Source organism: Brachybacterium sp. GPGPB12, assembly GCF_038396325.1.
Taxonomy (GTDB): Bacteria; Actinomycetota; Actinomycetes; order Actinomycetales; family Dermabacteraceae; genus Brachybacterium; species Brachybacterium conglomeratum.
Map to the genome: position 1 here is coordinate 571,134 of NZ_CP149573.1, position 113,591 is coordinate 684,724.

Below are 113,591 nucleotides of genomic sequence, written 5' to 3' on the forward strand. Positions count from 1 at the left end.
GCCCGGGAGCTCGGGCTGGAGGCCGGCAGGGTCGCCAGCGCCGTCGTGAAGGCCACGCAGGTCGTGATCGAGGCGGAGCCGTCATGAAGACCCTGCTCCGCTCCGCGGCCGCCGCCGCGGCGATCGCGCTGACCGCCGCCGCCTGCGGCTCCGGCGGCTCCGCCGAGGACCCGGCCGCCGCACCGGTCACCCTCCGCGTCTTCGCCGCCGCCTCCCTGCAGGAGCCCTTCGAGGAGCTCGGCGAGCAGTTCGAGTCCGAGCACGAGGACGTCACGGTCGAGTTCAGCTTCGCCGGCTCCTCCACGCTGGTCGAGCAGATCCAGCAGGGCGCCCCGGCCGACGTCTTCGCCTCCGCGGACACGAAGAACATGGACAAGCTCACCGACGCCGGCCTCGAGGAGGCGGATCCCGTCGACTTCACCACGAACACGCTGAGGATCGCGGTGCCGGCCGGGAACCCCGCGGGCGTCACGGACCTCGCCTCCCTCACCGGCGACCTGAACCTCGTCGTCTGCGCGCCGGAGGTGCCGTGCGGCGCGGCGACCGAGACGGTGGAGGAGGCGGCGGGACTCGAGTTCGCCCCCGTCAGCGAGGAGCAGTCTGTCACGGACGTGCTGAACAAGGTCACCAGCGGCGAGGCCGATGCGGGCCTGGTCTACGTCACCGATGTGGAGAAGGCCGGCGATGCCGTCGAGGGGATCGACTTCCCCGAGGCGCAGGAGGCCGTGAACACCTACCCCATCACCACCGTCGACGGCTCGGCGAACCCGCGCACTGGGCCAGGAGTTCGTCGACCTCGTCACCGGCGAGGAGGGCCAGAAGGTCCTCGCCGGATACGGCTTCCGCGGCGCATGAGGACCCTCCCCCGCTGGATCCTGCGCCCGCCGGGCTCGGCGCGCCGCTGGTCGTCCTGCCGCTCGTGGCGATGGCGCCGCGGGTCGAGTGGAGCGACTTCTGGGACCTGATCACCTCGGAGTCCTCGCTCGCGGCGCCGCGGCTGAGCCTGCAGACCTCGCTGACCAGCGCCGCGCTCTGCGTGCCGCTGGGCGTGCCGATGGCGCTGCTGCTCGCCCGCACGGACGGCCGCGGCATGTCGCTGCTCCGCTCGCTGGTGCTGATCCCGCTGGTGCCGCCGCCGGTGGTCGGGGGCATCGCGCCGCTGTACACCTTCGGGCGGCAGGGCCTGCTGGGTCGGCATCTGGAGGCGCTCGGGGTGCAGATCGCCTTCTCGACCACCGCGGTGGTGCTCGCACAGACCTTCGTGGCCCTGCCCTTCCTGGTGCTCAGCCTGGAGGGGGCGCGCGCACGGCCGGCACCCGCTACGAGCGGGCCGCCGCCTCCCTCGGGGCGCGCCCCTCCCGCGTCCTCACCCACGTCACGCAGCGCCGCTGGTGCCGCCCGCCCTGCTCTCCGGCACGGTGCTCTCCTTCGCCCGTGCGCTCGGCGAGTTCGGCGCGACGATCACCTTCGCCGGCTCCCTGCAGGGCACCACCCGCACCCTGCCGCTGGAGATCTACCTGCGGCGCGAGAGCGATCCGGAGGCCGCGGTGGCGCTCTCCTTCGTGCTGATGCTCGTCGCGATCGCGGTGATCGCCCTGGCGCACCGGAGGCGTAGCGCATGAGCCTGGTGTCGCGCGCCGCCGTCGCCGAGCGCGACGTCGAGCTCGACCTCGAGGTCGGAGACGGCGAGACCCTCGCCGTCGTCGGCCCGAACGGCGCCGGTAAGTCGACCGCGCTGTCGCTGATCTCCGGGGACCTGCGCCCCAGCTCCGGCTCGGTCTCCCTCGACGGCCGGATCCTGGCCGACGACCGGACCTGGGTGCCGCCGCACGACCGCCGCGTCACCACCCTGAGCCAGGATTCGGTGCTCTTCCCGCACCTCTCGGCGCTCGGGAACGTGATGTTCCCGCCGCGGGCCCAGGGCGTCCCGCGTCGGGAGGCGCGTCGACGGGCCGAGGTGCATCTCGAGCAGATGGGTCTCGCCGATCTCGCCGCCCGCCGCCCCGCCCAGCTCTCCGGCGGTCAGGCTCAGAAGGTTGCGATCGCCCGGGCGCTCGCGGCGGATCCCCGGTCGCTGCTCGCTGGACGAGCCGATGGCGGCGCTGGATGTCGACGTCGCGCCCGCGGCGCGCGAGCAGCCTGCGCGGGTTCCTCGCCGAGCGCACGGCGATCGTCGTCACCCACGACGTGCTCGACGCGCTCTCGCTCGCCGATCGCGTCGTGGTGCTCGAGCAGGGCCGGGAGGTCGACGCGGGGCCGACGACCGAGGTCCTCGCCCGGCCGCGCTCGGCCTTCGCGGCGCGGCTGGCGGGGCTGAACCTCGTCGCGGGCCGATGGGACGGGCACCGGATCGAGGTCGAGGGCGGCGGCCGCCTCTCGGCGGAGAGCCCTCTCAGCCCCGGCACCGCGGTGCTCGCCGCCTTCCGCCCCGCCGCGGTGCGCCTCGCCGAGCAGGGGCTCCCCCGCACCGTCCGCTCTCTGACCCCGCACGGCGACCTGGTCAGGGTGCGCACCGTGGATCTCGCCGCGGACCTTTCCCCGCTGGACGCCGCCGCCCGGCATCTCGCCCCCGGCACGGCGGTGCATCTCGCGGTCGCCCCTGAGGACGTGACAACCTATCTCGCATGATCGACCTGCGCGCCCTGCACCGCGAGCCGCTCGCCCGCCACGGCCCGCGGGGCTGGTGGTGGCCCGGCGAGGAGCCCTTCGAGATCGCTCTCGGGGCGGTGCTGGTCCAGCGCTCCCGCTGGGAGCAGGCGGCGCAGGCCCTCGACGCGCTCACCGCCGCCGGGTCGCGGGAACCGGCCGCGCTCGCGTCGGCCGACGAGGAGCGCGTGCGGGAGCTCGTCCGTCCGGCCGGCTTCCCGCGCACGAAGCCCCGCCGTGTGACCGCGCTCGCCACCTGGTGGGCAGACCGCGCCGAGGCCGCCGACGGGCTGGACGACACCGCCCTCCGCCGAGAGCTCCTCTCCGTCGAGGGCGTCGGCGAGGAGACGGCCGATGCGATCTCCCTGTACTGCTTCTCCCGCCCCGCGTTCCTCTGCGACGAGTACGCGCGGCGGACTCTGCGCGAGCGCGGCGCCGAGGTCCCGGGCACCTACCGGGCCTTCGCCCGTGCGCTCGTCCCGGCGCTCGAGGAGGCGGCCTTCACCGTGCCGGAGCTGGCGGAGCCGCACGGCTTGATCGTCGAGGAGGGGAAGCTCAGAGCGCGTCCAGCGGCTCCCGCGACGCGAGGTTGAACGCGTCCAGATCCGGGGTGCGCAGATCTCCGACGCGCCGCTTGCCCGCGGTCCCCACGACCCGGAGGGCCCGTCCTCGGGCGCATGCCGCGCGACGCGCCGTCCCCGAACGCCTGCGCGCGATCCTGCGCCAGCCGGTGCGCTGAGCCTCCCGGCACACAGCAGAAGGGCCCCGGCTCTGCCGGGGCCCTTCTGACGAGTCACTGTCTCACGAGATTCTCGAGTGGAGCTAAGGGGATTCGAACCCCTGACCTCTTCCATGCCATGGAAGCGCGCTACCAACTGCGCCATAGCCCCGTATCGGGTGCCGCCCCATCAGGCGACTCGTCGAGAATACCCCGCGTCCCCGCTCAGGTGAAATCGGGAGGCAGGTTGTGTGACAGCAACCTCATCAGGCCCTCCGCCGGCTCCGCATGGAGCGGCTCGAGCACCGAGCGGTGGCAGTTCTCGAGCCCGGCGATGCCGCGGAATCCGCGCATGTCCAGACCCAGCAGGGCGGTGATGCCGAGCGTGATCGCCGCGCCATGGGCGACGACCATGACGGTCCTCTCGGGGTTCTCCTCGAGCAGGCGGCGACAGCCGGCGGCGACGCGCTCGCCCACCTCGGGACGGTCCTCGATGTCGAGGCCCGTGATCGACCGATGGGCGCGCCAGTCGGCATGCTCGGAGGGCCAGCGGGCGCGGATGTCCTCCCCGCGCAGACCCTCCCACTGCCCGAAGCGCGCTCGAGGAAGGCCTCGTCGGTGGAGGCCTGGAGCCCGCAGGCGCGCGCGATCGCCGCGGCGGTGTCGCGGGCGCGCGACAGCGGCGAGGAGACGATGACGTCGGGCGGGGAGGCGGCGACGGTGCGGGCGAGCGACTCGGCCTGGCGCCGACCGTTCTCGTTCAGGGGGATGTCTACCTGTCCCTGCAGGCGGCCCTCCCGATTGTGATCGGTCTGACCGTGACGCACGAGCACGAGCCGGGTGCGATGGGCCGGCCTCACTCGGCGCGGCCCTCGTCGATCCGGAGGTCGAGCACGGGGGCGTCGCGCCACAGCCGCTCGAGGGCGTAGAAGGCGCGGTCCTCGGCGTGCTGGACGTGCACGACGATGTCGCCGTAGTCCAGCGGCACCCAGCGCGCGTCGCGCTCGCCCTCGCGGCGCGGCGGCTTGCGGCGGCGCTGGGTCAGCGGCGCCTCCTCCACGCCGTCGACGATCGCGGAGACCTGGCGCTCGGAGTCCCCGCCGCACACCAGGAAGACGTCGGTGATCACCACCAGCTCCGAGACGTCCAGGCCGATGACCTCCTCGGCGAGCTTGTCGGCGGCGGCCTGGCCGGCCACACGGGCGAGGTCGAGGGATTCTTCGGGAGCGGTCACGCCGCGGGGTCCTCCAGGACGAGGTGGGCGGGAGTGGTGTCGAGCAGGGCGGTGGCGGAGGCCGAAGCCTCCGAGGGCGGCAAGACGCCGGTCAGCAGCAGGGCGACCAATGCGATCAGCGCCAGGGCGACCAGCACCCAGACCAGCCACAGCACGCGGCGGCCGCCCGCGCTCTCGGGGCGGTGGAGCACCTTGCCGTCGAAGCGCGGTGCGGGGCGCGGATCGGGTGCGTCGGTGACGGAGAGCTCGCCGAGCTCGACGCCGTCGCTGTCGCGGACGATCTCCGCCTCCGCGGCGCCGGGCACGGGGGCGCCGACGGGCTCCGGGGCGGGCTGGTCGCTGAGCTCGATGATCCGGGCGCGGCGGCCGAATTTGCGCAGGGCGGGCACGGGCGCGTCGGCGTCGGGCGGGGGCACGGCGCCGCGGCGTCCCGGGGCCTCGGGGCTCGGCTCGGCGCCGGCGAGCTCCTCGGGGCTCAGCGCGCGGGCGCGGCGGCCGCGCCGCGGGGTGGTCTCCGGCTCGGTCATCGGCCGTCACCTCCTGTGTAGAGCGCGTACTTGTTGATGTATTGCACGACCCCGTCGGGCACCAGGTACCAGACGGGGGCGCCGGCGGCGACGCGGGTGCGGCAGTCGGTGGAGCTGATCGCCATGGCGGGCACCTCGATCAGGGTGACGCCGTCGTCCGGCAGTCCCGAGGTGTCCAGCTCGTGCCCCGGCCGGGTGACGCCGACGAAGTGCGCGAGCTGGAAGATCTCCTCGGTGTCCTTCCAGGTCAGGATGTTCTGGAGGGCGTCCGCGCCGGTGATGAAGAAGAGGTCCGCGTCGGGGTGCTCGGCGTGCAGCTCGCGCGGCGTGTCGATCGTGTAGGTCGCGCCGGGCCGATCGACGTCCACGCGCGAGACGGTGAAGACCGGGTTCGCGGCGGTCGCGACGACGGTCATCAGGTAGCGGTGCTCCGGGTCGGAGATCTCCTGCGACGCCTTCTGCCAGGGCCGGCCCGTGGGCACGAACACGACCTCGTCGAGCGCGAAGACGCTCTGCACCTCGCTGGCGGCGACGAGGTGGCCGTGATGGATGGGATCGAAGGTCCCGCCCATCACGCCGATCCGTCGTCGCTGCGGCTCCACCGGTCTCAGCGGTCGGTGTCCGAGTCGGTGTCCGCGTCGTGCTTCTTGTCGAGGTCGCGGTGGTGCGCACCCCCGGTGAGCCAGGTGATGGCCAGCATGGTCATCAGGATCGCGAACGCACCGATCCCGATGAAGGGTGCGGGGATGCCCTCGCTCGCGCCGGCGCCGGACTCGGCGAGGATCATGAGCTGGTCGATCATGTTCTAGAAGGCCTTTCCTCGAGTGACCGGCCCATCATCCCACAGCGCGGGCGGGGTGCCGGCCGGAACCCGCCGGGTGGGAGTGGGGTCACGGGCGGACGTGGCCCTGGCCGACCACCAGCCACTTGGTGGCGGTGATCTCGCTCAGCCCCATCGGGCCGCGGGCGTGGAGCTTCTGGGTGGAGATCCCGATCTCCGCGCCGAAGCCGAACTCTCCGCCGTCGGAGAAGCGGGTGGAGGCGTTGGCCATGACCACGGCGGAGTCGACCTCGGCGAGGAAGCGCCGCTGGGAGACGAGGTCGCGGGTGAGGATCGACTCGGTGTGGCCCGAGGAGTGGGCACGGATGTGCGCAAGCGCGGCGTCGAGGTCGTCGACGACGGCGACGGCGAGCTCGAGGGCGAGATACTCCACGTCCCAGTCCTCCTCCGTCGCGGGGACGTGCTCGACGCCCGCCGGCAGCAGCGCGGCCGCCCGCTCGTCCACGTGCAGGCGCACCCTGGCCTCCGCGAGTGCGGTGCCGAGCCGCGGCGCGCCTCGGCGGCGACGTCCTGGTGGACCAGCGGCGTCTCCAGCGCGTTGCACACCCCGACCCGCTGGGTCTTGGCGTTGAGCACGATCTGCTCGGCCTGGTCGAGGTCGGCGCTCGCGTCCACCAGCACGTGGGTGGTGCCGGTGCCGGTCTCGATGACGGGCACCTGGGCGTTCTCGACCACGCGGCGGATCAGGCCCGCCCCGCCGCGCGGGATCAGCACGTCGACCAGGCCGCGGGCGCGCATGAGCACGTCGGCACCCTCGCGGCCGTGCGCGTCGATCCCGACGACGAGATCCGCCGGCGACCCGCGCTCGGCGAGCACGTCCCGCGAGCACCGCGATCAGCGCGGTGTTGGAGTGCGGCGCCGCGGAGCCGCCGCGCGCGACGACGGAGTCGCCGGCCTTCAGCGCGAGGCCGGCGGCGTCGACCGTCACGTTCGGGCGCGCCTCGTAGACCATCCCGACCACGCCCATCGGCACCCGCACCTGGCGCGGCTCGAGGCCGTTGGCGAGCACGGAGCCGCGCACCACCTCGCCGACGGGGTCCAGCGGCGCCGCGGCGGCGTCGCGCAGCTCGCTGCGCGATCGACGCGATCCGCTGCGGGTCCAGGGCGAGCCGGTCGCGCAGGCCGGCGGCCATGCCGGACTCGTCGGCGGCGGCGAGGTCACGGGCGTTGGCCGCGACGATCTCGTCGGCGCGGGCGATGAGCGCCTCGGCCATGGCGTGCAGCAGCGCGTCCTTCTCGGCGCGGCGGAGGCGCGCCAGCACGGGCTGGGCGTCCTTCGCGGCGCGGGCGGCGCCGCGGACCGCCGACTCGACGGGAGATGACTGGTCGTCCATGGCCCGAGTCTACGAGGGGGACGTCCAGCGAGCCCGGGGCGTCCGCCCAGGGAACATGCGGCGGGGGACCCTACTCTCGGTCGATCCACCCCTCTCCCGAACCCCGAGGTGATCGCCCGCATGGACTCCGTCCTCCACCTGGTCGAGGCGGTCATGGCCTCGCCGTGGCTGTACGTCCTGCTCTTCGCGATCGTCGCGGCGGACTCGGTTTTCCCGGTCTTCCCCGGGGAGACGGTGGTGATCACCGCCGGCGCCTATGCGGTCGCGCAGGAGTCTCCGCAGGCGCTGGTGCTGATCGCGGTGACGATCGCGGCCGCGCTCAGCGGGGACCTGATCTCCCATCACGTGGGTCGCGGCGCCGGGCCGCTGACCGGCCGGATCCGCTCGAGGCGCGCCGGCGACAAGCTCCTGACCTGGGCGGAGAACGGTCTGAGCACGCGCGGCGGCTCGATCATCGTCACCGCCCGCTTCATCCCGGGCGGGCGCACCGCCACCTCGATCGCCTCGGGGATGATCCGCTACCCGCGGCCGCTCTTCGCGGGCTTCGCCCTGCTGGCCGCGACCGCGTGGGCGCTGTACAACGTCGGGATCGGGATGGCGGGCGGGTCGCTGTTCCGCGAGCGGCCGTCGCTGGGCGTGGTGCTCGGCATCGCGCTCGCGCTCGTGCTGAGCTGGCTGATCGAGCGGATCCGCTCCGGCCGGGAGACGCGGTCCCGCGTCCTTCAGAGCACCACCAGCTGATCGCGGTGGATCGCGGGGCGGCGATACCGCTCCCCCAGCGGCTCCCTCGCCTCGTCGGTGCCGCGCCCCGCCATGGCCCGCGGCTCGTCGGAGCTGAAGGAGGTCAGGCCACGGCCGATCACGGTGCCGTCCGGGGCGGCGACGTCCACGGGCACCCCCGCGGGGAAGGTCCCCTCGACCCGGGTGACGCCGACGGCGAGCAGCGAGCGACGGCGCGAGCGCACGGCGCCGGCCGCGCCTTCGTCCAGGTGCGGCGTCCCCGCGCCGCGGGTCGCGAAGCGCGACCACACCAGGCGCGAGCGGCGACGGCCGTGATGGGCGGGGAAGAAGGTGCCGACGTCCCGGCCCTCCACCGCCTCGGCGAAGCGCTCGGCGGAGGTCATCAGCGCCGCGGTCCCGGTGGTGGAGGCGAGCTGGGCGGCCGACAGCTTCGTGACCATGCCGCCGGTGCCGACCTTCGAGCCGACCGAGCCGATGCTCACCCCGGCCAGGCGCGCCACGTCCTCGACGACGCCGATCCGCTCCGCCCCGGGTTCGCGGGGCGGGGCGGTGTAGAGGGCGTCGACATCGGTGAGCAGGATCAGCGCATCGGCGCCGAGCAGCCTGCGCGACGAGGGCCGCGAGGCGGTCGTTGTCCCCGAAGCGGATCTCGTGGGTGGCGGTGGTGTCGTTCTCGTTGACCACCGGCACGGTGCCGAGCTCGAGCAGGGCCTCCAGGGCGGCGCGCACGTTGCGATAGGTCTGGGGGCGGATCACGTCGGACTCGGTGAGCAGGACCTGCCCGGTGGTCCGCGCATGCGCGGCGAAGGCTCGGGACCAGGCCGTGGCGAGCAGGGCCTGGCCCACGCTCGCGGCGGCCTGCTGCAGCGGCACCGAGGCGGGCCGCTCCGGCGGCCCCAGCGGGCCGAGCGCGGCCGCGATCGCCCCGGAGGAGACGAGCACGAGCTCGGTGCCGCGCGCCGCGAGCGTCGCGGCGACCTCCGCGACGCCGTCGAGGCGGGACTGGTCCAGCCTCCCCCGTGCGTCGGTCAGGCTCGAGGAGCCGATCTTCACGACTATGCGGCGGGCGCCGACGAGCTCCTCGCGGGCGGTGAGACGGGCGGGCTGACGCGGCTCCGCCACGCTCACCGCTGACCGTCCGCGCCGCTCGAGGGATCGGCCCAGTGGCCGGACCTCCGCTCCGCCTCCATCGCGGCGAGGCGGTCCATGCGGGCGGCGGTGCGGGCCTTCTGCTCCTCGCGCTTCTGCTCGCGGGTGGGGCGGTGGTGGTCCTCGAGCCGGTCGTCGGTTCCGCGGCGGCCGAGCATCTCGGCGCCGCCGACCATCGTCGGCTCCCAGTCGAAGACGACCGCGTCGTCCCCGGGGCCGATCAGCACGGTGGAGCCGGCGACGGCCCCGGCGGAGAACAGCCCGTCCTCGACGCCGAGCTTCGCGAGGCGGTCGGCGAGGAAGCCGACGGCCTCGTCGTTGGTGAAGTCGGTCTGGCGCACCCAGCGCTCGGGCTTGTCGCCGCGGACGCGGAAGGCGGTGCCGCCGTCGTACTGCTCGGTGACGACCTCGAAGGAGGCCCGGTCCGCGCCGCGCGGGGTGAGGACGACGGGCGCCGGCTCCGGAGCGGGCAGGGCGGCCCGCGCCTGCTCGACGAGCTCGCCGAGCAGGAAGGACAGCTCCCGCGCGCCCCTTGCGGGAGACGGCGGAGACGTCGAGGATCGGCATCTCCCGCTCCCCCAGCCGCTCGCGGACGAGGTCGGCCATGTCGGCGCCGTCGGGCAGGTCGGTCTTGTTCAGCACGACCACCGCGGGCCGCTCCATCAGCGGCACGCGGGTCTCCGCCTCCTCGTCCAGGCTCGCGGCATAGGCGGCGAGCTCGGACTCGATGATCTCGAGGTCGCTGACGGGATCGCGGTCGGACTCGAGCGCGGCGGCGTCCAGCACGTGCACCAGCACGTGGCGGCCGCTCGATGTGGCGCAGGAAGTCCAGGCCCAGGCCCTTGCCCTGGCTGGCGCCGGGGATCAGCCCCGGCACGTCGGCGATCGTGTACCGGTGCTCGCCCGCCTCGACCACGCCGAGGTTCGGCACCAGGGTCGTGAACGGGTAGTCGGCGATCTTCGGGCGGGCGGCGCTCATCGCCGCGATGAGCGAAGACTTGCCGGCGCTGGGATAGCCCACCAGCGCCACGTCGGCGACGGTCTTCAGCTCGAGCACGAGGGTGCGCTCCTGGCCCGGCTCGCCGAGCGGCCGCGAAGCCGGGGGCCTTGCGCCGCTTCGAGGCGAGGGCCGCGTTGCCGAGGCCGCCGTTGCCGCCGCGCGCGGCGACGTAGCGGGTGCCGATGCCCACGAGGTCGGCGATCACGGTGCCGTCCTCCTCGGTGACCACGGTGCCGTCGGGCACGGGCAGGACGAGGTCCTCGCCGTTCGCGCCGTGGCGCAGGTCGCCCTTGCCGAAGCCGCCGCCGGTCGCGCGCTGGTGCGGCTTGTGGTGGTACTCCAGCGGCGTCGTGGTCGAGGCGTCGACCTCGAGGATCACGTCGCCGCCGCGGCCGCCGTCGGCGCCGTCGGGGCCCGCGAGGGGCTTGAACTTCTCACGCCGGATGGAGGCGGCGCCGTGACCGCCGGATCCTCCGACGACCTGCAGTCGGACGCGGTCGACGAATGTGGCCATGGGTGCTCTCCGAGGGTCGAGGGTGCCGTGGGGGTGGATAAGCGACGAGGGGCGGAGCGATCGGCTCCGCCCCTCGAAGGACGCTGGGTGCCCCGGGTCCGGGGCGGCGTGTCAGACGGTCTCGACGACGCTGACCACGCGACGGTCGCGCTTGCGGCCGAACTCGACGGTGCCCGCGGTGAGCGCGAACAGGGTGTCGTCGTTGCCGCGTCCCACGCCGTCGCCGGGGTGGATCTTGGTGCCGCGCTGGCGGACGAGGATCTCGCCGGCGCCGACGACCTGGCCGCCGAAGCGCTTCACGCCGAGGCGCTGGGCGTTGGAGTCACGGCCGTTCTTGGAGGAGCTGACGCCCTTCTTAGATGCCATCTGGGATCAATCCTTTGTCTGGTCGAGGGATCGCTCAGGCGATGCCCGTGATCTTCAGCCGGGTGAGCTCCTGGCGGTGGCCCTGGCGCTTCTTGTAACCGGTCTTGTTCTTGTAGCGGAGGATGCGGATCTTCTCGCCGCGGAGGTCCTCGACCTTCTCGGCGGTGACCTTGACCTTCGCGAGCTCGGCCTGGGCGGAGGTGACCTTGTCACCGTCGACCAGCGAGACGGGAGCGAGATCGATGCTGTCGCCCGCCCCGCCTGCCACGCGGTTGATCACGATGGTGTCACCGACCGACACCTTCTCCTGACGACCGCCTGCGCGGACGATTGCGTACACCACGTCACGTCTCCATCTTGTGATTCGGATCTAGTCTTCGAGTCGTGCGCCCACTCGGGTGACCACCGCGGACCTGCGACCGTCAACCGTTCCCGGCCGGGGAGCCGGGCGGGAGATGCGGTCGCGCGATGTCCACCGGACGACGACTGCGACGCGTTTGCGCCAGGGGACAGCTTACGATCCCGTGAACAGCCGGTCAACCATGGGACACGCCCCGACCAGCGAGAACGCCGTCACACCGTGTGGAACAGGTCACTGGTCCCCGTCGGGATCGACCACCTGGCCGTCGACGACGACCTCGGGCTGGCTGTGGTCGCCCGAGGCGGCGGCGATCGAGGCGATCGTCGCGCGGGTCAGCGCACGGCTGTCCTCGTCGTCGGCGAGGCGGTGGACGTCGCCGGACTCCTCGGAGCCGCCGGCGTCGCCGCCGTGCTCGTCCTCGTCCTTCGCCCCGGCGCGTCCGCGCCGGCCGCGCCGGCGCGAGGAGCCCTTGGAGCCGTCCTCGCCGCCTCCGCCGCCGCCGCCGCCCTGGGGGTGGCTGTGGCCTCCGTCGGCGTCCATGTCGACCGTCATGCCGCGGCCGTGGCAGTGCTCGCAGGTGGTGGAGAAGGTCTCCACCAGGCCCTGGCCCACGCGCTTGCGGGTCATCTGCACCAGGCCCAGCGAGGTCACCTCGGCGACCTGGTGCTTGGTGCGATCCCGGCCCAGGCACTCCACGAGGCGCCGCAGCACGAGGTCGCGGTTCGCCTCGAGGACCATGTCGATGAAGTCGATGACGATGATGCCGCCGATGTCGCGCGACCGCGGCCTGGCGCACGATCTCCTCGGCCGCCTCGAGGTTGTTCTTGGTGACGGTCTCCTCGAGGGAGCCGCCGGAGCCGGTGAACTTGCCGGTGTTCACATCGACGACGGTCATCGCCTCGGTGCGGTCGATGACGAGGGAGCCGCCGGAGGGCAGGTAGACCTTGCGGTCCATCGCCTTCAGCAGCTGCTCGTCGATGCGGTTCTTTGCGAAGACGTCCTTCTCGCCGACATGGCGGGTGACGCGCTCGAGCAGGTCGGGGGCGACCTCGGAGACGTAGGAGTGGACGTCGTCGTAGACCTTGCCGCCCTCGACGACCAGGGAGGTGAAGTCCTCGTTGAAGACGTCGCGCACCACCTTGATGGCGATGTCGGGCTCCTGCGAGAGCGCCACGGGCGCGGACCGCGACTTCTGGGACTTCTGGATCTTCTCCCACTGGGCGGTGAGGCGCTCGACGTCGCGGGTGAGCTCCTCCTCGCTCGCGCCCTCGGCGGCGGTGCGCACGATCACGCCCGCGTCCTCGGGGATGATCTGGCGCATGATCTTCTTCAGCCGGTTGCGCTCGGTGTCGGGCGACTTCCGGGAGATGCCGGTCATGGACCCGCCGGGCACGAACACGACATAGCGGCCGGGCAGGGAGATCTGGCTGGTCAGACGCGCGCCCTTGTGGCCGATCGGGTCCTTGGTGACCTGGACCAGCACGGGGTCGCCGCTCTTCAGCGCGAGCTCGATGCGGCGCGGCTGGCCCTCGAGGCCCACCGCGTCCCAGTTGACCTCGCCGGCGTAGAGCACGGCGTTGCGGCCCTTGCCGATGTCCACGAACGCGGCCTCCATGGAGGGCAGACGTTCTGGACCTTGCCGACGTACACGTTGCCGACCATCGAGGTCTGCGACTTCTGGGCGACGTAATGCTCGACGAGCACGTCGTCCTCGAGCACCGCGATCTGGGTGCTCGCCCTGGCGCTCGCGCACCACCATCGAGCGCTTGACGGACTCGCGGCGGGCGAGGAACTCCGCCTCGGTGATCACGCCGCGGCGACGGCCGGCGTCACGGCCCTCGCGGCGGCGCTGGCGCTTGGCCTCGAGCCGGGTCGAGCCCTTGACGGCCTTGACCTCGTCGCGCGCCTCGCGCACCTTGACCACGGTGTTCGGCGGATCGTCCGGGGAGGAGCCGTCGTCCCCGCCGCTTCCCGAGCGGCGGCGACGGCGGCGACGGCGCGAGCTGGAGCTCGAGCCGCCAGAGGAGGAGCCGGAGCCCTCCTCGCCCGAGCCGTCCTCGGTCTCCTCGTCCTCGGAGGAGTCCTCCTGCGAGCTGTCCTCGGCGCCGCGGTCGCCGCTGAGGGAGTCGTCCTCCCCGCGCCCGCGGCCGCGACGGCCGCGGCCCCCGCGACGCCGGCGGCGGCGCGAGGAGCCCGAGCCGCTCTCGGCGGAGCCGTCGGCGCTGTCGTCCTCGCCCTCGGAGTCGGTGTCCTCGGAGTCGTTCTGGTCCGTGTCCTCGTCCCGCGGCGCGTCCTGCTCGCGGGAGGAGGAGCGGCGGGAGCGGCCGCGGGACCGGCCGCGGCGCGAGGGCTGGGCGTCCTCGTCGCGGGTCTCCTCGGCCTCCTCCTCGTCGCGGGAGTCCTCGTCGTCCTCGTCCTGCGGGGCGACGGTGGTGCGGGGCCGCGGGGTCGGCGCCTGGAAGAGGAGGGAGGCGAAGTCCATCTGGACCTGCTCGCGCCGGCGCGCCCGGTCCTCGTCGACCTCGGGCTCGGCGGCGGTATCGGTCTCGGTCGCGGTCCCGGTCGTGGAGGCGAGGGCCTTCAGATCGTCCAGGACGGGGTTCGCGGCGGGCTCCGGCTCCTCCGTCGGCTGGGCCGTCGGCGCCTGGAAGGTCGGCGCTCCCGCCGGCGCCCCGGCCCGGCGGCGACGGCGCGTCGTCGCGGCGGGCGAGGGCTCGAGGGGCTCCTCGGACTGGGGGGCGACGACGGTGCGCGGCGCGGCGTCCTCGGGCGCCGCCGCGGCCTGGCTCCGGGGCCACGGCGGGGGCGCCGGCCGGGGCTCCCGCGCGGCGGCGTCGCCGTGCCGGGGGTGCTCCGTCGTTCGACGCGTCGTTCTCGGGAATCTGGGTGCTGTCAGCCATGCGGCCGTCTCCTTCTGGAGGGCCAGCGCACCCTGGCCCCTTCTGGTCATCGTCCCTGGGGACGGAAGTCTCTGGCCCTCGCCGTCGCGCGGCTCCACGCGGGAGCGCTGCGATGCCGATCGCGGGGAGCACTGCGGTCGCGGTGAGTCCGCGTGGCCGGTGCTCGACGTCACGACGCCGGGAGGTTCCCCCGCCCGGTACGGAGCAGGAGAGTGCCTCGGCCAGTATGGCACAGCGTGCATCTGCCGCCGCGGAAGGGGGACCATGGTCCCCGGGGCGGTGCGCGCGGCCGCTCTAGTTTTCATGACAGCGTGTCGTCCACTCGGGAGGATCCATGGAAGCCCTCGACCTGGCACGGTGGCAGTTCGGCATCACCACCGTGTACCACTTCATCTTCGTGCCGCTGACGATCGGGCTGTCCCTGCTCGTCGCGATCATGAACACCCGTGCCGTGTTCGCGAAGGATCCCGTGCGCAAGGACGCCTGGACCCGGATGACGAAGTTCTTCGGCTCGATGCTGATCGTGAACTTCGGCATCGGCATCGCCACCGGCATCGTGCAGGAGTTCCAGTTCGGGATGAACTGGTCCGAGTACGCCCGCTTCGTCGGCGACGTCTTCGGGGCGCCGCTGGCGCTGGAGGGCCTCGCCGCCTTCTTCCTCGAGTCCGTCTTCCTGGGGCTGTGGATCTTCGGCTGGGGGAAGATGCCCGAGAAGATCCACCTGCTGACGATCTGGGCGGTGGCGCTGGGCACCACGCTCTCGGCCTACTTCATCATCGCCGCGAACTCGTTCATGCAAGCATCCCGTCGGCGCGGCCGCTGAACCCCGAGACGGGGCGGGCCGAGCTCGATCCCTCGCAGGGCTCGATCCTCGCCGTGCTCACGAACGTCACGGCGATGGCGGCCTTCCCCCACGTCGTCTCCGGCGCCTGGCTCGTCGCCGGCGCGTTCCTCACCGGAGTCGCCTCCTGGCACATGGTCAGGCACCACCGGGCCGCCCGCGAGATGGGGCTGGAGACCGAGGAGGGCCAGGAGCGACACCGGGCCGCCCGTGACCTCTACCGACCCACCGTCCGCTTCGGGGTGGTGGCGATGTTCGTCTCCGCGATCGTGCTGGTGATCTCCGGCGACTTCCAGGCCCAGATCATGTTCAAGCAGCGGCCGATGAAGATGGCGTCGGCCGAGGCGCTGTGCGAGACGGAGACCGGTGCGAGCTTCTCGATCCTCACCATCGGCGGCCCCGACGCCTTCGCCGAGCAGTGCGGGGACGTCACCCACCTGATCGAGGTTCCGTACGTGACCTCGTTCCTGGCCACCCACAGCTTCGATGCGACGCGCAGGGCGTCGACGACCTCAACGCCCAGTACAAGCAGGAGTTCGGCGAGACTGCGACGAACATCCACGGCGAGGAGGTCGAGGCCGACTACCGCCCGAACCTCTTCGTCACCTACTGGTCCTTCCGCCTGATGATGGGCCTGGCCGCGTTCAGCGGCGTGCTCGCCTTCTGGGCGCTGTGGGTCACCCGCGGCAAGGGCGAGAACGCCCGCACCACCGGGTCGAAGGCCTTCCAGTGGTTCGCCGTGCTCGCGATCCCGATGCCCTTCCTCGCCAACTCCGCCGGCTGGGTGTTCACCGAGATCGGCCGTCAGCCCTGGGTCGTCCACCCCAATCCCGACGACCCGACCGTGCGGCTGATGACCCTGCAGGGCGTCTCCGCCCACCCCTCGTGGATGGTGCTCGCCTCGCTGGTCGCCTTCACCCTCGTCTACGGCGTCCTCGCCGTGATCTGGTTCCGGATGATGCAGAAGGCCGCGCTGAAGGGCGCGCCGCCGCCGCGCGGGACCCGGAGACCGAGGAGCTCGACACGCCCACCCTCTCCTTCGACTACTGAGAAGGGACCCACCTGCTCATGGACACCATGCTCGACCCCACGGTCCTGCAGACCCTCTGGTTCGCGCTGATCGGCTTCTTCTTCCTGGGCTACTTCGTGCTCGAGGGCTTCGACTTCGGCGTGCAGATGAACGTGGCCGCCTTCTGGCGCCGCGGCCCCGGCACCCGCGGCACGATCCTGCGCACCATCGGCCCCGTCTGGGACGGCAACGAGGTGTGGGTGATCACCGGCGGCGCGCCGCTCTTCGCGGCCTTCCCCGAGTGGTACGCCACCCTGTTCTCCGGCTTCTACCTCGCCCTGTTTGCTCCTGCTGCTGGTGCTGATCGTGCGGGTGTGCGCCTTCAAGTGGCGCGAGAAGCACGAGGACGACCGCTGGCGCACCTCCTGGGACGTGGTGCACGTGATCGGCGGCTTCGCCCCGGCCCTGCTGTGGGGCGTGGCCTTCTCGAACATCGTCGCCGGCGTCGCGATCGACCAGAACCACTGGGTGACCACCTCGCTGCTGGGACTGCTGAACCCCTTCGCGCTCCTGGGCGGGCTCGTGTTCGTCTTCGCTGTTCTGGCCGCACGGCACCCTGTACCTGACCCTGAAGATCGAGGGCCCGCTGCGCCAGGACGCCCACCGCCTCGCGAGCCGGCTCGTGTGGCCGACGATCGTGGCCGGCGCCGCGTACCTGCTGTGGTTCCAGCTCGCGTACTCGAACACGCCGTGGACCCTGATCCCGCTCGCGATCGCGGCGGCGGCGCTGATCGCGGTGGTGCCGCTGGGCCGTGCCCGTCGTGAGGGCCTCGCCTTCGGCGCGACCACCACCGCGATCGCCGCGGCGACGATCACCCTGTTCGGCGGCCTGTTCCCGTACGTCATGCCGGCCTCGAACGATCCGGCGAACTCGCTCACCGTCGCGAACGCCTCCTCGACCGAGCACACGCTGACGGTGATGCTGATCGCCCTCGCGATCCTGTCGCCGGTCGTCATCGCGTACACGATCTGGACCTACCGGGTCTTCCGCCACCGGATCACCGACGAGGACTCCCCCGCGCCCGGCGAGGACCTCGCCCGGAGGGCCCGGGCGGGCTACCGGGAAGCGTTCGGGCAGGAGTGAGCACCCCCACGCGCGCGCGGCGAGCGCCCCTGGACCCCCGTCTGGTCCGGGAGGTGCGCGCCGCGCGCGTCCATGTCGCGCGGACCGTGGTCCTCGGGCTCGTCCAGGCCGCGTCCGTGATCGTCACGGCGCTGGTGATCGCGCACCTCGGCGCGCGCCTGCTCGTCGAGCGGGACCTCCCCGCGGACGCCCCGGGGATGCTCGCCCTGCTGGTCCTCGCGCTCGCCGTGCGGGCAGGGGCGGTGCTGGTCGAGGAGGCGACCGCGCACCGCGCCGCGACCGCCGCGATCAGCGATCTGCGCGCCCGCGTCCTCGCCCACGCCGCCCGGCTCGGCCCGCGGGCCGGGGCCGGCCGGGGCGCGGACGTGACGGCGCTGGCGACGACGGGGCTGGAGAAGTCGCGCCCCTATCTGGTGGGTTACGTCCCCCAGCTGATGCTCTCGGCGACGGTCACCCCGCTGTGCCTGCTGACGATCGGGTCGCTCGATCCGCTCAGCGCCGTGATCGCCCTGGTCACCCTGCCGCTCGTGCCGCTGTTCATGATCCTGGTGGGGAAGATGACCGTGGGCCGCTCCGAGAGGTCGCTGGCGGACATGCGCTCCCTGTGGTCCCAGCCGCTGGACCTCGTCGAGGGCCTGCCCACCCTGCGCGCCCTCGGCCGCGAGCGCGGCCCGGAGCGGGTGGTGGAGACCCTCGGCGACCGCCACCGCTCCTCCGCCATGGGCTCGCTGAAGTTCGCCTTCCTCTCCTCGATGGTGCTCGAGCCGCTCGCGACCCTGTGCGTGGCGCTGGTCGCCGTCTCGATCGGCATGCGGCTCGTCTACGGGGAGATGGACCTCGCCCCGGCGCTCGCGGTGCTGGTCCTCGCCCCCGAGGTGTACCAGCCGCGCGCAATGTCGGCTCCCAGTACCACTCCTCCACCGACGGCCTCGCCGCGGTCGGCGCGGCCTTCGAGGTGCTCGACGAGCACGCCCCGGCCGACGGGACCCGTCCCGCCCCCGACCTCGCCGGCGCGACCCTCGCCCTGCGCGGCGTGAGCGTCGCCTCGCGCGACGGGCTCGCCCCGCACGCGGCGGAGATCGAGGTCCGCCCCGGCCGCATCACCGCGCTGACCGGCCCCTCCGGCGCCGGGAAGACCACCGCCGTGCAGGTGTCGCTGGGCCTGCTGGAGCCCGAGCAGGGCCGCGCCGAGGTGATCGCCGCCGACGGCACCGCGACCGACGTGCGCGAGCTGGAGCGCCGCGCGCCTCTGGGACCAGATCGCGCTGCTCCCCCAGCGGCCCGTGCTCCCGCCCGGCACCCTGCGCGAGGTCCTCGCCGCCGCCCGCCCGGACGCGGACGACGACGAGCTCGGGGCCGCCGCGGCCGCCGTCGGCCTCGACGCCGTCATCGCCCGCCGCGGACTCGACGCGGACCTGGGCCGCCGCGGACAGGGCCTCTCCCTCGGCGAGCGGCGGCGTCTGGCGCTGGCCCGCGCCCTGCTCTCCCCGCCCCGCTGGTCGTGCTCGACGAGCCGACCGCCCATCTCGACGGCGCCGCCGAGCAGATCGTGCTGGACCTGCTGGGCGAGCCGCGCGCCCAGGGCCGCACCGTGCTCGTCGTCGCCCACCGCTCCCGCCTCGTCGAGGCGGCCGACGACATCGTCTCCGTCGACTCGCGAGCGGAGGTCGCCGCATGACCGCCCAGGCCGCCCCGCGCGCCGCGCCGAGCGCGCCCTCGCGATCCCGCCCGCGCGGCTCCTCGCCGCGGTCCTCGCCGCGGTCGCGACCCTCGGCTCCGCCTTCGCGCTCGCCGCGGTCTCCGCCTATCTGGTCACCCGCGCCTGGACCATGCCGCCGGTGCTCGACCTGACCGTCGCCGTGGTGATGGTGCGCGCCCTCGGCGTCTCCCGCGGCGTGTTCCGCTGGCTGGAGCGGATGCTCACCCACGACGTGGCGGCGCGGGGCGTGGTCTCGCTGCGCACCTCGCTGTTCACGGCGCTCGCCTCCCGCACCGACGACGCCCTGACGCGGTCGCGGCGCGGCGAGCCGCTGGCCCGGCTGGGCGATGACGCGCAGGAGCTCGGCGACCACGTCATCAAGGCGATCGTGCCCGCCCTGGTCGCAGCCGTGATGCTCGTCGTGGTGCTGGCGACCTTCGCACCGCTGTCCCTGCCCGCGACGGCCGCGATGGCGGCCTCGCTGCTGCTGGCGGCGGTGGCCGCGCCGTACTTCGCGCACCGCGCCGCCGCGCTCACCGAGCAGGCCGTGCTCACCACCCGCGGCGACGTCACCTCCCACTCCCTGGAGATCCTCGACGACGCGACCTCGCTGCGGGTGGACGGGCGGCTCGAGACGGCCCTCGCCCGCCTCGCCGCCGCGCAGTCCGCGCACGACGCCGCGATCGACCGGGCCGCCCGCCCCGCCGCGCTCGCGGCCGCCGCGGTGCCCGCGAGCATGGTCCTCGCGGTGACCGGATCGCTGCTGGCCGCGGGTGCCGCCTGGACCGCCGGGGACCTCTCCGCCGGGCAGATCGGGATCCTGCTCCTGCCGCCGCTGTCCTCCTTCGAGGCGGCGACCGCCCTGCCCGCCGCGGCGACCCAGCACGCTCGCTCCCGCGCCGCCGCGGAGCGCCTCGACGCCCTGATCAGCGAGGGCGGCGAGGGCGACGGCTCCGCCCCGGTCCCCGCCGAGCGTCCCGCCACGGCGAGCCTGACCGCCCGCGACCTCACCGCCGGCTGGTCCCCCGACGCTCCGTGCGTGCGCGGCCTCGACCTCGACCTCGCCCCCGGCTCCCGCCTCGCGGTCGTCGGCCCCTCCGGCGGCGGGAAGTCGACGCCGCTGGCGACCCTCGCCGGGCTCCTCGTCCCGCTGGGCGGCGAGGTCTCGACCGACGCCGCCTCCCTGCGCGAAGCGGTGACGATGTTCGCCGAGGACGGGCATGTCTTCGCGACCACGGCGCGGGAGAACCTCCGCGTCGTCCGCGGCGACCTGACGGATGAGGAGGCCCTCGCGGCGCTCGCCGCCGTCGGCCTCGACGACTGGCTCGCGACCCTCCCCCATGGGCTCGACACGATGCTGGGCCCCGACGGGACCACGGTCTCCGGCGGCGAGCGGCGCCGCCTGCTGCTGGCCCGCGCCGTGGTGCGTCGCGGACCGGTGCTCGCTGCTGGACGAGCCGACCGAGCACCTGGACACCGCCCGCGGCGACGCGCCGCTCGCGGCGCCGCTCACCCCGGGCGACGAGTCCCTCGTCCCGGCCTCGTCCACGGTCGTCGTCGTCACCCATCGCCCCGAGGCGGTCCCCGCCGACACGCCCGTCCTCAGGATCGGAGAGCCCCGATGAGAGACCGCCCCCGCATCCAGGACCTCGCCGGCGCCGTGCTCGCCGGCGGGGAGACCGAGGACCTGCTGGACCTGATGCTCCGCTCGGCCCGCACCGATCTCGGCGCCCGCGGCGCCGTGCTGGTGATGCCCCTGGACCGCGAGGCGTGGACGATCGAGATGGTCGACGGGCCCGACGCCCCCGCCCTGCTCGGCGAGCAGGTGCCCGCGGCGCATCCGATCGGCGTGGCGCTCGAGCAGGCCGACGCCGATGCTCTCGAGCGGGTCGAGACCTTCGCCCTCGGCGAGGAGAGCTGGCGCGTGATGCTCGCCGTGATAGATGCGGCCGAGCACGGCACCGGGTCGCTCGGGGCCGCGCCCGGAGGGCTCCGAGGAGTTCACCGCCGCGGACCGGGAGCGGCTCGACGCGCTCGCGGGGCTCGTCGGCCTCACCCTGCGCGTCCCGACCCTGCAGGCCGACTCCGAGATCGACGACGAGCGCGGACGGATCGCGCGCGATCTGCACGACCTCGCGATCCAGGAGCTGTTCGCGGTGGGGATGGAGCTCGAGGGGCTGGTGGACTCCCTCGGCTCCCCGGACGTGACGCCATCGAAGGCGCGGATCCGCTCCTCGGTCGCGGCCTCCGTGCAGGGGGTCGAGAACGCGGTCGCGCAGATCCGGCTGATCGTGCAGTCGCTGCGCCGGGAGCGGGCGGAGGCGACGCTCACCGAGCGGCTGCGCCGCGAGGTGGGGCTCGCGACCGCCGGCCTCGGCTTCGTGCCCTCGCTGCGCCTGCCCCCGCATCCCGCGGAGATGGACGCGGAGCCGCCGCCGGAGATCGCCGACGACGTCGTCGCGGTGGTGCGGGAGTGCCTCGCCAACGCCGCCCGTCACGCGCATGCCAGCGCGGTCGCGGTCTCCGTGAGCGTGTTCTCCGAGGGCGTGGACCGGGTGGTGCAGGTGAACGTCTCGGACAACGGCCGAGGCATCGACCCGACGGTGCGGCGCCGCTCGGGGCTCGCGAACATGTCCTCGCGGGCCCGGCGCCATTCGGGCTGGGTGGACGCGATCACCCTCGAGCCGGGCACGATGATCTCCTGGCGGGTGACAGCCGCCGGTGGCGTGAGGCCTACTGCGGCTTCCAGCCCGCCCGTCGGCGGGCCGCGACCATTGCCGCGACCTGGGTGCGGCGCCGCATGCCGAGGGTCTGCAGGATGACGGTGACGCGGTTCTTCACCGTCTTCTCCGCGATGCCGAGGGCGCCCGCGATCTCGCGATTGGAGTGCCCGTCGCCGATCAGCTCGACGATCCGCTGGTCGGACTCGGACAGGTCCGGGCCGTCCTCGACGTGATCGGCGGGCCAGACGGGGCGGCCGGCGTGCACGGCCTGGATCGCCTCGACGATCTCCTGGGAGCGCGCGGACTTGAGCATCAGGCCGGCGGCGCCCGCGGCGCGTGACTCGCGCGGCCGCGGCGTCGTCGTCGAAGCTGGTCAGCACCAGCATCCTCTGCTCGGGGTCGAGCTCGCGGGCGACCTTCATGACGTCGATGCCGGTGCCGTCGGGCGGCTGGAGGTCGACAAGCGAGCACCTGGGGCCGGATGGCGGGCAGGCGCCGGGTCGCCTCGGCGACGGAGGACGCCTCGCCGATCACGGTGAGGGCGGGGCTCGCGTCGATCGCGGTGACGATGCCGCGGCGGACCACCTCGTGGTCGTCGACGAGCATCACGCGGATCGGGCCGTCCTGCTGGGTCGCTGTCACGTGGCGTCCTTCCTCATCTCGGCGGGCACGTCGAAATCTATCGCACCGGGGACGACGCGGGTCTCAGCGTCCCCGCTGGCATCGCGGGCAGAAGTGCGAGGAGCGGTTCGCGTGCATCACGCGCCGCATCACGGTGCCGCGGCGCGGGCAGGGCTCGCCCTCCTTGCCGTAGGCGTTGAGGCCGCGGGCGAAGTACCCGCCGCGCCCGTCGACGTTCACGTACAGCGCGTCGAAGCTCGTCCCGCCCACCTCGAGCGCCCGCTCCATCACGTCGCGGACGGCGCGCAGCAGCGCCGGCGCCTGGCGGGGGCCGAGCGCCGCGCCCGGGGTGTCGTACCGGATCCGCGCCGCCCACAGCGCCTCGTCGGCGTAGATGTTCCCGATCCCGGAGACGATCTCCTGGTTCAGCAGCGGCGTCTTGACTGCGCCGCGCCGGGAGCGCAGCGCACGGGCGATACCGGAGAGGTCCGCGGCCGGATCCAGCAGGTCGCGCGCGATGTGCGTGGCGTCCTCCGGCGAAGAGGGCATCGGGACTGCCCACGCCGGCGAGCGCCCCGCCCTCCGCCTCGAGGAGCGGACTCGTCCACAGCCCGCCGAAGATCCGCTGGTCGACGAAGTCGAGCCGCGCCCCGTCGTCCAGGTGCAGGCTCACGCGGCGGTGCCGCAGCGGGTGGGAGGCGGGGCCCTCGGAGAGCTCCACCGACGGCGCGGCTGTCGCGTCGGGCGTGCTCATCCGCGGCTGTCCGCTCATGCCGAGGTGCGCCATCAGCGCCTCCCCGGCCTCGGCCCCGCCCGGCTCCGCGAGGCGCCACCACAGGAACTTCCCGCGCCGCACCACGGCGGTGAGCCGGGAGCCGACGAGGGCCGCGCGCAGGCGGTCCTCTCCCCCGGCCTGTCGGCGCAGGGAGCGGGGCTCGAGCACCTCGAGCGCGGTGATGGTGCGGCCGACGGTGCGGGGCTCGAGGCCGCGCCGCACCACTTCGACCTCGGGCGGCTCGGGCACCGGGTCAGCCCCTTGGGATGAGGGACTCGCCGCGCTCGGCGAGGACGCCCCTCACCGCGTTCTGGGCGGCGGCGAGCTCGGCGTCCTTCTTCGAGGCGCCGTCGCCGCGGGCGGTGACGACCCCCTCGACGGTGACGGTCGCGGTGAAGGTCTTCTGGTGCTCGAGGCCCGACTCCGTGAGCGCGTAGACCACGTCCTTGCCCTCCGCGGCGGCGATCTCCTGCAGGCGGGACTTGAAGTCGTAGCCCGCCTCGAGGAACTCGTCGGAGTCGAGCATCGGGCTGAGCAGGTCCAGCACGAAGCGGCGCGAGACGTCCTGGCCGAGCGCGAGGTGGACCGCGCCGATCACGGCCTCGGTGGTGTCGGCGAGGATCGAGGCCTTGGCGCGGCCGCCGGTGAGGTCCTCCCCGCGGCCCAGGCGCACGTAGGCGCCGAGGTCGAGGCGGGAGGCGATCACGGCGAGCGCCCGGGTCGAGACGGTCGCGGCGCGGCGCCGGGCCAGGTCGCCCTCGGGCGGCGTGGGGTGGGCGGCGTAGAGGTGCTCGGTGACAGCGAGCTGCAGCACGGCATCGCCCAAGAACTCGAGCCGCTCGTTGTGCGGGAGGCCGTCGTGCTCGTAGGAGTAGGAGCGGTGCGTGAGCGCGAGATCGAGCGACCCGGAGTCCGTGAGGTCCGCGGCCTGCCCGGCGTCCAGCGGCGGCGTGTCCAGCAGGCCCTGCGGGGCGGCGGCCTCGGCGGCGCGGCGCCTGCGCGCCATCAGGCCTTCCCGTCCTGCGCGTCGTCGTCCTTCGGGTCCTCGTCGAACAGGCCCTTCAGCGCGGCGAAGCGCTCGTCGATGACCTCGTGGTGGTGGTCGGGGTCGTCCTCCATACGGAAGCCGCACTGGGCGCACAGGCCCGGGCAGTCCTCGCGGCACAGGGGTCGCTCGTCGGCCTCCATCGCGAGGGCGTCGCGCACCACGGGGCCGAGGCGCACCTCGTCGTCGACGAGCAGGACGGAGTCCTCGCGCTCCTCGGCCCTGACCTTCTCGGGGTAGAGGAAAAGCTCGTCGAAGCGGGTGGCGATGTCCTGGTCGACGGGGTCGAGGCGGCGCGAGCACTCGCCCTCGAGGTGCGCGGTGACGGTGCCGTGGGCGTAGATGCCCTCGACCACGGATTCGAGCTCGAGCTCGATCGCGATGGGCTCGCCCTCGGAGACCTGCATGGCGAGGCCGCCGGCCTCGCGGGCCGGGGCGGGGACGGTGTGCTCGACGCGTCGGTGCGTGCCGGTGCGGCCGACGAGATCGACGGCGTCGAAGCGCAGGGCGTCGTCGAGCGGCGAGGTGGGAATGGCGTCGGTGGTCATCTGCTCAGCGTAGGTCAGAGGCGGTGCGCGGCGCCTCCAGCGAGGCGGCGGGGAGCATGTCGGAGACGTCACCGCCGAGGGCGTGCACCTCGCGGACGAGGGAGGAGGAGATGTGGGCGAGGGACGGGTCGGTGAGGAGGAAGACGGTGTCGGTCCCGGCGAGGTGGTGGTTCATCCGCGCCATCGGCTCCTCGTAGGAGAGGTCGAGCTGGGAGCGCGGCCCGCGCACGACGGCGCCCGCGCCGACCTCGCGGCAGAAGTCGACGAGCAGGCCGCGGGGCAGGGTGCGCACCTCTGTCTGCTCGGCGAGGCCCTCGTCGGCGAGCGCGGCGCGGATCGCTGCGGTGCGCCGCTCGAGGTCCAGCGGCCCCTTCTTGGAGGGGTTGTGGGAGACGGCGACGATCACGTGGTGGCCGAGGGCCGTCGCGCGCCGCGTGAGGTCGAGGTGGCCCAGGGTGAAGGGGTCGAAGGAGCCGGGCAGGACGACGGTGGTCATGGCGGTCACTCTAGTGCGGGCGGGGAGCGGCTCAGCCCAGCGTGAAGCGCACCTCGTGGCGGCCGTCGTCGTGGATCTCGCCGATCTCGAGGGTGCCGGTGGTGCCGGCGAGGTCGCCGGTGCCGGAGCCGGGGACGATCACGTACTGCAGGGCGGGCGCGCCGCCCGTCATCGTGCCGAGCCGCTGGAGGGCGAGGGTGCCGGTGCGTCCGCCGAGGTCGCCCTCGAAGAGCTCGCTGGTGATGTAGCCGGCGCCGCCGGTCTCGGGGTCGCCGGCGGTGAGCATGGTGCCGCGCGAGGTGCCCTCGGCCTCGCCGGTCCAGGTCTTGATCAGGGAGAAGCGATCGGCGGCGCCGTCGATCGGGGCGCCAGGGGCCATCTGCACGGTGAAGGAGGCGGTGTGGCTGGTCATGGCTCCAGTATGTCGTCGCCGGTGCGCTGGGCGTAGGACAAAGGCGTCATGCCGGTGACGGCGCGGACGTCGCGGATGAAGTGGGACTGGTCGAACCAGCCGAGGTCGTGGGCGTCCTCGCTCCGGCCGCGGCGGAGGGTGAGCAGGTCGGTGTGCGGCGGCCAGTCGAGCTCGTCGAGGGTGCGCGTCATCGCGCCAGGGTACGCGGGCTCAAAAGGGCGGTGGGCCGCGACCGTCGCGGGGATCGAGGCCGGGCGGGCCGGGGTCGGCGCCGCCGGTGTCGGGGCGGGACCAGTACTCCAGGAGATGCTCGCCCCAGCGCTGCTCCTCGATCGCGTCGAGTCGCTCCTGCGGCGATTCGTCGAGCGCGCCGCTGTGCAGGATCGCCTCGAACTCGAGATCGGCCTCGTACTGCTCCCAGGCGCGGCGGAGCCGCTGGCCGAGCTCACGGGTGACGAGGTCGCCGTCGGGCCTGGAGTCGCAGACGGCGAGCTCGCCGATCCTCCACCGGGTCACGCCGGTGGTCTCGTCCCGAACCGGGTCGAGGATGCCTGCGGTCTTCATGCGGTGGTGGCGGCGGCAGAGGCGGTGCAGGTTCTCGATCGTGGTGGGTCCGCCGCGGGCGGGGTGCTCGAGGTCGAACTCCTCGATGTGGTCGCTCTCGCCGAGGGTCATGACGTTGCAGTCGCGGCCGGGGACGGCGCAGACCGGGTCGATGAGGCGCAGGTTCTCGGCCATCGCGCGGCTGACCCGGTAGGTCCTCGAGGCGGCGGGGGCGTAGCCGCCCCTGGCCGGGTCGGCGAGGACGCGTTCGAAGGCCGGCGCCTTCGCGGCGAGCTCGCGGGCCATGCGCGCGGGGATCGGGATGGTGCCGTCGAGCGTCGCGGGCGCATGCGAGCGGCCCAGCAGGGTCAGGATCGGCACGACGACGGAGATCCGGAAGGCGGGCTCGGGCACCTCGACGCCGCCGGTCGCGAGCGGGGAGCGTGTCATCACCGCGTAGCGCGGCGCGGGAAGCGGCATGGGCCGGCCCTCGCGGGCGACGTCGCCGTCGAGGTCGAAGGGGATCGGCGCTCCGGTCTCGAGCGCCTGGCGCTGAGCGTCCTGGACGGCGCGGGCGGCGCCGTCGAGACGGCGGCCGAGCGCGAGGAGCTCGGGGATCGGGCCGACGACGGTGAGGCGACCGGTGCCATCGCCGTCCGGGGACGGGGTGAGGTGGACGGCGCGCCGCTCACCGGGCGTCTCCTGCATGGCGGCGCGGCCGAACCAGTCGATCAGCAGACGCGACTCGCGGTAGAAGCGCTCGACGTCGATCGCGTCGAGCCGCCAGGTCGCGACCCGTTCGTCGACCTGGCGGCGCTGGTGGGAGGTCAGGCGCGCGACGCGCGCAGCGCCCACTCGAACCAGTCCACCGGCGGCTCCCCGGCGCCGACACGGGCGAAGCAGGCGGGCAGGTCGGTGACGGCGACGTGCGCGTCGCGCGCCCGCACCTCGCCCCGGCCGAGCTTCGTGCGCAGGCCCGCCGCGGCGGCGAGTGCGTGCAGGGCCTTCTCGTCGTCCTCGTCCTCCTCGGTCCAGAGGGAGGCGAGGTCCTGCATCTCGGCGACGTAGAAGGCGGCCTGCTGCTCGCGGCGCCGGCGGTAGATGCGCAACACCGTCTCCGCCTCGGCGGTGCGGGGTGCGACGTCGGCGCGCTCGACGAGGGACTGCGGGGTCAGGGGCCGGCGAGCCCGCACGGGGCGGCGCGGAGGCTCGCCCGGGCGGACAGTGGCGGCAGGGATGGAGGCAACAGGGACGTTGGGGCGGGCAGATGCGGCGCGCGGCGGGACGTCGAGGCGTGGGTCGTCTCCCATTGCTCCTCCTCCCCCGCGTCTTGATGAGCGTTCTTCGTCGACCGCTCCGTGCTTCTCATTCTACGACCAATATCCGACATACTCCAGACGTGCCGTCATCTTGCCCTAATTTGTGGATAACCGGGATGCGGGGAGGAAACTTCGCACCAAATGCACAGTCATTCCACATCGTGTGGATACTCGCGGGCCACCTGCGCAGATCAGGGTCGGCGTGCGTGAAGCACGAGCGTCGGGCTCTCCACCCCGCGAATGCCTCACCTCGCCTCTCGCGTCCCACCAGGACGAATTCTTGCCCCTTGCCGGAATACACAAATGCGCGACGGACGCAAGGGGTGGTCCTGAATTGTGGATGGAGCTCTGCCGGACCGAGAAGTGCGGGCAGATCGATGTGGACGGAGTGCAGGTGCGCCTCGAGGCGCGGCCGACGAGAGCCGAGGCGACTGCGGGCGTGATGCCGGGTCGCGGGAGACGCGAGCGTCGCGGTCCCGGCGGGACGGCGGTCAGCCCGCGGTCTCGTCCTCGACCAGCGGCCCGCCGAACTGCGAGACGGTCTCGCCGTAGGTCTTCCTGCCGTCATCGGCCCAGCCGTCAGGCCACTCGACGGGGCGGTCGCGGGAGGAGCGCTCGAGGACGACCAGGGCGTCGTCGGTGAGCGCGGGGCGGAGCGTCACGAGGAGCCGCTCGAGCTCGTCGGTGGAGACGTCGTAGGGCGGGTCGAGGAAGACGAGGGTCGCGCCGTGTCCGCCGAGGCCCGCGGCGACGGCGCGGGCCTTCCCGGCGCGCACGTCGACCCGGTCGGAGAGTCCGAGGTCCGCGACGGTGCGGCGCGGCTGGCGGGCCGTCGGCCCGTGCACCTCGACGAGGACCGCATGGGCGGCGCCGCGGGAGAGGGACTCGAGGGCGAGCGCGCCGGTGCCCGCATACAGGTCGAGCACCCGGGCCCCCACGAGCGCGTCCCAGCCGTCGAGGCGGCTGAACAGGGCCTCGCGCACACGGTCCGAGGTGGGCCGGGTGCCCTTCCCGGGCGGGCCGGGGATGGTGCGCCCTCCGAGAGTGCCGGAGATGATCCGCGGCATGTCAGCTCCTCTCCACGTCGGGGTCGGCATCGCGCGCCGCGCGGCGACGGCGGCGGCCAGCTCGGGATGGCCGTCCAGCTCGGGGTCCTCGGCGACGAGCGCGAAGGCGTCCTCGCGGGCGGCCTCGATCCAGCGGGCGTCGCGCGCGACATCGAGGTGCTTCAGCGTGCGGCGCACGCCGGACTGCTCCTCCCCCACCAGGTCGCCGGCGCCGCGGCGGCGCAGGTCGAGCTCGGCCAGGGCGAAGCCGTCGGGCGCATCGGCGATCGCGCGCAGGTGCCGCGAGTGCACCTCGTCCACGACCGCGCAGGTGTCGAAGAAGGCGATGCCGGGATGCTCGCCGCGGCCCACGCGGCCGCGCGGCTGGTGCGGCTGGGAGACGCCGAAGCGCTCCGCGTCCAGCACGATCATCACCGAGGCGTTGGGAATGTCGACCCCGACCTCGATCACCGTGGTGGAGACGAGCAGGTCGAGCTCGCCGCGCACCATCTGCTCCATGACCAGCTGCTTCTCCTCGCCGCTGAGCCGGCCGTGGAGCACGCCGATGCGGGCGTCCGCGAGCTCGGGGCGGGAGGCGAGACGCTCGGCGGTCTGGACGACGCCGCGGGCGGGGTCGAGGGCGGGGGTCTTCTCCTTGCCGTTCTCGTCGAGGACGGGTCGCGCGGGGGTGTCGTCGGCCTCGTCCTCGTCGATCCGGGCGCAGACGACGAAGACCTGTCGGCCCGCGCGGATCTCCTCGCCGGCGCGCCGCCACATGCGCCGCTCCCAGGCGGGGAGCTTCTCGTGGACCACGAAGCTCTCGACGCCGGCGCGGCGGCCGGGACTCTCGGCGAGGGTGAGCACGTCGAGGTCGCCGACGGTCGCGAGCGCCGCGGTGCGCGGGATTGGGGTCGCGGTCATGACCACGACGTGCGGACTCTGACCCTGCGGGCCCTTGGCGCGCGACCGCCGACGGTGGTCGACGCCGAAGCGGTGCCGCTCGTCGATCACGACGAGGCCGAGGGAGGCGAACTCGACGCCCTCGGTGAGCAGGGCGTGGGTACCGACCACGATCCCGGCCTGGCCGGAGGTCACGTCGAGCAGGGTCTCGCGGCGCGCGGAGGTGCGCTGAGAGCCGGTGAGCAGGCGCACCCTGGTCGCCTCAGGCGCACCGTCGAGCTGGCCGGCCCGGCCGAGCTCGCCGAGGAGCTCGAGCACGGTGCGGTGGTGCCGCTCGGCGAGGACCTCGGTGGGGGCGAGCATCACGGCCTGGTGGCCGGAGTCGACGGCGCGGAGCATGGCGCGCAGGGCGATGACGGTCTTGCCGGAGCCGACGTCGCCCTGGAGGAGGGCGCTGGTGGGGTGGCCGTTGCCGATGCGCTCGGCGAGCAGGTCGCCGATCTCGCGCTGGCCGTCGGTGAGGGAGAAGGGCAGGCGCTCGTCGAAGAGCCGCTGGAGCGGTCCCTCGGCGCGCGGCTGCGGGGCGGGGGTGCGCTCGTCCTGGGCGCGGCGCTGGGCGAAGATCGCCTGGAGGACGAAGGCCTCCTCGAAGCGGAGATGGGCCATGCCACGGCGGGTGTCGTCCATGGTCAGCGGGGTGTGGACGAGACGGGCGGCCTCGGCGAGGTCGGGCAGGCTCCGGCGACGCAGGATCTGTGCGGGGACGGCGCTGGTGGCGGAGCCGGCGAACTCGAGGCCCTTCTCCATCGCGGAGCGCATCGTCGCGAGCGAGATGTTCTGCTTCAGGGGGTAGACGGGGCGCGGACAGCCGCGCCCAGGCGCGGCCCTCCTCGGTGTCCTCGACGGCCTCGAAGTCGGGATGGGTGAGCTGGAGGCCGCCGCGGTAGTCGTCCCGGCCCACCGCGCCGTGCACGCCGATGGTGGCGCCGACGGGGAGGCGCTTCGCGTACCACTCGACGTGGTGTCGCTTGGGAAGGAAGAAGGTCAGCGGCGGCTCGTCCGAGCCGTCGGAGACGGTGGCCTCGACGATGAAGCCGTAGCGGGACCTCATCTGCCGCGAGCGGAACGACTCGACCTGCACGATGGCGCTGACCTCCTGCCCCTCGGAGATCTCACGCAGGGAGCGCAGCGGGGCGGGCTCGACGTAGCGGCGCGGGACGAAGCGGAGCATGGCGTCGAGATCGCGCACGCCGAAGGAGGCCATCGCCTTGGACTCCTTGGAGACCAGCAGCTCCGTCAGCGGCATGGAGCCGCGCGTGGTGCTGGTCTTCCTGGCCATCGTGGCGACCCCTTCCATCCCGGTAGAGTGCTGGTGCGGTGCCCATCGTGCCATTGCCCTGCGACATCGTGAGGGACTCCACAGGACTGTGGACGGGCCATCCTCTTCAGGCGCCGGGGCATCTGGGCTATGATTCCGTGGTTGCCCTGACCGCCGGGGGCTCGCACCTCCGTGCTCACCCAGGTCACCGACCCCGCCGTTCCGGCGCGGGGGCTGGAGCGGGCACCGCGATCAGAACATCGACGTACCAGGAGACGACAGTGGTCGCTTCCACGTGTGACATCTGCGCCAAGAGCCCGCGCTTCGGCAAGGCCGTGTCCCACTCGCACCGCCGCACCTCGCGTCGCTGGAACCCGAACATCCAGTCGGTCCGCACTGTGATCAACGGCACCAGCAAGCGCGTGAACGTGTGCACCTCCTGCCTCAAGGCAGGCAAGGTCAGCACGCTCGGTGCCTGAGCGAGACCGCAAGGACTCAATTCCACGAGAGCCCCCACCCGACCGGGTGGGGGCTCTCGTGCGTCCGGCCCGCTCAGCGCACGACGTCGGCGACCTGGGCGAGCAGGGCGGCGCGGCGCTCCTCCTCGCCAGTGCGGTGCAGGTGCGCGGCGGTGAAGAAGACCTCGTGGACGAGGTGCGCGCGGCGGCGCTCGAGGACGGGGCCGACGGGCTCGGACGGCTCCCCCGAGCGGCGTGAGCGCTCGGCGAGGTAGTGGGCGGTCTGGTCCCGCAGCAGATCGTCGTCCAGGGCGGCGTACCAGGGCTCAGCGGTGATCGGGCCGCCGATGAAGGCGAGGTCCCGGGCGGGATCGCCCCGCTGCGCCCATTCCCAGTCGACGAAACGCACCGTGCCGTCGTCGTCCACGAGCAGGTTCGCGGCCGCGGGGTCGCCGTGGAGGAGGACGGGGGTGACGGCCCGGAAGGCCGTGCCCGTGCGCTCCTGATGGCGGCGCACCGCGGGCCAGAGGTCGGCGAGGACCTGCGCCGCCTCTGGTTCGTTCTCGCGCCACCAGGCGTGGGCGAGATCCGCGGCGCCGACGGGGTCGGGGCGGCCGGGTTCGGGCAGTCCGGCCTGGTCGCCGGCGTGGTGGAGATGGGCCAGGCTCGTCGCGAGGGGCGCGCAGCAGGTAACGGTCCGCCCAGTCCGCGGCGGGCGGCACGCGGCCGGGGACGCGGGTGGTGACCGTCCAGGCTTGCGGGTCCTCTGTCGTGGGCTGGTGGACGGCGACGGGTGCGGCAGCGAGTCCGGTGGGAACCCGGCCGAGTATCTCGTGCTCCGCCTCGAGGGACTGCGGCGACTCGTCGAGGGGCTTGTGCGGGATGCGGACGACGAGCTCCCGCTCCCCGCGGCGCAGCAGGTGGGCGGTGAAGGACTCGCCGCGGCCGAGGTGCCGGGCGGTGATCTCGCCCGATGCGCCGGCCCACCATTCGGGGTGGTCGTGGGCGAGGGTGCGGAGGGAGGCGGCGGAGGGGGCCATGGTGGATCCTTCGGAGACGTCGAGCGCGAGCGCACCCACCGTCACTCTCAGATGTTTATCGCTGTATTGAGCGATACCGCTCATTGGTGTTGTGCCTCGGGAGGGGCGACGGTCCGTCGCGGGGACGGGACGGACCGCCGCCCTGACCGTCACTCCGCCGCGGCGCCCGCGAAGGTGGCGGTATCGATGACGGCACGGAAGCGGACGTCGCCGGCGACCACGCGCTCGTAGGTCGCGTCGGCCTCGTCCACCGAGATCGTCTCGATCTTCGCGCCGATGCCGTGCTCGGCGCAGAAGTCGAGCATCTCCTGGGTCTCGGCGATGCCGCCGATGTTGGAGCCGGCGAGCACCTTGCCGCCGCCGATCAGGGAGCCGAAGCTCAGCGCCTGCTTCTCCGGCGGGAGGCCGACGACGGCCATGACGCCGCGCGGGGCGAGCAGGCGCAGGTAGCGGTCCACGGGGATGTCGGCGCTGATCGTGTTGAGGATCAGGTCGAACTCGCCGCGGTGAGCGCTGAAGAAGTCCTCGTCGGAGGTGGCGAGCACGCGCTTCGCGCCGAGAGCGAGGGCGTCCTCCTCCTTGCGCGGCGTGCGGGTGAGGACGGTGACCTCGGCGCCCATGGCGGCGGCGATCTGCACGCCCATGTGGCCGAGCCCGCCCAGGCCCAGCACGGCGACGCGCTTGGCGCGGCCGGAGACCTGCTCACCGGCGCCCCAGCGGCGCGCGGGGAGTAGGTGGTGATGCCGGCGCACAGCAGCGGTGCGGCCTGGTCGAAGGGGATCTCGTCCGGGATCCTCAGCACGAAGCGCTCGTTGACGACGACCTTCTCGGCGTAGCCGCCCTGGGTGATGGTGCCGTCGACGTCCTCCGCGTTGTAGGTGCCGACGTTGCCGTTCAGGCAGTTCTGCTCCTGGTCGGCGAGGCACTCCTCGCACGTCCCGCAGGAGTTCACCAGGCGACCGACGCCCACGCGGTCGCCGACCTTCCAGTCGGTGACGTCGGCGCCGACGGCGGAGACGGTGCCCGCGATCTCGTGGCCGACGGTGAGCGGGAAGTGCGCCTCGCCCCACTCGTTGCGGATGGTGTGGATGTCGCTGTGGCAGATGCCGGCGGCCTCGATGTCGATGACCACGTCGTCCGGACGGGGGTCGCGACGCTCGATCGTGGTGACGCGGAACGGCTGGTCCGGGCCGGTCTTCTGCAGGGCCTTGACGGTGATCGGCATGGTGGTGGTGCTCCTCCGTGGCATGCGGGTCGGGCGCGGTCGCGCCGCCGACCAGCCTAATCCCGGCGGGGCCCGGCGTGCTCAGGCGAAGTGGTCGAAGCCCTCGCCGGGGATCGGGGTGCCGTCGAGGGTCACGGCCGGGCCGTCCCCCGCCTCGTGGAGCCGGCCGATGGAGCGGAAGCCGGTCGGCACCTCGCCCGGGGCGAAGGCGGCGAGCATCGCGTGCTCCTCGGCGCCGTGGAGGACCCAGGCCCAGGGGTCCTCGCCGAGATCGTCGGCGAGGGCGGCGAGGGCCTCGGCATCCGGGGCGAGGGCGGCGCGGTCGAGGTCGATCCGCACCTGCGAGGCGGCGGCGAGGCGGCCGCCGTCGCGGACCAGCCCGTCGGAGAGATCCATCATGGCGTGCGCGGTGCGGCCGGCACCCCAGCCGAGGGACAGGTCGACCTCGGGGGCGTCGTGGTGGCGGACGAGATCGGCGGCGTCGGGGGTGGTGATGTCCTCCAGCGAGATCGAGCCGGCGGCGTCGACGTGGATCTTCCCGCCGAGGACCAGGGCTAGACCGGCGGCGGAGCGGCCCAGGCGCTCCGTGCCGATCGCGAGCACGTCGCCGGGGCGGGCGCCGGAGCGCGAGCACGGGCGCGTCGCCGGGCGCCATCGCGCCCATCGCGGTGACGGCGAGGGTGAGGCGGTCGGCGCGGCCCAGGTCGCCGCCGACGATCACCGCGCCGTCGGCCGCAGCGCGCTCCGCGAGACCGGCGCTGAGCTCCTCGAAGACGGTCGGGTCCGTCCCGGCCGGGGCCGAGAGCGCGACGACGAGGGCGAGCGGACGGGCGCCCATCGCGGCGACGTCGGCGAGGTTCTGCACCGCGGCCTTCCGGCCGATCCAACGCGGGAGCGTCGCGCCCGGCAGGAAGTCGTGCCCCTCGACCAGCGCATCGGTGGTGACCACGAGACGGTCCGAGGGCAGGCGCACCACCGCGGCGTCATCGCCCGGACCGACCTCGACCTGCTCGCCCGTGGGGAGCCGCGGGAGCACGGAGGCGAGGATCGAGGCCTCGGAGAGGCCGGGGCGGGCTGCGCGGTCATCGCACCAGTCTGCCCGATCCCCGGCTCCCCGATCCCACCGGTACCCTCGGTACGTGCTTCCTCGACGTGCCGCCGTCCTCTCCCTCACCGGGTCGCTCGCGCTCGGCCTCGCCGCCTGCGGCACCGTGCAGGTGCCCGCCGGGGAGGCCGCCGCGGACCCGGTGTGCGCCGACATCGTGCTCGCCGCCCCGCCGCAGGTGCTCGGCATGGACCGGGTGGAGACCTCGAGCCAGGGCACCGCCGCCTGGGGCGCGGGGAGGACACGGTGGTGATGCGGCGCGGCGTGACCCCGCCCGGCCCGACCACCGACCAGTGCACCACGCTCGCCGACGAGAACGAGATCGAGGTCGACTGGGTCGTCAAGGAGATCGAGGGCGACACCTTCCTGTACACGACCTACGGCCGCGAACCGGCGATCGACGTGTCCGTGCCGCGCTCGGCGGCACCGGACCAGCCCTCCGCCGCCGCGCTCGACCTCACCCAGGTGATCACCCGGAACATCGAGGCGACCGCCCGCTGCATCGGCCCCGGGGACGAGGGCTACGAGGGCTGAGACGGCTCAGCGCTGGCCGAGGCGGCGCGTGGCGGCCTGGTCCACGAGGTCCGCGATCAGCTCGGCGTAGCTCAGCCCCATCGACTCCCACAGCACCGGGAACATCGAGTACGGGGTGAAGCCCGGCATGGTGTTGACCTCGTTGACGATCACGCGGTGATCGGCGGTGACGAACATGTCGACCCGGGCGAGGCCCTCGAGGCCGAGCGCCCCGAAGGCGCGCCGGGCGATCTCGCGGGCCTCCTCGAGCACCCCGTCGGGCAGACCCGCGGGTACGTCGATGCTCACGGTGCCCTTCCCGAAGTACTTCGCCTCGTAGTCGTAGAAGTCGAGGTCGGCGCCGACCTTCACCTCGCCGGGCAGAGTGGTGTGGGGCTCGCCGCCGTCGCGCGCGGCGAGCACGCCGCACTCGATCTCGCGGGCGACGACCCCCTCCTCGATGAGGACCTTGGGGTCCTCGCGGAAGGCGGCCTTCATCGCGTGCTCGAGCTGCGAGACCTCCTCGACGCGGCTGACGCCGAGGCTGGAGCCGGCACGGGCCGGCTTGACGAACCAGGGCCGCGGGTGGTGTCCGCTCGAGGTGGGCGAGGACGCGACCCGCGCCGTCGGCCCAGCGGTCCTCGTGCACGACGATGCCGGGGGCGCACTCGATGCCGGCCGCGCGCGGCGACCTTCGTCGCGGCCTTGTCCATCGCGGTGGCCGAGGCGAGGACGCCGGAGCCGACGTAGGGGATGTCGAGCATCTCGAGCATGCCCTGGACGGTGCCGTCCTCGCCGTAGGGACCGTGCAGCAGCGGCCAGACGACGTCGACCTCGGCGAGCGGCTCGACGCGTCCCTCGCGCACGACGCGGCGCGGTCCGCTCTCCCGCGCGGTGGCGGGAGGAGGGCAGCGAGCACCTCGTCGCCATCGGCGGCGACCTCGGGGCGCGGCCGTCGACCATCGTCCAGTCCGAGGGGTCGTCGGAGACGTGGACCCAGCCGCCCTCGGGGGTGATGCCGATCGCGAGGACATCGAAGCGGGTGCGGTCGATCGCGGCGAGGATGCCGCCGGCGGTGATGCACGAGATGCCGTGCTCGCCGGCGCGGCCGCCGAACAGGAGGGCGACGGTGGTGCTCATGGGGTCGAGGGTAGTCACTCCGGGCGGACCGAGCGTGACAGCAGGGCCGTGGTGACCTCGTCGATCCTCGCGCCGTGGTCAACGACCGCGACCACCGAGCGGGTGATCGGCATGTCGACGCCGTGGCGTGCGGCGATGTCGGCGACGGCTCGGGCGGTGGCGACGCCCTCGGCGGTCTGGCCCACCTCCGCCGCGGCCGCGGCGACGTCGAGCCCGCGGCCGAGCGCGAGGCCGAGGCGGTGGTTGCGGCTGAGCGGCGAGGAGCAGGTCGCGACGAGGTCGCCCATGCCGGCGAGGCCCGGGAAGGTCTCGCGGCGCCCCCGAGCGCGACGCCCAGACGGGTGATCTCCGCCAGTCCGCGCGTGATCAGGGAGGCGGTGGTGTTGTGGCCGTGGCCGAGCCCCGTCGCGGCGCCGACGGCGATCGCGATGACGTTCTTCACGGCCCCGGCGACCTCGACCCCGACCACGTCGGTCGAGGTGTAGGCGCGCAGGTAGGGCGCGGAGCACCAGGAGGCGAAGGTCTCGGCGAGCGCCTCGTCCCGGGCGGCGACGACGCTCGCGCAGGGGCGGCGCTCGGCGATCTCGCCGGAGAGGTTCGGGCCGGAGAGCACGCCCACGAGGGAGGGGTCCGCTCCCCGGCCCGGGCGAGGATCTCGCTGATCCGGGCGTCGGTGCCGCGCTCGATGCCCTTGGTGAGGGAGAGCACCGGGACGGCGGGCAGGGCGGGCCAGGGCGCGAGGGTCGCGCGCATCGACTGGGCGGGGATCGCGACGACGATGCCGTCGGCGTCCTCGAGCGCGGCGGCGACATCGGCGGTGGCGCGGAGGCTCGCGGGGAGCTCGCGGTCGCCGAGATAGGCGCTGTTGCGGTGTTGCGTCCCGATCTCGCGGGCGACCTCCTCGCGACGCGCCCAGAGGGTCACCTCGGCGCCGCCGTCGGCGAGGACCTGCGCGAAGGTGGTCCCCCAGCTTCCGGCGCCGAGGACCGTGAGACGCGGGGCCCTGCGCGGCGCGCTCATCGTCGCGGCTCCGTCGGCGCGCGGAAGCCGGGATCGGTGCGGCCGATCTCGGGGCGATGGGCGTCCGTGCGCGGGTCATGGAGGCGATCGGGCGGGGTGAGGCCCCGCGGCTCGCCGAGAAGGGCCGCGATGCGGGCCATGAGGTCCTCGGTGACGCGCAGGGCGGCCTCGTGCTCCGTCTCGCCGTCGCCGGCGGCGGCGGTGAAGGGCTCGCCGACGCGCATGCGCACGCGTCGGCCCCGGCCGGGGCGCGGGAGCGGAGAGCCGACGGGCCACAGCCCGCGACCGCCCCAGGTCGCGATCGGCGACATCGGCGCACCGGTGGACAGGGCGAGGCGGGCCGCGCCGAGCCGGGCCTGCATCGGCCAGAGCTCCGGATCGCGGGTGTAGGTGCCCTCGGGGAAGACCATCAGCGGCTCGCCCCGGCCCAGCGCCTCCCGGGCGGCGTCCAGGGCGTCCCCGGAGCGGCTCGTGCCGCGCGGCACCGGGATCTGCCGGGCCGAGCGCAGCAGGGCGCCGAGCCCCGGCACGCGGAACAGCGACTCCTTGGCCAGGAAGCGGGGCGCGATCCCGGAGGCCTGCAGGAGGTGCCCGTAGCCGAAGGGGTCGAAGGCGCTGAGATGGTTGCCGCAGGCGATCACGGCGCCGCTGGCCGGGAAGTTCTCGGTGCCCTGCCACTGCGGGCGGGAGAGCGGCGTGACCAGGGGTCGCAGCGGGAGCCGCGCGAGGCCGATCACGAGCCCGGCACGACGGGCGGGTTCGCGGGCGGTGCCCACGTCCCAGCGCGCAGTAGCGACATCAGCGGTTCGAGGACGGGCCGCGGCCCAGGGCGCGGCGGGAGACCTGCGAGGTGAGGGAGGCCGCGCGCCGGTCGCCGGTCAGAGCCCGGCGGCGAAGCGTCGTCGGCGCCCGACGGGCGAGGGTGTTCACGGCCGCGGCGTGCATCAGACGGCGCGGTGCGAAGGCGAGCCGGCCCCGCACGGTCTTGTACTTCACCGCCGTGGTCACCTGCAGCGACTCCCCGCCGGGCAGCAGCGCCACGCCGATGCGGACGGCGAGCTTGTCGTCGTCGTCCACGATGAGGGCCTCCGAGCCCACCACCTCGTCGGCCACGAACTCCTTCTGCGGCGGCGGGACCATGTCGAACAGCCGCACCGCCTCGTCGCGCAGGGCGCGCAGGCCGCGGGAGCCGAGAGGGGTGTTCTCGTGGGCGAAGATCGCCTCGGCCCACACCCGCGGATCCGACTCCTCGACCCCGCCGGTCGGGACGATCACGACGTCGCAGTAGTCCGGGATCGGGATGTCCCGCAGGGCGAGGGAGCCGGCCGCTCCCGCGATCGGGGTGCTCCCGGTCCCGAGCTCCGCGTGCTCCTCGCTCACTCCTCTCCCTCCCAGTACTCGGCCCCGAGGGCGGTGAGCTTGTCGCGGAAGGACTCGTAGCCGCGGTCGATCAGGCCGATGCCGCGGATGGTGGAGACCCCCTCGGCGCCGAGCGCCGCGATGAGGTAGGAGAAGCCGCCGCGCAGGTCCGGGACGGTGATGTCCGCGGCGTGCAGGGCCATCGGGCCCGAGACGACCGCGGAGTGGTTGTAGTTGGAGCGGCCGAAGCGGCAGGAGGAGCCGCCGAGGCACTCGCGGTAGACCTGGATCCGCGCGCCCATGTCGTTCAGCGCGCCGGTGAAGCCCAGGCGGTTCTCGTAGACCGTCTCGTGGAGGATCGAGATGCCGTCGGCCTGGGTGAGGGCGACCACGAGCGGGCGCTGCCAGTCGGTCATGAAGCCGGGGTGCACGTCGGTCTCCAGCGCGATCGCCTTCAGCGGGGTGCCGGGATGGTAGAAGCGGATGCCGTCCTCACGGATCTCCATCCCGCCGCCGACCTTGCGGAAGATGTTCAGGAAGGTGGACATCGGCTTCTGCGCGCGCCGCGCACGAAGACCGAGCCCTTGGTGACCAGCGCCGCGCAGGCCCAGGAGCCCGCCTCGATGCGGTCGGCGATCGCGACGTGCTCGTAGCCGCCGAGCTCGTCGACGCCCTCGATGGTGATGGTGCGGTCGGTCTGCAGGGAGATGATCGCGCCCATCTTCTGCGAGCACCGCGATGAGGTCCTCGATCTCCGGCTCGACCGCGGCGTTGACCAGCTCGGTGACGCCCTGGGCGCGCACCGCGGTGAGCGAGCACCTGCTCGGTCGCGCCGACGCTGGGGTACTCGAGGTGGATCTTCGTGCCCTTCAGGCCGTTCGGCGCGGTGATGTGGATGCCCATCTCGCGCTTGTCGACGTGGGCGCCGAAGGCGCGCGGCGACGTCGAGGTGGTAGTTGATCGGCCGGTCGCCGATGCGGCGACCGCCGAGGTCGGGGATGATCGCCTCGCCCAGACGGTGCAGCAGCGGGCCGCAGAACAGGATCGGGATGCGGGAGTCGCCGGCGTGGGCGTCGATGTCGGCGACGTGGGCCCGCTCGACGTTCGAGGGATCCAGCCGCGACTCGCCGCCGGCGACGTCGTGCTCGATCTTCACGCCGTGGATCGACAGCAGGTTCGAGACGATACGGACGTCGGAGATGTCGGGAACGGAGCGGAGCACGCTCGGCGAGGTGCCCAGCGGCCGCGGCGACCATCGCCTTGGAGACCAGGTTCTTGGCGCCGCGGACGGTGATCTCGCCGTCGAGCGGGCGCCCGCCGCGCACGTGGAATGTGGAGCTCATGGTGTCCTTGCCTGGAGGGACGGACGTCAGCACGCCCATATCTGACCGGCTCACCATACCGGAGCGGCCTGCCCGCCCCGTGGCAGGGGCGGGCAGGCCGCGAAGATGAGGTGGGACCTCAGTGCGTGTCGGCGGTGCGGGCCGGCGGCGTCTTCGGCATCCAGGAGGGGCGCTTCTGCTCGAAGGCGGTGATGTCCTCCTCGTGGCGGAGGGTGAGGCCGATGTCGTCCAGGCCCTCCATCAGACGCCAGCGGGTGTAATCGTCGATCTCGAACCGGAAGGTCGAGTCGCCCGCGCTGACCTGACGGTTCTCGAGGTCCACGGTCACCTCGGTGCCCGGGGTCTCCTCGAGGATCTTCCACAGTCGCTCGATGTCGTCCTGGGCGAGGATCCCGGCGACCAGGCCCTGCTTGCCGGAGTTGCCGCGGAAGATCTCCGCGAAGCGGGTCGAGAGCACCGCCTTGAAGCCGTAGTCGCGCAGAGCCCACACGGCATGCTCGCGGGAGGAGCCGGTGCCGAAGTCGGGGCCGGCCACGAGCACGGAACCCTTGGCGTAGGCGGGCTTGTTCAGCACGAACTCGGGATCGTTCGTGCGCCAGGCGTGGAACAGGCCGTCGTCGAAGCCGGTCTTGGTGACGCGCTTGAGGTAGACGGCGGGGATGATCTGGTCGGTGTCGACATTGCTGCGACGCAGCGGGACGCCGATGCCGGTGTGCGTGGTGAAGGCTTCCATGGCGGGGCTCCTCAGGCGTGGGTCAGCAGGTCGGACGGGGAGGACAGGGTGCCGCGTACGGCGGTGGCGGCGGCGACGACGGGCGAGACGAGGTGGGTGCGCCCGCCCTTGCCCTGCCGGCCCTCGAAGTTGCGGTTGGAGGTGGAGGCGGCCCGCTCGCCCGGGGCGAGCTGGTCGGGGTTCATGCCCAGGCACATCGAGCGACCGGCCTGGCGCCACTCGGCGCCGAAGTCGACGAACACCTTGTCCAGGCCCTCCTGCTCGGCCTGCAGGCGCACGCGGGCGGAGCCCGGGACGACCAGGACGCGCACGTCGGGGTGCTTGGTGCGGCCCTCGAGCACGGAGGCGAAGGCGCGCAGGTCCTCGATGCGGCCGTTGGTGCACGAGCCCATGAAGACAGTGTCGACCTTGATGTCCTTCAGCGCCGTGCCGGGGACGAGGTCCATGTACTCCAGCGCCCGCTCGGCGGCGTAGCGGTCGGTCTCGTCGACGAAGTCCTCGGGGGCGGGGACCGCGGCGGACAGCGGCAGGCCCTGGCCGGGGTTGGTGCCCCAGGTGACGAAGGGCTCGAGCTCGTCGGCGTCGATCTCCACCTCGGCGTCGAAGGTCGCGTCGTCGTCGCTGCGCAGTGACTTCCAGTAGGCGACGGCCTCGTCCCAGTCCTTCCCCTGCGGGGCGTGGGGACGGCCCTTGACGTACTCGAAGGTGGTCTCGTCCGGGGCGATCATGCCGGCTCGGGCGCCTGCCTCGATCGACATGTTGCAGATCGTCATGCGGCCCTCCATGGAGAGCTCGCGAATCGCCTCGCCGCGGTACTCGAGCACGTAGCCCGCGCCGCCGCCGGTGCCGATCTTCGCGATCACGGCGAGGATGATGTCCTTCGCGGTGACGCCGGGCTTCAGGGAGCCGGTGACGTTGATGGCCATGGTCTTGAAGGGGGTCAGCGGCAGGGTCTGAGTGGCCAGCACGTGCTCCACCTCGGAGGTGCCGATGCCGAAGGCCAGCGCGCCGAAGGCGCCGTGGGTGGAGGTGTGAGAGTCGCCGCACACGACGGTGATGCCGGGCATGGTCAGGCCCAGCTGCGGTCCCACGACGTGGACGATGCCCTGGTCCTTGTCGCCGAGGGAGTGGATGCGCACGCCGAACTCCTCGGCGTTGCGGCGCAGGGTGTCGATCTGGGTGCGCGAGGTGATGTCCGCGATCGGCTTGTCGATGTCGATCGTGGGGGTGTTGTGGTCCTCGGTCGCGAGGGTCTGGTCGATGCGGCGGGGCTCGCGCCCCTCCTGGCGCAGGCCGTCGAAGGCCTGCGGGCTCGTGACCTCGTGCAGGAGCTGGAGGTCGATGTAGAGCAGATCCGGCTCGCCGTTCTCACCGCGGCGGACCACGTGATCCGCCCACACCTTCTCCGCGAGGGTCCCCGCCATGTCGATCCTTCCCTGCATCCCTCGTGGGGATGCGTGCTGATGCGCAGTCGCGCCCGGTCTCGGGCGCGCGCTCATCGTGGGCGGGTCCACGATCCGATGCACTTGCGTCTCACTCAATAAGACGGCAATATCGGAGCATGGACAACACCCCGGAGGAGAACGGAAGCGGCGTCGGCGTGCTCGACAAGGCGGCCGTCGTGCTCGGCGCCCTCGAGGCCGGCCCTGCCACGCTCGCCCAGCTCGTGCAGTCGACGGGACTGGCCCGTCCCACCGCGCACCGCCTCGCGGTGGCGCTCGAGTACCACCATCTGGTGGCCCGTGACATGCAGGGCCGCTTCATCCTCGGTCCGCGCCTCGGCGAGCTCGCCGCGGCCGCCGGCGAGGACCGGTCGCTGGCCTCGGCCGGGCCCGTGCTCGCGGCCCTGCGGGACCACACCGGGGAATCCGCGCAGCTGTACCGGCGCCAGGGCGACCACCGCATCTGCGTGGCCGCCGCCGAGCGGCCGATCGGTCTGCGCGACTCGGTCCCGCTCGGGGCGGCGCTGACGATGCGGGCGGGCTCCGCCGCACAGATCCTGCTGGCCTGGGAGGAGCCGGACCGGCTCCACCGGGGTCTGCTCGGGGCGCGCTTCACCGCGACCCAGCTCTCGGCGGTGCGCCGTCGCGGCTGGGCGCAGTCGATCGGTGAGCGCGAGCCGGGCGTCGGCTCCGTCTCCGCGCCCGTGCGCGGGCCGAACGGGCGCGTGGTCGCGGCGCTGAGCATCTCCGGGCCGATCGAGCGGATCACCCGTCAGCCGGGCCGGCTCCACGCCCCGTCGGTGATGAGCTCGGCGAACCATCTCACCGAGTCGCTGCGCCGCGCCGGCGCCTGATCACCCGCGCCTCACTCCCGCTCGATCCACACGGGCGTGTTGGCGTAGCGCGCGACGTTCACGAGCTGGCGCGGCGCGGCGATCTTCCCGGAGCCGCCCTCGACCCGCTCCCCCGCCACGACCATGACGCTCGCGTTCTCGCTGGCCTCGACCAGTCGCTTGGCGTTGTCGGAGGTCGCCACGGCCACGCCCTTCACGAAGACCGAGGGGTGGCTGAGCGCGATCCGCGCGCGGTGGCGGCGAGGATCTCCTGGGCCTGATCGGGCGAGGTGCCCGGCCGCACCACGAGGTGGATGTCCCGTCCGTAGGCCTCCGCGAGGTCGGCGGCGCGGGAGATCACCTCGGTCGAGGTCTCGTGGTGCACGAGGCCGACGGGGCCGTCGCCGTCGATGTTCCCCCGCACCACCACGACAGGGCAGCGGGCGCGGGCGGCGAGGGCGAGGCTCTTGGAGCCGACGATGAGGGTCATCAGCCGGCCCAGTCCTCGCCCGCCGAGGACCAGCAGGTCGGAACCCTGGCTCGCGTGGACCAGGACCGGCACGGAGTTGCCGTCGATCACCTCGGTGGTGATCTCGACCTCGGGGGCGCGCTCCCGGGCGAGCTCGGCGGCCTCGCGCAGCAGGGTGTCGGCCGCGCCGCGGAAGCCGGAGCCCGGCATCCCGGAGATCGGGTCGACGTTGACATCGAGCTCGGTCCACACGAAGGCGTGGACGAGATGGAGCGCGCCGCCGACGGTGGCGGCATGGCTGGCGGCCCAGCGGACCGCCTGATCGGACTCGTCCGCGTCGAAGACGCCGACCGTGATCCTCGGAGCTGCTGTGTGCGTCATGTCACGACGATACTCTGCGGGAACCCTCTCCGTCAGGAGAGACGTCCCGGAATGCAGAAGGAGCCGGCACCAGTGGTGCCGGCTCCTGCTCGTACCCCGTACCGGATTTGAACCGGTGTTACCGCCGTGAGAGGGCGACGTCCTGGGCCGCTAGACGAACGGGGCGGGTGCGAGATCCAGTGGATCTCGCCTCGTACCCCGTACCGGATTTGAACCGGTGTTACCGCCGTGAGAGGGCGACGTCCTAGGCCGCTAGACGAACGGGGCGCGGACCGCACAGCGAATGATCACTGCGAAGCGCTGGGGTACCAGGACTCGAACCTAGAATGACGGTACCAGAAACCGTTGTGTTGCCAATTACACCATACCCCATGGTGAGAAGCACTTTCCGCAGTCCTTCACGTTCCGTTCCCCGGTGGTTCCCGTGGACTTCCCGCGCTGTTCTGCGTGCCGTACCGAGTGAAGACTCTACCGGCTTCTCCCGCGGAGCACAAAGCGAGAGGGGCCTTTCGGGCTGTGAGGCTCGGCACGCTGTCCGGCCGGGCCCCACAGCCCTGGCGCTCAGCCCTCCGCGGCGAGGCGCTCGCGGAAGGAACGCAGGCGCGCGAGGCTCGAGGAGCGGCCAAGCGGCTCCATGGACTCGAACAGGGGCGGGGAGATGCGCCGGCCGGAGATCGCGGAGCGCAGCGGGCCGAAGGCGAGGCGGGGCTTGATGCCCATGTCGTCCACGATCGCGGCACGCGCCGCGGGCTCGAGCGCGGCGAGCGGTGAAGTCCTCCGCCGGGACGGCCTCGACCTCGGCGATGGCGCGGTCCAGCACCGCGACGGGGTCGTCGCCGAGCTTATTCAGGGCGTCGTCCTGGACCACGAGGTCCTCGTCGGCCACGAAGAGGAAGCCCATCAGGTCGCTCGCCTCGCCGAGCAGGTTCATGCGGGTCTGCACCAGCGGCGCCGCGGCGACGACGAGGGCGCGTCGCTCCTCGCTGACCGTCTCACCGAGCACTCCCCCGGACTGCAGGTACGGGATGAGCCGCTCGACGAAGACGTCCTCCGGCAAAGAGACGGATGTGGTCGGCGTTGATGGCGGTGGCCTTCTTGAGGTCCACGCGCGCCGGGTTCGGGTTCACGTCGGAGGCGTCGAAGCGCTCGACGAGTCGCTCGCGGCTGAAGATGTCCTCGTCGGCGCTGAAGCCCCAGCCGAGCAGGGCGAGGTAGTTGACCATGCCCTCAGGGATGAAGCCCTGCTCCCGGTAGAGGAAGAGGTCCGCCTGCGGGTCGCGCTTGGAGAGCTTCTTGTTCCCCTCCCCCATCACGTAGGGGAGGTGGCCGAACTCGGGCACGCGCTCGGCGACGCCGATCTCGATCAGCGCCCGGTAGAGCGCGATCTGGCGCGGGGTGGAGGAGAGGATGTCCTCGCCGCGCAAAGACGTGGGTGATGCGCATGAGTGCGTCGTCCACGGGGTTGACCAGGGTGTAGAGCGGCTGACCGTTCGCGCGCACGACGACGAAGTCGGGCGTGGAGCCGGCCTTGAAGGTGATCTCGCCGCGCACCATGTCGGTGAAGGTGATGTCCTCCTGCGGCATGCGCAGGCGCCAGGTGGGCTCGCGGCCCTCGGCGCGGAAGGCGGCCTTCTGCTCCTCGGTGAGGTCGCGGTCGTGGCCGTCGTAGCCGAGCCGCGGGTCGCGGCCGGCGGCGCGGTGGCGCTCGGCGATCTCCTCCGCGGTCGAGAAGGACTCGTAGATGTGCCCGGACTCCTTCAGCCTGGCGATCACGTCCTGGTAGATCTCGCCGCGCTGGGACTGGCGGTAGGGGCCGTCCGGGCCGCCGACCTCGACGCCCTCGTCCCAGTCGATGCCGAGCCAGCGCATGGCGTCGAGCGACTGGTGGTAGGACTCCTCGCTGTCGCGGGCGGCGTCGGTGTCCTCGATGCGGAAGACGAGCTTGCCGCCGTGGTGGCGGGCGTGGGCCCAGTTGAACAGGGCGGTGCGCACCATGCCGACGTGCGGGATGCCGGTGGGGCTGGGGCAGAAGCGGACGCGGACCTCGTCGGGGGTCGAGGCGGCTGCGGGGGTGGTGGTCACGAAGGGTTCTCCCTGGAGGTTCGGGGGCGGGCTCAGCGGCGCACGAGGGGGTTGGACAGGGTCCCGATCCCCTCGATCTCGACGTCGATCCGGGCGCCGGGCTCGACGGTGCGGACGCCGGCGGGGGTGCCGGTGAGCACGATGTCGCCCGGCAGAAGGGTCACGACGGAGGAGATCTCGGCGATCAGCTCGGGCACGCCGCGCACCATGTCGGCCGTGGAGCCGGACTGGGCGGTCTCGTCGTCGACGCGGGAGGAGATCGCCAGTCCTGCGGCAGGATCGAGATCGGTCTCGATCCAGGGCCCGATCGGGCAGGAGGTGTCGAAGGCCTTGGCGCGGAACCACTGGTCCTCGGCGCGCTGGGAGTCCCGGGCCGTGAGGTCGTTCGCGCAGGTGTATCCCAGCACGTGATCGGCGACCTGCTCCGGGGCGAGGTCCTTGGCCATCCGCTTGATGACCACGGCCAGCTCCGCCTCGAGGCTCACCTCCTGGCTGTAGGAGGGCACGACCACGGGATCGCCGGGGCCGACGACGGCGGTGTTGGGCTTGAGGAAGTACAGGGCCTGGTCGGGCACCTCGTTGCCGAGCTCGGCGGCGTGGGCGGCGTAGTTCCGGCCGACGCACACCACCTTCGAGCGCGGGATGACGGGGGCGAGCGACCGCACGTCCTCGAGCGGGAGGATCTTCCCGGTGGGGCGGATCTCTGTGTACAGGGGATCACCGGTGATGCCGTAGACCATGTCCTGGCCGTCCTTCTCCTGGACGATGCCGAACATGGGGTCTTCGCCGGTGGTGAATCGGGCGATGCGCATGCGCGCCAGTCTAGGCGCTCGCCTCGCCCGGCCCGGAGCGGGAGCGGCGGGATAGGCTCGAGCGCAGACGGACCGATCGCGCGACGGAGCGCGGGGAAGGCGGCAGACCGATGGATGTCGCAGGGAATGTCGCGCTCGTGACCGGGGGCGCCTCGGGCCTGGGGCGCGCGACCGGGGAGGCGCTGGCCGCGGCCGGCGCACAGGTCGTGCTGGTGGATCTGCCGGGCACGGACGGCGCGGCCGTCGCCGAGGGGCTCGGGGGCGGTGCGCGCTTCGCCCCGGCAGACGTCACCGACGAGTCGCAGGTGCGCGAGGCCGTGGAGCTCGCCGCGTCGCTCGGGCCGTCGCGGGTGGTGGTCAGCGCCGGGATCGTGCAGGCGAAGCGCCTGGTGGGTCGCGACGGGCTGATGCTGTTGGCGGGCTTCGAGCAGGTGGTGCGCGTGAACCTGCTGGGCACGGTGACGGTGATGGGCGTCGCGGCCGAGGCGATGCAGTCGGTGCCGCGCCTGGGCGCGGAGCGCGGGGTCGTCGTGAACACGGCGTCGGTGGCGGCCTTCGACGGGCAGATCGGGCAGACGGCCTATGCGGCGTCCAAGGGCGCCGTCGCCTCGCTCACGCGCGCCCGCCGCCCGGGAGCTCGCCGCCTCGAGGATCCGGGTGATGGCGATCGCGCCGGGCACCTTCGAGACGCCGATGATGGCGGGGCTGTCCGAGGAGGTGCGCGACTCCCTCGCGGCGCAGGTCCCGCATCCGAGCCGGCTGGGCCGCCCCGCGGAGTACGCGACGCTGGTGCGGCACATCGTGGAGAACCCGATGCTCAACGGCGAGGTGATCCGTCTCGACGGGGCGATCAGGATGGGCCCGCGATGAGCGGGGAGCTGGTGCTGACCGCACAGCACGAGCATGTCCGGGTGCTGACGCCGCACCGCCCGGGGGCGCTGAACGCAGTCGACGACGAGCTCGCCACCGCGCTCGGCGACGCGGTCGCGGAAGCCGAGGCGGATCCGGCGACGCGGGTGATCGTGCTGACCGGGGCGGGCCGGGCGTTCTGCGCCGGGATGGACCTCAAGGCGTTCGCCCGCGGCGAGAGCGCCCACTCCCGCACCCGACCCGAGCGGGGCTTCGCGGGGATCGTGGGGCATCTGGTCGCCGTGCCCGTGATCGCGGCGGTGAACGGTCCGGCCGTCGGGCTCGGGGCGGAGCTGGTGCTCGCCAGCGACCTGGCGCTGATCGACCCGGCGGCGCATCTGGCGCGCCCGAGGTGCGTCGCGGGCTGATCGCGGTGGCGGGCGGGACGATGCGCCTCCCGCAAGCAGGTGCCGCCCAAGCTCGCGCTCGAGAAGTCGCTGACCGGGGACCGGATCTCGCCGGAGGAGGCCCTGGAGTGGGGGCTGGTCAACTCCGTGAGCGCGCCCGGTGCGGTGCTGGAGGAGGCGCTCGCGCTGGCGGAGCGGATCGCCGCGAACGCGCCGCTCGCGGTGCGGGCCACGAAGGATCTCGTGCACTCGACGGTGCACGAGGACAGCTGGGGGCGGCCGGCCTGGCGGCGGATCCGGGAGGCCCAGCAGCGAGTGTTCTCGAGCGAGGACGTCGCCGAGGGCGCGGCGGCCTTCACCGAGAAGCGGGAGCCGCGATGGGAGGGGCGGTGAGTCCCCTGCACGGCAGGGCGCCGCACCGCGGGCTGGACCCCGCCGCCGCACTCCCCTATGCTTGAATCCTCAAGCATTCAAGCGGGGAGCGCAGTCAGATGAGCATCGATCCTGGATCCATCACCTTCGGCCTGGACACCTTCGGGGACGTCACCGTGGACAGCGCGGGAGATCCCGTCGCGCCGGCGCAGGTGATCCGCGACATCGTCGCCCAGGGCGAGCTCGCCGACCAGGTCGGCATCGACCACTTCTCGATCGGCGAGCACCACCGGCCCGACTACGCGGTCAGCGCGCCGGACATGGTGCTCGCCTCGCTCGCGCGGCGCACCGAACGGATCACGCTGGGGACCGCCGTGATCGTGCTCAGCTCCGACGACCCGCGCGTGTGGTCGAGCGATTCTCCACGCTCGACGCCCTCTCTCAGGGTCGGGCCGAGCTCACCGTGGGCCGCGGCTCCTTCACCGAGTCCTTCCCGCTGTTCGGCTTCGCGATGCAGGACTACGAGACCCTCTTCGAGGAGAAGCTGGACCTGCTCGTGACGGCGCTGTCCGGCGAGCCGATCACCTGGTCCGGCACCACCCGAGCGCCGCTGAAGGAGCAGTCGCTGCACCCCGCGCTCGAGCGGGAGCCGCCCACCTGGGTCGCCGTCGGCGGGAGCCCGAACTCGGTGATCCGCACCGCCCGTCACGGACTGCCGCTGATGCTCGCGATCATCGGCGGGCCCGCGCGCCGCTTCGCGCCCTACGTCGACCTCTTCCACGAGGCGACGACGAAGCTCGGCGGGCGGCGCCGCCCCGTCGGCGTCCACTCCCCGGGCACGTCGCCGTGACCGACGCCGCCGCGCGCGAGCGCTCGCCCCGCACTGGATCCACAACCGCAACGAGATCGGGCGCGAGCGCGGATGGGGCCCGTCGGGGATCGGGGAGTTCCAGGCGGAGGCGGACCACGGCGCACTGTACGTCGGCTCCCCGGAGACCGTCGCGCAGAAGATCGCGCGGACGATCACCTCGCTCGGCATCGACCGCTTCGACCTGAAGTACTCGAACGGTCCGATGCCCCACGAGCGACTGATGGAGTCGATCCGCCTCTACGGCATCGAGGTGATCCCGCGGGTGCGGGAGCCGCTGGCCGAGGCGCAGGCTCCCGAGGGATCGGCCTTCGACGAGGTCTGAGCGCCATTGCCCTTCGTCGCGGCTCACCGGAGCAGGAAGGCACGGATGCGCGCTCGGCCTCCTCCCGGGTGATGCCGCTTAGGAGGTCGCGTCCGAGCGGGCTCTCGTTCGTGGGGTCCGGGCCGATCAGCGGGCGGAGGTCCCCGCGGGAGTGCACGAGGACCGGCGCGGGGCCCGCCGTCTCGTAGCCCGGCAGGGCGCTCGCGAGGCGCCCGGGGTAGACCGTGCGATAGCCGTCGTCCCCGAGGTGATCGAGGATGTCGAGGACGTCGTCCTCGGCCAGGGACACCCATGGCGCGTACTCCATGCGGCGCTCGGGGTCGTCGCGGATCGGCACGTGCATCGACACCCGCACGTACTGCTCGGCCCCCTCGGGGCGCTCGATCCAGCACAGGTCCTCGGTGATCTCGGCGTCACGGAGCTCGTGCGGGGCGAGCCGGAGCACGGGGTCCGGGACCGCGAAGGACAGCACCGGCCAGGGCCGGTCCCTGGTGCCGTCGGTGCCGAGGTGGGTCGCCGCGCAGGCGTGGCAGTCGAAGTCGATGCCGGTCATCGGGGGCTCCTTGGGTGGGGTCGGTCGAGGGGATGCCCGGCACGCTAGGGGTCCTCTCGCTCACCCTTCGACGGCACTGCCCCGGATGTGGACCACGGGGCATTGGGGAGGACCGGCCGATGGAGTCGGCCCGGCCCCACGACACCGACGTGATCCCCCAGGTGCGGAGGTACTCGCGGAGGCTCGGGCCCCGAGCGCTCGACCTCCGACAGGGCGTGATCACTGCACCGGTACTCTCATTCGAGCTACGTCGGACGACGTCGAACGAGGAGCAGATTCCGATGGCGTCACGGGGAACCCTCCTGTACCGAGCTCGTTGGTCGACGCCCATGCAGAACTGCTGGGCACTGTTCCCTCTGCCCCCTCTTTCCCTTCTCCTGATCCTGAGCCCCTTCGGCAGTCGAAGCAGCGACGAGGGCCCTGCTTCCGACGCTTCATGGGTGTTCGACCTCGCGCTGGGACTTCTCCTGTCGTCGCCCCTGGGTCTGGTGCTGATCCTTGTTCTCTGGCTGAACAGCAGGACCGCGATGACCATCTCCACCGCCGGAATAGAACTGCGCAGACCCTTCGGATCTCGACAGAACGCATGGCCGTCGATCTCATGGATCCAGCCGAGCGAGGACTGGTACCTCCGAGGTGCCACCTGCGTCGTGACGACGGAGGGCGAGCGGATCACCCTACGATTCACCGCCAGCCGATACACCGCTTTCCGGAACGAGCCTCTCAGCGAGATCTTCGCCGTCATGGGCGACCACCGGACGATCCCCCTGCCCACTCGCGTGGCGATCGAATTCCACAAGCAAGCATCTGCGAGGGGAATTCTGACAGGGCACTGCGTCGCAGCTGAGTCGGTGCCGCAGGCCGACAGGGTCGCTCCCCGGCGGTGCGGCATCATGGAAACGTGTCGTCGTCCCGCCCCAGCACCCCGGTCGTTCTCTTCCGCGCGCCGGAGCGCCCCTGGTCCCTGATCGTCGCGATCGCACTCGCCGTGCTGGTCCTGTCGCCCCTGGCGATCCTGGTCGCTGTGCTCGGAGCGACCTCGGGCTCCACCGCAGGGATCGTGCTCAACCTCGTCGCCGGACTCTTCATCCTGCTGGTCAGCTGCATGTTCGTGATCGCCATGAGGCGGCGCTTCACCGTGACCACGGCGGGGATCGAGGTCGCCTCGTACCTCGGCACGCGCCGTCTGCCGTGGTCGCAGATCCGGCTGGTCCGTGTGGGCCCCGCGACCTTTCTCGCTCCGCGCGCCACCGAGATCGTCCTCGCGGACGGGTCCACCGTCAGGGCGCCCGCCACCTCGATGAACTTCGCCCTGTGGCGGGGAGAGATGCCGACGGCCCACGGCGCCGGCGGGACGTCGCCGACCCGTCGCACCCTCGCGGCGATCGACGCGCATCGGCGCTATCTGGCCGGGGAGTTCGGGCGGTGACGGTGCTGACGGCCGCGGTGGCCGCCGCCGCTGCGCGCGCGGCGCACGAGGAGCGGGCCGATGCGCTGACCGCCGCGCATCGGGAGCGGAAGCAGCGGGGCGAGAAGCATGCGGTGGAGGACTTCCTGTTCACCTACTACCCCTTCTCCCCCGCCCGGGCGCGGCGCTGGCATCCCGGATGGCGGATGGGATACGAGGCGTCGGCCGATCTGGATGCGGAGGGGCGCCCGGTCATCGCGGATGTGGACGAGGCGGGGCGACGGTCCTGGTACGTCGACGAGGCGGGACCGGAGGGAACCCCCGCGGTGCGGCGAGCGGATGTCGAGCGCTATCTGGCCGAGCGGGCCTCTGCCTTCTCGTTCATGACGCGGTTGCTGCGGGCCTCGACCCTCACGCGGCGCCGGCCGGAGTTCGGGTGCTTCGGCCTGCACGAGTGGGCGATGGTGCACCGGGTTCCCGCGGGCGGACAGCGTCACGAGGACCTGCCGCGCGCCTGACCCCGGCCGAGACCGATGCTGTCGTGGAGCGGGAGAACCTGATCTGCTCGCACCTGGACGCGTTCCGCTTCTTCACCCCGTCGGCCGCGCCGCGCAACTCCATGGAGCCGACCCGTGCGACGCAGGTCGACAACGACAACCCGGCCTGCCTGCACGTGGGGATGGACCTGTACAAGTGGGCCATGAAGCTCACGCCGCTCGCTGCCCTCGGACCTGGTGCTGGACTGCTTCGAGCACGCCCGCGCCACACGAGTGCTGGACATGGAGGCGAGCCCGTACGACGGTCGGCCGCTGGGCTACGGGGTGGTGCCGATCGAGACCCCGCGCGGGAAGGCGGAGTACGTACGGCGCCAGCGGGAGCTGGCCGCCGGGGCCGACGCGCCGCGTGAACGGATCCTCGCCGAGCTCGAGGGGCTCGAGGCGAGCACGCCCGTCGCACGCTGAGACGCCGGAAGGGCCGGCACCCTCGCGGGGTGCCGGCCCTTCTCCGGAGTGGGGGTCGCGCTCAGGCGGCCGCCTCGTCGTAGGCGGCCTGTGCCTCGGCCCCGAAGTACGGGCCGTACATCACGTTCGCCTGGCCGTTGTAGCCGAAGCTGTTCACGGAGTTCTGCGCCCCGTCGCCGAGGAACCAGGGACCGCCGGAGGAGCCGCCGGTCATGTCGCAGGAGATGCCCTGGGAGAGGGTGCCGCCGATGGTGTCGTCGCTCGCGGAGCCGGAGCGGCTCTCGAGGGACTCCCCGTCGAAGGGCGCGGCGGCCGGGTAGCCGTAGGCGTCGTAGTCGGCGCCGCGCTCGCGGTTGAACGCGATCGAGGTGGAGCCGACGGCGTCCTCGAGGGTGCCGTCGCCGCTCTCGGGCTCGACGGTCGCGAAGGCGACGTCGTAGCTGATGTCCTCGCTGGAGACCCACTCGTCGGTGGAGACGAGATCGGTCGCGGCCCAGGTGCCGTAGGGGGCGTCGCCGTGGTCGTAGCCGGGCACGAAGACCCAGTTGGTGGCCCAGGTGCCGGCGTCGTTGACGCAGTGCCCGGCAGTCGAGACGGTCGAGCCGTTCGAGGAGGCGACCGAGTTGCCGGAGCAGACGTAGTCCTGGCCGCCCTGGGTGAAGAAGACCTTGCCGACGGTGTCCTTCTCGCCGGCGGCGGCCTTCTTGTTCATGCCCGGCACCTCGGCGCCGCGGCCCTGGACGGTGGTGGGCTCGCCATTCTCCACGGCGTCGTGGGAGGGCGCGTCCTCGGGGGCGAGGTCGTCGGCCGGGATCGCGGCCTCCATGCGCTCGGAGGTCCAGTAGCCGTGGGCCTCGGTCTGCGCGGTGCCGGAGAGCTCGGTGCGCTCGACGTCGGAGCCGTCCGCGGTGGCGGCGCCGGCGCCGCCGACGGCGAGGCCCGCGACGAGGGCGGCACCCCCAGGAGTCTGGTACAGCGGCTACGAAGGGTGGAGTGCGTCACGGGAGTGCCTTTCGACAGCGGGACAACGGGGGTGGGATGACGACCCCGCAGGGCCGTGACGGCACGCTACGTGACGTGAGCGAGGTCACTCCGTCCGAGAGTTCCCGGTCGTCCGCTTCTGTCCGATTCGATCTCCGGAGCGATTACTACTCATCGGTAGTTTCCTGACCACTGGAAGCTCCCCGAGGCTCGTCGCCGTCCTCGCAGGCCGCGGCCGATCCAAGGGCACCGGCCGAGGGGGCGTCAGGATCACCCTCCCCCGCATCGTCACGATCCGGTAACGATCGCTGGAGCGGGGTGGGACGGGCAGCGGCGCGGGCGGCCTCGTCCCAGTGCTCCCGCGCGCCCTCGCCGCGCTTCTCGGCATCGGTGAGGGAGGGGTCCTCGGAGCGTCGTGCGGGCATCGTCGTCCTTCCGTCGGCACAGCGGGCGCGTCGAGCGTAGCGCCGTCCGCCTGCGGGGCGCCCTGGCAGACTGGGGCCATGCCGAGCCTGACGCCCTTCCTCCCCCCGCGCACCGCTGAGAACGCTCAGGACGCCATCGTCGACGGGTTCGTCTCCGCGCAGGAATCGGTCGGTCGCACCCTCTACCCCCACCAGGAGGAGGCGTCGCTCGCGATCGCGGCCGGGGACCACGTGATCGCCGCGACACCCACCGGCTCGGGCAAGACCACGATCGCCTACGCCGCGATCTTCGCCGCGATGGCCCGCGGTGAGCGCTCGTACTACACCGCCCCTATCAAGGCGCTGGTGAGCGAGAAGTTCTTCGACCTCGTCGCGCAGTTCGGCGCCGAGAACGTGGGCATGATGACCGGCGACTCCGCGGTGAACCACGATGCGCCGATCATCGTGTGCACCGCCGAGATCTTCGCCAACCACGCGCTTCGCGACGGTCCCGGCTCCGAGGTGGGGCTCGCGGTGATGGACGAGTTCCACTTCTACGGCGACTCGCAGCGCGGCTGGGCCTGGCAGGTGCCGCTCGTGGAGCCGCCCCGCGCCAGTTCGTGCTGATGAGCGCGACCCTCGGGGACGTCTCCTTCTTCGTGGAGGACCTCGAGGAGCGCACCGAGCGCGCCGTGACGGTGGTGGCCGATGCGCCGCGGCCCGTGCCGCTGGACTTCCGCTGGTCGCTCACACCGCGCCGGAGACGATCACGACGATCCTCGAGGACCGCGACGCCCCGGTGTACATCGTCCACTTCACCCAGAAGGAGGCCCTCGAGCAGGCGCAGGCGCCGCAGGGCGGGAAGATCCTCAGCGCCGAGGAGAAGGAGCGGATCCGCGAGCTGATCGGCGACTTCCGCTTCTCCAAGGGCTTCGGGCAGATCCTCTCCCGCCTGGTGCGCGAGGGCATCGGCGTGCACCACGCCGGCATGCTCCCGAAGTACCGGCGCCTGGTGGAGAAGCTCGCCCAGTCCGGTCTGCTGAAGATCATCTGCGGCACCGACACCCTCGGCGTGGGCATCAACGTGCCGATCCGCACCGTGCTCGCTGACGGGGCTGGCGAAGTTCGACGGCAAGCGGATGCGCCTGCTGAACGCCCGCGAGTTCCACCAGATCGCCGGGAGGGCGGGACGCGCCGGCTACGACACCGTCGGTCACGTCGTGGTGCAGGCGCCGACGTGGACCATCGAGTTCGAGCGCGAGCGCGCCAAGCGCCGCGCCCGGGAGGAGGCCGGCAAGGCCCCCAACAGCGCGAAGAAGCGCAAGAAGGAGCCGAAGCCCCGCATCCCCGAGGGTGCGGTGAGCTGGTCCGAGGAGAACCTCACCAAGCTCGTCGAGAACCCGCCCGAGGCGCCGCGCCCGCACCTGCGGATCACCGCCTCGATGGTGCTCGCGCTGATCGCGCGGCCGGGCGATGCGGTCGCCGCCGGGCGCCACCTGATCATGACCAGCCATCAGACCCGCGCCCAGAAGCTGAAGCTGGTGCGCGAGGCGGTGGAGATCTTCCGCGGCCTGCGGGACGCGGAGATCATCGAGGTGCTCGAGGAGGTGGACCATCTGGGGCGTCGCTTCTCCCTGGTCGAGGACCTCCAGCTCGACTTCACGATGAACCAGCCGCTGGCCCCCTTCGCGATCGCGATGATCGACTCGCTGGACGAGGACTCCGAGACCCTCACCCTGGACACCGTCTCGATCCTCGAGGCGATCCTCGAGGACCCGCGCCAGATCCTGCTCGCCCAGCAGAACGCCGCCCGGAGCGAGCCGCTCGCCGAGCTCAAGGCCGACGGGGTCGAGTACACCGAGCGTATGGCCCGCCTGGACGAGGTGACCTGGCCGAAGCCGCTCGAGGCGGACCTCGAGGCCGCGCTCGAGATCTACGCCCGCGACCGCCCGTGGGTGCGGGCCGAGGACCTCTCCCCAAGTCCGTGGTGCGTGAGATCTACGAGACCGGGCAGACCTTCAGCGAGTTCGTCCAGCGCTACGGCCTGCGGCGCTCCGAGGGGATCGTCTCGCGCTATCTCTCCGACGCCTACCAGGCGATGCGGCGCACGGTCCCCCAGGACCTGCGCACCGAGGAGCTCGAGGACATGATCGAGTGGCTCGGGGTGCTGGTGCGCGGGATCGACTCCTCGCTGCTGGACGAGTGGGAGGCGCTGACCCATCCCGAGGATCTCGAGGACGGGGTCTCGGAGATCCGGCCGACGAGCCCCCGCGGCCTCTCCGCCCAGACGAAGGTGCTGCGCACGATGGTGCGGGCCGCCATGTGGCGGCGCGTGGAGCACTTCGCCTTCGAGCGCGAGGAGCGGCTCGCCGAGCTCGACGGCGCCTCCGGCTGGGACCGGAAGCGCTGGGCGGAGGCGATGGACGCCTACTACGACACCTATGACGAGGTCGGCATCGACGGCCCCGCTCGCTCCCCGCAGCCGCTGCAGATCACCGAGGAGTCCCGGCTGTGGCGGATCCGGCAGGTGCTCGACGACCCGGAGGGGAACCACGACTGGGCGATCGAGGCGGAGCTCGACCTGGAGGCGACCGACGAGGCCGGCGAGCCGGTGCTCACGATCACCCACGTCGGCGAAATCGCGGACCGCTGAGGGCCCCCGCGCGGGCGCGCCGTCCGAGGACGACGACGAGGAACGACGACGGCCGATGCCCCGTGTGGGGCACCGGCCGTCGTCGTGGTCAGCGGCGACCTGCAGCGGGGTCGATCAGTACTGCGGGTTCGTCTCGATCCGCTTCTGCGGGTTGGTCTCGATCTGAGGGTTGGTCTCGATCTTCAGCGGATTGGTCTCGATCCGCTTGAGCGGGTTGGTCTCGATCTTCTGCACGGAGACCGCGGCCTGGGGGTTGGCCTCGATCTTCTGCGGATTGGCCTCGATGGCGCCGGCGGCGCCGGCACCGGCAACGCCGAGCGCGCCGGCGAGCATGAGGCCGGCGGCGAACCTCGCCGCACGACCGGCGTGAAGGGTGTTCTTGGACGGCGAAGGACGGAAGCTGATCACCGGACAGGTCCTCTCGGTGGTGACGGGGGCGGCTGGATGGGGGAGACCGCAGGTACCAGACTACCGTCTGTGAACGCAATCACAAGGGGTGACATGCGTGTCATCCGGGCCGGCGCCGCCGCGCCCTCTCCCGGGTGAGCGACTCGACCGCCGCGCAGGCCTCCTCGAGCCCGGCGCCGCGCGCGACCGCGGCGCCGACGAGGAACGCGGAGATAGGCGCCATCGAGCGCCGCACCCCGTCGGCGACCACGCCCGTCATCAGGTGGACCCGGTCCACGTCGAGGTCCACACCGCCCACCTCGAGGTGCGCGGCGATGTCCCGCATCCACGGCAGCAGCGTCGTCTCCCAGTCGCTCTGCAGCGTCACCGGTTCTCTCGCCGCCATCAGAAGTCCACCTTCTCCCAACCGCGGCGCTCGGACTCGCGGCGCGAGTCCTTGCTCCGGTAGAGGATGTAGGGACGGGTCAGGTAGCCGACCGGTGCCGCGAAGACGTGCACGAGACGCGTGAACGGCCAGACCGCGAACAGCGCAGGGCGCTGAGCACGTGGAGCTGGAAGAAGATCGGTGCCTGGCCCATCAGCTCCGTCGAGGGTCGCAGGGTCCAGAACTGACGGAACCAGATCGAGACGCCCTCGCGGTAGTCGTAGTCGCCGAAGGTGGTGTGCACGAGCGTGGCGAGCACGCCGAAGGTGATCACGAGCGAGAGCAAGAGGTACATGATCTTGTCGCCGACGGTGGTCGCGCCGAAGACGCGCGTATTCGTGCGTCGACGGTAGATCAGGATCAGCGACCCGCCGACGCACGCGACTGCGGCGGCGAGCCCGATCGTGGCCGCCATGAGGTGGTAGACGTGGTCGGAGACGCCGAAGAAGCGGGTCCAGGACTTCGGGATCCCGAGCCCCACCACGTGACCGACGAAGATCACGATGATCCCGTAGTGGAACATCGGCGAGCCGATCGAGAGCGGCTTCGACTCGTAGATCTGGCTGGAGCGGGTGGTCCAGCCGAAGCGGTCGGCGCGGAAGCGCCACACGTGTCCCAGCACGAAATCCGCCAGCACCATGTAGGGCGAGACCACCCACAGCAGCAGGTCGAGGGTCGAGGTGTCGTTCATGAGGGGCGTCCTCTCAGCAGGTCCAGCGGGACGGGTCCGGGGGCGGTGGCCCGGGAGTCGCAGCCGTTCGCGGCGAAGGTCTGACCGGCGAGCGCCCCGGCGTCGGCGTCGAGGCCGTAGCCGTCCAGGCCCACGGTCTCCTCCTCGGGGCCCTCCTCGGCCAGGCGGAGCACGGCGGCGCGGTCGTCGGCGTCCAGCGGCGGCGGCGTCCCGCACAGGGCGAGCGGCGCACCGTGCCAGGGCGAGGAGATCTCCTCCAGGTGGAGGCGCAGCAGCTCCACGCCCGGGCGGTTGCCGCGCAGGATCTTCGCGCCGCGCTCCGGGTCGTGGCCCGCGGCGAACTCGAGCACGAGCGGCAGATGGTCGGGCGGCTCCTGCTCGCCGACCTCGACCCCCGCGGCGCGGAAGTCCTGCTTGATGCGCAGCGCCGCCATCCCGCGGCGGCGGGTGTCGCCGTGGCTGAAGTAGGTCAGGTGCAGGCATCCCCGACGGCGGGTGTCGAAGGTGTCGACGTACTGCTCCTGCACGAGGACGGGATCCGCCTCCCGCAAGGCGTGGAGGTCTTCGCCGCGCGCCTGGGTGCGGCCGGGTTCGGGCAGGTCCTCCACGAGCTCGGCCACCTGCCCGAGCCGCTCCACGGTCGCCTCGTCGGGGTAGGTCAGCAACCAGGAGACCGCGAGCCAGGTGCCGCGCAGCCTGCGGGGTCGTGAGGCCCGAGGCATGCAGCAGGTCCCTCGGCGAGCGCACCCGCTTCGGGGCGAGGGTCGCGGCGCCCGCTCCCCCGCCGTCCGCCGCGGACGCGCCGTCGGCCGTGCGCCTGCCGAGCAGGCGGGCGAGGGCGCCCATCAGGCACCTCCCGTCGCCGGCTCGGGGAAGAGCCCGTCGGGGCGGCCGCGGCCGTCCCAGTTCAGCAGGTTGATTCGCACGCCCTCGGGGCGCTCGGGTCCGTTCTGCTGGCGCTTGGTGGCGTAGCCGGGCCCGGACATGCCCAGCGACTCCTCCGGCAGGGACATGCTCATGCCCGGTCCGCCGGGGGCGTTCAGCGGGCAGTCGGTGCCGACCCCCTCCAGGTCGTGCGCGGACTCGTGGTGGCCGACGGGGATGACGTAGCGGTCCTCGTACTTCGCGATCGCGAGCAGGCGGTACATCTCCTGCATCGTCTCGCCGTCCATCCCGACGGCGTTCGCGATCCCCTCCCGGGGCTCGCGCCCGAGATTGATGTCGCGCATGTAGGAGCGCATCGCCGCCATCCGGTACAGCACCCGCTCCACGGTGGGGACGTCCCCGGCGGTGAAGAGGTTCGCGAGGTACTCCACCGGGATGCGCGGCGCGTCGATCGCGGCGAAGAGGTTCTCGGCGTCCTCCGCGTCGTAGCCGGTGTCGCGGACGACGTCGACCACGGGCGAGAGCGGCGGGATGTACCAGACCATCGGCATCGTGCGGTACTCGGGGTGCGGCGGCGGCGCGACCTCGTAGTCCTTGATGAGCTTGTAGGTCGGGGATTTCTGCGCGGCCAGCGACCAGTCGTGCGGGATCCCGGCGGCCTTCGCGCCGGCGATCACCTCGGGGTCGTGCGGGTCGAGGATGATGTCGCGCTGGGCGCGGTAGAGCTCCTTCTCGTCCCGGGTCGAGGCGGCCTCGGTGACACGGTCGGCGTCGTAGAGGACCAGGCCGATGTAGCGCAGACGGCCGACGCAGGTCTCCGCGCACACCGTCGGCTCCCCCTGCTCGATGCGGGGGTAGCAGAACGTGCACTTCTCGGCCTTGCCGGTGCGGTGGTTGAAGTAGATCTTCTTGTACGGGCGACCGGTGATGCACATCCGCCAGCCGCGGCAGCCGTCCTGGTCCACCAGCACGATCCCGTCCTCCTCGCGCTTGTAGATCGCGCCGGAGGGGCAGGAGGCCACGCAGGTGGGGTTCAGGCAGTGCTCGCAGATGCGGGGCAGGTAGAACATGAAGGTCTGGTCGAACTCGAACTGCACCTTGTCCTCGATGCCCTTGAGCATCGGGTCCTTGTCCTTGTGGAGGTAGGTGCCGCCGAGGTCGTCGTCCCAGTTGCCGGACCACTGGATCTGGGTGCGCTCCCCCGTGATCAGCGACTTCGGGGGCGCGGTGGGGATGTTCTCCTGCTGCGCGGGGGCGTTGAGCAGGTTGTCGTACTCGTACGTCCAGGGCTCGTAGTAGTCCTCGATGCCGGGCAGGCGCGGGTTGGAGAAGAGCCGCAGGAGCTTCTTCAGCCGGCCCCCCGCCTTCGGGGTGAGGCGCCCGGACGAGGTCAGCTCCCAGCCGCCCTTCCACTTCTCCTGGTCCTCGTAGCCGCGGGGGTAGCCCTGCCCGGGCCGGGTCTCGACGTTGTTGAACCAGATGTACTCCGTGCCGGAGCGGTTCGTCCACGCCTGCTTGCAGGTCACCGAGCAGGTGTGGCGGCCGATGCACTTGTCGAGGTTCATCACCATCGACATCTGGGCCATGACGCGCATGTCGTCTCTCCTCGTTCTCTCGGTGCTCAGTACTCGACGGGGGCGGTGCGCCGGCGGATCATCGTGACCTCGTCGCGCTGGTTGCCCGTCGGGCCGTAGTAGTTGAAGGCGTAGGACAGCTGGCCGTAGCCCCCGATGAGGTGGGAGGGCTTGAGCATGATGCGGGTCAGCGAGTTGTGGATGCCGCCGCGCATGCCGTCCCGCTCGGTCAGCGGCACGTTCACGGTGCGGTCCTGGGCGTGGTGCATGAAGGCGGTGCCCTTCGGCATGCGGTGGGAGACCACCGCCCGTGCGGCGACGACGCCGTTGCGGTTGGTGGCCTCGATCCAGTCGTTGTCGGTGATGCCGACGGCCTCCGCGTCCTCGACGCTCATCCAGATGGTCTGGCCGCCGCGAGAGAGGTTCATCATGAAGAAGTTCTCCATGTACATCGAGTGGATCGCCCACTTGTTGTGCGGGGTCAGGTAGCGCACCGAGATCGAAGTGCCCGCCTCGTCCTTCTCCCCGAGCGCCCGCTCCCCGAACAGGGCGGTCATGTCCAGCGGAGGCCGGAACACGGGCGCGCCTCCCCATCTCGAGCATCCAGTCGTGGTCGAGGTAGTAGTGCTGGCGCCCGGTGAGGGTGTGCCAGGGCTTCTTCCGCTCGACGTTGATGGTGAAGGGGCTGTAGCGGCGCCCGCCGGACTCGGAGCCGGACCACTCCGGGCTCGTGATCACGGGGACCGGCGCGGCCTTCGTGTCGGCGAAGTGGATGCGCTTGCCCTCGTGCTCGGCGGCGAGGTCGTGCAGGTGCGTGCCGGTGCGCTTCTCGAGGGTCTTGAACCCCTCGGTGGCCATGTGCCCGTTGGTGGTGCCGGACAGACCCAGGATGAACTCGCAGGCCTGCAGGTCCGTCTCGAGCTTCGGCCGGCCCGCGGCAGGACCGGTGCGGTGGACGCCGTTCAGGCGGCCGAGCTCGGCGACGTACTCCTTCACGTCGTAGGTGATGCCCTTGGTAGTCATCCCGAGCTTCTCGAGCAGCGGGCCGATGGAGGTGAACTTCGCGTGAATCTGCGTGTAGTCCCGCTCGACCTCCACGAGGGTGGGCATGGTCAGGCCCGGGACCGGCTCGCACTCCCCCTTCTTCCAGTCGCGGACCCTGCCGTGCGGGGTGGCGAGCTCGCCGGGGGTGTCGTGCTGGAGCGGGAAGGCGACGACGTCCTTGCGGGTGCCCAGGTGCGTCTGGGCCAGCTCGCTGAAGCGCCGCGCGATCCCGGCCCAGGTCTCCCAGTCGGTGCGGGACTCCCACGGGTTCGAGATGGCGGGGTTGAAGGAGTGGACGAAGGGGTGCATGTCCGTGGTGGACAGGTCGTGCTTCTCGTACCAGGTCGCCGCCGGCGCGACCACGTCGGAGTGGAGGGTGTGGCTGGTCATGCGGAAGTCGAGGGTGAGCATCAGGTCGACCTTCCCGATCGGCGCCTCCTCCCGCCAGCGCACGTCCCGGGGGCGCAGGTGCTCCGGGGTCTCCTCCGCCGTGGCGGCGGAGTCGACGCCGAGCAGGTGGCGGAAGAAGTACTGGTCGCCCTTGGCGGAGGAGCCCAGCGTGTTCGCCCGCCAGATCGACCAGATCTTCGGGTGGTTCTGCGGGGCGTCCGGATCCTCCGCGGCGAAGTTGATCCCGCCCTGCTTGAGCTGGTCGACGAGATACGGGATCGTCTCCTCGCCCGCGGCGGCGGCGCGGTCGGCGACGTCGAGGGAGGAGATGTCGAACTGGGGGTAGAAGGGTCGCCAGCCCAGGCGCTGCGAGAGGGCGACGGCGTCGGCCGTGGTGGTGCCCGCGAAGCGGCCCGCGCCGGTGGTGGCGGCGAGGGTGTCGGCGCCGAAGCGGTCGTAGCGCCACTGGTCGGTGTGCATGTACCAGTAGGTGGTCTGGGTCATCTGGCGCGGGGGCCGGGTCCAGTCCAGGGCGTTGGCGAGGTGGAGCCAGCCGGTGATCGGGCGGACCTTCTCCTGGCCGACGTAGTGGGCCCAGCCGCCGCCGTTGACGCCCTGGGTGCCGCAGAGGTTGGTCAGGGTGAGGAAGGAGCGGTAGATGGTGTCGGAGTGGAACCAGTGGTTGGTGCCGGCGCCCATGATGATCATCGAGCGGCCGCCGGAGTCGATCGCGTTCTGCGCGAACTCGCGGGCGATGCGCGCCGCGGCCACGCCCGGCACGCCGGTGATGGTCTCCTGCCAGGCGGGGGTGTAGAGCGCCTCGGCGTCGTCGAGGCCGCGCGCCCACTGCCCCGGCAGGCCCTCGCGGCCCACCCCGTACTCGGCCAGCAAGCAGGTCGAAGACGGTGGTGACGATCCGGCCGTCGATCTCGCGCACGGGCACGCCGCGCGCGACGTCGCCGCGGCCGCCCTGCCCGGCCGTGTCGAAGCGGGGCAGCGAGCACCTCGGCGACGTCCTCGTGGTGGCTCAGCAGCGACAGGGCCGGGTCGAGGTCGCCGAGCTCGAGGTTCCAGCGGCCCTCCCCGTCGGCGCTGTAGCGGTGGCCGAGGGTGCCGTTCGGGACGACGATCCCGCCGCTCGCGCGGTCGAACATCATGGGCTTGAAGTCGGCGTGCTCGGTCGCGGCCTCGGCGGTGCGGTGCTCCCCCGCCTCGCTCGCGACGAGGAACTTGCCGGGCACGAGCTTCCCGTCCTGGCGCCGCTCGAGCCGCACCAGGAAGGGCAGGTCGGTGTACTGGGTGGAGTACTCCTCGAAATAGGGCACCTGCTTCTCGACGTAGAACTCACGCAGGATCGTGTGGCCCATCGCCATGGCGAGCGCGGCGTCGGTGCCGGGGTGCGGGGCGAGCCACTCGTCGGCGAACTTGACGCTCTCGGCGTAGTCGGGGGCGACGGAGATGACCTTCTGGCCGCGGTAGCGGGCCTCGGCCATCCAGTGCGCGTCCGGGGTGCGGGTCAGCGGGACGTTCGAGCCCCACATGATCAGGTAGGCCGCGTCCCACCAGTCCCCGGACTCGGGCACGTCGGTCTGGTCGCCGAAGACCTGCGGGGAGGCGGGCGGGAGGTCCGCGTACCAGTCGTAGAAGGACAGCATCGAGCCGCCGATGAGCTGGTGGAAGCGGGCACCGGAGGAGAAGGATACCTGGCTCATCGCGGGGATCGGCGAGAAGCCGGTGGCGCGGTCGGGGCCGAACTCCTTCACAGTGTGGACGTAGGCGGCGGCGACCAGCTCCTCGGCCTCCTCCCAGCTGGCCCGCACCAGCCCGCCCTTGCCGCGGGCGCGCTTGTAGCGCATGGCCTTCTCCGGGTCGGAGACGATCGCCTTCCACGCCTCGACGGGATCGTTGCCGGGGGCCTTGGCCTTCTCCTCGCGGAACAGGCGCAGCGACTCGGAGCGCACGTAGGGATAGCGCACGCGCGTGGGCGAGTAGGTGTACCAGGAGAAGGAGGCGCCGCGGGGGCGACCGCGGGGCTCGTACTCGGGCTTGTCGGGGCCGGCGGAGGGGTAGTCCGTCTCCTGCGACTCCCAGGTGATCACGCCGTCCTTGACGTACACCTTCCAGGAGCAGGAGCCGGTGCAGTTCACGCCGTGGGTGGAGCGGACCACCTTGTCGTGGCTCCAGCGCTCGCGGTAGAAGGAGTCGCCGCCGCGGCCGCCGACGCGGTGGGTCTCGCGGTTGTCCTCGCTGATCCGCTCGGAGCGGCTGAACATCCTCCGCGCCCCGATCAGCGCGTCGAACACCGGTGAGTCCATGCCCGGCTCGGCGGGGTCCTGGCGGTCCTGGATGGTCATGGGAAGGCTCCTCCTGGGCGGGGACGGGTCAGCGGTGAGGGATCAGGCGGTGGCGGCGGCCCGGCGGGCGCCGCGGCCGACGAAGAGGGTGACGACGACGGCGCCGAGGGTGGCGATCAGCGGCAGGACGATCCCGAGGGAGTAGGCGCCGCGCCAGCGTGGATCGCGGCCATCACCAGCGGCGGGACGAAGCCGCCCAGGCCGCCGGCGGCGCCGACGAAGCCGGTGACGGAGCCGACGACGGACGGGTCGGCGGACTGGGCGACCAGGGCGAAGACCGCTCCGGAGCCGAGGCCGAGGCCGGCGGCCATGACGATGAAGTCGATCGTGCCCAGCGGCATCAGCGCGGGCTGGAAGGCGAGCATCAGCGCGGCGAGGGCCACGGCCACGTAGGAGATCAGCGGCGTGCGCACGGCGCCGATCCGGTCCGAGAGGGTGCCGCCGAGCGGGCGCATGATCACTGCGACGATGACGAAGCCGGCCATGCGGAAGGAGGCGTCGGCCGTGGTGAGGCCGTACCAGTTCTTCAGCATCGTGGGCAGGAAGACGGAGAAGGCGACGTAGCCGCCGAAGGAGAGGGCGTAGAGGTAGCAGGCCTGCCAGGTGACCTTCTGCCGCATGGCGAGCAGGGTCTGGGAGAGCATGCTCTTGCCCGAGGGCTTCCAGGTGGGGGCGTCGTGCATGAACAGCCAGGCGAGAACGGCGTAGAGGACCAGTGCGATCGCGGTGACGATGAAGGGGGCGGAGTCGCCGGCCGCGTCCACGAGTGGCACCGTGGTGAAGGCGCTGATGGCGGTGCCGCCCATGCCCACCCCGTACAGGCCCGTGGCCATGCCGCGCTTGGCGGGCGGGAACCACGAGTTCACGAAGGGGACGCCGATCGCGAAGGTTGTGCCGGCGATGCCGAGGAAGAATCCGCCGAGCAGCCAGCGTGGAATAGGAGTACTGGCCGACGAGACCGAGGAACAGCACCGGGATCACGGTCAGCGGCGACACCAGCGGGAACATGAGGTGCCCGCCGAACCGGTCGGTGAGGCCTCCCATCAGGATCCGGCCGAGGGAGCCGACCAGGACCGGCGCCGCCACGATCAGCGACGCGTCCTGCGCGAGGCCCTGCTCGACGTAGACCGGGCCCAGCGGACTGAGCGGCGCCCAGGCCCAGAAGTTCACCGCGAAACCGAGGGTGACCAGCAGGAGCGCTCTCCAGGCTCCGGGCGGGACGGCGCCCTGGGCAGTGGTGGTCGTGGCGGCGGAGGGCGGGGACCCGGTCATCGAGTGGCTCCTCGGACGTGTGCGGACACGGGGGCGAGCACTGCTCGACGACGCACCGCAGAGGGGAACTGTACGTCGTAAGCATCCTCGGCCCGTGCGGCCACCCTAGAGGACTTCCGTCCCGGAAAAGGCTGTTCCCGGAGAAACCCGGAAGTTTTCACCGGAGTACAACGAATTCCGCGACCCGAAGGTCACGGAATTCGCCAGCATCGGGCCCTCACGGGCTCATTCCGGGGCGTCGAGCTCCAGGTCCACCATCAGCTCCGCGGCGATCGTCTCGAGCGCCTCGCGCACGTCGGCCTCGTCGGACTCGGTCGGGAGGCGCGGCTCGGCCTCGGCCTCGAAGAGCATCCCGCCGCCCTCGGGCGCCTCACGGGTCCAGGAGCGCGCCCGTCGATGGTCGCGCCCTGCGAGCGCGCGCCGTGGTGACCTCGCGGACCATGCCGGTGCGGTCCTGGCCCAGCAGGCGCAGGCGAAGGGCGCGGGCAGGACCGGGCGGAGCGGCCTGCTCGGCGACGGCGGCCTCCACCGCGAGCCCGACCTCGGCCTCGAGGCCCTCGAGCGCGGAGAGGAAGTCCTGGACCGCCTCGTCGGGGAGATCCACCTGCACGATGCCGGCGAACTTACCGGCCAGCAACGCGAGCTGGCTGTCCACCCAGCCGCCGCCGTGCTCGTCGACGGCGGCGGCGAGGGCGGCGACGAGGCCCGGTCGGTCGTCCCCGATGGCGGTGAGCACATAGGTCGTCATGGGGTCACACTAGCGCTCCCCGGCATGGAAGGCCCCCGGAACACCGGACTTGTACAGCCCGTAGGTGTACGCGTCGAAGACCGCCTCCCAGGATGCCTCGATGACGTTCGGCCCCACGCCCACGGTCTGGAACTCCAGGCCCCGTCCCGAGGTGCGCACGAGCACCCGCGTGGTCGCGTCGGTGCCGTGCTGGGAGTCGAGGATCCGGACCTTGAAGTCCCGCGGCTCGAACTCGTCGACCTCCGGGTGGCGCTCCCGCGCGCCTCACGCAGGGCGAGGTCCAGGGCGTTGACGGGGCCGTTGCCCTCGGCGATCGCGACCTTCCGCTCCCGCTCTCCCCCGCCGTCGCCCCGCGCCTTCACGGTCGCCTCGGTCTCGAGGGTCCCGTCGCGGCCCAGCTGGGAGGTGGCCCGCCAGGATTCGATGGAGGAGTAGCTCGGCACGCGGCCGAGCTCGTCCAGCAGGAGCAGCTCGAAGGAGGCGTCGGCCGCCTCGTAGGAGTAGCCCTCTGCCTCGCGCCGCTTCACGGTCCGGGCGAGGCGCGAGAGGAGCTCCGGCTCGTCGGCGAGCTCGAAGCCGAGCTCGCGGCCCTTGAGCTCGATCGAGGCGCGGCCGGCCATGTCGGAGATGATCATGCGCATGTCGTTGCCGACCGCGCGGGGATCGGTGTGCTGGTACAGGTCCGGGTCCACCCGGATCGCGCTCGCGTGCGACCCGGCCTTGTGCGCGAAGGCGCTCGCCCCGACGTAGGGGGCGCGCGGACTGACGGGCATGTTCACGATCTCGCCGATCGCGTGGGAGATCCGGGTGGCCTCGGCGAGGGTCTCCTCGGGCACAAGGTCCATGCCCATCTTCAGCTGGAGGTCGGCGAGGAGCGTGATCAGGTCGGCGTTGCCGGTGCGCTCCCCGTAGCCGTTCACGCGACCCTGGACGTGGGTGATCCCCGCCCGGACGGCGCTGATCGCGTTCGCGACCGCGCGACCGGTGTCGTTGTGGGTGTGGGCGCCGAGCCGGGCCTCGCCCGCACCGGCCGCTTGGAGACGGGAGCGCAGGTCCTCGATGATCTCGGTGACCTGGTGCGGGAGCATGCCGCCGTTGGTGTCGCACAGCACCAGCACCGCGGCGCCGGCCTCGTGCGCGGCCACCAGCACGGACGTCGTGTAGTCGGGGTCGTGGAGGAAGCCGTCGAAGAAGTGCTCCGCGTCGACGAACACCTCGCGTCCGAGGCCGACGAGATGTGCGACCGTGTCGCGGACCATCGCGAGGTTCTCCTCGGCGGTGGTGCGCGCGCACCGGTGACGTGGCGGAGATCGGACTTCGCGACCAGGGTGATCGTCGGCGCACCGGAGTCGACGAGCGCGCGCACCTGCTGGTCCTCGGTGACGTCGACGCCCGCCTTGCGGGTCGCGCCGAAGGCGGCCAGACGCGCCGTGGACAGCTCGAGCTCGGTCGCCGCGCGGGCGAAGAACTCCGTGTCCCGCGGGACGGCGCCCGGCCAGCCGCCCTCGATGTAGGTCACGCCGAGGTCGTCGAGATGGCGGGCGACGGCGAGCTTGTCGGTCACCGAGAGGGTGAGCCCCTCCTGCTGGGAGCCGTCGCGCAGGGTGGTGTCGTAGAGGTGGAAGGCCTCGATCGTGGGAGTGGTCATGTCCCGCTCACACCAGCCGGGTCAGCCAGCCGTGACGGTCCGGGATCCGGCCGTACTGGATGTCGGTGAGCTCCTTGCGCAACGCCAGGGTGACCTCGCCCGAGCCGCCGTCACCGACGGTCCAGGAGCCCTTCCTCGAGCGGAACTCGCCGATGGGGTTGATGACGGCGGCGGTGCCGCAGGCGAACATCTCGGTGATCTCGCCGGACTCGAGCTCGCTGCTCGACCTCGCTCATCACGAGCTTCTGCTCGTGGACCTCGAGGCCGCGGTCCTCCGCGAGGCGCAGGATCGACAACCGGGTGACGCCCTCGAGGATCGAGCCGGACAGCGACGGGGTGAGCAGGCGGCCGTCCTTCGTGATAGCGACGACGTTCATGCCGGAGAGCTCGTCGATCGAGGTGTGGGTCTCGGAGTCGAGGAAGAGCACCTCGTCGGCGCCGTTCTCCGCGGCCTCCCGCTTGCCCAGCAGCGAGGAGGCGTAGTTACCGCCGCACTTCGCAGCGCCGGTGCCGCCGGCGCCGGCGCGGGCGTACTCGTCGGTGATCCACACGACCAGCGGCTGGACGCCGCGGGGGAAGTAGGGACCGGCCGGGGAGGCGATGACGTAGTAGTCCACCTCGTGCGCGGCCCGCACCCCGAGGAACTCCTCGCTGGCGAACATGAAGGGTCGCAGGTAGAGGGACTCCTCGCTGGTCGCCTCGGGCACCCACGGCTCGTCGGCCGCGACGACGGCCTTCAGCGAGGTCAGGAAGTCCTCCACCGGCGCTCGGGCAGGGCGAGGCGCCGGGCGGAGCGCGCATGCGCTCGGCGTTCGCCTCGGGGCGGAAGGTCCACACCGAGCCGTCGGCGTGGCGGAACGCCTTGAGGCCCTCGAAGATCTCCTGGCCGTAGTGCAGGACGGCGGAGGCGGGCGAGAGCTCGAGCGGGCCGTAGGGCACGACCTCGTCCTGGCCCCAGCCGTCCTCGGCGGTCCAGCGGGCGCGGGCCATGAAGTCGGTGTAGTGCTGGCCGAAGCCGGGGGCGGCGAGGATGCTGGCGCGCTCGTCGTCGCCCACGCGACGGGTGGTGCTGGTCTGGGGGAAGGCGAGTGCGCTCACGGGGATCTCCTCGGCGGGGTTCGGCAGGGTCAGTGTGTCAGGTGCGGGCTCTCAGCGCCCGGTGATCGCGGCGACGAGGTCGTCGCCGATGCGGGCGGTGCCGCGGGAGGCGAGCGACGCATCCGGCTGCGCGGGCCGCCAGGTCGTTCTCGACCGCGGCGCGGACCGCGGCGGCGGGCTCGATGTGGCCGAGGTGGTCCAGCAGCAGCGCGACCGAGAGCACGGTCGCGGTGGGGTCGGCCTTGTCCTGGCCGGCGATGTCGGGGGCGGAGCCGTGCACGGGCTCGAACATCGAGGGGAAGGCGCCGGTGGGGTTGACGTTCCCGCTCGCCGCGAGGCCGATTCCACCGCCGATGGCGCCGGCGAGGTCGGTGACGATGTCGCCGAAGAGGTTGTCGGTGACGATGACGTCGAAGCGGGAGGGGTCCTGGACCAGGTAGATCATCATCGCGTCGACGTGGGCGTAGTCGACCTCGACGCCCGGGTGCTCGGCGCCGACCTCCTCGACGATCCGGCGCCACAGGTGCCCGGCGTGGACGAGCACGTTGTGCTTGTGCACGAGGGTGAGCCTCCCCCGGCGCGCCTCGGCCTGCTCGAAGGCGTAGCGGACCACGCGCTCGACGCCGACGGCGGTGTTCAGGGAGACCTCGGTGGCGACCTCGAGGGGGTGCCGGTGCGCATGGAGCCGCCGTTGCCGACGTAGGGGCCCTCCGTCCCCTCGCGCACGACGAGGAAGTCGACCTCGCCCGGCTCGGCCAGCGGGGTGGAGACGCCCGGGAACAGGCGCGTGGGGCGCAGGTTCACGAAGTGGTCGAAGCCGAAGCGGAGCTTCAGCAGCAGGCCCCGCTCGAGCACACCGGAGGGCACGCCGGGATCGCCGACGCCGCCGAGCAGGATCGCGTCGTGCTTCGCGAGCGCCGCCATGTCCTCGTCGGTCAGGGTCTCCCCGTCCGGTGCCAGCGCCCCGCCCCGAGGTCGTAGTCCGTGGTGCGGACCGCGACGCCGGCGGGCTCGAGGGCGGCCTCGAGGGCGCGCAGGCCCTGGGGGACGACCTCCTTGCCGATGCCGTCGCCCTCGATGACGGCGAGGTCCAGGGTGCTCGGGGCGGGGGTGGTGCTCATGGCTGGTGCCGCTCCTGGGGAGGGGGTGGGATCAGTAGACGAGATCGACGGCGTGGATCGAGCGCGCGTCGATGGCGGCGCCCAGCTCCTCGGCGAACTCGCGGGAGACGGACTCGTCGAGGTCGAGGACCACGAGGGCCTCGGCGCCCTGGGCGCGGCGGACGCGGGAGACCTGCATGCCGGCGATGTTGATGCCGGCCTCACCGAGGAGGGCGCCGTACTTGCCGATCAGGCCGGGCCCGTCCGAGTAGCGCAGGATCAGCAGATGGTCGCTCAGCGGCACGTCGAGCGCATGGCCGAAGACGTCGATGAGCTTGTGCTCCTGGTCCACGCCGCTGAGCGTGCCGGAGACGGCCACGACGTCGCCGCCGCGCAGCTGTGCCGCGCAGGGTGATGACGTTGCGGAAGCGCTCGGTGGTCTCGTCGGTGACGAGGTTGACGGCGATGCCGCGCTCCTCGGCGAGGACGGGGGCGTTGACGTAGCTGACCTGCTCGGTGACCACGGAGCGGAACATGCCGCGCAGGGCGGAGAGCTTCAGCGCGGTGACATCGCGGGAGGCGATCTCGCCGTGGACCTCGATGTCGAGCACCTCGGGGGCCTCGCCGGCCAGGGCGGTGAAGAGCTGGCCGAGCCGGTCCGACAGGGCGACGCCCGGGCGGACCAGGTCGTCGATCGCGCCGCCGGCGACGTTGACCGCGTCGGGGACCAGCTCGCCCGCGAGCGCCAGGCGCACGGACTTCGCCACCGCCACGCCGGCCTTCTCCTGCGCCTCGGCGGTGGAGGCACCGAGGTGCGGGGTGAGGGTGATGTTCTCGAGCTCGAGCAGCCTTCGCGGCGGTCTCGCTCTTCGCGGGCGGCTCGGAGGAGTACACGTCCAGGCCGGCCCCGGCGATCTGTCCGGTGCTCAGCGCGGTGTACAGCGCCTCCTCGTCGATCAGGCCGCCGCGGGCGGCGTTGACGACGTGGAGGTTCGGCTTCGCGAGCGCGAACTCCTCGGCGCCGATCAGGCCCGTGGTCTCAGGGGTCTTGGGCATGTGGACGGTGAGCACGTCGGCCTCGCGCATCAGCTCGTCGAGCTCGACGACGCGGGCGCCGAGCTCGGCGGCGCGGGCATGGTTGACGTAGGGGTCGTAGGCCAGGAGAGTCACGCCGAAGGGGCGCAGGCGCTCGGCGACGAGCTGGCCGATGCGGCCGAAGCCCACCACGCCGACGGTCTTCTCCAGCGGCTCCACCCCGGTGAGTCGCTTGCGCTCCCAGCGGCCGGCCTTCACGGAGGAGTCGGCGCGGCCGAGATTGCGCAGCGAGGCGAGGATCAGCGCGATCGCGAGCTCCGCGGCGGAGACGATGTTGGAGGTCGGGGCGTTGATGACCATGACGCCCGCGGTGGTGGCGCCGGGGACGTCGACGTTGTCCAGGCCCACGCCGGCGCGGGCGACGACGCGCGCCTTCGGGGCCGCGGCGTACACCTCCGCGTCGACCTGGGTGGCGGAGCGGACCAGGAGGGCATCGGCCTCCGCCACTGCGGCGAGCGCCGCGGGACGGTCGGTGCCGTCCACGCCGCGGACCTCGACGTCGGGGCCCAGCACCTCGACGGTGGCGGGCGACAGCTCCTCAGCGATGAGCACGACAGGACGCGTCACGGAATCTCCTCCGGTACGGATGGTGGTCGTCGCTCACTTCCTCGGGTGCGACGGGTTTCAGGGGACAGCGTAGTCGCGTGTCCGCCATGCGGGAACGCGGGTCAGGATGCGAGACCCTTGCACGAAGGACGGCGGCGGAAGCACCTCGTGGGTGCTCCCGCCGCCGTCTCGGGACCGGGTGGGTCAGCGCGCGGCGGCGCCCTCGACGTAGTCCGAGTCGATGGACTGCGCGCTCCAGGAGAACATCTTGCGCAGGTCCTTGCCGACCTTCTCGATCGGGTGCTCGGCCTCGGCGGCGCGGAGCTTCTTGAACTCCTCGGCGCCGTTGTCCTGGTCGTCGATGAAGCGCTTGGCGAAGGCGCCGGACTGGATGTCGGCGAGGATCGCCTTCATGTCGGCCTTCGTCTGGTCGGTGACCACGCGCGGGCCGGAGACGTAGTCGCCGTACTCGGCGGTGTCGGAGATCGACCAGCGCCGCTTGGCGATGCCGCCCTCGTTCATGAGGTCGACGATCAGCTTGAGCTCGTGGAGGACCTCGAAGTAGGCGATCTCCGGCTGGTAGCCGGCGTCGGTGAGGGTCTCGAAGCCGGCCTGGACGAGGTGGCTCATGCCGCCGCACAGCACGGCCTGCTCGCCGAAGAGGTCGGTCTCGGTCTCCTCGGTGAAGGTGGTCTTGATGACGCCGGCGCGGGTGCCGCCGATGCCCTTGGCGTAGGACAGGGCGAGGTCCCAGGCGGAGCCGGTCGCGTCCTGCTCGACGGCGACGATGTCCGGGATGCCGCGGCCGGCGACGAACTCGCGGCGCACGGTGTGGCCGGGGGCCTTCGGGGCGATCAGCAGCACGTCGACGCCCTCGGGGACCTCGATGTAGCCGAAGCGGATGTTGAAGCCGTGCGCGAAGGCGATCGCCTTGCCCTCGGAGAGGTGGGGCTTGATCGAGTCCGCGAAGACCTTCCGCTGGTCCTGGTCGGGGGTGAGGATCATGATCAGATCCGCCCACTCGGCGACCTCGGCGACGGTCCCGACGGTCAGGCCCTCCTCCTGGGCCTTTGCGGCGGACTTCGAGCCCTCGCGCAGGCCCACGCGGACCTCGACGCCGCTGTCGCGCAGGTTCAGCGCGTGGGCGTGGCCCTGCGAGCCGAAGCCGACGACCGCGACCTTCTTGCCCTGGATGATGGACAGGTCGGCGTTGTCGTCGTAAAAGATCTCAGCCACGTTGTGCTCCTTCGATGGTTGGCTCTATGGCGTCGGGGCGATCGTATCGCCCCTTGTCCTGCGATATGAGAAACGGTCTTGCTATTCGGTCGGTGAGGCGGGGGTCAGGACAGCGGCGCGCGGTCGGTGATCGCCCGACCGCCGCGCCCGATCGCGACCTCGCCGGACTTCACGATCTCGCGGATCCCGAACTCCTCGAGCATGCCGAGGAGGGCGGTGAGCTTGTCCTGCGTGCCGGTCGCCTCGATCGTCACGGAGTCCGAGGCGGCGTCGACGACCTTCGCGCGGAACATCTGCACGATCTCCAGCACCGGGGTGCGGGTGGAGCTGTCGGCGGTGACCTTGATGAGGATCAGCTCGCGCTGGACCGTCTGGCGGGGGTCGAACTGGACGATCTTGAGCACGTTGACGAGCTTGTTGAGTCGCTTGGTGATCTGCTCGAGCCGGTGTCTCGCTCGACGTCGACGACGACCGTGATGCGGGAGATCTCCGGATGCTCGGTGGGTCCCACCGCGAGCGAGGAGATGTTGTAGCCGCGACGGGAGAACAGGGCGGTGACGCGGGTGAGCGCACCGGGCTTGTTCTCCACCAGCACCGAGAGGGTCTGGCTGTTCGGCGACATGACGTAGTCGGGGGTCCCGGTCGGGGCCTGCTTGCTGGTTGGTGGTCATGCTCAGATGTCCCTCTCCCACTCGGGGCTCATGCCCTGGGCGATCTGGATCTCGTCGTTGGAGACGCCGGCCGGCACCATCGGCCACACCATCGCGTCGGCGCTGACGGTGAAGTCCACGACCACGGGGCGGTCGTTGATCTCCATCGCCTGGCGGATGGTGTCGTCGATGTCCTCGTCCCGCTCGCAGCGCAGGCCCGCGCGACCGTAGGCGTCGGCGAGCTTGACGAAGTCGGGGATGCGGCGCGAGCCGTGGCCGGTGTTCAGCTCGGTGTTCGAGTAGCGCTGGTCGTAGAACAGGTTCTGCCACTGGCGCACCATGCCCAGCGAGCTGTTGTTGATGACGGCGACCTTGATCGGGATCTCGTTGATCACGCAGGTGGCGAGCTCCTGGTTGGTCATCTGGAAGCGACCGTCGCCGTCGATGGACCACACCGTCTTCTCCGGCATGCCCACCTTGGCGCCCATCGCCGCGGGCACCGAGTAGCCCATGGTGCCCAGGCCCCCGGAGTTGATCCAGGTGCGCGGGTTCTCGTACTGGACGAACTGGGCCGACCACATCTGGTGCTGGCCCACGCCCGCGACGTAGATCGAATCGGGCCCGGAGATCGCGCCGATGCGGGAGATGACCTTCTGCGGGGCGGTGAAGCCGTCCTCGGTCGCGGTCCAGCCCAGCGGGTAGTTCTCCCGCAAAGATGTCCAGCGTGCCCCACCAGCCCTCGTAGTCACGAGGGTCGGACTCGGCCAGGCGGGCGCGGAGCTCCTCGGTGAGAGCCTTGGCGACCTGCCCGGCCTGGCCGACGATCGGCACGTCGGCGACGAGGTTCTTCGAGATCTCGGCCGGGTCGATGTCCGCGTGGATGATCTTCGCACCGGGGGCGAAGGAGTCCAGGCGGCCGGTGACCCGGTCGTCGAAACGGGCGCCGATGTTGATCAGCAGGTCCGCGCGCCGCAGGGCCGAGACCGCGGCGACGGTGCCGTGCATGCCGGGCATCCCGAGGTGGCTCGGGTGGGAGTCCGGCAGTGCGCCGCGCGCCATCAGGGTGGTGGTGAAGGGGATGCCGGAGGCGTCCACGAGTTCGCGCACCTCATCGGTGGCGGCGCCGCCGCGAAGACGCCACCGCCGAGCAGGAACACCGGGCGCTTCGCCTCGAGCATGAGGCGCACCGCCTCGCGGATCTGCTTGCCGTGCGGGCGCGGCTCCGGGCGGTAGCCGGGCAGGTCCAGGGTCTCGGGCCAGACGAACTCCATCATGTCCTGCTGGGCGTCCTTGGTGACGTCCACCAGCACCGCGCCGGGCCGGCCGGTCGAGGCGATGTGGAAGGCCTGCTTGATCACCTTCGGGATCTCCGCGGCGTCCTTGACCAGGAAGTTGTGCTTGGTCACCGGCATCGTCATGCCCACGATGTCCGCCTCCTGGAAGGCGTCGGTGCCGATGAACATCGAGCCGACCTGGCCGGTGATCGCGACCAGCGGGATCGAGTCCATCTGGGCGTCGGCGATCGCGGTGATGAGGTTGGTGGCACCCGGGCCGGAGGTCGCCAGGCACACGCCGACCTTGCCGGTCGCGTGGGCGTAGCCGGAAGCGGCGTGGCCGGCACCCTGCTCGTGGCGGACCAGCACGTGACGGAGCTTCTTCGCGTCCATCAGCGGGTCGTAGGTGGGCAGGATCGCGCCGCCGGGAAGGCCGAAGACGACCTCTGCCCCGGCATGCTCGAGGGACTCGACCAGCGCCTGCGCGCCGGTCATCTGCTGTCCGGTCATCGGAACTCCTTCGTCGTCTCGGACGGTGGGCGGTGGCGGTGAGTGGAACGTGCTCCCCGTCCCTCCCGTCGCGCCGTCCCGCGGGCCGGGCACGAAAAAGCCCCTCCGCCTGGGGCTCGGGGAGGGGCGCGGATGACGTCTCGAAGCGATGAGTGGGCGTCAGCCGCGCTCGGGAACTACGAGAAGAATCGTCTGCATGCGCCCACCATAGGCCCCGGGGCGTGGCCGGGGCCACCTGTCCGGATCGCGAGACCCGCGGGCGACCGTCGCGGCGGCGGAGGCGCGACGCGCTTCGCGAGGCCAAGGTGGAAAGTCCTGAGGGACCCCGCCTCGAGGCCCGACGGAGCGACGAAAGTCCTGCGCACGGCGTCCGGTCCTGCTTACGGTAGGGACGAGGTCACCCGCTCCAGAGAGGACCGTGCGCAGAGCCATGAACGCCACCGGCCATTCCCCCTCGCCCCCGCCGCCGGGACGCCGATGCCGCCCGGCACCCGCATCGTCGTGATCGGCGGAGGCATGACAGGGCACCGCTTCGCGGCCCGGATGCAGTCCCAGGACCCCACCGGCGACTGGACCCTCACCGTCATCGGCGAGGAGACCCAGCATCCCTACGATCGCGTGCACCTCTCGGACTGGTTCGGCCACCGCCGCGCCGAGATGCTCGCCCTGGACACCGGGGTCTGGGCCGACCCGCGGATCACGCTGGTCACGGGCGATGCCGCCGAGAGCTTGGACCGCTCCGCGCACACCGTCACCTGCGCCTCCGGCACCGTGCACGAGTACGACCGGCTCGTGCTCGCCACGGGCTCCTGGGCCTGGGCGCCCCGCGCCGAGGGCAAGGACCTGCCCGGCTCCTTCAGCTATCGCACGGTCGACGACGTCGAGTCCCTCGCCGCCTGGGTCGCCGAGCGCGGCGAGGCGCTGGGCCGCGAGGTCCGCGGCGTCGTCGTCGGCGGCGGCGTGCTCGGCCTCGAGGCCGCGGCCGCGCCGCAGGACCTCGGCGCCCGCTCCACCGTGGTCGAGTTCGCGGACCGGCTGATGGCTGTCCAGCTCGACGACGGCGGCGGCGAGATGCCGCGGTCGCTCATCCAGGACAAGGGCATCGAGGTGCGCACCGGCGTGGGCGCGACCGCCTTCCGTCCCGCTGAGGACGGCGCGATCGGCACCGCGGAGCTGACCGACGGCAGCGAGTCGCCCGCGGACGTCGTCGTCTTCTCCACCGGCATCCGCCCCCGCGACCGGATCGGCCGCGAGGCCGGCCTCGCAGTCGGCGAGCGCGGCGGCATCGTGGTGGGAGAGAGCCGCCAGACCTCCGACCCGGACATCTGGGCGATCGGCGAGTGCGCCTCCTTCGACGGGGTGTGCGCGGGCCTGATCGCCCCCGGCAACGACATGGCCGACGTGGTCGCCGACCGGTTCCTCGGCGGCACCCGCACCCACCAGCGCGGCGAGGACGGCACGAAGCTCAAGGGCGTGGGCGTGGACGCCGCCGCCTTCGGCGACGTCAACGCCATGACCCCCGACGCGCTCGAGGTGTCCTTCGTCGACCCGGTCCACCGCCAGTACCGCAAGCTCGTGATGAGCGACGACGCGACGACCCTGCTCGGCGGCGTGTTCGTCGGCGACATCGCGCTGTACTCGCAGTCGCGCCCGATGACCGGGCGGGCCCTGGGCGCCGACCCCTCCGCGGTGATCGCGCCGGAGGGCGCGGGCGATGCGCTCGCGGGCGCGGAGATGCCGGACGACGCGGTGATCTGCTCGTGCAACAACGTCTCCGCGGGCACGGTGCGCCACGCCGTGAACGAGCAGGGCCGCCACACGGTCGGCGCGATCAAGGAGTGCACCACCGCCGGCACCGTGTGCGGCTCCTGCGTCCCGTCACTGACGAAGCCGCTGAACCAGGAGCTGGCCAAGAGCGGCATCGAGGTCTCCCGCGCGCTGTGCGAGCACTTCGACCACTCCCGCGCCGAGCTGTACAGGCTCGTCGAGGAGGGCGGCCAGGAGACCTTCACCGAGGTCGTCGCCGCGCACGGCACCGGCGCGGGGCGCGGCCGCGCGGTCTGCCGCCCCACGGTCGCCTCGATTCTGTCCTCGCTCGGCGCCCTCTCCGGCAAGCGTCACAGTCCGGTGGGCCGTCAGCTCGGCTCGCTGCAGGACACCAACGACCACGTCATGGCGAACATCCAGAAGGACGGCACCTACTCGGTGATCCCCGCGATGCCCGCCGGCGAGGTCACCCCCGAGAAGTCGCTCGTCTTCGCGCAGGTCGCGAAGGACTACGGCCTGTACGTGAAGGTCAACGGCGCCCAGCGGATCGGCATGTTCGGCGCCCGGCTCGAACAGCCGCCGGAGATCTGGGAGCGCCTGGTCGAGGCCGGCTTCGAGTCCGGCCACGCCTACGGCAAGTCGCTGCGGATGGTGAAGAGTCGCCTGGGCACCAACTGGTGCCGCTACGGCGTGGGCGACTCGACCGCGATGGCCTCGCACCTCGAACGCCGCTATCGGGGGTCGCGCTCCCCGCACAAGATCAAGATCGGCGTCTCGGGGTGCGCCCGCGAGTGCGCGGAGGCGCAGGCGAAGGACGTCGGCGTGATCGCCACGCACCGCGGCTGGAACCTGTACGTGGGCGGGAACGGCGGCGCCCAGCCCGCCCATGCTCAGCTCCTCGTCGAGGACCTCGACGACGAGAACCTGCGCAGCGCTGCATCGACCGCTTCCTCATCCTCTACATCCGCGAGGCGGACAAGCTCCAGCGCACCGCCCGCTGGGTCGAGGAGTACCCCGGCGGCATCGACGAGCCGCGCCGCGTGATCGTGGAGGACTCCCTCGGCATCGGCGAGGAGCTCGAGGCCGCCATGCGCGCCACACCGACACCTACGTCGACGAGTGGGCCGAGGCGGTCAATGATCCGGAGCGGCGCGCGAAGTTCGTGTCCTTCATCAACGCCCCGGACCTGCACGACAAGACGCGCGCTACGTGCTCGAGCGCGAGCAGGTGCGCCCGGCCCGACCGGAGGACGCCCCGGAGACCACCTTCCCGACCCCGCTCGCGGCGAAGGAGCACGCCCTCGCCGGCGCCGCCCACATCTCGCAGGAGGACCAGTGATGACCGCCCCCGCCGACGCCCTCGTGCCGATCTGCCCGCTCGGCGCGCTGACCCCGGAGCGGGGCGCCGCGGCGCTCCTTCCTGACGGCACCCAGATCGCGGTGTTCCTGCTGGACGACGGGAGCGTGCGCGCCGTGCAGCGGCACGACCCCTACTCCCGCTCGAACATCCTCTCCCGCGGCCTGGTGGGCACCCACCTGCTCACGGTCGAGGGCGAGGCGGAGGGACGGATCGTCCCCACCCTCTCCTCCCCCATGTACAAGCAGAGCTGGGACCTCGACACCGGCGCGGTACTCGACTCCGGCGGCGGGGAGAAGGCGCCGATCGCGGTGTTCGACGTCGAGGTGGTCGACGGCCACGTGCACGTCTCCGCCGCGCCGCGCCCCGGCACGGGCGGGGAGGCGTGAGCGGCCTGACCGGCGCCCACCTCGAGCCCGGGGCCGTCGCCCTCGTGGGCGGCGGCCCCGGCGCCTGGGACCTGATCACGGTGCGGGGCCTGGACCTGCTGCGCCAGGCCGACGTGGTGGTCGCCGACCGGCTCGGACCGCGCGCACTGCTGGACGAGCTGGGCGCCGGCGTCGAGGTGATCGACGTGGGCAAGCGGCCCGGCGCGCACTCCATGCGGCAGGACGACATCGGCGCGCTGCTCGTCGCGGTCGCCCGCGAGGGGCGGCGCGTGGTGCGGCTGAAGGGCGGGGATCCCTTCGTGCTGGGCCGCGGCGGCGAGGAGGTCCTCGCCTGCCGCGCCGCGGGCATCGACGTGCAGGTGGTGCCCGGCGTGACCTCGGCGCTGGCCGGTCCGGCGGCCGGGGACGTGCCCGTCACCCATCGCGGCACCGCGGTCGCCGTGCACGTGGTCAACGCCCACGGCGACCTGGGCCCCGCGGACCTCGCGGCGCTCGCCGACCCCGGCACCACCACCGTGCTGATGATGGGCGTGGAGTGGGCGCCGCGGCTGGTCGCCCAGGCGCCGCTGAACGGGATCGATCCCGCGACCCCGGTCGCGGTGGTGCAGGAGGCGACCCTGCCGGGCCAGCGCCAGGTGCGCGGCACCCTCGCGGACATCGAGCAGGTCGTCGCCGACGCCGGGATCGGGCATCCGGCGGTGATCGTCGTGGGCCGGACCGCGGCGGAGGGCTTCCTCCGCCCGGAGGAGCCGGCCTCAGCGGCGGAGGCCCCGGAGCACGGGTCGGGACGGGAGGCGGTCGAGGTCCCTGCCGAGGCGCCCGATCCCGGCCGCTCCCCCGCCCCGGTGCTGATCGGTCGCTCCCACGGCACCCGCTCGCGGGAGGGGCGGGACGTCTTTGCGCGCCCTGCTGCGCCGGATCGCCGCGCAGGCTCCGGGCGCGGTGCGGGAGGCCTTCGTGGACGTGCAGTCCCCAGACGTGGCCGCAGTTGTCTCCGCCCATGCCCGGCCCGCCGAGGCCCGCACCCGGGAGGGCGAGGCGGTCGAGGCGGTCGTGGTGCCGCCGCTGCTGTCCCTCGGCTATCACGTGAAGGACGACATCGGCGGGGCTGTCGCCGGTCGTGCCGCGGCCGCCGCCGCGCCGCTCGGCCCGGATCCGCGGCTCGCGGAGGTGATGGCGCGCCGCCTTGCCGAGGCGGGCCTGCGCGACGGCGACGCGGTGGTGATGGCGGGCTCCGGCACCAGAGATCCCGAGGGCGTCGCACAGGTCGAGGAGATGGCGCGTCTGCTGTCCGAGCGGCTCGGGCGGGAAGTGACGACGGGGTTCGCCTATGCGGCGACGCCGTCGGTCGCTGAGGCCGTCGCCGCGGCGCGGGAGGGCCTCGCCGACGACGCACGGGTGGTTGCGGCGAGCTATGTGCTCGCCCCCGGCCACTTCCACGATCTGGTCGCCGCGGCGGGGGCCGACGTGGTCGCCGCGCCGCTCGGGGACCACGAGCTCGTCGCCGAGATCGCGCTGGAGCGCTACGAGGCCGCGCTCGGGGCGTGAGGCAGAGGAGGCGGTCGTGGAGGGACCGCCTCCTCTGCCGTTTGCGGCCGGTCACGGCTTATGATCCCGCCATGCTCACCCGGCTCCGCACTGCTTGTGCGGCGGCCGTCTCGCTCGTCGGCGCGGCCGCCTGCACCTCCTCGGGCCCCGATCCCGAAGTCGATCCCGACTCCCTGGTCGGGATGACCCTGGACACTGCCCACACGCAGGCGATGGAGGCCTACGACGGCGGCGCCACCGTCGATCTCTCGAGCGTGGCCGAGGGCGGGGCGGCATCCGACGGAGCGTCCAAGGCCCTCGACGACTGGATCGTCGTCGCCGCCTGCACCCAGTCGAACGATCCGGACGACTACGACATCGTCGAGCTCGGGATCCTCCCGCCCGACGTATGGGCGAGCATCGATCAGTCGCCGGAGGCGCCGCAGGAGTTCCGCGACGCCCTGAGTCGCGCCTCCTGACGAGCCGACGCAGAACGGCCGCCGCCCTGAGCCAGGGCCGCGGCCGTTCTGCCTTCGGCGGAAGTCAGTCCAGCGGGCGGCGGGTCGCGCCGTAGGTCGCCGAGCGGGCGAGGTGGGCGTAGACCTTCAGGGCCTGGGAGACCTTGCGGTCGCGGTTCTCCGGCCGCCAGGGCAGGGCGCCCTTGTTCTCACGGCGACGGGCCAGCTCGTCCTCGGGAACGTCGAGCTCGAGCAGGCGCTTGTCGACGTCGATGATGATCCTGTCGCCGTCCTCGATGAGGCCGATGAGCCCGCCCTCGGCCGCCTCCGGGGAGATGTGGCCGATGGAGACGCCGCTGGTGCCGCCGGAGAAGCGGCCGTCGGTGATCAGCGCGCAGGTCTTCCCCAGGCCCCGTCCCTTGAGGAAGGAGGTGGGGTAGAGCATCTCCTGCATGCCGGGGCCGCCCTTGGGGCCCTCGTAGCGGATGACCACCACGTCGCCGGCCTTGACGGTCTTGTCCAGGATCTTCTGGACCGCCTCCTCCTGGGAGTCGCAGACCACCGCGGTGCCCTCGAAGTGGAAGAGGTCCTCGGTGACGCCGGCGGTCTTGAACACGGCGCCGTCGCGGGCGAGGTTGCCCTTGAGCACGGCGAGGCCGCCGTCCTTGGTGTGGGCGTGGGGGACGGCGCGGACCACGCCGCTCTCGCCGTCGAGGTCGAGCTCGTCCCAGGTGTTCGTGGTGGAGAAGGCCTGGGTGGTGCGCACTCCGCCGGGGGCGGCGTGGAAGAGGGCCTCGGCCTTCTTCGAGGCCTTGCCGCCGCGCACGTCCCACTCGGCCAGCCAGCTGGTGAGGTCCGGGGAGTGGACGGTGTGGACGGTGTGGTCCAGCGGCCCGGCCCGGTCCAGCTCGCCGAGGATCGCGGGGATGCCGCCGGCGCGGTGGACGTCCTCGACGTGGGCGGTGCCGTTGGGGGCGACCTTCGACAGCGTCGGCACGGAGCGGGAGATGCGGTCGATGTCGTCGAGGCCGAAGTCGACGCCGGCCTCGATCGCGACGGCGAGGATGTGCAGGATCGTGTTGGTCGAGCCGCCCATCGCCACGTCCATGGCCATCGCGTTGGAGAACGCGGCCTTGGTCGCGATCGACCGGGGCAGGACCGACTCGTCGTCCTCCTCGTAGTAGCGCGTGGCGAGCTCGACGATCTTCCGCCCCGCCTCGAGGAAGAGCTCCTTGCGGAAGGCGTGGGTGGCGAGGGTGGTGCCGTTGCCGGGCAGGGACAGGCCCAGCACCTCGGTGAGGCAGTTCATCGAGTTCGCGGTGAACATGCCCGAGCAGGAGCCGCAGGTGGGGCAGGCGTTCTCCTCCACCTCGGCGAGGCGCGTCGGTGATCGAGTCGTTCGCGGACAGCGACATCGCATCGACCAGGTCGATCCGGTTCTCGGTGACGCCCTCGACGGGCTTGCCGGACTCGGAGGGGCCGCCGGAGACGAAGACGACCGGGATGTTCAGGCGCATCGCGGCCAGGAGGTGGCCGGGAGTGATCTTGTCGCAGTTCGAGATGCACACCAGCGCGTCAGCGGTGTGGGCGTTGACCATGTACTCGATCGAGTCGGCGATGAGGTCGCGGCTCGGCAGCGAGTAGAGCATGCCGCCGTGGCCCATGGCGATGCCGTCGTCGACGGCGATGGTGTTGAACTCCTTGGAGACGCCGCCGGCCTCCTCGACCGCGCTCGCGACCAGGTCACCCATGTTCTTGAGGTGGACGTGGCCGGGGACGAACTGCGTGTACGAGTTCGCGATCGCGATGATCGGCTTGCCGAAGTCGCCGCTCTTCATGCCGGTGGCGCGCCAGAGGGCGCGGGCGCCTGCCATGTTGCGGCCGTGGGTCGAGGTGCGGGAACGGAGCTGAGCCATGCCCGTCATGGTACGCCGCCATGCGAGATGGCGGTGTCACCATCCGGACGCCGGACGGGGATCACACTGGTCACCGCTCAAACGATCGCCCCCACCCTCGCGACGGGGTTGTCCATCCTCCCGGCGTACAGCAGCGAGGCGGCCTGGTCGCCGAGGTCGACCATCTGCAGGGTGTGTTGCGCGCCTGGAGACGGTTCAGGCAGGAGTGGGCGAAGGAGCCGGCGCGGAGATCGACATCGCCGGCGAGACCGCGGGCGAGGCCGGGGTGGTCGGCCTCGTACTCGTCGAGCACGCTCGCGACCCGGCCCCAGAACCGGTCGGCGGGCAGGATCCCGTCGGCGTCGAGGATCCCGGCGAGGTGTCGCAGCACCCCGTCGAAGACGTCGGTGAAGATCGACAGCGCCTTCTCCTCCCCCGGCACCACGGCCCGCACCCGCTCCATGCCCTCCGGCGCGGACGGCGGCCCACCACCGCCATCTCCTCGCCGATGTCCTTGTAAAAAGCACCGACCACCTGCTGCTCCCGCACCCGCAGGATGAGGTTCTCGCCGTGGGGCATCACCACCACGTCGTGGGCGAGCAGCAGGTGGACCAGCGGGCGGAGGTAGGCGCGCAGGTATCCGGCGAGCCACTGCTCGGGCGGCAGGCCGGAGGCGCGCCGCATCGCCGCGGCGACGGAGCGGCCCTCGTGGTCGCGGTGCAGCAGCGCCGCCATGGTGAAGGCCCGCTCCCCCGGTGCGAGCCGCGCGACCGGGTTCTCGCGCCAAAGCGCGGCGAGCATCTTGCGGTGCGGGTTCGTGGCGGGGGTGCGGTGGTAGGCGTCACCCGTGTACCCGATCGCGGCGCGCTCGCGCGCGACGCGGAATCCCTGGTCCGAGAACTCCGCATCGCCGGCGACGAGTGCGGCGAGCCAGTCGTTGATGGCGGGGGTGTCGCGCATGTAGTGCGGGGACAGGCCGCGCAGGAAGCCCATGTTCTGGATCGCGAGGGCGACCTTGACGTAGGGGGCACCGGCGCGGGTGCGGTTAAAGAAGGTGCGCAGGGACTGCTGGGGTCGCATCTCGTCGCCACCGGCGCCGAGGGGGACGAGGTCGCCACGGGCGATGTCGGGCGCGAAGGTGATCGGCAGGCGGTGACCGGCCTGCCAGGGGTGCGACGGCATCAGCATGTACCCGGCGGGGTCGAGGCCGCGGTCCGTGAGCCGTGCGGCGAAGGTCGCACGCTCCTCCGCCGACAGCGACCAGGCGGCGTGGTCCTCCTCGGTGAGGCCCTCGCCGAGGGCGAGGTGGCCGTGCTCGCGCCGCACCGCGACCCATTCCAGGCGGGTGGTGCGGCCCTGCTCGGGGGCGAAGGCGCGGTAGTCGGGCAGGGAGAAGCCGATGCGGCCGTTGCCCGCGAGGAAGCCCGGGTGCCCCTCGGTCATCGCCGCCTCGATCCGTGGGAGGTCCGCGTCCAGGAGCTCCTCGGCCGACGGCCGCTCGCCGCGGCTCGCCGCATCGAGGGTCGCGCAGCGGGCCGCGAGGGTGGAGGCAAGCTCCTCGAGATAGGTGGACAGGAGATCGTCCAGGATGCCGAGGAGGTCCTGCGGCTCGGCCACGAGGACCTGCACGTCCAGCGAGGTGGGGTACGCCGTCCTCGACGCGGGTGATCGAGGCGGGGTCGACGAGCCAGTGCTCGAGCGGCGAAGACCCGGGCGGTGAAGCGGTAGCGGATATCGGCGCCGGGGACGGCGAGCTCCCAGGCCCCCTCGCCGCGCGTTTCGGGGGCGAGGACGCGCTCGTGGGAGAGCTCGGCGAGCGCCTTGGCGATCAGGTGACGGTGGGCCTGCTCGGCGATGTCGGGGCGGAGATGGGCGGTGGGCGTGGCGCCGGGGCCCAGCGGCGAGGCGGCGAAGTCGGCGCGGGTGCAGACGCTCAGCGCGGCGCGCTTGGTGCCCTCCCCGTCGGGGATCTCCACGTGGCGGAGCACTCGGAAGCCGGCGGCGGCGTTCTTGGCGAGCACGGCACGATTGCGCGCGTCGGGCTCGACGACCAGACGGGCGGCGCCTCGCTCGTGCAGGCACCAGGAGACCACCTCCCCCATCACCGCGGCGGTGAGCCCGTGCTCAGGCTCCCCGGCGGGCGGGGCGATCAGCAGGTGCATGCCGAGGTCGCCGGGCTCGGGATCGAGCGACCCGTCCGGCGCGAGATGCGCGGGGTCGTAGGTCTCGACGTAGACGAGCGGGGTCCCGTCGCGGGAACCGATCCAGCCCTGCTCGTCGGCGGAGGCGTCGACGCGCTCGAGATAGGCGCGCACCTGGGCGGGACTGTGCGCGGTCATGCCCCAGAAGCGGGCGCGGTCGGTGGTGAGCCAGCCGTGCAGCGGCTCGGCGTGGGCGGCGGGGTCCAGCGGGGTGAAGGTCAGGTCCATCAGGTCTCTCCTGGTCTGTGCGCGGCCGGCGGTCAGTGCGCGGCCGGCAGGCCGAAGGTCTGGAAGGCGATCGCTCGTTCGATCGGGTAGGGCTCGCGGCCCAGCACGGCGGCGAGCACCACGGAGGCGCGCCAGGCGCCGAAGCCGAGGTCCGGGGCGGTCACGCCGTGGGTGTGCTCCTCGGTGCCGAGCACGTGGAGACGGCCCGGCTCGTCGACCGTGTAGTCGCGGGCGACGTCGAGGCGGCCCGATGCGTCCCGTCGGACCCGGTCGCCGAGCGGGGCGAGGAGATCGGCGTCGCGAGGGCGGTACCCGGTCGCGGCGACCACGGCGCCGGTGCGGTGCTCGGCCGTCTCCCCCGTGAGGGAGTGGGCGAGGTCCAGGACGATCTCGTCGCCGTCCGTGCGGGCACCGGTGACGGCGGTGGCGGTGAGCAGGCGCGAGGGGAGCTCGCGCCCGCCGGCGGTGAGGCCGTAGAGCGACTCGTGGATCTCGTCGATCAGGTCCGCGCTGATTCCCTTGTGCAGGGCGCGCTGGGTGCGGGAGAGACCGTCGCGGACGTCCTCGGGCAGCGCCCGGTGCAGGTCGGTGTACTCCGGGGAGGTCATCTCGAGGGTGAGCTTGGTGTACTCCATCGGGAAGAACCGCTCCGAGCGGGTCACCCAGTCCACCCTGGTGCCGCGCGGGGCGGCGGCGGCGAGCAGGTCGCGGTAGACCTCGGCGGCGGACTGTCCGCGCCGACGACGGTGACGGAGCCCGCCTCCAGCAGCTGCGGCTTGTGGTCGAGGTAGTCGGCGCTGTGGAGGACCGGGGCGGGGCCGCCCTCCCCGCGAGCGCCTCGAGCGCCGGCGGGAGGTGCGGGGCGGTGCCGAGGCAGAGCGCGACATGCCGGGTGCGCAGCTGCTCGAAGCGCGTGGTGGCGCCCTGGGCGTCGAGCACGGCGAGGGTGACCAGCAGGTGGTCGCCCTCCTCCTCGATCGCGAGGGCGCGGCGGCGCCAGCGCAGGGTCTCCAGCCGCTCGGCGACCCAGCGGCAGTAGGCGTCGTACTCGCTGCGCAGCGGCGCGAAGGACTCGCGGATGTAGAAGGAGTACAGACGCCCGGTGGCCTTGAGGAAGGCGAGGAAGGAGTAGGGAGAGGTGGGGTCCGCCATCGTCACGAGGTCGGCGAGGAAGGGGACCTGGAGGGTGGTGCCCTCGAGCATCATGCCGGGATGCCAGGAGAAGCCGCCCGCCTGGTCGACGAAGACGGCGTCGAGGTCGTCGAGGGGGTCGGCGAGCGCGGCGAGGCCCAGGCCGAAGGGGCCGAGGCCGATGCCGACGAGGTCGTGGACGCGCGCGGGGCGGGGGTGCTCATCGGGTCTCCTCCGCGGCGGCGAGGCGGTCGCCGGCGAGCAGGCCGCGGCCGGTCGCGCGGACGAGGTCGAGCACGGCGGCGACATCCAGCAGCGTGGTCTCGGGGTTCAGGAGGGTGAGCTTCAGCCAGGGGGTGCCGTCGATGGTGGTGCGGGCGACCATGGCGCGACCGGAGTGGAACAGGATCCGACGGATCAGGGTCGCGCAGCGCGTCGGTGCGGACGTCGTCGAGCCCCTCGGGGCGGAAGCGGAAGATGACGGTGGAGAGGTCGGAGGTGCCCAGCACGTGCAGGTCGGGGTCCTCTGCGAGCGCTCGCGCACCTCGGCGGCGAGGTCGCAGCAGGCGTCGACCATGTCCCCGATCGCGTCCGGTCCGAGGGAGCGCGGCGTGGTCCACAGCTTCAGCGCGTCGAAGCGGCGTGTGGTCTGGAGGGACTTGTCGACCTGGTTCGGCTCGGCGTCCTCGGCGGCGGGGTTGAGGTAGTCGGCGTGGTGCGCGGTCGCGGCGAGGTCCGCGCGCTCGCGCACGATCAGGGCGCTCGAGGAGACGGGCTGGAAGCAGGTCTTGTGGTAGTCGACGGTGACAGAGTCGGCGTGCTCGATGCCGTCCAGGAGGTGGCGGCGTGTGCGGGAGAGGAGCAGGCCTCCGCCGTAGGCGGCATCGACGTGGAGCCAGGCGCGGTGGTCTCGGGCGGCGTCGGCGATCTCGGGCAGGGGGTCGATGAGGCCGCGGTCGGTGGTGCCGGCGGTCGCGACGATCGCCATGGCCAGCTCGCCGGCCGCCTCGAGGATGGAGAGGGTCTCGCGCGCCGCGGTCGCGTCCATGCGTCCCGCGGCGTCGGCGGGGACGGCGACGACGGCGTCCTCGCTGAGGCCGAGCGACCTCGCGGAGCGGGTGACGGAGAAGTGGGCGGCCTCGGTCGCGAGGACCCGCAGGCGAGGCGCGAGGGCGGCGCGATCCTCGTCCGCTGCGCGCTCGGCGCGGGAACGGGCGAGGAAGAGGGCCTGGAGGTTGGACTGGGTGCCGCCGGAGGTGAACACGCCGTCGCCCTGCGTGAAGCCGATCCGCTCGGCGGTCCACCGCACCAGGCGCCGCTCCATCAGGGTCGCGACCAGGGACTGGTCGTAGGTGTCCACGGAGGTGTTGATCGCGGCGAGCATCGCCTCGGCGGCGACCGCGGGCGCGACGACGGGGCAGTTGAGGTGCGCGAGATAGGAGGGGTGGTGGAACCAGACGGCGTTGCCCGCGTAGAGGGAGTCGGCCTCGGTCAGGGCGGCGGCGTCCCCCACGCCGGGGCCGTCGAGGTCGACGCCCTCCACGAGCCGCTCGAGCCGGCGGCGGTCGGGGCCGACGGAGGGGGCGCGCACCGTGCGGAGCCGCTCGGCGACGTCGCGGGTGACCTGGCCGAGGCGGTCCTGGTAGGCGTCGGCGGTGCGGGCAGTGAGCGACCCGGTCGTCGCCGCGGTGGTCCCGTCGGGGGCCGGGACGGGGCGGGTGGCGAGGGATGCCATGGGGAGGACCTCCTGGGGCGCGGGCCATCCGGACCTGCGCAGTAAGGGTTGCCTACCCTAACTATGCAAGACGGAGGGTTCGCACTCCAGGACGTGGTCCGGATGAGAAGCGCCACGATGTCGCCGGATCGGGCAAAAGCCGTGGACATAGGCTCGCGAAGGTGCCGCCGCGCGGGCCCTGCGATGGACAGATGTCCGTCACCCGTGCTCATGACGAGGGGCCGTCCCGGTGCGCCCGGAACGGCCCCTGTCTTGCTCGACGGGTGCGGGGTCAGACCCCGGCAGAGCCGCGCTTCGCCTGCGGGTCGGCGTCGCCCTCGGGATACTGAGCCCAGTCGTCGTAGTCCGTCTCCCCCATCGGCGAGGCGAGATCCTCGTCGTGATGGTCGGCGCGGACGGGGAAGTCGGGATCCTCGGCGAGCTGGCGGTGGAGGTCCGCCAGGCGCGGCTCCTCGGTCAGGGTGCGGCGCTCCTCGGCGGCGACCTGCTCCTCCGTGGGCTCGTGCGAGCCCATGCCCACCTGGAGGTCCGGCTCGACCTCGGAGAGGGCGCCGACGCTCACGCGGTAGCGGTGGCGCAGGATCTCCAAGCGCACCACCCGGGCGAGGAAGTAGATGCCCAGCAGGTTCGGGACCGACATCAGGAAGAACATCGAGTCGGAGAAGGCGATCACGGAGTCCAGCGAGATCGCGGCGCCGACGATCACGGCGAGCACCCAAGCGATGCGGAAGGCGGTCTGCACCAGCGCGGAGTCGCCGAAGAGGAACTTCGCGCTGAGCTCGCCGTAGTAGGCGTAGGCCAGCACCGTCGAGAAGCCGAACAGGGCGACGGCGACGGTGAGGAGGTAGGGGAACCAGCCCGCGACGGTGCCGAAGGCGGCCGCGGTCAGCGCCACGCCGTCCTCCCCACCGCCCTGGTAGACGCCGGTGATGACGACCGCGATGGCGGTCAGCATGCACACGCCGATGGAGTCGACGAGCGGCTCCCACAGGGCGGTGAAGCCCTCGGTGGCGGGCTCCTTCGTCTTCGAGGCGCTGTGGGCCATTGCCGCGGAGCCGACGCCCGCGGCGTTGGAGAACAGCGCGCGCTGGATGCCGATGACGGCCACGCCGATGATGCCGCCGGTGACGCCGTCGACCGTGAAGGCGCTGGTGAAGATCGTGGCGATCGCCGCGGGCGCGCCTCGATGTTCACCAGGATGATCGCGAGCGTGCACAGCACGTAGAGCACGGCCATCGCGGGGGTGATCGCAGAGGTCCAGCGGGCGATCTTCGTGACGCCGCCGAGGATCACGATCGCGGTGAGCACGGCCATGACCGCGCCGATCAGCCACTGGTTGCCGGAGAGGAACTCGCCGCCGGTGGAGGAGGCGACGATCGCGGCGACCTGGTTGGACTGGAAGAGGTTGCCCGCGCCGAACACACCCACAAGCGTGAAGATCGCGTACAGCACCGCGAGCACGCGTCCCAGGCGCCTGCGGCCGATCTGCGCGAGGCCGTCGCGCAGGTAGTACATGGGGCCGCCCTCGGTGGTGCCGTCGGCGTTGACCTTGCGGTACATGACGCCGAGGGTTGCCTCGGCCATCTTCACGCTCATGGCGAAGAACCCGAAGATCGCGATCCAGAGCGCCGCGCCGGGGCCGCCCGCCGCGATCGCGACCGCGACGCCGGCGATGTTGCCGAGCCCGACGGTGCCGGAGAGCTCGGTGGCGAGCGCCTGGAAGCTGGAGACCTCACCAGGATCGGTCTTGGCGGTGTACCGGCCGCGGATCACCTGGATCGAGTGCTTGAGCCCGGTGATCGGCTGGAAGCGCGACCAGACGGTCAGGAAGATCGCAGCGGCCATGAGCCACACGACGATGATCGGCACGCCGCCGAATATCGGCGCCTCGTAGAACACGACGGCGCTGAGCAAGGCGGCGATGGGGCCGAAGATCGTCTCGACGGCCGCGTCTATTCCAGGCATCTGGGGGCTCTCCTTCGGCGGGGATCCGCCGGGTCGGGTACTCGGGGCCCGCAGGGCGCCGGTCACCGAGGAGGGAGGCGCCGCAGCGGACGACGAATGACTGTACCGAGGAGTAATCTGCGCGCTCCGCCGCACGCCGCGCACCTCCGACTGAGCGGAACCTGCGCATGACATGGGCTTTCACCCATCGCTTCGGAGCTCTTGTCCGACAATCCGGCCCGCCGATCCTTTACCCGTTCTTGACCTGCCCCGTGGAGACACTCACAGCGGCGCGGCGGTGCGAAGGTCCGCATCGCACCGGCGGTCCGCGTCCGCGCGGACGCCCAGGGGCCAGCTGCAGAGAGGACGGGCCGCCCCTGTGCGGGGCGGCCCGTCCTTCGTGCGCTGTGCGGCGAGGGCTCAGCTGACGCCGAGCTTCTCCATGATGATCTCGCGGACGCGGCCGGCGTCGGCCTGGCCGCGGGTGGCCTTCATGATCGGGCCGATCAGGGCGCCGATCGCCTGGACCTTGCCGCCCTGGATCTTCGCGACCACGTCGGGGTTGTCGGCGATGGCCTGGTCCACGGCGGTGGTGAGCACGGAGTCGTCGGAGACGACGGCCAGGCCCTCGGACTCGACGATCGCGCCAGGATCACCGTTGCCGTCGAGGACCTTCACCAGCACCTGCTTGGCGATCTTGTCGTTGATCTTCTTCGCGTCGACCAGGCCCTGCGGCTCGGCGACCTGCGCGGGGGTGATCGTGAGCGCCTCGATCTCGACGTCGCGGTCCTTCGCCACGCGGGCGAGCTCGCCCATCCACCACTTGCGGGCGGCCTGGGCGGTGGCGCCGGCGGTGACGGTCTGCTCGATGAGGTCCAGGGCGCCTGCGTTGATGACGTCGCGCATCTCGAGGTCGGTGAAGCCCCACTCCCCCAGCAGGCGGCGCCGGCGGGCGGCGGGCGGCTCGGGCGGCGCGGCGCGGATCTCCTCGACCCACTCGCGGCTCGGCGCGACGGGCACCAGGTCCGGCTCGGGGAAGTAGCGGTAGTCCTCCGCGTCGGACTTCGGGCGGCCCGAGGAGGTGCCGCCGGTGTCCTCGTGGAAGTGGCGGGTCTCCTGGACGATCGACTCGCCGGCGTCGAGCGGCCCGGCCTGGCGCGAGATCTCGAAGCGCACGGTCCGCTCGATGGAGCGGAAGGAGTTGACGTTCTTGGTCTCGGTGCGGGTGCCGAGCGGGGCGCTCGGGTCCTTCCGCAGCGAGACGTTGACGTCGGCGCGGACGTTGCCGCGCTCCATCCGCGCCTCGGAGACGTCCAGGGCCCGGAATATGTCGCGCAGGGTGCGGACATAGGCGGCGGCGACCTCGGGGGCGCGGCCCTTGGTGTCCGGTATCGGCTTGGTGACGATCTCGACCAGCGGCACGCCGGCGCGGTTGTAGTCCACCTGGGAGTGGGTGGCGCCGTGGATGCGGCCGGTCGCGCCGCCGACGTGGGTGTTCTTGCCCGCGTCCTCCTCCATGTGGGCGCGCTCGATCTCGACGCGCACGATCTCCCCGTCCTCGAGCTCGACGTCGACCCAGCCGTCGAAGGCGATGGGCTCGTCGTACTGCGAGGTCTGGAAGTTCTTGGTGAGGTCCGGGTAGAAGTACTGCTTGCGCGCGAAGCGGCAGGTCTCGGCGATGGAGCAGTTCAGCGCCACTCCGATCCGGATCGCGTACTCCACGGCCTTCGCGTTCACGACCGGCAGCGAGCCGGGCAGGCCCAGCGAGGTGGGGGTGATCGCGGTGTTCGGCTCAGCGGCGAAGATGTTCGGCGCGCCGTCGAACATCTTGGTCGCGGTGCCCAGCTCGACATGGACCTCGATGCCGAGGACCGGGTCGTAGCGGTCGATCGCCTCGTCGAAGTCGACGGGGGTGATGTCGGTGGTGGTCATCGGGTCGCGCCTCCTGCGAGCTCGGGAGCCTTGGCCAGCAGCGGTCCGCCCCAGGAGTCCTCGAGCGGCGCCTCGAGGGCGCCGCCCACCTGGTACAGGCGCTCGTCGGCGCGGGCCGGGGCGAGGAACTGGATGCCGGCGGGCAGGCCGTCCTCGGCGAGACCCGAGGGCAGGGAGATGCCCGGGGTGCCGGCGAGGTTGGCGGGGATGGTGGCGATGTCGTTCATGTACATCGCGGTGGGGTCGTCGATCTTCTCGCCGAGGCGGAAGGCGACCGTGGGCGCGGTCGGCGAGGCGAGCACGTCGACCTTCTCGAAGGCGGCGGCGAAGTCGCGCTGGACGAGGGTGCGGACCTTCTGGGCGCCGCCGTAGTAGGCGTCGTAGTAGCCGGCCGAGAGGGCGTAGGTGCCCAGCAGGATGCGGCGCTTGACCTCGTCGCCGAAGCCGGCGCCTCGGGTGGCCTTCATGACGTTCTCCGCAGTGGGGTGGTCCTCGGGGATCACCCGCAGGCCGAAGCGCATGCCGTCGAACTTGGCGAGGTTCGAGGAGGCCTCCGAGGGCATGATCAGGTAGTAGGCGCCGAGCGCGTACTCGAAGTTCGGGCAGGAGACCCGGACGATCTCGGCGCCTGCGCGCTCGAGCTGGTCGAGGGACTCGGTGAAGCGGGCGCGGACCTCGGGGGCGAAGCCCTCCCCTCGAGCTCCTCGATGACGCCGATGCGCAGGCCCTTGACGTCGCGGCGGCGCGCCGCCTCGGCGTAGGCGCCGACGGGGTCCGGCAGCGAGGTGGAGTCGCGCAGGTCGTGCCCGGCGATCAGCTCGTGCAGCAGCGCCGAGTCCTCGACGGTGCGGGTGACGGGCCCGGCCTGGTCCAGGGAGCTGGCCATGGCGATCAGGCCGTAGCGGGAGACGGAGCCGTAGGTGGGCTTGACGCCCACGGTGCCGGTGACGGCGCCGGGCTGGCGGATCGAGCCGCCGGTGTCGGTGCCGATCGCCAGCGGGGCCTCGAAGGCGCCCACGGCCGCGGCGGAGCCGCCGCCCGAGCCGCCGGGGATCCGGTCGCGGTCCCAGGGATTGCGGGTGGGGCCGTAGGCGCTGGTCTCGGTGGAGGAGCCCATCGCGAACTCGTCCATGTTGGTCTTGCCGAGGATCGGCAGGCCCGCGGCGCGGAGCTTCTCGACGAGGGTCGCGTCGTACGGCGGGACCCAGCCCTCGAGGATCTTGGAGCCGGCGGTGGTGGGCTGGCCCTTGGTGACCAGGACGTCCTTGACGGCGATCGGCACGCCCGCGAGGGGTGCGGCTCCTCGCCGGACTCGCGGCGGGAGTCGACCTCGCGCGCGGTGGCCAGGGCCTCCCCCTCGTTGACGTGGAGGAAGGCGTTCAGGTCGCCGTCGACGGCCGCGATGCGGTCGAGGTGGGCGCGGGTGAGCTCCTCGGAGGAGGTCTCGCCAGCCTGCAGCGCGGCGGCCTGGGCGGCGGCGGCGGCGGCGGATCATGTCGGGGGTGCTGGTGGAGTCGGTCATGCTCTCTCTCACTCCTCGCCCAGGATCTGCGGGACGGCGAAGCGGCCGTCCTGCGCATCGGGGGCGCCGGACAGCGCCTCCTCCTGCGTGAGGGTCTCGGTCACGACGTCCTCGCGGAAGACGTTCGTCATGGCAATGGGGTGGGAGGTCGCGGGGACGTCCTCGGAGGCGACCTCGGAGACGGAGGCGACAGCGTCCATGATGGAGTCGAACTCACCGGCGAAGCGGGTGATCTCCTCCTCGGTGAGCTGGATCCGTGCGAGGTCGGCGAGGCGTGCGACGTCATCTCGTCCGATCGAAGGCATGGGGACAGTCTAGGACGGGCGCGCGCTCCGGTTCGACGGCCGCGCAGGGGTGCCGCTCTCGCGCGGGCGCGGGTGCGGCGGCGGGCCGACTCAGGGCCGGGTGAGATAGCGGTACTCGCCCACCGGCGCGAACTTCTCGCCGCGGTACAGGGCGCGGGCGGCGGTGTTCCCGGTCTCGACCTCGAGCAGGGCGAGGTCCGCGCCCTGGACGGCGGCGAGGGAGAGCAGGGAGCGCACGACGGCCCGCCCGAGCCCCTCCCGTCGGCGGCCCGGGTCCACGGCGATCTGGTCGAGCACGGCGATCGTGCGGCGGCGGTGCGGGACGAGCGCGGCACGGCCGACGGCGACGGACTCGCGGGAGTTCGAGGCAGTGTCGGTAAGGGCGAGGTAGATGCCGGGGGTGCCGGCCATGAGGTCGCGCGGCGTCTCGCGAGCGCCTTCCTCGGGGCGCGGGGCGAGGCGCCAGGACGCCTCGAGCCAGTCCTCGGGCGGGGCGCCAACGGTGATCGCGGCCCGCGGATCTGGGGCGGCGCGGAGGTCGGCGAGCGGGCGGAGCAGGACATGGACAGGTGGTCCGGTCGCATAGCCGCGCCGCTCGAGAGCCGCGCGGACGGGTTCGTGATCGAGGCCGTCGGCGGAGAAGAGGCGGAACGTGGGGCTCTCCCCCGCGGCGCCGAGCAGTCCCTCGATCCTCGTCAGCGCGGCGTCGAGGGAGTCGGGGTCCGTCGGCGGGTCGATCGGGACGGCGCTGTTCGCACGACGGGTGACGCCGCGGGAGCGCTGGAGCGCGAAGCCGTCCACCTCGAGGCGGGACAGCGCCCGCCACCCGCCGAGCGGCGTCTCCACGAGTGCAGTGCCGGTGAGGGCAGGGGACGCCGGTCGACGGGTGCGGGATGCCATGCGGTGAGGCTACTGGCCGCGGAACTGCGGCGGGACGAAGAGCTCCTCCCGCGGGATTTCCCGCCCGGTGGGGGTGTCGACGATGTGCAGACCGGTCTCGTCCCGCACCAGCCGCAGGTCCGAACCGACCGGGAGGTCCCAGATCCCGATCAGCGCCGGCTCGATCGCGGCCTGGACATGATGCCCTTGTACGCCTTGGTCTCGCGGCCTGACGGACCTTCATACGTCGACGGGCGGTACGTCGTGGCCGCAGTTCCAGGACGTCGCCGTTCTTCGGCGACTTCCGCAGTCGCCTCCCGCGCACGAGCTTCGCCGCGTTCCCGTTCGGTCATCGTGACCGATTCAGACTCAGGCGCCTCCTTCGTGGCAGAGGTGCCCACTGGAGCATGTCCCTGATCAGGCTTTTCGGGGCCGTCTGCGCGACTGGTCTCTGATGTCGTCGAGTCGTCGGCGCCGTCTCTGCCTGCTGCTCGTTCATCGGGGACCGCGGTGGACGACTCACTCGCGCGGTCCTCTCGCCAGGGAATGTGGTCGCTATCCGTAGCGGTCGGCGATGAATCGTCCGTCCCGGTCCGGTCGCGCGAGGCGCGGGGACAGGACGGGTGACGGTCCGCAGCACCACACGGAGGGTTAGACTTCCGTCTCCGCCGCATCGCACCGAAGGGACCCGACATGTCCGTCGATCCGAACATCGATTACACCTCGCACGATCCTGAGGACGGCGAGCAGGCCTCCGAGGATCCGAGAATCCGTGAGGCGCAGGAGCTCGAAGAGCGGATGCGTCGGGCGCTGGCCACGAAGGAGGACCCGCTGAGCGACTCCGAGTCCACCTCGGAGCGTCTGCGTCGGCTGGAGCGCGAGGGTGCGCCGTCGGCCGAGTCCTCGGAGTCCGCCGGGGACCCCGAGAACTCCGAGTCCTGAGCTCGCTCAGCGCCGCTCCGGCGGCGGCATGAGCAGCAGCGGCAGGTAGAGCACGCCCGAGAGGTTGTACGGGAAGGTGATCCGCATGATCACCTTGATCCCCCAGTGCATCGAGAAGGCGCCGGCGGCGAACAGCCATCCGAGACGGCGGTCGGCGAGGGCCAGCGGCGCGCCGAGCTCGAGCACGAGCGATCCCGCCGCCATCACCGCGAACAGCCCGGTGTGCGGGCCGAGGACGCGCAGCAGCGGGTTCGAGCCCTCGCCGAGCATCTCCTTGCGCAGCGAGTCCACCGCGACCTGGGCGCGCATCGACGCGCCGTTCGCCCAGCGCATCCCGTCGGGTCCGGTGAGCTTCGCGAGCCCTGCCAACAGGTAGGTCAGGGTGACGGCCCCGTTCATCACGGCGGGCGTCGCGCCGTACATCCACGAGCGTCGCTCGGGCAGCAGCGTCCCGTCGCGCAACACCGCATCCACGCTGAGTGCGTCGGCCGCGGGGGCGGCGCCGAGCACCATCGTGTGCAAGACCAGGTTGTTCTCGTGGTGGAAGACCATCGACCAGGAGTTGCGGTAGCTGAAGTTCCAGGTCTGCGGCGCCGAGTGCAGCGGGCCGGTGACCCGGTGCCCGATCCCGGCGGTGAACAGCGCTCCGGTGACCAGGGAAGCATCCAGCGGCGCGTCGGCGACGCGGGGCGGGAGCGGCTTGTTCAGCACCCGCGCCACGCCCACGGGATCGAAGCTCTCGCTCGCGGTGCGGTGCACGCCTCGATACAGCGAGCGGCGACGGCCGACGTGCCACAGGTGGTAGCCGCCGACGGCGAGGCGCGACAGGGCGGGGGCGGTCGGGGGCGCGGCGGGGGCGAGGTGACGCCGGGCGGTGTCCGCGAGTCGGCGCGACAGAGGGGGCTCATCGTCCGGCCTCCGTGCGTCCGGTCTCCACCACGGCGGCGGCCCGGCTGCGACGGCCTGGGACGGGCGCCGCCCCGACCAGCTCGATCTTCTGGGTGAAGTCCTCGCGGTCGCTGCCGCGCAGGTAGGTGTCGAGGTGGTAGCGGCCGCGGACCATGCGGACCTCGAGGATCCCGCGGTCCTCTGCGCGGTCGCGGGCGGCGAGCGGCGCGCGGCGGCGTGCTCGGCGAGGTGTCGCCCGTCGCCGTCGCGCACCCGCCTGCGGACCTGGCGGCGCACGGCGTTCAGCCCGCCGGTGCCGAGATAGCTGTAGTGCAGGGGCCGGGAGGTGCCGTCGGCGTCGATGCCGAGCAGGTGCGCGACCCGGTAGTGGGCGGAGCGCCGGGCGGAGAACATCGGGTAGTGGGAGAAGGGGGAAGGAGTCCCGCACCTCCCCCTCCGCGGCAAAGTGGCGGGCGGGCAGGGCCACGGCGGTGAGCAGGGCTCCCGCGAGGAGGCCGGCGAGAAGTCGGGTGGCAGGGGTGTCGGGGACGGAGGCTCCGGCGGAGCGACGGTGCGCGCTGAGGAGGTCATGGCCGGAACACTAGAGGGACCGGATGAGACGGGGTGCGCAGGGGATGAGAGGTGCATGAGAGCTGTCTCAGACGCCCGCCCAGGACCGTTCCTCCCCAGTGTGCGGGTGTCCACGACGGCGCCTCGGGGTCGTCGGGCGTCGGTCCGGCTTGCCACACTGGGTCCATGAGCACGACGCCGCACTCCCCCGCCGCCCCGACCGACAGCGCCGCGCCGCACGAGGAGGCCCTCGAGTCGCTGCGCGCCCTGACCGGGCGGGAGGACGCCCGCTTCCACCCCGGCCAGTTCGAGGCGATCCAGGCTCTGGTCGCCGAGCGGCGCCGCGTGCTGGTCGTCCAGCGCACCGGCTGGGGGAAGTCGGCGGTGTACTTCCTCTCCGCGCCGCTGCGGCGGCGGCGCGGGGCGGGGCCGGCGCTGATCATCTCCCCGCTGATCGCGCTGATGCGCGACCAGGTCGCGGCCGCGAGGCGGGCCGGGGTGCGGGCCGAGGCGATCAGCTCCGCGAATCCCACAGAGTGGCGGGACATCGAGGAGGGTCTCGCGGCGGATGAGATCGACGTCTCGCTGGTCTCCCCCGAGCGCCTGGTGAATCCCCGCTTCCGTGAGGAGCAGCCGCCGCGCCTGGTGGACCGCTGCGGGTCGCTGGTGATCGACGAGGCCCACTGCATCTCCGACTGGGGACACGACTTCCGGCCCGACTACCGCCGGTCGCGGGATCTCGTCGCCGAGCTCGGCTCCGAGGTGCCGGTTCTCGCGACCACCGCGACCGCGAACTCGCGCGTGGTCGCCGACGTCGCCGAGCGACTCGGCACCGGCGGGGCCGACGGGGAGGTGCTGACCCTGCGCGGCTCGCTCACCAGGGAGTCGCTGCGGTTGGGATCGATGAGCCTGGCCGATGACCGGCGGCGCCTGGACTACCTGGTGCGGCACCTGGACGCTTTCGAGGGCTCGGGGATCATCTACGCCCTGACCGTCTCCGCCGCGGAGGATCTCGCCTCCTTGCTGGACCGGCCCGGGCGTCGCGTGCGCGCGTACACGGGCCGCACCGATCCGGAGGAGCGGGCCGAGCTCGAACGCGCGCTGAAGGACAACGAGGTCAAGGCCCTCGCGGCGACCAGCGCGCTGGGGATGGGCTTCGACAAGCCGGACCTCGGCTTCGTGATCCACCTCGGGGCGCCCTCCTCCCCCGTCGCCTACTACCAGCAGGTCGGCCGTGCGGGCCGTGCGACCGACCGGGCGGACGTGCGCTGCTCGCCGGGGAAGGAGGACAGGGCGATCTGGGAGTACTTCGCGACCGCGTCGATGCCCACCCAGGAGTCCGCCTCGCAGGTCCTCGCCGCGCTCGCGGAATCCGGGACGCCGCTGAGCACCCCGGCGCTCGAGGCGCGGGTGGACGTGCGCCGCGGCGCCCTCGAGCCGCTGCTGAAGGTGCTCGCCGTCGACGGCGCGGTCCAGAACGTCAAGGGCGGCTGGGTCTCCACCGGCGCGCCCTGGCACTACGACGCCGAGCGCTACGAGACCGTCGCCCGCGCCCGCCGCGAGGAGCAAGAGGCGATGCTCGAGTACGAGGCGCTCTCCGGCGGGCCCGAGCAGTGCCGGATGGTGTTCCTCGCCCGTCAGCTCGACGACACGACCGCCGTGCCCTGCGGTCGCTGCGACGTGTGCGCGGAGCCCTGGTACCCGGCACCGGACGCACCGGCGACAAGCGCGGGCGAGGGCGGCGCCGAGGACGGGGCCGACGAGCGCGTCGCGGCGGCCGCTGGAGCGGGTCGGCGTGCCGGTCGAGCCGCGGGCGAGCTGGCCCTCGGGGCTCGACCGGTCGCTCGGCACGGGCGCGCCGAAGGGGCGGATCCCCGAGGGTGAGCGGGCCGCGGAGGGCCGGGTCATCGCGCGCATGTCGGACCTGGGCTGGGCGGTGCCGCCGCGGGAGCCGCTGCGCACCGACGAGGACGGCCGGCCCGTCGACGCGGTCGTGCCCGAGCGGATCGGCGCGAGGATCGTCGAGGTGCTGAAGGACTGGGACTGGGACCATCGACCCGCCGCGGTGGTCGCCGTCCCGTCGACCACGCGCCCGCGGCTGGTGGGCTCCCTCGCCGCGGGGATCGCCTCGATCGGACGGCTCGAGGACCTCGGCGCCCTCGACCTCTCCCCCGACGCCGCACCGCTGCGCGGCGGCGGGAACAGTGCCTTCCGCGTCGCAGACCTCTGGGAGCGCTTCGCGGTGGGCGCCGAGCCGCAGGCGCGGCTCGACGCCCTCGACGGTGCGCCGATCCTGCTGGTCGACGATGTGATCGACACCCGCTGGACGATGGCGGTCGCCGCGCGGTCGCTGCGTCGCGCGGGTTCCGGGCCGGTGCGCCGCTGGCGCTCGCGCAAAGAGGCCTGAGCGCCGGGGCGGTCAGCTGTAGCCGGCCTGCTTCACGGCGAACACCGCACGGAATCCCTCGCCCTCGGTGAGGGACCACAGCAGGTCGGGGCCGTCCGCATCCTCCCAGTAGCTGATCGACTGTCCCCAGGAGACCCAGGGGTAGGTGGTGAGCGCTCCCTCGCCGGACCAGTAGCTCAGGGTCTTGTGCCGGGAGCTGTTGAACCACCAGCGTCCGTTGTGGGACCCGGCGCCGTTGAGGAAGTGAAGGGGCACCTCGAGCGCCTCGCTCGCCGTCGTGGTCCCGGCGAAGGTGGGCCCTCCCTCCTGGAAGTCGAAGCGCACCGCACGGGTGGTGCCCGTGGGGTAGTTGTCGCAGCTGTCGTCGCAGCGGTACTCGGTCATGACGATCGAGCGGGTCACGCGATCCAGCGAGATCGTCGACCACACGAGCGGCTCGGTGCCCGCCTCCACCTCCGAGGAGATGATCCCGACCTGCGGCAGGACGTAGGCGTAGTTGTGCGCGTAGAAGGTGTCGCCCACACGACCGATCTGGTCCTTCGTGCCGCCGGTGTCCGTGGTGAGGATCTTGCTCATGTCGAACACGCGCATCCCGCCGGGCTCCGCCGCGGAGTCCGCGACGTAGAGCCGGTCCCCGTACCAGGCGATCCCGCCCGCGTGGATCTCCACGTCGCGGAAGCTGGGCTCCTCCGCGGTCCCGGTCGGTTCGACCAGCAGGATCCGTCGGTACGCATTGGGGTAGTTCGCGTCCCAGTCGATGAGGTTGATGCGGCTGGACTTCGGGGAGTTGTTGTAGAAGCTCACGGCGATCACCTGACGGCCGTCGTAGCGGCCGTTGCCCGCGGTGCCCACCGCATCGCGGCTGGTGGCGATCCCCTGCGGGAAGGCATCGGGGTCGTTCTCATCGCTCGTGGCGAAGCGGAAGCCGTGGACCTGGGTGTCGATCACCGTGGCGGGGGTGCGCTCGTGGTTGGCGTCGTCCATCACCTGGCTGACGCTCGCCCGCCCGGCCTGCTCGAGCGGCGCCTCGACCCGCGCGGTGTACTCCGTGTAGTCGGCGGTCAGTCGGAACGCGGCCGGATCCACCTCCGTGGGCGCGGGGGCGACCTGGGCAGGAGCAAGCGAAGCCCCGGTCGCGGTGACAGCGCCGAGCAGGCCGGCTCCCCACAGCGGCGTGCGTCGGTCGACGCCGGGACGGGGCGCAGGTGGATGAGAGGGCATGGTCGGGTCGGAGTGCTGGGCGGGACGCCGGGCGCTCATGGTCGAGCGGCCTTCCTGTCGGGTGCGATGTGCATCACGCACCCTTCCATCACGGGTGAGCGGTGTCGAGACCGTCGGCCCGCTCGTCCTCGATGCTCCTGGGTCCGGTGACCGGACGCACCGGTGGACCGAGGGAGGCTCCGGCGAGGCCCAGCTGACGGTGGGAATCGTCGCCTGCGGCGAGGACACGGCCGTCCGCTCCGAGCGCGAGGCTGTGGCGCGCACCGGCGGCGAGGGCGACCGCGCCCGTCCAAGCTCGCACCTCCTCGGCATGGCCGAGGGCGCCCGCCGCGGAGACGGAGCCGCCCTCGTGTAGGGCGAGGACGTGGTCGCCGCCGGAGGCGATCGCCACGACGCCCTGCCAGGACGCGATCTCCTCGCGCCCGTCGAGCGATCCCGTGAGCAGGACGTGGCCGTCGGAGCGGAGTCCGGCGGTGTGCAGGTGCCCTGCGCTCACGGCCACCATGTCGCGCCAGGCGCCCACCCTGCACTGGCCGCGTGAGTCGTTGCCCGTGGCCCGCGCCGTCCCGTCGGCCACGAGCCCCACGGTGTGCCAGTCCCCGCAGGCCGCCGCCGCGATGCCCCGCCAGTCCTCGACGTCGCAGGCACCCTCGGCACGACGGCCGACGGCGAGGACGGTGCCGTCCTCCCGGACGCCGACCGTGCGGCGCCAGCCGGCCGCGACGGCGACGACGTCTCGCCAGTCCCCGGTGGCGCACTGGCCGTGGGCATCCCAGCCGGTGGCGAGGACGGTGCCGTCCGCACGCAGGCCCACGGAGTGAGAGCGGCCGGTGTTCGCCGCGGCGTGCACGCCGCCCGCGGCGACCGCGACGACCTCACGCCAGCCCTCGACCCGGCACTCCCCCGCCGACTCCGCACCAGCGGCGAGCACCGTCCCGTCCGCGCGGAGTCCCAGGCTGTGGCGGGGCCCGGCGGCGAGGACCGCACCTGCGCTCACGGCCGGGTCACTCCGACGCGGCGTCGTCCCCGTCGGCGCCGTCGTCCTCGGCCTCGTCCGGCAGGGCGACCGCGTCCGGACCGCCCTCGAGCAGGGCCACGAACCCGGCCTCGTCGAGGATCCGCAGGCCCAGGTCGCGGGCCTTGGTCTCCTTGGAGCCGGCGTTCTCGCCGACCACCACGAAGTCGGTCTTCTTCGAGACGGAGCCGGAGGCCTTCCCGCCGCGGGTGATGATCGCCTCCTTCGCGCCGTCGCGGGTGAAGCCGTCGAGCCCTCCGGTGACCACCACGGTGAGGCCCTCGAGGGTCTTCACGAAGCCTTCCTCGACCTCGTCGGCCATCCGCACGCCGGAGGCGGCCCAGCCGTCGACGATCTCGCGGTGCCAGTCCGTCTCGAACCACTCCACCACGGCCTCGGCGATGATCTGACCGACCCCGTCGGTCTCGGCGAGCCGCTCGACGCTCGCCTCGCGGATCGCGTCCATCGTGCCGTAGGCGGTGGCGAGCGAGCGCGCGGCGGCCGGGCCCACGTGCCGGATCGACAACGCCACCAGCACCCGCCACAGCGGCTGGTCCTTCGCCTTCTCGAGCTCCGCGATCAGCTCCTCGGTGGTCTTCAGCGCCGCGGGCTCCTTGACCTGCTTCCAGGTGCTCTCGCGCTTGTAATGGCGGAACTGGGGGCGGGTCCAGAAGGCGGGCTGGATGCGCCAGTCCCCCGTCGGCACGCCGTCGCGCCGCTCCGGTCGCCACACGAATACGTCGGCGAGCGCGTCGGCGGTGAGGTCGAAGAGGTCCGCGCCGGTGTCGATCACGGGCTCCTGCACGGCGGGCAGCAGCGGGTCGTCCACCGAGGTGATGCGCAGCAGCGGCACCCCGTCGGTGCCCTGGACCACGTCACCGTTCTTGACGACCACGAAGGCGTCGAGCTCGGTGTCGGAGACGTCGCGGATCGGGAGGTAGACCGCGTGGCCCTCGGCAAGCGCCGCGAGCGCCTCGGGGCGGCGCTTGTCCGGGTCGGTCAGCGCGATCGCGCTCTCCTCGCCGAGCGACTCGATGTCGAAGGCGCCGCGGGAGGCGGCGTGCTCGACCCGGCCGGTGACCTGGGCGGGGCAGTTGCGGCGGTTCGGGCGGCGCCAGTCCTTGTCCCCCTCCTTCTCGGGTCGGATCTCGGTGCCGCAGGCGGGGCACTCCGTCGGCATCACGAAGGGGCGCTCGGTGCCGTCGCGCAGCGACTCGACCGGGCCGAGGATCTCGGGGATCACGTCCCCGGCCTTGCGCGCGACGATCGTGTCGCCGATCAGCACGCCCTTGCGCTCGACGTCGAACTGGTTGTGCGGCGTCGCCTTCTCGACGGTGGAGCCCGCGACCAGCACCGGCTCCATGATCCCGAAGGGGGTGACGCGGCCGGTGCGACCCACCTGCACCTGGATGTCCAGCGGCTTGGTGGTGACCTCCTCGGGCGGGAACTTCACCGCGGTCGCCCAGCGCGGGGCGCGGGAGGTGGAGCCCAGCGCGCGCCGCTGGGCGAAGGAGTCGACCTTGACGACGATGCCGTCGATCTCGTGCTCGAGGTCGTGGCGGTGCTCCCCGTGGTGCTCGACGTAGGCGGCGACCTCGTCGACCGTGTCGGCGACGCCGAGGTGGGCGCTGGTGGGCAGGCCCCAGGACTTCAGCGACTCGTACATCTCGGACTGGGAGTCGACCGGCGGGTCCGGCCAGGCGCCGAGGCCGTGGACGGTCAGGCGCAGCGAGCCCAGGCGCGCCTCCCCGGCCTCGCGCTCGAGGCCGTCCTTCTTCTCCAGCCGCTGGCGCAGGCCTCCCGCGGCGGTGTTGCGGGGGTTGGCGAAGGTGGGGAAGCGGCGGGTCGCGGCGAGCATCTCGCGGTCCTCGTCGAAGGCGCGGGTGCCGGTGGTGTCGCGCGCCTCCCAGCGGGTGCGGGACTCGGCCACGGCGCGCTCGCGCGGCTCGACCTGCAGGTCGTTCAGCGCCGCGAAGGCCTTGGTGGGCATGAACACCTCGCCGCGCACCTCCACCAGCGGCGGATGCCCCTCTCCCTCGAGTCGCTGCGGGATCCCCTCGATGCGCGCGCGTTGGCGGTGACGTCCTCGCCGGTGCGGCCGTCTCCGCGGGTCGCGGCCGTGACGAGCTCGCCGTTCTCGTAGCGGAGGTTGATCGCGAGCCCGTCGATCTTCAGCTCGTTCAGGAAGCGCACCGGGGCGCTGAGCTCCGCGGCGGCGTGCTCGCACCACTCGCGCGACTCCTCGAGGGAGAAGACGTTGTCCAGCGACTGCATCCGCTCGGCGTGCACGATCGTGGGCAGGCCCCCAGCCGCGCGCCGCCGACGGTGCGGGTGGGCGAGTCCTCGGAGGCCAGCCGCGGGTTCTCCTCCTCCAGCGCCCGCGGCTCCTTCTCCAGCGCGTCGTACTCGCCGTCGGCCATTGTCGGGGCGTCGTGCTCGTAGTAGTCCACCCGCGCCTGCTCGATGCGGGCGGTGAGCTCGGCGATGCGCCGCTGCGCATCGGCGGTCTCGTCGGCGGGGCGGGGATCGGGCTCGTTCGTCGTCACGGGGACATTGTCGCGCACGGGGCCGACGGGCGGCGAGGCGGAGAGCGTCAGACCGAGACGCGCTCCGCCCAGGTGGGGGCGATCCGGAGCATCGCCTCGAGCGCCGCCTCGTCCAGCAGGGTCGAGTGCTCGGGCTGGGCGGAGGGATCCACCCGGCCGGAGTGCAGGCCGTGGGAGGCGCCGGTGTGCGCGATGACCGTGACGCCCGCGGCATCGGTCTCGGAATGTCCGAGGCGCCTCCAGGTCTCCAGCATCGTCTCGAGCTCGGGGGCGAGGTTCCCGCCGGGGCGGGGGTCGACCACGATCTCGAAGGCACAGCCGTCGTCGGCGGCCTCGGCGATGCCCTCCCAGAGCGCGCGCCCCTCGGGAGTGGACAGCGAGGGCAGGCGGCGCGGGGCGATCGCCATGCGCCGTGCGCCCGCCTCGCGGGCCGCCCGCAGCAGGGCGATGTCGGCACCGACGCCGAGGGTCACGTCACGGGCGTCCAGGCCGTAGTCCTCCAGCGCCACGTACAGCGAGCGCCACAGCACCGCGATCTCGGGAGCAGGGAGCGGGTCGTAGCGGCGACGGCCCGAGGGGGTGGGGATGCGGCCCTGGTGGATCGCGGCGACCGCGTCCTCGCGCACCAGCACGTGCTGATGGCCGCCGGGCACGCGCTCGCGCGGCTCGGTGAGGTGGTCCACCAGCCCCTCGGCCAGCAAGCATCGGCAGGTCCCGCACTGCGCCGGGATCGGCGAGGGTCCGCTCCCCGGACTGCAGGAAGGTGGCCCCGGCGAGGGTCGCGGGCCCGAGGGTCGTGGCCATCACCGTGCCCTCGAAGCCGAGCCAGGCGATCCGCGCGGCGTCCAGCACCCGGGCCCGCGGCTCGCGGGCGTCGCGCCAGGCCAGCCCCGTCCCGGCGCCGAGCCGCCAGCCGTAGCTGACCAGGTCGCCGGTGGTCTCGGCGAGCGGCCGCGAGGGTCGCGGGCAGCAGGTGGTCGGTCTCGTCCAGGCCGAACGCGGAGGGTAGATAGAGCCGGGTCGCGATCTGCTCCTCGAGGTCGTCGCCCAGCAGGGCGCGCAGGCGCAGCAGTGCGGCGAGGTGCGGGTCGTCGGGCAGATCGAGGCGCTGGGCCTCCTCCGCGGTCGGGGCGCGGAAGGTGCCGTCACCGGTGAGGGTGAGCAGGGGGCTCATGGGCGACGCTCCAGGGTGGGCGCGGCGAGCACGCGGTCGCCGTCGTAGAGGACGAGGGTCTGGCCGGGCGCGACCCCGCGCACCGGGGCGTCGAGGGCGACGCGCAGCAGGCCGTCGGAGGCGGAGTCGTCGGAGGCGGCGGTCCCGGTGCGCGCGGAGGCGGCGGGGACCTCGAGGATCGTGCCGGGCGCGCCTCGCCGTGGGCGCGGATCTGCGCGGTGACGGCGCGGCCGGCCTCGAGCGGCTCGAAGGCGATCAGGTCGGTGGCGACCAGCTCGCGGCGGGAGAGCGGCTCGGCCGCGCCGATCACCACCTGTCGGGAGGCGGGGTCGATGTCGACCACGTAGCGGGGTGCGCCGTCGGCGGCGGGTCGCTGGATCCCCAGGCCCCGGCGCTGGCCGACGGTGAAGCCGTGGGTGCCGCGATGGGTGCCGAGCACCGTGCCGCTTGTGTCGACGACCTCTCCGGGCGCCTCGCCGAGGTGCCGCTCGAGGAAACCGCGGGTGTCGCCGTCGGCGACGAAGCAGATGTCGTAGCTGTCGGGCTTGGTGGAGACGCCGAGCCCGCGCTTCCGCGCCTCGGCGCGGACGGCCTCCTTGGTCTCGTCCTCGCCGAGCGGGAAGAGGGAGCGTCGGGCCGCCTCCGGGCCCATCACGGCCAGGACGTAGGACTGGTCCTTGGCCTGGTTGCGGGAGCGGTGCAGGGAGGGGCACCGCCGGGGCCGTCGGCGCGGATCGAGGCGTAGTGCCCGGTGCACACCGCGTCGAAGCCCAGCGCCGTGGCCCGCTCGAGGAGGGAGGCGAACTTGATCCGCTCGTTGCAGCGCACGCACGGGTTGGGGGTGCGGCCGGCCGCGTACTCGGTGAGGAAGTCCTCCACGACCAGGTCGTGGAAGTCGTCGGAGAGATCCCAGACGTAGTAGGGGATGCCGATCCTCTCGGCGGCGACGCGCGCATCGGAGGCGTCCTCGACGGTGCAGCGACCGCGGGAGCCGGTGCGGGTCTGGTCGCGGCTCTTCGACAGCGCCATGTGCACGCCGACCACCTCATGGCCGGCGTCGGCGGCCCGTGCGGCCGCCACGGCGGAGTCCACGCCACCGCTCATCGCCGCGAGCACCTTCATGGTGCGTCCTCCTCCGTGGTGCGTCCCTGCCCGCCCCTGCGGGCGCATCCCCACGAGTCTACGGAGCCGGGGCCCCTCCCCCAGAGCCCTGGGGACGTGAGATGCGCCCCGTGCTCAGCGGCGCAGGGAGCCGACGGCGCGGGCCCGCTGGAGCGCCTCCGGCGGCGCGGCCAGCAGCAGCTCGACCTCGCGCTCGGTGCTCGTCCAGCCCAGCGACAGCCGCGCGCGCCGCGGGAGTCCTCGTCGGAGACGCCCATCGCGGCGAGGACGGGGCTGGCCTGGGTGACCCCGGCCGAGCAGGCCGAGCCCGCGGAGGAGTCGATCCCGCGCTCGTCCAGCAGGAACAGCGGCGCATCGCTGTCCGCGCCGGGCGCGACGAGATGGAGGATGTGCCCGGACTGCGGGGAGTCCTCCGGCGGCGTGAAGCGGACCGACGGGTCGATCTGAGCGATCCCGCGGCGCAGGCGCGCGGCGAGTCGCCGCACCTCGCCGGAGCGCTGCTCCCGCTCCGCGAGCGCCTCCTCGAGCGCGGCGGCGAAGGCCGCGGCCTGGGCGGCGTCGAGGGTGCCGGAGCGGACCCCGCGGCGCTGTCCGCCGCCGGTGCTGGTCGGGGCGAAGGGCACGCCCGGCCGCGCCACGAGCACGCCGACGCCGACGGGGGCTCCGATCTTGTGCCCTGACAGGGACATCAGGTCCACGTCCTCGGAGCCGGGCAGAGCCACGTGCCCGGCGGCCTGGACCGCGTCGGTGTGCAGGAGGGTGCCGTGGGCGCGGGCCGCCTCGGCGAGCGCGGCGATGTCCTGGACGGCGCCGGTCTCGTTGTTCACCAGCGCGGCGCTGAGCACGCCGACGCGGGAGTCGGCCAGCGCCTGCTCGACCCCGTCGGTCCGCAAGACGCCGTGGGGGTCGACGGGCGGCTCGCGCGGCCGCGAACTGGTCGGGGCCGGCGGCGAGAGCACGGGCGGTGGCGAGCACGGCGGGATGGTCGGTCGCGGCGACCGCGACCGCGCCGCGGGCCGGGTCCTTCGCCCGCACGCCCAGCGGCGCGCCGCGCGCCGCGAGGTTGTCCGCCTCGGTGCCGCCGGAGGTCATGATCAGCCAGGCGCGGGGCACGCCGAGCGGCTCCGCGATGCGACTCAGCGCCTCATCGAGCACTCCGCGGGCGCGCCGGCCCGCGGTGTGGACCGAGGAGGGATTCCCCCAGGCGGTCGAGGCCTCGAGGAAGGCGTCCCGGGCGGCGGGGCGCAGGACCGTGGTCGCGGCGTGGTCGAGATAGGCGCGCTCCCCTGCCGTCCCCTGCTCGCTGCGCGCTCGTCGCGTCGGCGGTCACCAGGGACGCTCCGGGTCCTGCGGGGAGCCGCCGGTCTCGTCGCCGCCGTCGCCGCCCTGGGCGTCGCGGTTGCGGCCGCTCGACCTCGTCGTCCTTGCTGTCCTCCTCGGAAGGGCCGTCGGTGGGCTTCTCCTCCTCGGGTCCGTCCCCCTCGGGGTCGTCCTGCTTCGGCTCGCCGGGGTCCTGCTGCTGCGGGGTGTCGCCCTGGTCCTCGCCCTCGCCGCCCTGCTCGGTGCCGCGCTCGTCGGGATCGTTGCCGGCCTCCTCGTCGGCGCCGCGGCGCTTCTCCTCGACCCGCTCGCCGTTCTCCTCGGTGGTCTCGGAGTCCTCGTTGCCGGTGCCCTCGCCGCCACCGCCGCCGCCCTGGCCCTGACCCTCGCCCTCGCCGCCGCCTCCGCCGCCGGCGCACGGAGCGAGCGGCTCCTCGGCCTCGAAGAGCCGGTCGGCACGCGCCTGGGGGTCCTCGATCAGGTCGGCCTGGCGCTCGATGGAGAGCGCGAGGTTGTTGAGGATCTTGCACTGGGCGTGCATCGGGGAGTTCAGGTCGCTGTGGGAGTTCCACTCCTCCAGCGCGATCCGCGGCTCGGCCTCCGCGGCCGCGTCCTCCCCCTGCTGGAGGAGGGTCGTGCCCTCGGAGAGGTGCGGGAGGTAGGGCTCGAACCAGTTGGCGACCTGCACCGGGGCGAGGCGCTCGATCGCAGTCGGGTAGTCCTGCTCCCCGTAGGCGTCCAGGTGGGTGGCCTGCGCGATCGGCATGGAGACGAACTTCAGCGCCAGCAGGGCCAGGGCCAGGATCGGCAGGGCGAGGATCGCGAACACGATGATCCGCACCTTCCGCGACCGGGCCCGGTTCAGCCCGAAGTCCTTCGCGGCCGCCGCGGGTGTCCTGCGCGAGCGCGGGCGGCCGGGACGCGTCGGGGGCCGGCGTCGCGGGGCGCGGGTCGAGGGACGTGCTCATCGCTGTGCTCCTCGGATGTCGTGGCGGTCCAGCCGGCGCGGGAGCCGGTAGGTCATCTCCCCCAGCTCCCAGATCAGCAGGGCCGTCAGCGGGATCGAGGCGAACCAGTACCAGTCGTCGAAGCTCGCCACGCCGCGGGTGGACTCCGTCGGGACCGGGCGCAGGGTGATGCCGTCCATGGTGCCCTCGATCGGGGCGTCGGGGTCGGTGCGGTGCAGATACGGCACGCCGAGCTCGCCCGCGATGGTCTGCAGCTCGCTGCTCGTCGATCGTGGAGATGCCGGGTCGCCCGTCGGGGCCGGTGATGTACTCGCCGTGGTCCTCGCCGCCCTGGATCTTCATCGGCCCGCCCTCGGCCGTGCCGTAGCCGAGCACGCCGCCGCCGTCGACGAAGCCGGCCGCCTGCGAGAAGGACTCCGACTCCTGCCCGTCGGTGTTCTCGCCGTCGGAGAGGAAGTACACCAGCACGGACGAGTCGGGATCCTCGCGCTTCGCGTCGGAGATCTCCCTCAGCAGGGACGGCGGCGGCCGGTCCACGTTGGAGCCGGTCGAATAGGCGGTGGGCTCGGTGGTCAGGGTGTCGACCCAGGCCTTCGCGGCGCCCGCGTCGGTGGTCAGCGGGAGCCGCTCGGTGGCGGTGGAGTCGAAGGCGATGATCGAGTAGCGGACGCCCTCGGTCATGGACATCACCTGCTGCATGTCCTGCTTCACGCCCTCCAGGCGCGGTCGCTCGCCGGCGTAGTCCTCGGCGTTCATCGAACCGGTGCGGTCCACGACGAAGAACACGTTCGCGTTCATGCGCTGGGTCTGCTCCCCCTCGATCGGGGTGACCGGACGCGCCGCGACCACGAGCAACAGCAAGCACCATCAGGGTGCGCCGCGCCCAGGCGCCGCGCTGGCGGGGACGGCGCACGAGCATCACCGTGCACAGCACCAGCATCGCCCCGAACAGCGGGATGATCGCCCACAGGGGCATCAGCATCTCGAGGTGCATCAGCGCGACCTCCAGCCCAGCACGAGGATCCCCACCAGGGACAGGAAGGTCAGGGTGAAGCCGATCGCGGGATGGTCGGTGCGCACCACGGACGGCTCCGCCCCGAGCACCTCGGCCTGATTCTTCTGGATCTCGCCGATGATCGAGGGGATCGCCTGGGGGTCGGAGGACTCGTACAGCTCGCCGTCCTGGTCCTCGGTCGCCGTCTGCGGCTCCTCGAAGCGGCCGGGGCCGCACTCGTAGGCGCCGGGATAGAAGGTGTACAGGTCGATCTCGCGGTCGGCGACGCGCTGGGTCGCCTCCTGCAGGGTGAACACCGGCTCGCCGTTGACCTCGTTGTCGGTCGCGAAGATGATCGAGCGCGACCGGTCCTGCTCCGCCTGGTCGAAGACTTGCGCGCAGGATGCGAGCCCGTCGGGCACGATCGAGGCCTCGTCGGGGATGCCCTTGGTGCCCTCGACGAACTCGACGTACTGGCGCACCTTCTCCTCGGGGTAGTCCTTGTTCCCGAGCCGGTAGCCGAACTCGTCGAAGTCGATCGCTTCCGCGCCCTCGCGCGACTCGCGCTCGATCAGGTCGTAGTCGTTGGTCAGCGGGAAGACGGTGCGGCTGGTCGAGTTGAAGATCGTCAGCGCCACCCGCTCCCCCTCGAAGGAGTCGACCATCTCCGCGAAGGTGGAGAGGATCTCGGTGTCGTACTCGTACATCGAGCCGGACACGTCCAGGCACAGCACGATGTCGCGGCTGGCGAACTCGGGCGTCTCGATCCGCTCGCTCGCGATCCGGCCCGAGAGCAGCGAGGCGGCGAGCACCGCGAGCACGGCGATGCCGACCTGGGCGGCCCGCACCACGCGCGCGACCCGCTGGGCCCGGGCGAAGCTCGGGATCCGGTCCATGTACTGCGAGTTCGCGATCAGCACCGGGGAGCGGCGCAGGGAGCGACGGTTCCAGAACGTGATCGCCCAGACCACGATCGCGGCCAGCAGCAGCAGGGCGGTGACCCACCAGAAGGTCATGACCATGCCCGGATCACCTCCCGGGCGCGCCGCACCGACTCCCGCGGCTCGCGGTCCGAGGCCAGGGCGAAGTCGGGCTCGTACAGGTCCGCGATCAGCTCGCCGACGGCGCGGGTGCGCGCATCGGCGCGCGCGTGGCGAGGTCCTGGCTGGTGACGTCGTGGCCGGTGGTGCGCTTCACGAAGCGGCGCATGACGCCGGTGAGCTCGTGGTGGCCCTCGCGGGCGCCGAGCTCCTCGGCCTCGTGCCGGTCGGCGAGCTCGTTCACGGCGCGCAGGAACTCGGCCTTCAGCGACTCGAGGTCGCTGGGGCGCAAGCGGTAGGCGATCCGCTTCTCGATCGCGCGGGTGATCTTCAGAGTCCCCACGATCAGGGCGATGATCACCAGCACGCACAGCACCGCGAGGATCACCCAGGCGATCGAGTACTGGGGCGGGTCGATGATCTCGCCGCCGGGCGCGGGCTCGGCGAGCAGGCGCGCCGCGGGGCGCAGCAGCGGGTCAGGCACGGGCATGGCGGTACTCCCGGGCGCGCAAAGCATCGCGATCATGTCGTCCACGACCGTGGTCTCGCCGCGCGTGAGCAGGTGGCTGACGTGGAGGCGGTCGAGCATCTCGGTGATGCCCTCGCTGCGGGCGCGGCGGTAGGCGGCCACGTCCCGGGCGACCTTCGCCGAGGTGCGCGCCATGGACGCGATCTCGCGCGGGGCGTCGACGTCGACCACGTCGTGGTCGAGCTCCTCGCCCTGCGGCGGGTCCGCATCGGCGATGCGGATCACCAGCAGGTCGTGGCGGGTGGTCAGGCGGCGCAGCGGCGTGAAGTCCTCCACGGAGGGATGGGCCTCGTCGGTGATCAGGGTCATCAGCGTCGAGCGGGTGGTGACGCGGAAGGCGCGCTCGAGCGCCCAGGCGCTGTCCGCGCTCGGGGACGCCGTGGTGGTGCCCTGCTGGATGGTGCGCGAGCAGCGGCTCGAGATGGCCGTCGCTGGAGCGGGAGGGCGGCTGCAGCGGGCTCGACTCGCCGCCGCCGACCATTCCGACCAGGTCGCCGCTCTTCTGGGCCAGGAAGCACACCATCCCGGCGGCGAGGATCATCGCGTCCCGCTTGGAGGAGCCGTCGGCCGCCGTCGCCGCCATCGACGAGGAGGTGTCCGCGACGATCGAGAGGTGCCGCACCCGCTCCTCGTTGAACTGGCGGATCAGCGGCTCGCCGGAGCGGGCCGTGGCCTTCCAGTCGATGTCGGAGATCTTGTCCCCGGGCTGGTAGTACTTCAGGTCGTCGAAGTCCTCGCCGCGCCCTTGAACAGCGAGCGGCCGCGGCCCTGGATCAGGCCGCGCGCCCGGTTCGAGGTGTGCAGGTCCACCCGGGCCTTGACCCGGGTGAGGAGCGAGGTCGCCATCGTGGTCCCTTCGTGCGCGGCCGGTCAGGGCATCGGCACGGCGTGGAACACCGCGTCGATGATCTGCTCGGGCTTGATGCCGCTGGCGAGCGCGTCGAAGGTCAGCACGAGGCGGTGGCGCAAGACGCCGTAGCGCATGGCGCGCACGTCGTCGGGGGTGACGTAGTCGCGGCCGTGCAACAGGGCGTGCGCCTGGCCCACCCGCATCAGCGCGAGGGAGCCGCGGGGGCTCGCGCCGACGCGCACCGACTGGGTGAGGTTCGGGACGGGGCGGGGGCCGGAGCCGCGCGTGGTGAAGACCAGGTCGATGATGTACCGCTTCACGGCGGGGTCGACGTAGACCTGGTCGACCATCTGCCGCAGGAAGCGGACGTCCTCGAGGGTGACGGTGCCGACGGCCTCGCGGGGGCCGGTGAGGGCGCCGGTGGTGGAGCGGTCGAGGATCTCGTGCTCCTCGGCGGGGCGCGGGTAGGTGAGGATCTCCTTCATCAGGAAGCGGTCCATCTGCGCCTCGGGGAGGACGTAGGTGCCCTCCTCCTCGATCGGGTTCTGGGTCGCCAGCACCATGAACGGCTCGGGCAGGCGGTACACCTCGCCGCCGATGGAGGTCTGCCGCTCCTGCATCGCCTCGAGCATCGCCGACTGCGTCTTGGCGCTGGAGCGGTTGATCTCGTCCAGCAAAGCACCACGTTCGCGTGGACCGGCCCGAGCTGGGTGGTGAAGGTGCCCGAGCCGTAGTTGAAGATCTGGGTGCCGATGATGTCGTTGGGCATCAGGTCGGGGGTGCACTGGATACGGGCGAAGGAGCCCGTGATCGAGGAGGCCAGCGCGCTCGCGGCGGTGGTCTTCGCCAGGCCCGGCACCGACTCCAGCAGCACGTGCCCGCCGGCGGCCAGCGCGGTCAGCAGCGACAGGCGCAGGTTCTCCTGGCCCACCACGCGGGACTGGAACACCTTCGTGATCGTCGAGACGATCGCGCCGCGCGCTCGAGATCGCCGGGGGAGATCGCGCGGGCGGCGGGGGCGAAGCCGCCGGGCCGTCGCTCAGGGGCACGGTGGCCCTGGGGCGCCTGGCCCTGGACGCCCTGAGGCGGGGCGCCCGGTCCGGAGGCGCTCGGTCCTGAGGCGCTCGGGGCCGAGCCCTGCGGCGCGGGGCGGGCGGGCGGCGCCGGGGGGCGCGCCGAGGACCCGGGCCGCTGGGTGGGTGGAATGCTCATGCGCCGCGGATCCCCCGTCATGCGATCGATTCGTGCCGTCGGTGCTGGTGACCGCCGTGCAGAGGTCCAG

The 113,591-nt window shown here is 72.6% G+C and carries 80 protein-coding genes, 4 tRNA genes and 46 pseudogenes (2 of these 130 cut by a window edge); 35 read left to right on the forward strand and 95 right to left on the reverse strand.

Annotated elements, in window-relative coordinates:
• From WKH84_RS03125 to WKH84_RS03150, 6 genes and pseudogenes are all read left to right on the forward strand, one after another.
• Positions 1–87: the 3' portion of a TOBE domain-containing protein gene (locus tag WKH84_RS03125; RefSeq protein WP_341855597.1), read on the forward strand. The gene continues 312 nt to the left of window position 1, outside the view; only the last 87 of its 399 coding nucleotides appear in the window; the start codon falls outside the window, past its left edge; it ends in the stop codon at positions 85–87.
• Positions 84–855 (forward strand): annotated as a pseudogene (gene modA / locus WKH84_RS03130) (molybdate ABC transporter substrate-binding protein). Before WKH84_RS03125 ends, modA begins: the two are co-directional and overlap by 4 nt.
• A pseudogene (locus WKH84_RS03135) lies at positions 852–1,622 on the forward strand (ABC transporter permease). Before modA ends, WKH84_RS03135 begins: the two co-directional pseudogenes overlap by 4 nt.
• Positions 1,619–2,317 carry an ATP-binding cassette domain-containing protein gene (locus WKH84_RS03140; protein ID WP_341855598.1) on the forward strand — a complete coding sequence of 233 codons (699 nt, stop codon included), beginning with the start codon at positions 1,619–1,621 and terminating at the stop codon, positions 2,315–2,317. The pseudogene WKH84_RS03135 and the gene WKH84_RS03140 overlap by 4 nt, the downstream one beginning before the upstream one ends.
• Positions 2,224–2,628, forward strand: a complete 405-nt coding sequence (locus WKH84_RS03145) for a TOBE domain-containing protein (protein WP_341855599.1) — start codon at positions 2,224–2,226, stop codon at positions 2,626–2,628. Before WKH84_RS03140 ends, WKH84_RS03145 begins: the two co-directional genes overlap by 94 nt.
• Positions 2,625–3,239 carry an endonuclease III gene (locus tag WKH84_RS03150; RefSeq protein WP_341855600.1) on the forward strand — a complete coding sequence of 205 codons (615 nt, stop codon included), beginning with the start codon at positions 2,625–2,627 and terminating at the stop codon, positions 3,237–3,239. Before WKH84_RS03145 ends, WKH84_RS03150 begins: the two co-directional genes overlap by 4 nt.
• Positions 3,240–3,463: 224 nt before the next feature.
• Here WKH84_RS03150 and WKH84_RS03155 read toward each other — a convergent pair.
• From WKH84_RS03155 to WKH84_RS03190, 8 genes and pseudogenes are all read right to left on the reverse strand, one after another.
• Positions 3,464–3,536 (reverse strand) — tRNA-Ala (locus tag WKH84_RS03155).
• A 53-nt stretch (positions 3,537–3,589) separates the two neighbouring features.
• On the reverse strand, positions 3,590–4,003 hold the full coding sequence (locus tag WKH84_RS03160) for a histidine phosphatase family protein (RefSeq protein WP_341856756.1): 414 nt from the start codon (positions 4,001–4,003) through the stop codon (positions 3,590–3,592).
• An 8-nt stretch (positions 4,004–4,011) separates the two neighbouring features.
• Positions 4,012–4,275, reverse strand: a pseudogene (locus tag WKH84_RS03165) (histidine phosphatase family protein); the annotation flags it as partial.
• Positions 4,221–4,598 (reverse strand): ribosome silencing factor, encoded by a 378-nt coding sequence (gene rsfS, locus WKH84_RS03170; protein WP_341855601.1) that lies wholly within the window; start codon positions 4,596–4,598, stop codon positions 4,221–4,223. The gene rsfS and the pseudogene WKH84_RS03165, both read right to left, overlap by 55 nt.
• Entirely contained in the window at positions 4,595–5,125 is a 531-nt protein-coding gene (locus WKH84_RS03175) for a hypothetical protein (protein WP_341855602.1), read from the reverse strand. The genes rsfS and WKH84_RS03175 overlap by 4 nt, the downstream gene beginning before the upstream one ends.
• The gene (nadD, locus tag WKH84_RS03180) at positions 5,122–5,727 is read right to left on the reverse strand and encodes a nicotinate-nucleotide adenylyltransferase (protein WP_341855603.1); all 606 of its coding nucleotides are present in this window, start codon (positions 5,725–5,727) and stop codon (positions 5,122–5,124) included. The genes WKH84_RS03175 and nadD overlap by 4 nt, the downstream gene beginning before the upstream one ends.
• A gap of 5 nt (positions 5,728–5,732) precedes the next feature.
• The gene (locus WKH84_RS03185; protein ID WP_341855604.1) at positions 5,733–5,927 is read right to left on the reverse strand and encodes a hypothetical protein; all 195 of its coding nucleotides are present in this window, start codon (positions 5,925–5,927) and stop codon (positions 5,733–5,735) included.
• Between the two features lie 88 nt (positions 5,928–6,015).
• Positions 6,016–7,300, reverse strand: a pseudogene (locus WKH84_RS03190) (glutamate-5-semialdehyde dehydrogenase).
• Positions 7,301–7,420: 120 nt separating this feature from the next.
• On the opposite strand from WKH84_RS03190, the gene WKH84_RS03195 reads away from it, so the two are divergent.
• Positions 7,421–8,041, forward strand: coding sequence for a VTT domain-containing protein (locus WKH84_RS03195; RefSeq protein WP_341855605.1), 621 nt, complete (start codon positions 7,421–7,423; stop codon positions 8,039–8,041).
• Here the strand turns inward: WKH84_RS03195 and proB are convergent.
• The 5 genes and pseudogenes from proB to WKH84_RS03220 form a co-directional block, all read right to left on the reverse strand.
• Positions 8,023–9,169, reverse strand: a pseudogene (gene proB / locus WKH84_RS03200) (glutamate 5-kinase). The gene WKH84_RS03195 and the pseudogene proB overlap by 19 nt on opposite strands.
• Positions 9,166–10,704 (reverse strand): annotated as a pseudogene (gene obgE / locus WKH84_RS03205) (GTPase ObgE). The pseudogenes proB and obgE overlap by 4 nt, the downstream one beginning before the upstream one ends.
• Positions 10,705–10,815: 111 nt before the next feature.
• Positions 10,816–11,070 (reverse strand): 50S ribosomal protein L27, encoded by a 255-nt coding sequence (gene rpmA, locus WKH84_RS03210; protein ID WP_010551799.1) that lies wholly within the window; start codon positions 11,068–11,070, stop codon positions 10,816–10,818.
• A 34-nt stretch (positions 11,071–11,104) separates the two neighbouring features.
• Positions 11,105–11,413: a 50S ribosomal protein L21 gene (rplU, locus tag WKH84_RS03215; protein ID WP_341855606.1), complete on the reverse strand. Its 309-nt coding sequence runs from the start codon at positions 11,411–11,413 to the stop codon at positions 11,105–11,107.
• A gap of 249 nt (positions 11,414–11,662) precedes the next feature.
• Positions 11,663–14,331: pseudogene (locus WKH84_RS03220) on the reverse strand (Rne/Rng family ribonuclease).
• 334 nt (positions 14,332–14,665) lie between these two features.
• On the opposite strand from WKH84_RS03220, the gene WKH84_RS03225 reads away from it, so the two are divergent.
• The 10 genes and pseudogenes from WKH84_RS03225 to WKH84_RS03270 all read left to right on the forward strand — a co-directional run bounded on the left by WKH84_RS03225 (position 14,666) and on the right by WKH84_RS03270 (position 21,846).
• Positions 14,666–15,154, forward strand: coding sequence for a cytochrome ubiquinol oxidase subunit I (locus WKH84_RS03225; protein ID WP_341855607.1), 489 nt, complete (start codon positions 14,666–14,668; stop codon positions 15,152–15,154).
• A gap of 53 nt (positions 15,155–15,207) precedes the next feature.
• Positions 15,208–15,798 carry a cytochrome ubiquinol oxidase subunit I gene (locus WKH84_RS03230; protein WP_341855608.1) on the forward strand — a complete coding sequence of 197 codons (591 nt, stop codon included), beginning with the start codon at positions 15,208–15,210 and terminating at the stop codon, positions 15,796–15,798.
• On the forward strand, positions 15,729–16,292 hold the full coding sequence (locus tag WKH84_RS03235; RefSeq protein ID WP_341856757.1) for a cytochrome ubiquinol oxidase subunit I: 564 nt from the start codon (positions 15,729–15,731) through the stop codon (positions 16,290–16,292). The genes WKH84_RS03230 and WKH84_RS03235 overlap by 70 nt, the downstream gene beginning before the upstream one ends.
• Positions 16,250–16,453 (forward strand): annotated as a pseudogene (locus WKH84_RS03240) (cytochrome d ubiquinol oxidase subunit II); the annotation flags it as partial. The gene WKH84_RS03235 and the pseudogene WKH84_RS03240, both read left to right, overlap by 43 nt.
• A gap of 100 nt (positions 16,454–16,553) precedes the next feature.
• A pseudogene (locus tag WKH84_RS03245) lies at positions 16,554–16,691 on the forward strand (cytochrome d ubiquinol oxidase subunit II); the annotation flags it as partial.
• A gap of 118 nt (positions 16,692–16,809) precedes the next feature.
• Positions 16,810–17,325, forward strand: a complete 516-nt coding sequence (locus WKH84_RS03250; RefSeq protein ID WP_341856758.1) for a cytochrome d ubiquinol oxidase subunit II — start codon at positions 16,810–16,812, stop codon at positions 17,323–17,325.
• Positions 17,322–18,362, forward strand: a complete 1,041-nt coding sequence (locus WKH84_RS03255; protein WP_341855609.1) for an ABC transporter transmembrane domain-containing protein — start codon at positions 17,322–17,324, stop codon at positions 18,360–18,362. Before WKH84_RS03250 ends, WKH84_RS03255 begins: the two co-directional genes overlap by 4 nt.
• Entirely contained in the window at positions 18,281–19,003 is a 723-nt protein-coding gene (locus WKH84_RS03260) for an ATP-binding cassette domain-containing protein (protein WP_341855610.1), read from the forward strand. The genes WKH84_RS03255 and WKH84_RS03260 overlap by 82 nt, the downstream gene beginning before the upstream one ends.
• Positions 19,004–19,046: 43 nt before the next feature.
• Positions 19,047–20,408: pseudogene (gene cydC, locus WKH84_RS03265) on the forward strand (thiol reductant ABC exporter subunit CydC); the annotation flags it as partial.
• Positions 20,409–20,967: 559 nt separating this feature from the next.
• A complete protein-coding gene (locus WKH84_RS03270; protein WP_341856759.1) occupies positions 20,968–21,846 on the forward strand; it encodes a histidine kinase in 879 nt (292 codons plus the stop codon).
• Here the strand turns inward: WKH84_RS03270 and WKH84_RS03275 are convergent.
• The 12 genes and pseudogenes from WKH84_RS03275 to WKH84_RS03330 form a co-directional block, all read right to left on the reverse strand.
• Positions 21,758–22,353 (reverse strand): annotated as a pseudogene (locus tag WKH84_RS03275) (response regulator transcription factor). The gene WKH84_RS03270 and the pseudogene WKH84_RS03275 sit on opposite strands and share 89 nt — an antisense overlap.
• 99 nt (positions 22,354–22,452) lie before the next feature.
• Positions 22,453–22,917 (reverse strand): zinc finger domain-containing protein, encoded by a 465-nt coding sequence (locus WKH84_RS03280; RefSeq protein WP_341855611.1) that lies wholly within the window; start codon positions 22,915–22,917, stop codon positions 22,453–22,455.
• A gap of 121 nt (positions 22,918–23,038) precedes the next feature.
• Positions 23,039–23,392, reverse strand: a pseudogene (locus WKH84_RS03285) (DNA-formamidopyrimidine glycosylase family protein); the annotation flags it as partial.
• Positions 23,393–23,396: 4 nt separating this feature from the next.
• Positions 23,397–24,149, reverse strand: coding sequence for a ribonuclease III (gene rnc / locus WKH84_RS03290; RefSeq protein WP_341855612.1), 753 nt, complete (start codon positions 24,147–24,149; stop codon positions 23,397–23,399).
• Complete coding sequence (locus WKH84_RS03295; RefSeq protein ID WP_341855613.1) at positions 24,149–24,736, reverse strand: YceD family protein; 588 nt, start codon at positions 24,734–24,736, stop codon at positions 24,149–24,151. Before WKH84_RS03295 ends, rnc begins: the two co-directional genes overlap by 1 nt.
• Positions 24,737–24,740: 4 nt before the next feature.
• On the reverse strand, positions 24,741–25,232 hold the full coding sequence (gene coaD, locus WKH84_RS03300; RefSeq protein WP_341855614.1) for a pantetheine-phosphate adenylyltransferase: 492 nt from the start codon (positions 25,230–25,232) through the stop codon (positions 24,741–24,743).
• A gap of 31 nt (positions 25,233–25,263) precedes the next feature.
• Positions 25,264–25,644, reverse strand: coding sequence for a DUF3224 domain-containing protein (locus WKH84_RS03305; RefSeq protein WP_341855615.1), 381 nt, complete (start codon positions 25,642–25,644; stop codon positions 25,264–25,266).
• On the reverse strand, positions 25,641–25,835 hold the full coding sequence (locus tag WKH84_RS03310) for a hypothetical protein (protein ID WP_341855616.1): 195 nt from the start codon (positions 25,833–25,835) through the stop codon (positions 25,641–25,643). Before WKH84_RS03310 ends, WKH84_RS03305 begins: the two co-directional genes overlap by 4 nt.
• A 19-nt stretch (positions 25,836–25,854) precedes the next feature.
• Positions 25,855–27,042: an HNH endonuclease signature motif containing protein gene (locus tag WKH84_RS03315; RefSeq protein ID WP_341855617.1), complete on the reverse strand. Its 1,188-nt coding sequence runs from the start codon at positions 27,040–27,042 to the stop codon at positions 25,855–25,857.
• Positions 27,015–27,497, reverse strand: coding sequence for a hypothetical protein (locus tag WKH84_RS03320; RefSeq protein WP_341855618.1), 483 nt, complete (start codon positions 27,495–27,497; stop codon positions 27,015–27,017). Before WKH84_RS03320 ends, WKH84_RS03315 begins: the two co-directional genes overlap by 28 nt.
• A gap of 500 nt (positions 27,498–27,997) precedes the next feature.
• Positions 27,998–30,271 (reverse strand): RsmD family RNA methyltransferase, encoded by a 2,274-nt coding sequence (locus WKH84_RS03325; protein WP_341855619.1) that lies wholly within the window; start codon positions 30,269–30,271, stop codon positions 27,998–28,000.
• A gap of 79 nt (positions 30,272–30,350) precedes the next feature.
• A pseudogene (locus WKH84_RS03330) lies at positions 30,351–30,845 on the reverse strand (hypothetical protein); the annotation flags it as partial.
• 206 nt (positions 30,846–31,051) lie between these two features.
• Between WKH84_RS03330 and rpmB the strand changes: the two are divergent.
• Entirely contained in the window at positions 31,052–31,249 is a 198-nt protein-coding gene (gene rpmB, locus WKH84_RS03335) for a 50S ribosomal protein L28 (protein WP_341856760.1), read from the forward strand.
• Positions 31,250–31,322: 73 nt separating this feature from the next.
• On the opposite strand, the gene WKH84_RS03340 is transcribed toward rpmB, so the two are convergent.
• The 4 genes and pseudogenes from WKH84_RS03340 to WKH84_RS03355 all read right to left on the reverse strand — a co-directional run.
• Positions 31,323–32,303: a phosphotransferase gene (locus tag WKH84_RS03340; RefSeq protein ID WP_341855620.1), complete on the reverse strand. Its 981-nt coding sequence runs from the start codon at positions 32,301–32,303 to the stop codon at positions 31,323–31,325.
• Positions 32,304–32,417: 114 nt separating this feature from the next.
• Positions 32,418–33,493: pseudogene (locus tag WKH84_RS03345) on the reverse strand (NAD(P)-dependent alcohol dehydrogenase).
• 81 nt (positions 33,494–33,574) lie between these two features.
• Positions 33,575–34,096, reverse strand: a complete 522-nt coding sequence (locus WKH84_RS03350; RefSeq protein WP_341855621.1) for a hypothetical protein — start codon at positions 34,094–34,096, stop codon at positions 33,575–33,577.
• A 109-nt stretch (positions 34,097–34,205) separates the two neighbouring features.
• A pseudogene (locus WKH84_RS03355) lies at positions 34,206–34,703 on the reverse strand (AIR synthase related protein); the annotation flags it as partial.
• Here WKH84_RS03355 and WKH84_RS03360 point away from each other — a divergent pair.
• Both WKH84_RS03360 and WKH84_RS03365 read left to right on the forward strand, forming a co-directional pair.
• Positions 34,633–34,851 carry a hypothetical protein gene (locus WKH84_RS03360; protein ID WP_341855622.1) on the forward strand — a complete coding sequence of 73 codons (219 nt, stop codon included), beginning with the start codon at positions 34,633–34,635 and terminating at the stop codon, positions 34,849–34,851. The pseudogene WKH84_RS03355 and the gene WKH84_RS03360 sit on opposite strands and share 71 nt — an antisense overlap.
• Positions 34,851–35,132: a hypothetical protein gene (locus WKH84_RS03365; RefSeq protein ID WP_341855623.1), complete on the forward strand. Its 282-nt coding sequence runs from the start codon at positions 34,851–34,853 to the stop codon at positions 35,130–35,132. Before WKH84_RS03360 ends, WKH84_RS03365 begins: the two co-directional genes overlap by 1 nt.
• Before the next feature lie 6 nt (positions 35,133–35,138).
• On the opposite strand, the gene WKH84_RS03370 is transcribed toward WKH84_RS03365, so the two are convergent.
• The 9 genes and pseudogenes from WKH84_RS03370 to leuC form a co-directional block, all read right to left on the reverse strand.
• On the reverse strand, positions 35,139–36,023 hold the full coding sequence (locus tag WKH84_RS03370) for an ATP-grasp domain-containing protein (protein ID WP_341856761.1): 885 nt from the start codon (positions 36,021–36,023) through the stop codon (positions 35,139–35,141).
• Positions 35,909–36,145: pseudogene (locus WKH84_RS03375) on the reverse strand (hypothetical protein); the annotation flags it as partial. The pseudogene WKH84_RS03375 and the gene WKH84_RS03370, both read right to left, overlap by 115 nt.
• A pseudogene (locus tag WKH84_RS03380) lies at positions 36,063–36,251 on the reverse strand (D-alanine--D-alanine ligase A); the annotation flags it as partial. The pseudogenes WKH84_RS03375 and WKH84_RS03380, both read right to left, overlap by 83 nt.
• 14 nt (positions 36,252–36,265) lie before the next feature.
• Positions 36,266–37,271 (reverse strand): annotated as a pseudogene (locus WKH84_RS03385) (NAD(P)H-dependent glycerol-3-phosphate dehydrogenase).
• Positions 37,268–38,047 carry a lysophospholipid acyltransferase family protein gene (locus WKH84_RS03390; RefSeq protein WP_341855624.1) on the reverse strand — a complete coding sequence of 260 codons (780 nt, stop codon included), beginning with the start codon at positions 38,045–38,047 and terminating at the stop codon, positions 37,268–37,270. The pseudogene WKH84_RS03385 and the gene WKH84_RS03390 overlap by 4 nt, the downstream one beginning before the upstream one ends.
• A 22-nt stretch (positions 38,048–38,069) precedes the next feature.
• Positions 38,070–38,651: a hypothetical protein gene (locus WKH84_RS03395; protein WP_341855625.1), complete on the reverse strand. Its 582-nt coding sequence runs from the start codon at positions 38,649–38,651 to the stop codon at positions 38,070–38,072.
• Positions 38,648–39,973 (reverse strand): annotated as a pseudogene (gene murA, locus WKH84_RS03400) (UDP-N-acetylglucosamine 1-carboxyvinyltransferase). The gene WKH84_RS03395 and the pseudogene murA overlap by 4 nt, the downstream one beginning before the upstream one ends.
• Positions 39,974–40,091: 118 nt before the next feature.
• Complete coding sequence (gene leuD, locus WKH84_RS03405; protein WP_341855626.1) at positions 40,092–40,706, reverse strand: 3-isopropylmalate dehydratase small subunit; 615 nt, start codon at positions 40,704–40,706, stop codon at positions 40,092–40,094.
• Positions 40,707–40,717: 11 nt separating this feature from the next.
• Positions 40,718–42,130: a 3-isopropylmalate dehydratase large subunit gene (gene leuC, locus WKH84_RS03410; protein WP_341855627.1), complete on the reverse strand. Its 1,413-nt coding sequence runs from the start codon at positions 42,128–42,130 to the stop codon at positions 40,718–40,720.
• A gap of 137 nt (positions 42,131–42,267) precedes the next feature.
• Between leuC and WKH84_RS03415 the strand changes: the two genes are divergently transcribed.
• A complete protein-coding gene (locus WKH84_RS03415) occupies positions 42,268–43,002 on the forward strand; it encodes an IclR family transcriptional regulator (RefSeq protein WP_341855628.1) in 735 nt (244 codons plus the stop codon).
• Between the two features lie 11 nt (positions 43,003–43,013).
• Here WKH84_RS03415 and WKH84_RS03420 read toward each other — a convergent pair whose 3' ends face one another.
• The 7 genes and pseudogenes from WKH84_RS03420 to WKH84_RS03450 form a co-directional block, all read right to left on the reverse strand.
• Positions 43,014–43,190, reverse strand: a complete 177-nt coding sequence (locus tag WKH84_RS03420) for a hypothetical protein (RefSeq protein ID WP_341855629.1) — start codon at positions 43,188–43,190, stop codon at positions 43,014–43,016.
• Between the two features lie 5 nt (positions 43,191–43,195).
• Entirely contained in the window at positions 43,196–43,831 is a 636-nt protein-coding gene (locus WKH84_RS03425) for a universal stress protein (protein ID WP_341855630.1), read from the reverse strand.
• 92 nt (positions 43,832–43,923) lie between these two features.
• Positions 43,924–43,996: transfer RNA gene (locus tag WKH84_RS03430), tRNA-Glu, on the reverse strand.
• Between the two features lie 29 nt (positions 43,997–44,025).
• Positions 44,026–44,098 (reverse strand) — tRNA-Glu (locus WKH84_RS03435).
• Positions 44,099–44,131: 33 nt separating this feature from the next.
• A tRNA-Gln gene (locus tag WKH84_RS03440) sits at positions 44,132–44,203 on the reverse strand.
• A 189-nt stretch (positions 44,204–44,392) separates the two neighbouring features.
• Positions 44,393–45,913 (reverse strand): annotated as a pseudogene (gltX, locus tag WKH84_RS03445) (glutamate--tRNA ligase).
• Between the two features lie 32 nt (positions 45,914–45,945).
• Complete coding sequence (locus WKH84_RS03450; RefSeq protein WP_341855631.1) at positions 45,946–46,725, reverse strand: fumarylacetoacetate hydrolase family protein; 780 nt, start codon at positions 46,723–46,725, stop codon at positions 45,946–45,948.
• A gap of 110 nt (positions 46,726–46,835) precedes the next feature.
• Here WKH84_RS03450 and WKH84_RS03455 point away from each other — a divergent pair.
• From WKH84_RS03455 to WKH84_RS03465, 3 pseudogenes are all read left to right on the forward strand, one after another.
• Positions 46,836–47,595: pseudogene (locus WKH84_RS03455) on the forward strand (SDR family NAD(P)-dependent oxidoreductase).
• A gap of 41 nt (positions 47,596–47,636) precedes the next feature.
• A pseudogene (locus tag WKH84_RS03460) lies at positions 47,637–48,374 on the forward strand (enoyl-CoA hydratase-related protein); the annotation flags it as partial.
• A 98-nt stretch (positions 48,375–48,472) separates the two neighbouring features.
• A pseudogene (locus WKH84_RS03465) lies at positions 48,473–49,546 on the forward strand (LLM class flavin-dependent oxidoreductase).
• A gap of 82 nt (positions 49,547–49,628) precedes the next feature.
• Here WKH84_RS03465 and WKH84_RS03470 read toward each other — a convergent pair.
• Positions 49,629–50,099 (reverse strand): annotated as a pseudogene (locus WKH84_RS03470) (DUF2199 domain-containing protein); the annotation flags it as partial.
• A gap of 901 nt (positions 50,100–51,000) precedes the next feature.
• Here WKH84_RS03470 and WKH84_RS03475 point away from each other — a divergent pair.
• The gene (locus tag WKH84_RS03475) at positions 51,001–51,528 is read left to right on the forward strand and encodes a PH domain-containing protein (RefSeq protein WP_341855632.1); all 528 of its coding nucleotides are present in this window, start codon (positions 51,001–51,003) and stop codon (positions 51,526–51,528) included.
• Positions 51,525–52,469, forward strand: a pseudogene (locus WKH84_RS03480) (3-methyladenine DNA glycosylase). Before WKH84_RS03475 ends, WKH84_RS03480 begins: the two are co-directional and overlap by 4 nt.
• Before the next feature lie 61 nt (positions 52,470–52,530).
• Here WKH84_RS03480 and WKH84_RS03485 read toward each other — a convergent pair.
• Positions 52,531–53,295 (reverse strand): trypsin-like peptidase domain-containing protein, encoded by a 765-nt coding sequence (locus WKH84_RS03485; protein WP_341855633.1) that lies wholly within the window; start codon positions 53,293–53,295, stop codon positions 52,531–52,533.
• A gap of 658 nt (positions 53,296–53,953) precedes the next feature.
• Here WKH84_RS03485 and WKH84_RS03490 point away from each other — a divergent pair.
• Positions 53,954–56,507: pseudogene (locus tag WKH84_RS03490) on the forward strand (DUF3516 domain-containing protein).
• 114 nt (positions 56,508–56,621) lie between these two features.
• Here the strand turns inward: WKH84_RS03490 and WKH84_RS03495 are convergent.
• The 16 genes and pseudogenes from WKH84_RS03495 to WKH84_RS03570 form a co-directional block, all read right to left on the reverse strand.
• Positions 56,622–56,915, reverse strand: coding sequence for a hypothetical protein (locus WKH84_RS03495; protein ID WP_341855634.1), 294 nt, complete (start codon positions 56,913–56,915; stop codon positions 56,622–56,624).
• 100 nt (positions 56,916–57,015) lie between these two features.
• Complete coding sequence (locus WKH84_RS03500; RefSeq protein WP_341855635.1) at positions 57,016–57,282, reverse strand: DUF6457 domain-containing protein; 267 nt, start codon at positions 57,280–57,282, stop codon at positions 57,016–57,018.
• Between the two features lie 17 nt (positions 57,283–57,299).
• Positions 57,300–58,030: pseudogene (narI, locus tag WKH84_RS03505) on the reverse strand (respiratory nitrate reductase subunit gamma).
• Complete coding sequence (gene narJ, locus WKH84_RS03510; protein ID WP_341855636.1) at positions 58,027–58,695, reverse strand: nitrate reductase molybdenum cofactor assembly chaperone; 669 nt, start codon at positions 58,693–58,695, stop codon at positions 58,027–58,029. Before narJ ends, narI begins: the two are co-directional and overlap by 4 nt.
• A gap of 180 nt (positions 58,696–58,875) precedes the next feature.
• On the reverse strand, positions 58,876–60,510 hold the full coding sequence (gene narH / locus WKH84_RS03515; protein WP_341855637.1) for a nitrate reductase subunit beta: 1,635 nt from the start codon (positions 60,508–60,510) through the stop codon (positions 58,876–58,878).
• A 26-nt stretch (positions 60,511–60,536) separates the two neighbouring features.
• A pseudogene (locus WKH84_RS03520) lies at positions 60,537–64,277 on the reverse strand (nitrate reductase subunit alpha).
• 116 nt (positions 64,278–64,393) lie between these two features.
• Positions 64,394–65,215, reverse strand: coding sequence for an MFS transporter (locus tag WKH84_RS03525; protein ID WP_341856762.1), 822 nt, complete (start codon positions 65,213–65,215; stop codon positions 64,394–64,396).
• A 559-nt stretch (positions 65,216–65,774) separates the two neighbouring features.
• Positions 65,775–65,900: a hypothetical protein gene (locus WKH84_RS03530; protein WP_341855638.1), complete on the reverse strand. Its 126-nt coding sequence runs from the start codon at positions 65,898–65,900 to the stop codon at positions 65,775–65,777.
• 19 nt (positions 65,901–65,919) lie between these two features.
• Positions 65,920–66,297 carry an ACT domain-containing protein gene (locus tag WKH84_RS03535; protein WP_341855639.1) on the reverse strand — a complete coding sequence of 126 codons (378 nt, stop codon included), beginning with the start codon at positions 66,295–66,297 and terminating at the stop codon, positions 65,920–65,922.
• A 9-nt stretch (positions 66,298–66,306) separates the two neighbouring features.
• Positions 66,307–67,945 (reverse strand): annotated as a pseudogene (cimA, locus tag WKH84_RS03540) (citramalate synthase).
• Positions 67,946–67,952: 7 nt separating this feature from the next.
• A pseudogene (locus tag WKH84_RS03545) lies at positions 67,953–69,043 on the reverse strand (branched-chain amino acid aminotransferase).
• Between the two features lie 51 nt (positions 69,044–69,094).
• Positions 69,095–70,164: pseudogene (locus WKH84_RS03550) on the reverse strand (3-isopropylmalate dehydrogenase).
• A gap of 31 nt (positions 70,165–70,195) precedes the next feature.
• Positions 70,196–71,805 (reverse strand): annotated as a pseudogene (gene serA / locus WKH84_RS03555) (phosphoglycerate dehydrogenase).
• A 183-nt stretch (positions 71,806–71,988) separates the two neighbouring features.
• Positions 71,989–73,020, reverse strand: a complete 1,032-nt coding sequence (ilvC, locus tag WKH84_RS03560) for a ketol-acid reductoisomerase (protein ID WP_341855640.1) — start codon at positions 73,018–73,020, stop codon at positions 71,989–71,991.
• A 104-nt stretch (positions 73,021–73,124) separates the two neighbouring features.
• Positions 73,125–73,642: pseudogene (gene ilvN / locus WKH84_RS03565) on the reverse strand (acetolactate synthase small subunit).
• Positions 73,643–73,693: 51 nt separating this feature from the next.
• Positions 73,694–75,454, reverse strand: a pseudogene (locus tag WKH84_RS03570) (acetolactate synthase large subunit).
• A 430-nt stretch (positions 75,455–75,884) separates the two neighbouring features.
• On the opposite strand from WKH84_RS03570, the pseudogene nirB reads away from it, so the two are divergent.
• The 5 genes and pseudogenes from nirB (at position 75,885) to WKH84_RS03595 (ending at position 80,972) form a co-directional block, all read left to right on the forward strand.
• Positions 75,885–78,559, forward strand: a pseudogene (nirB, locus tag WKH84_RS03575) (nitrite reductase large subunit NirB).
• The gene (locus WKH84_RS03580; RefSeq protein WP_341855641.1) at positions 78,559–78,966 is read left to right on the forward strand and encodes a nitrite reductase (NAD(P)H) small subunit; all 408 of its coding nucleotides are present in this window, start codon (positions 78,559–78,561) and stop codon (positions 78,964–78,966) included. The pseudogene nirB and the gene WKH84_RS03580 overlap by 1 nt, the downstream one beginning before the upstream one ends.
• Positions 78,967–79,046: 80 nt before the next feature.
• Positions 79,047–79,631, forward strand: a pseudogene (gene cobA, locus WKH84_RS03585) (uroporphyrinogen-III C-methyltransferase); the annotation flags it as partial.
• Between the two features lie 292 nt (positions 79,632–79,923).
• Positions 79,924–80,514 carry a CbiX/SirB N-terminal domain-containing protein gene (locus WKH84_RS03590; RefSeq protein ID WP_341855642.1) on the forward strand — a complete coding sequence of 197 codons (591 nt, stop codon included), beginning with the start codon at positions 79,924–79,926 and terminating at the stop codon, positions 80,512–80,514.
• A 71-nt stretch (positions 80,515–80,585) separates the two neighbouring features.
• Complete coding sequence (locus WKH84_RS03595) at positions 80,586–80,972, forward strand: hypothetical protein (protein WP_341855643.1); 387 nt, start codon at positions 80,586–80,588, stop codon at positions 80,970–80,972.
• 64 nt (positions 80,973–81,036) lie between these two features.
• Here WKH84_RS03595 and ilvD read toward each other — a convergent pair.
• The 12 genes and pseudogenes from ilvD to WKH84_RS03655 all read right to left on the reverse strand — a co-directional run bounded on the left by ilvD (position 81,037) and on the right by WKH84_RS03655 (position 94,744).
• Positions 81,037–82,867 (reverse strand): annotated as a pseudogene (gene ilvD, locus WKH84_RS03600) (dihydroxy-acid dehydratase).
• Positions 82,868–82,937: 70 nt separating this feature from the next.
• Positions 82,938–83,309 carry a ferric iron reductase gene (locus WKH84_RS03605; RefSeq protein ID WP_341855644.1) on the reverse strand — a complete coding sequence of 124 codons (372 nt, stop codon included), beginning with the start codon at positions 83,307–83,309 and terminating at the stop codon, positions 82,938–82,940.
• 80 nt (positions 83,310–83,389) lie between these two features.
• Positions 83,390–84,289: pseudogene (locus tag WKH84_RS03610) on the reverse strand (IucA/IucC family protein); the annotation flags it as partial.
• A complete protein-coding gene (locus WKH84_RS03615; RefSeq protein WP_341856763.1) occupies positions 84,286–85,275 on the reverse strand; it encodes a GNAT family N-acetyltransferase in 990 nt (329 codons plus the stop codon). The pseudogene WKH84_RS03610 and the gene WKH84_RS03615, both read right to left, overlap by 4 nt.
• Before the next feature lie 32 nt (positions 85,276–85,307).
• A complete protein-coding gene (locus WKH84_RS03620) occupies positions 85,308–86,162 on the reverse strand; it encodes a SidA/IucD/PvdA family monooxygenase (protein ID WP_341856764.1) in 855 nt (284 codons plus the stop codon).
• Positions 86,158–86,715, reverse strand: a pseudogene (locus tag WKH84_RS03625) (SidA/IucD/PvdA family monooxygenase); the annotation flags it as partial. The gene WKH84_RS03620 and the pseudogene WKH84_RS03625, both read right to left, overlap by 5 nt.
• Positions 86,627–88,141 carry a pyridoxal-dependent decarboxylase gene (locus WKH84_RS03630; RefSeq protein ID WP_341855645.1) on the reverse strand — a complete coding sequence of 505 codons (1,515 nt, stop codon included), beginning with the start codon at positions 88,139–88,141 and terminating at the stop codon, positions 86,627–86,629. The pseudogene WKH84_RS03625 and the gene WKH84_RS03630, both read right to left, overlap by 89 nt.
• Positions 88,142–88,412: 271 nt before the next feature.
• Positions 88,413–90,106: pseudogene (locus WKH84_RS03635) on the reverse strand (amino acid carrier protein).
• A gap of 399 nt (positions 90,107–90,505) precedes the next feature.
• Positions 90,506–92,017, reverse strand: a complete 1,512-nt coding sequence (gene gatB / locus WKH84_RS03640) for an Asp-tRNA(Asn)/Glu-tRNA(Gln) amidotransferase subunit GatB (RefSeq protein ID WP_341855646.1) — start codon at positions 92,015–92,017, stop codon at positions 90,506–90,508.
• A pseudogene (gene gatA / locus WKH84_RS03645) lies at positions 92,014–93,475 on the reverse strand (Asp-tRNA(Asn)/Glu-tRNA(Gln) amidotransferase subunit GatA). Before gatA ends, gatB begins: the two are co-directional and overlap by 4 nt.
• Before the next feature lie 72 nt (positions 93,476–93,547).
• On the reverse strand, positions 93,548–93,844 hold the full coding sequence (gene gatC, locus WKH84_RS03650) for an Asp-tRNA(Asn)/Glu-tRNA(Gln) amidotransferase subunit GatC (protein WP_341855647.1): 297 nt from the start codon (positions 93,842–93,844) through the stop codon (positions 93,548–93,550).
• Positions 93,845–93,934: 90 nt separating this feature from the next.
• Positions 93,935–94,744 (reverse strand): GNAT family N-acetyltransferase, encoded by an 810-nt coding sequence (locus tag WKH84_RS03655; RefSeq protein ID WP_341855648.1) that lies wholly within the window; start codon positions 94,742–94,744, stop codon positions 93,935–93,937.
• A gap of 672 nt (positions 94,745–95,416) precedes the next feature.
• On the opposite strand from WKH84_RS03655, the gene WKH84_RS03660 reads away from it, so the two are divergent.
• Positions 95,417–95,665: a hypothetical protein gene (locus tag WKH84_RS03660; RefSeq protein WP_053917615.1), complete on the forward strand. Its 249-nt coding sequence runs from the start codon at positions 95,417–95,419 to the stop codon at positions 95,663–95,665.
• Between the two features lie 6 nt (positions 95,666–95,671).
• On the opposite strand, the gene WKH84_RS03665 is transcribed toward WKH84_RS03660, so the two are convergent.
• Positions 95,672–96,967: a hypothetical protein gene (locus tag WKH84_RS03665; RefSeq protein WP_341855649.1), complete on the reverse strand. Its 1,296-nt coding sequence runs from the start codon at positions 96,965–96,967 to the stop codon at positions 95,672–95,674.
• 342 nt (positions 96,968–97,309) lie between these two features.
• Between WKH84_RS03665 and WKH84_RS03670 the strand changes: the two are divergent.
• Positions 97,310–99,526, forward strand: a pseudogene (locus WKH84_RS03670) (DEAD/DEAH box helicase); the annotation flags it as partial.
• A gap of 16 nt (positions 99,527–99,542) precedes the next feature.
• On the opposite strand, the gene WKH84_RS03675 reads toward WKH84_RS03670, so the two are convergent.
• From WKH84_RS03675 to WKH84_RS03765, 19 genes and pseudogenes are all read right to left on the reverse strand, one after another.
• Entirely contained in the window at positions 99,543–100,790 is a 1,248-nt protein-coding gene (locus WKH84_RS03675; RefSeq protein WP_341855650.1) for a hypothetical protein, read from the reverse strand.
• Between the two features lie 49 nt (positions 100,791–100,839).
• Entirely contained in the window at positions 100,840–101,748 is a 909-nt protein-coding gene (locus WKH84_RS03680; RefSeq protein ID WP_341855651.1) for a chromosome condensation regulator, read from the reverse strand.
• Between the two features lie 7 nt (positions 101,749–101,755).
• Positions 101,756–103,780, reverse strand: coding sequence for a helix-hairpin-helix domain-containing protein (locus tag WKH84_RS03685; protein ID WP_341855652.1), 2,025 nt, complete (start codon positions 103,778–103,780; stop codon positions 101,756–101,758).
• Positions 103,729–104,040, reverse strand: coding sequence for a hypothetical protein (locus tag WKH84_RS03690; protein ID WP_341855653.1), 312 nt, complete (start codon positions 104,038–104,040; stop codon positions 103,729–103,731). Before WKH84_RS03690 ends, WKH84_RS03685 begins: the two co-directional genes overlap by 52 nt.
• A complete protein-coding gene (locus WKH84_RS03695; protein ID WP_341855654.1) occupies positions 103,947–104,312 on the reverse strand; it encodes a hypothetical protein in 366 nt (121 codons plus the stop codon). The genes WKH84_RS03690 and WKH84_RS03695 overlap by 94 nt, the downstream gene beginning before the upstream one ends.
• Positions 104,313–104,359: 47 nt before the next feature.
• The gene (locus WKH84_RS03700) at positions 104,360–104,995 is read right to left on the reverse strand and encodes a hypothetical protein (protein ID WP_341855655.1); all 636 of its coding nucleotides are present in this window, start codon (positions 104,993–104,995) and stop codon (positions 104,360–104,362) included.
• A 462-nt stretch (positions 104,996–105,457) separates the two neighbouring features.
• Positions 105,458–106,138 (reverse strand): tRNA methyl transferase PRC-barrel domain-containing protein, encoded by a 681-nt coding sequence (locus WKH84_RS03705; RefSeq protein WP_341856765.1) that lies wholly within the window; start codon positions 106,136–106,138, stop codon positions 105,458–105,460.
• Positions 106,138–106,608 (reverse strand): hypothetical protein, encoded by a 471-nt coding sequence (locus tag WKH84_RS03710; protein ID WP_341855656.1) that lies wholly within the window; start codon positions 106,606–106,608, stop codon positions 106,138–106,140. The genes WKH84_RS03705 and WKH84_RS03710 overlap by 1 nt, the downstream gene beginning before the upstream one ends.
• Positions 106,605–107,567, reverse strand: coding sequence for an aminotransferase class V-fold PLP-dependent enzyme (locus tag WKH84_RS03715; RefSeq protein ID WP_341855657.1), 963 nt, complete (start codon positions 107,565–107,567; stop codon positions 106,605–106,607). The genes WKH84_RS03710 and WKH84_RS03715 overlap by 4 nt, the downstream gene beginning before the upstream one ends.
• Positions 107,568–107,616: 49 nt before the next feature.
• Positions 107,617–107,856, reverse strand: a pseudogene (locus tag WKH84_RS03720) (aminotransferase class V-fold PLP-dependent enzyme); the annotation flags it as partial.
• Positions 107,753–108,757: a hypothetical protein gene (locus tag WKH84_RS03725; RefSeq protein WP_341857066.1), complete on the reverse strand. Its 1,005-nt coding sequence runs from the start codon at positions 108,755–108,757 to the stop codon at positions 107,753–107,755. The pseudogene WKH84_RS03720 and the gene WKH84_RS03725, both read right to left, overlap by 104 nt.
• A gap of 135 nt (positions 108,758–108,892) precedes the next feature.
• Positions 108,893–109,123: a hypothetical protein gene (locus WKH84_RS03730; RefSeq protein WP_341857067.1), complete on the reverse strand. Its 231-nt coding sequence runs from the start codon at positions 109,121–109,123 to the stop codon at positions 108,893–108,895.
• A gap of 247 nt (positions 109,124–109,370) precedes the next feature.
• Positions 109,371–109,694, reverse strand: a pseudogene (locus WKH84_RS03735) (VWA domain-containing protein); the annotation flags it as partial.
• 195 nt (positions 109,695–109,889) lie between these two features.
• Positions 109,890–110,912 (reverse strand): vWA domain-containing protein, encoded by a 1,023-nt coding sequence (locus tag WKH84_RS03740; protein WP_341855658.1) that lies wholly within the window; start codon positions 110,910–110,912, stop codon positions 109,890–109,892.
• A gap of 88 nt (positions 110,913–111,000) precedes the next feature.
• Positions 111,001–111,768 carry a hypothetical protein gene (locus tag WKH84_RS03745; RefSeq protein ID WP_341855659.1) on the reverse strand — a complete coding sequence of 256 codons (768 nt, stop codon included), beginning with the start codon at positions 111,766–111,768 and terminating at the stop codon, positions 111,001–111,003.
• A gap of 229 nt (positions 111,769–111,997) precedes the next feature.
• Positions 111,998–112,180, reverse strand: a pseudogene (locus tag WKH84_RS03750) (DUF58 domain-containing protein); the annotation flags it as partial.
• Positions 112,177–112,305, reverse strand: a complete 129-nt coding sequence (locus tag WKH84_RS03755) for a hypothetical protein (RefSeq protein ID WP_341855660.1) — start codon at positions 112,303–112,305, stop codon at positions 112,177–112,179. The gene WKH84_RS03755 and the pseudogene WKH84_RS03750, both read right to left, overlap by 4 nt.
• Before the next feature lie 24 nt (positions 112,306–112,329).
• The gene (locus WKH84_RS03760) at positions 112,330–112,941 is read right to left on the reverse strand and encodes a MoxR family ATPase (protein ID WP_341855661.1); all 612 of its coding nucleotides are present in this window, start codon (positions 112,939–112,941) and stop codon (positions 112,330–112,332) included.
• Positions 112,942–113,042: 101 nt separating this feature from the next.
• A pseudogene (locus tag WKH84_RS03765) lies at positions 113,043–113,258 on the reverse strand (AAA family ATPase); the annotation flags it as partial.
• A gap of 282 nt (positions 113,259–113,540) precedes the next feature.
• Here WKH84_RS03765 and glgX point away from each other — a divergent pair.
• Positions 113,541–113,591: the start of a glycogen debranching protein GlgX gene (gene glgX / locus WKH84_RS03770; protein WP_341856766.1), read on the forward strand. The gene runs 2,457 nt beyond the window's last position; the window shows 51 of its 2,508 coding nt (coding positions 1–51); it begins with the start codon at positions 113,541–113,543; the stop codon falls past the right edge of the window.

What these genes read in the sequence shown, in the direction of transcription:
- WKH84_RS03140 (WP_341855598.1), top strand. Translation starts at nt 1,619, where the DNA reads ATGAGCCTGGTGTCGCGCGCCGCCGTCGCCGAGCGCGACGTCGAGCTC.
- WKH84_RS03150 (WP_341855600.1), top strand. Translation starts at nt 2,625, where the DNA reads ATGATCGACCTGCGCGCCCTGCACCGCGAGCCGCTCGCCCGCCACGGC.
- WKH84_RS03175 (WP_341855602.1), bottom strand. Translation starts at nt 5,125, where the DNA reads ATGACCGAGCCGGAGACCACCCCGCGGCGCGGCCGCCGCGCCCGCGCG.
- WKH84_RS03185 (WP_341855604.1), bottom strand. Translation starts at nt 5,927, where the DNA reads ATGATCGACCAGCTCATGATCCTCGCCGAGTCCGGCGCCGGCGCGAGC.
- WKH84_RS03195 (WP_341855605.1), top strand. Translation starts at nt 7,421, where the DNA reads ATGGACTCCGTCCTCCACCTGGTCGAGGCGGTCATGGCCTCGCCGTGG.
- rpmA (WP_010551799.1), bottom strand. Translation starts at nt 11,070, where the DNA reads ATGGCATCTAAGAAGGGCGTCAGCTCCTCCAAGAACGGCCGTGACTCC.
- WKH84_RS03225 (WP_341855607.1), top strand. Translation starts at nt 14,666, where the DNA reads ATGGAAGCCCTCGACCTGGCACGGTGGCAGTTCGGCATCACCACCGTG.
- WKH84_RS03270 (WP_341856759.1), top strand. Translation starts at nt 20,968, where the DNA reads ATGCGGCCGAGCACGGCACCGGGTCGCTCGGGGCCGCGCCCGGAGGGC.
- WKH84_RS03280 (WP_341855611.1), bottom strand. Translation starts at nt 22,917, where the DNA reads ATGCCCTCTTCGCCGGAGGACGCCACGCACATCGCGCGCGACCTGCTG.
- rnc (WP_341855612.1), bottom strand. Translation starts at nt 24,149, where the DNA reads ATGGCGCGCAGGCGCCGCGCCGCCGAGGCCGCCGCCCCGCAGGGCCTG.
- WKH84_RS03295 (WP_341855613.1), bottom strand. Translation starts at nt 24,736, where the DNA reads ATGACCACCGACGCCATTCCCACCTCGCCGCTCGACGACGCCCTGCGC.
- coaD (WP_341855614.1), bottom strand. Translation starts at nt 25,232, where the DNA reads ATGACCACCGTCGTCCTGCCCGGCTCCTTCGACCCCTTCACCCTGGGC.
- WKH84_RS03305 (WP_341855615.1), bottom strand. Translation starts at nt 25,644, where the DNA reads ATGACCAGCCACACCGCCTCCTTCACCGTGCAGATGGCCCCTGGCGCC.
- WKH84_RS03310 (WP_341855616.1), bottom strand. Translation starts at nt 25,835, where the DNA reads ATGACGCGCACCCTCGACGAGCTCGACTGGCCGCCGCACACCGACCTG.
- WKH84_RS03320 (WP_341855618.1), bottom strand. Translation starts at nt 27,497, where the DNA reads ATGGGAGACGACCCACGCCTCGACGTCCCGCCGCGCGCCGCATCTGCC.
- WKH84_RS03325 (WP_341855619.1), bottom strand. Translation starts at nt 30,271, where the DNA reads ATGCGCTCCGCGATGGAGAAGGGCCTCGAGTTCGCCGGCTCCGCCACC.
- WKH84_RS03365 (WP_341855623.1), top strand. Translation starts at nt 34,851, where the DNA reads ATGCGGCGCGGCGTGACCCCGCCCGGCCCGACCACCGACCAGTGCACC.
- leuD (WP_341855626.1), bottom strand. Translation starts at nt 40,706, where the DNA reads ATGGAAGCCTTCACCACGCACACCGGCATCGGCGTCCCGCTGCGTCGC.
- leuC (WP_341855627.1), bottom strand. Translation starts at nt 42,130, where the DNA reads ATGGCGGGGACCCTCGCGGAGAAGGTGTGGGCGGATCACGTGGTCCGC.
- WKH84_RS03415 (WP_341855628.1), top strand. Translation starts at nt 42,268, where the DNA reads ATGGACAACACCCCGGAGGAGAACGGAAGCGGCGTCGGCGTGCTCGAC.
- WKH84_RS03425 (WP_341855630.1), bottom strand. Translation starts at nt 43,831, where the DNA reads ATGACGCACACAGCAGCTCCGAGGATCACGGTCGGCGTCTTCGACGCG.
- WKH84_RS03450 (WP_341855631.1), bottom strand. Translation starts at nt 46,725, where the DNA reads ATGCGCATCGCCCGATTCACCACCGGCGAAGACCCCATGTTCGGCATC.
- WKH84_RS03485 (WP_341855633.1), bottom strand. Translation starts at nt 53,295, where the DNA reads ATGGAGGCCGCGATCCCGGCCGACGACCTCGCCCCCGAGGACGCGCCC.
- narH (WP_341855637.1), bottom strand. Translation starts at nt 60,510, where the DNA reads ATGCGCGTCATGGCCCAGATGTCGATGGTGATGAACCTCGACAAGTGC.
- WKH84_RS03530 (WP_341855638.1), bottom strand. Translation starts at nt 65,900, where the DNA reads ATGCTCTTCGAGGCCGAGGCCGAGCCGCGCCTCCCGACCGAGTCCGAC.
- WKH84_RS03535 (WP_341855639.1), bottom strand. Translation starts at nt 66,297, where the DNA reads ATGACGACCTATGTGCTCACCGCCATCGGGGACGACCGACCGGGCCTC.
- WKH84_RS03580 (WP_341855641.1), top strand. Translation starts at nt 78,559, where the DNA reads ATGACCGCCCCCGCCGACGCCCTCGTGCCGATCTGCCCGCTCGGCGCG.
- WKH84_RS03595 (WP_341855643.1), top strand. Translation starts at nt 80,586, where the DNA reads ATGCTCACCCGGCTCCGCACTGCTTGTGCGGCGGCCGTCTCGCTCGTC.
- WKH84_RS03605 (WP_341855644.1), bottom strand. Translation starts at nt 83,309, where the DNA reads ATGGAGCGGGTGCGGGCCGTGGTGCCGGGGGAGGAGAAGGCGCTGTCG.
- WKH84_RS03615 (WP_341856763.1), bottom strand. Translation starts at nt 85,275, where the DNA reads ATGGACCTGACCTTCACCCCGCTGGACCCCGCCGCCCACGCCGAGCCG.
- WKH84_RS03620 (WP_341856764.1), bottom strand. Translation starts at nt 86,162, where the DNA reads ATGTCGCGCTCTGCCTCGGCACCGCCCCGCACCTCCCGCCGGCGCTCG.
- WKH84_RS03630 (WP_341855645.1), bottom strand. Translation starts at nt 88,141, where the DNA reads ATGGCATCCCTCGCCACCCGCCCCGTCCCGGCCCCCGACGGGACCACC.
- gatB (WP_341855646.1), bottom strand. Translation starts at nt 92,017, where the DNA reads ATGACCACCACCGACATCACCCCCGTCGACTTCGACGAGGCGATCGAC.
- gatC (WP_341855647.1), bottom strand. Translation starts at nt 93,844, where the DNA reads ATGCCTTCGATCGGACGAGATGACGTCGCACGCCTCGCCGACCTCGCA.
- WKH84_RS03655 (WP_341855648.1), bottom strand. Translation starts at nt 94,744, where the DNA reads ATGGCATCCCGCACCCGTCGACCGGCGTCCCCTGCCCTCACCGGCACT.
- WKH84_RS03660 (WP_053917615.1), top strand. Translation starts at nt 95,417, where the DNA reads ATGTCCGTCGATCCGAACATCGATTACACCTCGCACGATCCTGAGGAC.
- WKH84_RS03665 (WP_341855649.1), bottom strand. Translation starts at nt 96,967, where the DNA reads ATGTTCTCCGCCCGGCGCTCCGCCCACTACCGGGTCGCGCACCTGCTC.
- WKH84_RS03675 (WP_341855650.1), bottom strand. Translation starts at nt 100,790, where the DNA reads ATGAGCGCCCGGCGTCCCGCCCAGCACTCCGACCCGACCATGCCCTCT.
- WKH84_RS03690 (WP_341855653.1), bottom strand. Translation starts at nt 104,040, where the DNA reads ATGCAGTCGCTGGACAACGTCTTCTCCCTCGAGGAGTCGCGCGAGTGG.
- WKH84_RS03705 (WP_341856765.1), bottom strand. Translation starts at nt 106,138, where the DNA reads ATGGGCCCGGAGGCGGCCCGACGCTCCCTCTTCCCGCTCGGCGAGGAC.
- WKH84_RS03710 (WP_341855656.1), bottom strand. Translation starts at nt 106,608, where the DNA reads ATGAAGGTGCTCGCGGCGATGAGCGGTGGCGTGGACTCCGCCGTGGCG.
- WKH84_RS03740 (WP_341855658.1), bottom strand. Translation starts at nt 110,912, where the DNA reads ATGGTCATGACCTTCTGGTGGGTCACCGCCCTGCTGCTGCTGGCCGCG.
- WKH84_RS03745 (WP_341855659.1), bottom strand. Translation starts at nt 111,768, where the DNA reads ATGACCCTGATCACCGACGAGGCCCATCCCTCCGTGGAGGACTTCACG.
- WKH84_RS03755 (WP_341855660.1), bottom strand. Translation starts at nt 112,305, where the DNA reads ATGGCGACCTCGCTCCTCACCCGGGTCAAGGCCCGGGTGGACCTGCAC.
- WKH84_RS03760 (WP_341855661.1), bottom strand. Translation starts at nt 112,941, where the DNA reads ATGCTCGAGGCGATGCAGGAGCGGCAGACCTCCATCGGCGGCGAGGTG.